This is a genomic window from Psychrobacter aquaticus CMS 56, from assembly GCF_000471625.1.
GTDB lineage: Bacteria > Pseudomonadota > Gammaproteobacteria > Pseudomonadales > Moraxellaceae > Psychrobacter > Psychrobacter aquaticus.
The window spans coordinates 1-115,343 of sequence record NZ_AUSW01000035.1 but is presented as its reverse complement, the minus strand read 5'-3'; the positions used below and the strand labels follow the sequence as shown (position 1 = coordinate 115,343).

Annotated in this window: 88 protein-coding genes, 2 tRNA genes and 2 pseudogenes (1 of these 92 running past the window's edge); 59 read left to right on the top strand and 33 right to left on the bottom strand. The window is 42.9% G+C overall.

The features are described from left to right. The 4 genes from glmM to cysS all read right to left on the bottom strand — a co-directional run. Window positions 1–495, bottom strand: partial view of a phosphoglucosamine mutase gene (gene glmM, locus M917_RS12265; protein WP_021815181.1) — the beginning only. 876 nt of this gene lie to the left of the window's left edge; the window shows 495 of its 1,371 coding nt (coding positions 1–495); its start codon is at window positions 493–495; its stop codon lies off the left edge, out of view. Window positions 496–684: 189 nt separating this feature from the next. Next, a complete protein-coding gene (gene guaB, locus M917_RS12260) occupies window positions 685–2,157 on the bottom strand; it encodes an IMP dehydrogenase (protein ID WP_021815180.1) in 1,473 nt (490 codons plus the stop codon). A 198-nt stretch (window positions 2,158–2,355) separates the two neighbouring features. Beyond that, window positions 2,356–4,335 (bottom strand): mechanosensitive ion channel family protein, encoded by a 1,980-nt coding sequence (locus M917_RS12255; protein ID WP_021815179.1) that lies wholly within the window; start codon window positions 4,333–4,335, stop codon window positions 2,356–2,358. A gap of 236 nt (window positions 4,336–4,571) precedes the next feature. Beyond that, window positions 4,572–6,032 carry a cysteine--tRNA ligase gene (gene cysS, locus M917_RS12250; RefSeq protein WP_021815178.1) on the bottom strand — a complete coding sequence of 487 codons (1,461 nt, stop codon included), beginning with the start codon at window positions 6,030–6,032 and terminating at the stop codon, window positions 4,572–4,574. A gap of 278 nt (window positions 6,033–6,310) precedes the next feature. Between cysS and M917_RS12245 the strand changes: the two genes are divergently transcribed. Next, window positions 6,311–6,952, top strand: coding sequence for a cob(I)yrinic acid a,c-diamide adenosyltransferase (locus M917_RS12245; protein ID WP_021815177.1), 642 nt, complete (start codon window positions 6,311–6,313; stop codon window positions 6,950–6,952). Between the two features lie 200 nt (window positions 6,953–7,152). On the opposite strand, the gene M917_RS12240 is transcribed toward M917_RS12245, so the two are convergent. Continuing rightward, window positions 7,153–8,070 carry a hypothetical protein gene (locus tag M917_RS12240; protein ID WP_021815176.1) on the bottom strand — a complete coding sequence of 306 codons (918 nt, stop codon included), beginning with the start codon at window positions 8,068–8,070 and terminating at the stop codon, window positions 7,153–7,155. Between the two features lie 439 nt (window positions 8,071–8,509). Between M917_RS12240 and M917_RS12235 the strand changes: the two genes are divergently transcribed. The 8 genes from M917_RS12235 to M917_RS12200 all read left to right on the top strand — a co-directional run bounded on the left by M917_RS12235 (window position 8,510) and on the right by M917_RS12200 (window position 20,487). Then, a complete protein-coding gene (locus M917_RS12235; RefSeq protein WP_021815175.1) occupies window positions 8,510–9,238 on the top strand; it encodes a glycerophosphodiester phosphodiesterase in 729 nt (242 codons plus the stop codon). Window positions 9,239–9,687: 449 nt separating this feature from the next. Beyond that, complete coding sequence (locus M917_RS12230) at window positions 9,688–10,866, top strand: acyl-CoA desaturase (RefSeq protein WP_200861772.1); 1,179 nt, start codon at window positions 9,688–9,690, stop codon at window positions 10,864–10,866. Between the two features lie 396 nt (window positions 10,867–11,262). After that, complete coding sequence (locus M917_RS12225; protein ID WP_021815172.1) at window positions 11,263–12,729, top strand: protein adenylyltransferase SelO; 1,467 nt, start codon at window positions 11,263–11,265, stop codon at window positions 12,727–12,729. A gap of 321 nt (window positions 12,730–13,050) precedes the next feature. Beyond that, window positions 13,051–15,372 (top strand): NADP-dependent malic enzyme, encoded by a 2,322-nt coding sequence (locus M917_RS12220; protein WP_021815171.1) that lies wholly within the window; start codon window positions 13,051–13,053, stop codon window positions 15,370–15,372. 183 nt (window positions 15,373–15,555) lie between these two features. Beyond that, window positions 15,556–16,761 (top strand): tRNA nucleotidyltransferase, encoded by a 1,206-nt coding sequence (locus tag M917_RS12215; protein WP_021815169.1) that lies wholly within the window; start codon window positions 15,556–15,558, stop codon window positions 16,759–16,761. Window positions 16,762–16,925: 164 nt separating this feature from the next. Then, window positions 16,926–17,002, top strand: a tRNA-Ile gene (locus M917_RS12210). A 397-nt stretch (window positions 17,003–17,399) separates the two neighbouring features. Beyond that, on the top strand, window positions 17,400–19,568 hold the full coding sequence (locus M917_RS12205) for an FAD-dependent oxidoreductase (RefSeq protein ID WP_021815168.1): 2,169 nt from the start codon (window positions 17,400–17,402) through the stop codon (window positions 19,566–19,568). Between the two features lie 97 nt (window positions 19,569–19,665). Next, entirely contained in the window at window positions 19,666–20,487 is an 822-nt protein-coding gene (locus tag M917_RS12200) for a sterol desaturase family protein (protein ID WP_021815167.1), read from the top strand. Window positions 20,488–20,612: 125 nt separating this feature from the next. Here the strand turns inward: M917_RS12200 and M917_RS12195 are convergent, their stop codons facing one another. From M917_RS12195 to speB, 7 genes are all read right to left on the bottom strand, one after another. Beyond that, window positions 20,613–22,130, bottom strand: a complete 1,518-nt coding sequence (locus tag M917_RS12195; protein ID WP_021815166.1) for an aldehyde dehydrogenase family protein — start codon at window positions 22,128–22,130, stop codon at window positions 20,613–20,615. Between the two features lie 58 nt (window positions 22,131–22,188). Next, complete coding sequence (locus tag M917_RS12190) at window positions 22,189–23,592, bottom strand: YjiH family protein (RefSeq protein WP_021815165.1); 1,404 nt, start codon at window positions 23,590–23,592, stop codon at window positions 22,189–22,191. A gap of 91 nt (window positions 23,593–23,683) precedes the next feature. Beyond that, on the bottom strand, window positions 23,684–25,402 hold the full coding sequence (locus M917_RS12185) for a 5-guanidino-2-oxopentanoate decarboxylase (RefSeq protein ID WP_021815164.1): 1,719 nt from the start codon (window positions 25,400–25,402) through the stop codon (window positions 23,684–23,686). Window positions 25,403–25,495: 93 nt separating this feature from the next. Continuing rightward, complete coding sequence (locus M917_RS12180) at window positions 25,496–26,239, bottom strand: MBL fold metallo-hydrolase (protein WP_021815163.1); 744 nt, start codon at window positions 26,237–26,239, stop codon at window positions 25,496–25,498. Beyond that, window positions 26,236–27,018, bottom strand: coding sequence for a carbon-nitrogen hydrolase family protein (locus tag M917_RS12175; RefSeq protein ID WP_021815162.1), 783 nt, complete (start codon window positions 27,016–27,018; stop codon window positions 26,236–26,238). Before M917_RS12175 ends, M917_RS12180 begins: the two co-directional genes overlap by 4 nt. Next, window positions 27,015–28,361: a purine-cytosine permease family protein gene (locus M917_RS12170; RefSeq protein WP_021815161.1), complete on the bottom strand. Its 1,347-nt coding sequence runs from the start codon at window positions 28,359–28,361 to the stop codon at window positions 27,015–27,017. Before M917_RS12170 ends, M917_RS12175 begins: the two co-directional genes overlap by 4 nt. A 131-nt stretch (window positions 28,362–28,492) precedes the next feature. After that, the gene (gene speB / locus M917_RS12165; protein WP_021815160.1) at window positions 28,493–29,461 is read right to left on the bottom strand and encodes an agmatinase; all 969 of its coding nucleotides are present in this window, start codon (window positions 29,459–29,461) and stop codon (window positions 28,493–28,495) included. A 224-nt stretch (window positions 29,462–29,685) separates the two neighbouring features. Between speB and M917_RS12160 the strand changes: the two genes are divergently transcribed. From M917_RS12160 to M917_RS13800, 13 genes are all read left to right on the top strand, one after another. Further along, complete coding sequence (locus M917_RS12160) at window positions 29,686–30,588, top strand: LysR family transcriptional regulator (protein ID WP_021815159.1); 903 nt, start codon at window positions 29,686–29,688, stop codon at window positions 30,586–30,588. A 616-nt stretch (window positions 30,589–31,204) separates the two neighbouring features. Continuing rightward, window positions 31,205–32,515 (top strand): urea ABC transporter substrate-binding protein, encoded by a 1,311-nt coding sequence (urtA, locus tag M917_RS12155; protein WP_040642835.1) that lies wholly within the window; start codon window positions 31,205–31,207, stop codon window positions 32,513–32,515. A gap of 125 nt (window positions 32,516–32,640) precedes the next feature. Continuing rightward, window positions 32,641–34,419: an urea ABC transporter permease subunit UrtB gene (gene urtB / locus M917_RS12150; RefSeq protein ID WP_021815157.1), complete on the top strand. Its 1,779-nt coding sequence runs from the start codon at window positions 32,641–32,643 to the stop codon at window positions 34,417–34,419. Between the two features lie 10 nt (window positions 34,420–34,429). After that, the gene (gene urtC, locus M917_RS12145) at window positions 34,430–35,500 is read left to right on the top strand and encodes an urea ABC transporter permease subunit UrtC (protein ID WP_021815156.1); all 1,071 of its coding nucleotides are present in this window, start codon (window positions 34,430–34,432) and stop codon (window positions 35,498–35,500) included. Continuing rightward, on the top strand, window positions 35,500–36,468 hold the full coding sequence (gene urtD / locus M917_RS12140; protein ID WP_021815155.1) for an urea ABC transporter ATP-binding protein UrtD: 969 nt from the start codon (window positions 35,500–35,502) through the stop codon (window positions 36,466–36,468). The genes urtC and urtD overlap by 1 nt, the downstream gene beginning before the upstream one ends. A gap of 45 nt (window positions 36,469–36,513) precedes the next feature. Further along, the gene (urtE, locus tag M917_RS12135) at window positions 36,514–37,212 is read left to right on the top strand and encodes an urea ABC transporter ATP-binding subunit UrtE (protein WP_021815154.1); all 699 of its coding nucleotides are present in this window, start codon (window positions 36,514–36,516) and stop codon (window positions 37,210–37,212) included. Between the two features lie 128 nt (window positions 37,213–37,340). Then, a complete protein-coding gene (locus M917_RS12130; protein ID WP_021815153.1) occupies window positions 37,341–38,357 on the top strand; it encodes an urease accessory protein UreD in 1,017 nt (338 codons plus the stop codon). 136 nt (window positions 38,358–38,493) lie between these two features. Beyond that, window positions 38,494–38,796, top strand: coding sequence for an urease subunit gamma (ureA, locus tag M917_RS12125; protein ID WP_021815152.1), 303 nt, complete (start codon window positions 38,494–38,496; stop codon window positions 38,794–38,796). A 155-nt stretch (window positions 38,797–38,951) separates the two neighbouring features. After that, on the top strand, window positions 38,952–41,084 hold the full coding sequence (gene ureC, locus M917_RS12120; protein WP_021815151.1) for an urease subunit alpha: 2,133 nt from the start codon (window positions 38,952–38,954) through the stop codon (window positions 41,082–41,084). A 74-nt stretch (window positions 41,085–41,158) separates the two neighbouring features. After that, entirely contained in the window at window positions 41,159–41,737 is a 579-nt protein-coding gene (gene ureE, locus M917_RS12115) for an urease accessory protein UreE (protein ID WP_021815150.1), read from the top strand. Continuing rightward, window positions 41,730–42,527 carry an urease accessory protein UreF gene (locus M917_RS12110; protein WP_051354287.1) on the top strand — a complete coding sequence of 266 codons (798 nt, stop codon included), beginning with the start codon at window positions 41,730–41,732 and terminating at the stop codon, window positions 42,525–42,527. The genes ureE and M917_RS12110 overlap by 8 nt, the downstream gene beginning before the upstream one ends. Window positions 42,528–42,564: 37 nt before the next feature. Then, a complete protein-coding gene (ureG, locus tag M917_RS12105) occupies window positions 42,565–43,218 on the top strand; it encodes an urease accessory protein UreG (RefSeq protein ID WP_021815148.1) in 654 nt (217 codons plus the stop codon). A gap of 117 nt (window positions 43,219–43,335) precedes the next feature. Beyond that, window positions 43,336–44,013, top strand: a complete 678-nt coding sequence (locus M917_RS13800; RefSeq protein ID WP_021815147.1) for a HupE/UreJ family protein — start codon at window positions 43,336–43,338, stop codon at window positions 44,011–44,013. Window positions 44,014–44,253: 240 nt separating this feature from the next. On the opposite strand, the gene M917_RS12095 is transcribed toward M917_RS13800, so the two are convergent. Further along, window positions 44,254–44,478, bottom strand: coding sequence for a hypothetical protein (locus tag M917_RS12095; protein ID WP_021815146.1), 225 nt, complete (start codon window positions 44,476–44,478; stop codon window positions 44,254–44,256). 263 nt (window positions 44,479–44,741) lie between these two features. Between M917_RS12095 and M917_RS12090 the strand changes: the two genes are divergently transcribed. The 12 genes from M917_RS12090 (at window position 44,742) to M917_RS12035 (ending at window position 58,416) form a co-directional block, all read left to right on the top strand. Beyond that, the gene (locus M917_RS12090; RefSeq protein WP_021815145.1) at window positions 44,742–45,314 is read left to right on the top strand and encodes a PepSY domain-containing protein; all 573 of its coding nucleotides are present in this window, start codon (window positions 44,742–44,744) and stop codon (window positions 45,312–45,314) included. A gap of 479 nt (window positions 45,315–45,793) precedes the next feature. Next, complete coding sequence (locus M917_RS12085; protein WP_021815144.1) at window positions 45,794–46,453, top strand: response regulator; 660 nt, start codon at window positions 45,794–45,796, stop codon at window positions 46,451–46,453. A 113-nt stretch (window positions 46,454–46,566) separates the two neighbouring features. Continuing rightward, a complete protein-coding gene (locus tag M917_RS12080) occupies window positions 46,567–48,171 on the top strand; it encodes a sensor histidine kinase (protein WP_021815143.1) in 1,605 nt (534 codons plus the stop codon). Between the two features lie 757 nt (window positions 48,172–48,928). Beyond that, complete coding sequence (locus M917_RS12075; protein ID WP_021815141.1) at window positions 48,929–49,486, top strand: carboxymuconolactone decarboxylase family protein; 558 nt, start codon at window positions 48,929–48,931, stop codon at window positions 49,484–49,486. 115 nt (window positions 49,487–49,601) lie between these two features. Then, window positions 49,602–50,270: a DsbA family oxidoreductase gene (locus tag M917_RS12070; protein ID WP_021815140.1), complete on the top strand. Its 669-nt coding sequence runs from the start codon at window positions 49,602–49,604 to the stop codon at window positions 50,268–50,270. Window positions 50,271–50,355: 85 nt separating this feature from the next. Further along, a complete protein-coding gene (locus M917_RS12065) occupies window positions 50,356–50,760 on the top strand; it encodes a DoxX family membrane protein (RefSeq protein WP_021815139.1) in 405 nt (134 codons plus the stop codon). Between the two features lie 56 nt (window positions 50,761–50,816). Continuing rightward, on the top strand, window positions 50,817–52,970 hold the full coding sequence (locus tag M917_RS12060) for an FAD-dependent oxidoreductase (protein ID WP_021815138.1): 2,154 nt from the start codon (window positions 50,817–50,819) through the stop codon (window positions 52,968–52,970). Between the two features lie 102 nt (window positions 52,971–53,072). Beyond that, window positions 53,073–54,389 carry an ABC transporter substrate-binding protein gene (locus M917_RS12055; protein ID WP_021815137.1) on the top strand — a complete coding sequence of 439 codons (1,317 nt, stop codon included), beginning with the start codon at window positions 53,073–53,075 and terminating at the stop codon, window positions 54,387–54,389. Next, entirely contained in the window at window positions 54,386–56,152 is a 1,767-nt protein-coding gene (locus M917_RS12050; protein WP_021815136.1) for an ABC transporter permease, read from the top strand. Before M917_RS12055 ends, M917_RS12050 begins: the two co-directional genes overlap by 4 nt. 131 nt (window positions 56,153–56,283) lie before the next feature. Further along, window positions 56,284–56,919 (top strand): ATP-binding cassette domain-containing protein, encoded by a 636-nt coding sequence (locus M917_RS12045; RefSeq protein ID WP_021815135.1) that lies wholly within the window; start codon window positions 56,284–56,286, stop codon window positions 56,917–56,919. Window positions 56,920–56,987: 68 nt separating this feature from the next. Continuing rightward, on the top strand, window positions 56,988–57,635 hold the full coding sequence (locus M917_RS12040) for a CDP-alcohol phosphatidyltransferase family protein (RefSeq protein ID WP_021815134.1): 648 nt from the start codon (window positions 56,988–56,990) through the stop codon (window positions 57,633–57,635). Then, window positions 57,625–58,416, top strand: coding sequence for a sterol desaturase family protein (locus tag M917_RS12035; protein ID WP_021815133.1), 792 nt, complete (start codon window positions 57,625–57,627; stop codon window positions 58,414–58,416). The genes M917_RS12040 and M917_RS12035 overlap by 11 nt, the downstream gene beginning before the upstream one ends. Window positions 58,417–58,499: 83 nt before the next feature. Here the strand turns inward: M917_RS12035 and M917_RS12030 are convergent, their stop codons facing one another. Further along, window positions 58,500–59,102 (bottom strand): TetR/AcrR family transcriptional regulator, encoded by a 603-nt coding sequence (locus M917_RS12030; RefSeq protein ID WP_021815132.1) that lies wholly within the window; start codon window positions 59,100–59,102, stop codon window positions 58,500–58,502. Between the two features lie 375 nt (window positions 59,103–59,477). Here M917_RS12030 and M917_RS12025 point away from each other — a divergent pair, with 375 nt between their 5' ends. Both M917_RS12025 and M917_RS12020 read left to right on the top strand, forming a co-directional pair. After that, window positions 59,478–60,014 carry a peroxiredoxin-like family protein gene (locus M917_RS12025; protein ID WP_021815131.1) on the top strand — a complete coding sequence of 179 codons (537 nt, stop codon included), beginning with the start codon at window positions 59,478–59,480 and terminating at the stop codon, window positions 60,012–60,014. A gap of 64 nt (window positions 60,015–60,078) precedes the next feature. After that, entirely contained in the window at window positions 60,079–60,600 is a 522-nt protein-coding gene (locus M917_RS12020) for a DUF302 domain-containing protein (protein WP_021815130.1), read from the top strand. Window positions 60,601–60,789: 189 nt separating this feature from the next. Here M917_RS12020 and M917_RS12015 read toward each other — a convergent pair whose 3' ends face one another. Both M917_RS12015 and M917_RS12010 read right to left on the bottom strand, forming a co-directional pair. After that, entirely contained in the window at window positions 60,790–62,472 is a 1,683-nt protein-coding gene (locus tag M917_RS12015) for an NAD-dependent malic enzyme (RefSeq protein ID WP_021815129.1), read from the bottom strand. Between the two features lie 193 nt (window positions 62,473–62,665). Next, window positions 62,666–63,805, bottom strand: coding sequence for a M14 family metallopeptidase (locus M917_RS12010; protein ID WP_021815128.1), 1,140 nt, complete (start codon window positions 63,803–63,805; stop codon window positions 62,666–62,668). Window positions 63,806–63,986: 181 nt separating this feature from the next. Here M917_RS12010 and M917_RS12005 point away from each other — a divergent pair, with 181 nt between their 5' ends. The 6 genes from M917_RS12005 to M917_RS11980 all read left to right on the top strand — a co-directional run bounded on the left by M917_RS12005 (window position 63,987) and on the right by M917_RS11980 (window position 71,899). Beyond that, window positions 63,987–64,958, top strand: a complete 972-nt coding sequence (locus M917_RS12005; RefSeq protein ID WP_021815127.1) for an ABC transporter substrate-binding protein — start codon at window positions 63,987–63,989, stop codon at window positions 64,956–64,958. Beyond that, the gene (gene fhuB, locus M917_RS12000; RefSeq protein ID WP_021815126.1) at window positions 64,955–66,928 is read left to right on the top strand and encodes a Fe(3+)-hydroxamate ABC transporter permease FhuB; all 1,974 of its coding nucleotides are present in this window, start codon (window positions 64,955–64,957) and stop codon (window positions 66,926–66,928) included. The genes M917_RS12005 and fhuB overlap by 4 nt, the downstream gene beginning before the upstream one ends. 329 nt (window positions 66,929–67,257) lie before the next feature. Further along, entirely contained in the window at window positions 67,258–69,543 is a 2,286-nt protein-coding gene (locus M917_RS11995; protein WP_051354286.1) for a TonB-dependent siderophore receptor, read from the top strand. Window positions 69,544–69,588: 45 nt separating this feature from the next. After that, complete coding sequence (locus tag M917_RS11990; RefSeq protein WP_021815124.1) at window positions 69,589–69,879, top strand: hypothetical protein; 291 nt, start codon at window positions 69,589–69,591, stop codon at window positions 69,877–69,879. 27 nt (window positions 69,880–69,906) lie between these two features. Then, a complete protein-coding gene (locus M917_RS11985) occupies window positions 69,907–71,613 on the top strand; it encodes a PepSY-associated TM helix domain-containing protein (protein WP_021815123.1) in 1,707 nt (568 codons plus the stop codon). 1 nt (window position 71,614) lies between these two features. Next, complete coding sequence (locus M917_RS11980) at window positions 71,615–71,899, top strand: DUF3325 family protein (protein ID WP_021815122.1); 285 nt, start codon at window positions 71,615–71,617, stop codon at window positions 71,897–71,899. A gap of 64 nt (window positions 71,900–71,963) precedes the next feature. On the opposite strand, the gene M917_RS11975 is transcribed toward M917_RS11980, so the two are convergent. Further along, a complete protein-coding gene (locus tag M917_RS11975; protein ID WP_021815121.1) occupies window positions 71,964–72,827 on the bottom strand; it encodes a DMT family transporter in 864 nt (287 codons plus the stop codon). Window positions 72,828–73,061: 234 nt separating this feature from the next. On the opposite strand from M917_RS11975, the gene M917_RS11970 reads away from it, so the two are divergent. Beyond that, on the top strand, window positions 73,062–74,429 hold the full coding sequence (locus M917_RS11970) for an aminotransferase-like domain-containing protein (RefSeq protein WP_021815120.1): 1,368 nt from the start codon (window positions 73,062–73,064) through the stop codon (window positions 74,427–74,429). Window positions 74,430–74,482: 53 nt separating this feature from the next. Here the strand turns inward: M917_RS11970 and M917_RS11965 are convergent, their stop codons facing one another. Next, window positions 74,483–75,388, bottom strand: a complete 906-nt coding sequence (locus M917_RS11965; protein ID WP_021815119.1) for an alpha/beta fold hydrolase — start codon at window positions 75,386–75,388, stop codon at window positions 74,483–74,485. Between the two features lie 160 nt (window positions 75,389–75,548). Then, window positions 75,549–76,073, bottom strand: a complete 525-nt coding sequence (locus M917_RS11960; protein WP_021815118.1) for a PaaI family thioesterase — start codon at window positions 76,071–76,073, stop codon at window positions 75,549–75,551. Window positions 76,074–76,331: 258 nt separating this feature from the next. Between M917_RS11960 and M917_RS11955 the strand changes: the two genes are divergently transcribed. Next, complete coding sequence (locus tag M917_RS11955; protein ID WP_021815117.1) at window positions 76,332–76,550, top strand: ParD-like family protein; 219 nt, start codon at window positions 76,332–76,334, stop codon at window positions 76,548–76,550. Further along, window positions 76,543–77,316 carry a type I methionyl aminopeptidase gene (map, locus tag M917_RS11950; protein WP_021815116.1) on the top strand — a complete coding sequence of 258 codons (774 nt, stop codon included), beginning with the start codon at window positions 76,543–76,545 and terminating at the stop codon, window positions 77,314–77,316. Before M917_RS11955 ends, map begins: the two co-directional genes overlap by 8 nt. Window positions 77,317–77,429: 113 nt before the next feature. On the opposite strand, the gene M917_RS11945 is transcribed toward map, so the two are convergent. Both M917_RS11945 and M917_RS11940 read right to left on the bottom strand, forming a co-directional pair. Beyond that, window positions 77,430–78,143, bottom strand: a complete 714-nt coding sequence (locus M917_RS11945) for an MBL fold metallo-hydrolase (RefSeq protein WP_264629467.1) — start codon at window positions 78,141–78,143, stop codon at window positions 77,430–77,432. A gap of 286 nt (window positions 78,144–78,429) precedes the next feature. Then, the gene (locus M917_RS11940) at window positions 78,430–78,978 is read right to left on the bottom strand and encodes a cysteine hydrolase family protein (protein WP_021815114.1); all 549 of its coding nucleotides are present in this window, start codon (window positions 78,976–78,978) and stop codon (window positions 78,430–78,432) included. Between the two features lie 108 nt (window positions 78,979–79,086). Here M917_RS11940 and M917_RS11935 point away from each other — a divergent pair, with 108 nt between their 5' ends. Continuing rightward, window positions 79,087–80,061, top strand: coding sequence for a GlxA family transcriptional regulator (locus M917_RS11935; protein WP_021815113.1), 975 nt, complete (start codon window positions 79,087–79,089; stop codon window positions 80,059–80,061). 205 nt (window positions 80,062–80,266) lie between these two features. On the opposite strand, the gene M917_RS11930 is transcribed toward M917_RS11935, so the two are convergent. Together M917_RS11930 and M917_RS11925 are read right to left on the bottom strand one after the other, a co-directional pair. Further along, complete coding sequence (locus tag M917_RS11930) at window positions 80,267–80,914, bottom strand: glutathione S-transferase (protein ID WP_040642795.1); 648 nt, start codon at window positions 80,912–80,914, stop codon at window positions 80,267–80,269. An 86-nt stretch (window positions 80,915–81,000) separates the two neighbouring features. Next, window positions 81,001–81,699, bottom strand: a complete 699-nt coding sequence (locus tag M917_RS11925) for a VIT1/CCC1 transporter family protein (protein WP_021815111.1) — start codon at window positions 81,697–81,699, stop codon at window positions 81,001–81,003. Window positions 81,700–82,088: 389 nt separating this feature from the next. Between M917_RS11925 and M917_RS11920 the strand changes: the two genes are divergently transcribed. The 3 genes from M917_RS11920 (at window position 82,089) to M917_RS11910 (ending at window position 87,718) form a co-directional block, all read left to right on the top strand. Further along, window positions 82,089–83,255, top strand: coding sequence for a siderophore-interacting protein (locus M917_RS11920; protein ID WP_021815110.1), 1,167 nt, complete (start codon window positions 82,089–82,091; stop codon window positions 83,253–83,255). Window positions 83,256–83,558: 303 nt separating this feature from the next. Further along, window positions 83,559–85,847, top strand: a complete 2,289-nt coding sequence (locus M917_RS11915) for a TonB-dependent receptor (protein ID WP_021815108.1) — start codon at window positions 83,559–83,561, stop codon at window positions 85,845–85,847. 158 nt (window positions 85,848–86,005) lie between these two features. Then, on the top strand, window positions 86,006–87,718 hold the full coding sequence (locus M917_RS11910; RefSeq protein WP_021815107.1) for a multidrug ABC transporter permease/ATP-binding protein: 1,713 nt from the start codon (window positions 86,006–86,008) through the stop codon (window positions 87,716–87,718). 102 nt (window positions 87,719–87,820) lie between these two features. Here the strand turns inward: M917_RS11910 and M917_RS11905 are convergent, their stop codons facing one another. Then, window positions 87,821–89,317 carry a PepSY-associated TM helix domain-containing protein gene (locus tag M917_RS11905; protein WP_021815106.1) on the bottom strand — a complete coding sequence of 499 codons (1,497 nt, stop codon included), beginning with the start codon at window positions 89,315–89,317 and terminating at the stop codon, window positions 87,821–87,823. A gap of 639 nt (window positions 89,318–89,956) precedes the next feature. Between M917_RS11905 and M917_RS11900 the strand changes: the two genes are divergently transcribed. Beyond that, window positions 89,957–92,137 (top strand): TonB-dependent siderophore receptor, encoded by a 2,181-nt coding sequence (locus M917_RS11900; RefSeq protein WP_021815104.1) that lies wholly within the window; start codon window positions 89,957–89,959, stop codon window positions 92,135–92,137. 106 nt (window positions 92,138–92,243) lie between these two features. Continuing rightward, window positions 92,244–92,987, top strand: a complete 744-nt coding sequence (locus M917_RS11895; RefSeq protein WP_021815103.1) for a siderophore-interacting protein — start codon at window positions 92,244–92,246, stop codon at window positions 92,985–92,987. Window positions 92,988–93,014: 27 nt separating this feature from the next. Here the strand turns inward: M917_RS11895 and M917_RS11890 are convergent, their stop codons facing one another. Together M917_RS11890 and M917_RS11885 are read right to left on the bottom strand one after the other, a co-directional pair. Further along, on the bottom strand, window positions 93,015–93,686 hold the full coding sequence (locus M917_RS11890; protein ID WP_021815102.1) for a cupin domain-containing protein: 672 nt from the start codon (window positions 93,684–93,686) through the stop codon (window positions 93,015–93,017). A gap of 116 nt (window positions 93,687–93,802) precedes the next feature. After that, window positions 93,803–94,666 (bottom strand): universal stress protein, encoded by an 864-nt coding sequence (locus M917_RS11885; RefSeq protein WP_021815101.1) that lies wholly within the window; start codon window positions 94,664–94,666, stop codon window positions 93,803–93,805. Window positions 94,667–94,931: 265 nt separating this feature from the next. On the opposite strand from M917_RS11885, the gene M917_RS11880 reads away from it, so the two are divergent. Next, complete coding sequence (locus M917_RS11880) at window positions 94,932–95,465, top strand: DUF2058 domain-containing protein (protein ID WP_021815100.1); 534 nt, start codon at window positions 94,932–94,934, stop codon at window positions 95,463–95,465. A 104-nt stretch (window positions 95,466–95,569) separates the two neighbouring features. On the opposite strand, the gene M917_RS11875 is transcribed toward M917_RS11880, so the two are convergent. Both M917_RS11875 and M917_RS11870 read right to left on the bottom strand, forming a co-directional pair. After that, window positions 95,570–97,360, bottom strand: a complete 1,791-nt coding sequence (locus tag M917_RS11875) for a potassium/proton antiporter (RefSeq protein WP_021815099.1) — start codon at window positions 97,358–97,360, stop codon at window positions 95,570–95,572. Between the two features lie 358 nt (window positions 97,361–97,718). Further along, window positions 97,719–99,389, bottom strand: coding sequence for an alpha-keto acid decarboxylase family protein (locus M917_RS11870; RefSeq protein WP_021815098.1), 1,671 nt, complete (start codon window positions 99,387–99,389; stop codon window positions 97,719–97,721). Between the two features lie 261 nt (window positions 99,390–99,650). On the opposite strand from M917_RS11870, the gene M917_RS11865 reads away from it, so the two are divergent. After that, window positions 99,651–99,725: transfer RNA gene (locus M917_RS11865), tRNA-Gly, on the top strand. Window positions 99,726–100,202: 477 nt separating this feature from the next. Here M917_RS11865 and M917_RS14545 read toward each other — a convergent pair. Beyond that, entirely contained in the window at window positions 100,203–100,373 is a 171-nt protein-coding gene (locus M917_RS14545) for a helix-turn-helix domain-containing protein (RefSeq protein WP_264629469.1), read from the bottom strand. 188 nt (window positions 100,374–100,561) lie between these two features. Between M917_RS14545 and M917_RS11855 the strand changes: the two genes are divergently transcribed. Genes M917_RS11855 through M917_RS11840 form a run of 4 tightly spaced genes read left to right on the top strand, consistent with a single transcriptional unit; the run spans window position 100,562 to window position 102,665 of the window. Next, entirely contained in the window at window positions 100,562–100,777 is a 216-nt protein-coding gene (locus tag M917_RS11855; RefSeq protein WP_021815097.1) for a hypothetical protein, read from the top strand. A gap of 25 nt (window positions 100,778–100,802) precedes the next feature. Further along, window positions 100,803–102,047 carry an Arm DNA-binding domain-containing protein gene (locus M917_RS11850; RefSeq protein ID WP_040642792.1) on the top strand — a complete coding sequence of 415 codons (1,245 nt, stop codon included), beginning with the start codon at window positions 100,803–100,805 and terminating at the stop codon, window positions 102,045–102,047. Then, entirely contained in the window at window positions 102,044–102,337 is a 294-nt protein-coding gene (locus M917_RS11845; RefSeq protein ID WP_021815095.1) for a hypothetical protein, read from the top strand. Before M917_RS11850 ends, M917_RS11845 begins: the two co-directional genes overlap by 4 nt. A gap of 10 nt (window positions 102,338–102,347) precedes the next feature. After that, on the top strand, window positions 102,348–102,665 hold the full coding sequence (locus M917_RS11840; protein WP_040642790.1) for a hypothetical protein: 318 nt from the start codon (window positions 102,348–102,350) through the stop codon (window positions 102,663–102,665). Between the two features lie 228 nt (window positions 102,666–102,893). On the opposite strand, the gene M917_RS13795 is transcribed toward M917_RS11840, so the two are convergent. Next, on the bottom strand, window positions 102,894–103,460 hold the full coding sequence (locus M917_RS13795) for a hypothetical protein (protein WP_021815094.1): 567 nt from the start codon (window positions 103,458–103,460) through the stop codon (window positions 102,894–102,896). A gap of 304 nt (window positions 103,461–103,764) precedes the next feature. On the opposite strand from M917_RS13795, the pseudogene M917_RS14160 reads away from it, so the two are divergent. Beyond that, window positions 103,765–103,929: pseudogene (locus M917_RS14160) on the top strand (IS3-like element ISPar1 family transposase); the annotation flags it as partial. Between the two features lie 45 nt (window positions 103,930–103,974). Here M917_RS14160 and M917_RS11825 read toward each other — a convergent pair. From M917_RS11825 to M917_RS11815, 3 genes are read right to left on the bottom strand one after another with little or no spacing between them, the layout of a single operon-like run. Continuing rightward, complete coding sequence (locus M917_RS11825; RefSeq protein ID WP_021815092.1) at window positions 103,975–109,767, bottom strand: DEAD/DEAH box helicase; 5,793 nt, start codon at window positions 109,765–109,767, stop codon at window positions 103,975–103,977. A 9-nt stretch (window positions 109,768–109,776) separates the two neighbouring features. After that, the gene (locus M917_RS11820; RefSeq protein ID WP_021815091.1) at window positions 109,777–111,660 is read right to left on the bottom strand and encodes a hypothetical protein; all 1,884 of its coding nucleotides are present in this window, start codon (window positions 111,658–111,660) and stop codon (window positions 109,777–109,779) included. Window positions 111,661–111,675: 15 nt separating this feature from the next. Then, entirely contained in the window at window positions 111,676–114,213 is a 2,538-nt protein-coding gene (locus M917_RS11815; RefSeq protein WP_021815090.1) for a hypothetical protein, read from the bottom strand. A 415-nt stretch (window positions 114,214–114,628) separates the two neighbouring features. Between M917_RS11815 and M917_RS11810 the strand changes: the two are divergent. Next, a pseudogene (locus M917_RS11810) lies at window positions 114,629–115,343 on the top strand (IS3 family transposase); the annotation flags it as partial.

The following is a 115,343-nucleotide window of genomic DNA, read 5'->3' as shown; positions in this document are numbered from 1 at the left end:
ATTAATTCGATTGTTTTTACCCAGTTGTGCTGGATCAAGAATAGGCATAATAACATTACCATCAGCCTCAGAGGCATTCATAATGGCTTTTAACTTATCATTGATAGAGTTTTGCATCTCATCAGTCAGCTTTTTACCATCAGCTGAAAACAGCTTGATACCATTATCATAATACGGATTGTGTGAAGCTGAGATAACCACACCCGCATCCGCATTAAAACTGCGGGTCAAGTGCGCAATAGCAGGCGTAGGTAAAGGGCCGAGCATATGAACATCGACGCCAGCAGCATTGAAACCTGCTTGTAATGCGCCTTCGATGACATAACCTGATAGACGAGTATCTTTACCAATAACCACACTTGGCTTGCGAGCAGGATTGTCATTATTCTCTCTTAATACTTGTCCCGTCACATAACCTAATTTTAAAATAAAATCAGGCGTAATCGGTAACTCACCAAATTTGCCGCGAATACCATCGGTGCCAAAGTAACTCATTGTGTATGTTCCTCAAGTCTAAAAATGAAAGGCCAGACGTATACGCAGGCAGTGTTATAATAATCCGTTATGTATTTTACAAAAAAAACAGCCAACAATAACAAAGCATTGTTGGCTGTTTGTATCTAAAAGTCATGACATTACTGCCAATCGTTACTATTAAGACACTATAGGACTATTAGATACCGTTTAATTCACTCGGTAGTTTGGTGCTTCTTTGGTGATTTGCACATCGTGAACATGCGATTCTTTCATACCTGCTGACGTCACTTTGATAAACTGTGGGTTGGTACGCATGTCTTCAATCGTCGCAGAGCCTGTATAGCCCATTGATGAGCGCAATCCGCCAACCAGCTGATTGACAATACCAGCGACCGGGCCTTTATAAGGAACGCGGCCTTCGATACCTTCTGGTACAAGTTTTTCTACGCCATCTTTGGCATCTTGGAAATAACGGTCTGATGAACCATTGGAGCCTGACATCGCACCAAGGCTACCCATACCGCGGTACGCTTTATAGTAACGGCCTTGAAACAACTCAACTTCGCCTGGCGCTTCTTCAGTACCAGCCATCAGCGAGCCTACCATGATGCACGAAGCACCAGCAGCAATGGCTTTTGCCATATCGCCTGAATAACGGATACCACCATCAGCGATTAAAGGGATGCTGTCTTGTAAAGCACTGGCCACATTATCAATGGCAGAGATTTGCGGTACACCAATACCTGCGATGATACGCGTGGTACAGATAGAACCGGGGCCGATACCGACTTTTACGGCATCAGCACCAGCATCACGCAGTGCTTTTGCTGCATCACCCGTGGCGATATTGCCACCGATGACTTGCACATTCGGGTAGTTTTTCTTAATCCAAGAAACCTTATCAATCACCCCTTTTGAGTGACCATGTGCTGTATCCACAACGATAATATCGACATCAGCGGCAATTAGTGCCTCAACGCGCGCTTGCGTGTCTGCCCCTGTACCCACAGCAGCACCAACACGAAGACGGCCTTTCTCATCTTTACAGGCATTTGGATTGTTTTCCGCTTTGGCAAAATCATTGACTGTAATCAAACCACGCAAACGGAATTGATCATCAATAACGATGACTTTTTCGATACGATGCTCATGAAGCAGTCTTTTGATATTTTCGTTGCTTTCACCTTCATGCACCGTTACTAACTGATCTTTTGGTGTCATGATTTGACTAACTGGCAACGATAAATTGGTTTCAAAACGCCAATCTCTATGGGTTACGATGCCCACAACGTTGTCTGTGCCTCTTTCTAACACAGGTACGCCCGAGATATTATTGTCCTGAGTCAATTTTAGTAACTCACCAATGGTCATTTCAGGATGTACAGTGATCGGGTCGACAACCGTACCCGCCTCAAATTTTTTGACGCGACGTACTTGTGTGGCTTGCTTGACGATATCCATACTCTTATGCAAAATACCCATACCACCCAGCTGTGCCATTGTAATGGCCATCTCAGATTCAGTCACCGTATCCATGGCCGCAGAAATCAGCGGTAGATTCAGTGTGATGCTTTTGGTCAAACGGGTAGACAGATCAGCAGTTTTTGGCAAGACTTCAGAATAGGCTGGCAATAATAAAACGTCATCAAAGGTTAAGGCTTCATCGACAATTCGCAACATACAGACCCCTAGTGGTGGTTATTTTGATGGGTGGGATTTTTGCATTTATCCCTTAAAAATAACGCCACATTATAACAAATAAGCAGACAAACCGCATGCTTATTTATCAGCTTATTTCACCCAAGCACGTCTTGGTCTAACGATAGGCATGGCACGCTTTGCATGGTTAGTGATTCTTTTAGCGACTCTCTTTTACTGCTAATGGTCTTGTCTTAATGCAAAACGCTCTGTCGGTAAATACTTATTTTGCTGGTCATGCAAGTAGCCAAGCATTTGTTCACGTATCTCACAGGCAAGCGTCCATGCTTCTATGGGACCTATCGACGAAACAGCGCCACGCAGTTGAATGGTTTTTTCAGTCACCTCAACGACAAATATTTCAGGCTCAGTTTTGTTATCCCAAAGCTTGTGGTCTTTGACCACCGATATGAAGTGCTGGCGAATGGCATCAATATCTGCACCATAATCGATATACAAAAATACAGGACAGGTCTGATGTACTTCGGTATGCGACCAGTTTTCTACTGTTTCAGTAATTAATTCGCGCATCGGTACAATCAATCGACGTTCATCCCATGTTTTTAGAACAGCATAAGTGTAACGCAAATCTTCAACGGTACTAAAGTTACCATCCATTATCACACTGTCGCCAATCCGTACAGGCTGCGTCACCGCCACTTGTACACCAGCGATAATATTGCCCAAGATGGGTTGCGCCGCTATACCGATAACCACGCCTGCAATACCAGCCGAAGTCAACAACGTTTTTCCAAGCCCTTCCATGTTGGCAAACTCACTCAGACCCATCCAGATGCTGCCGAGAATCATAACAAAGATAAAAACACGGCGAAATATCGATACATAGGTACGGCGACGGCGTTCTTTATCAAAATGCTCTTCAGCCAGATTTTCAATCTGCAGGTTTTGATAACGGTTAGCAAAAAAATTAATGATGCGGATGCCCAACCACATGGTACTAAAGACCAGACCGATCCAAATCAGTGGCCGTGTCGATGAGGCAACGGCATCTAAGTATGGAAATCCACCAGAAACCAACGTAAATACCAGTAAAAAACTGATGGCAAAGGTTAGAGGTACTGTCAGCTTACCGACCAAGTCTGCGACACCATTGCTACTACCGACATACATACTGTATTTTTCATCATCGATATAATAACTGATGATCTTTTCGGTTCCTTTACTTAGTAACCAACCCACACCCATCGTCAGTAAAAAAAACGATATTAACGCCAAAAACTCCCACAATGCGATACCAAAGACTTTGAACTTTAGCCAAATAGGCAGATACCGCTCAAATTCTGCTGGATGATATTGCTCATAAAGGTTGTCAATATTGCCAACTGTTTGAGCTGAAAACACCCAGACAGGCGCACTGTCCTCTACCCGTACTCGCTGCAAATAAATAGGGACACGGCGCTCACGATAATCAATGTAGCCAAGTTGGATAGAGCGTCTGACGATACCCATCACGCTACTGGTATTGCCAAGTGGCGGCTCTATCAGACCATCGGGCCGATCTGGTAAATCATCAAATACGTAAAGCTTTCTTTCGGACAATAAAAAATCGAGACGCTTCGTTAACTCAAGAGCACGACTACGCTGAACATCCTCTTCAATCAAATTCATATTCAGCGCGTAAGCAGCCAAATCATACTGCTGATTCATCACTGCTGATTGAAAAAATTCCAATGTGGCAAGCGGTGTGGTTAGATTTGGTGGTTTAGATAAGGGTGGCAGGCCTGCATTGAGTCGGTCTAATACATAATAGCTCTCATGATACTCTCCCGTTAGCCCCGTATCACCTTGCAACGTCCCTGCTTGCTCTACCGCGGTACGCTCAGTAGGGTCGAATATTTCTTCTACGACACCAGAAGTGGTTAGTTCTTTGTCTTTAATCGTATTAAGTTGTTGAGCGGCATACTCAGTAAAGGTATCGGGATTGCTTGCTGCTGATGGAGTGCTGGACGTGTCGGTTGAATTTTCCTCACTAATGCTTGGTGTATCGGTAGTGCTTGCCGCGTGCGCAGAAATAACGGGAAGACAAAGGGCACTGATGACAATGAAGAGAAAAGCCAATAGCAACGATAATCGATGAAAATATTGACCTATAGAGTGGCTATGGCCTTCAACCTCAATTGTCTTATTGTTGGCTGTCATGGTGCGGCCCTTGAGAGTATTCATATATGTAAAAGCCACCCATTCGTGTGAGGTTTGAGGTAAAAAATGTTTGTTATAATTAAATTAACTAGGACGTGCCATCAATTAGCTTATAAGCATCAAAATTAATAGATGTGCTGATTGACGACATACCCTAAATATAGTCTACAAAAAAAGCCAGCACAAGGCTGACTTAATTTATGACTATATGTATGTGTGTTTTGTAAAGTTGTGCTTTATGCACGCCGCCATGTTGTACCAGCACGGCTGTCTTCAAGCTCAATACCAGCGTCTTTTAACTGCTCACGTATCTCATCCGCACGCGCAAAGTTTTTATTAATTTTGGCGTCTGCGCGCTCAGTGATTAGACCATCGATAACAGCATCGGTTAAGCCGCTATCCGTCTGCTCACCAATCACTGCTTGCAAAAACTGCTGTACTGGCTGCTGTAAAATATTCAACACTTGTGCCAATGCTTTGAGTTGCTGCGCCAATTGCCAAGCCGTCTCCACGTCCTCAGCTTTAATCGCTTTATTGATATCACGCGCCAGCCCAAATAACACGCTAATAGCCGTAGAACTATTAAAGTCATCGTTCATCGCTTTGATAAAATCTTGCCCAGTTGCGCTACCATAGGCATCATTTATCAATGCGTCATCAATTGTTAAGGTCTGCTCTTTTTGCTGTTCCACCAATTTTAGCGCATTGTACAGTCTGCTTAGGCTGTTATGTGCTTCATCCAATGCGCTATCAGAGAAGTTTACTTGACTGCGATAATGGCTCGATAATAAGAAAAATCGCACGGTTTCAGGCAAGTACTTCGCTATCACATCACGGATGGTAAAGAAATTGTCCAATGACTTAGACATTTTCTCGCCATCTACATTGATAAAGCCGACATGCATCCAGTTACGTGCGTACTCACAACCAGTAGCGGCTTCAGATTGCGCAATCTCATTTTCATGATGCGGGAATTGTAAATCATGACCACCACCATGAATATCAAAGGTGTTACCTAGGCATTTAGTCGACATCGCCGAGCACTCAATATGCCAGCCTGGACGTCCTTGTCCCCACGGTGACGCCCACTGCGGCTCATCAGGTTTTGCTGCTTTCCACAAGACAAAATCAAACGGATTGCGTTTATTGTTTTCAACATCGACCCGCGAACCTGCCTGCATATCGTCTAAATTGCGCTTTGATAATTTACCGTAATCTGCAAAACTATCGACCGCATAATAAACATCGCCATTGTCGCCGTCATACGCATAATTACCAGTGACCAGCGTCTCAATCATTTGCTGCATCTCGTCGATGTGATCGGTCGCACGCGGTTCAGCATCGGGCATTTCACAACCAAGCGCAGTTGCATCTTGATGCATCGCCTCGATAAAGCGCTGCGTTAATGCACCAATTTTCTCGCCGTTTTCGGCAGCGCGTGCGATGATTTTGTCATCGATATCAGTAATATTACGCACATAATTGACGTCATAACCCAATTGTGCCAACCAGCGAACAGCCATATCAAAGGCCACCATTACCCGTGCATGACCAATATGACAATAATCATAGACGGTCATGCCGCACACATACATGCCTACCTTTCCTGCTTTGAGTGGTACAAACTGACGCTTGCCGCCAGTCATTGAATCATAGATAGCAAGCTGAGACATCGCATCAGAAAAGGGTGTGGTCATAGTGGAAAAGCCTTTTTATTAAAAGTATAAAGAAAAAAATGAAAATAGTAGCGGGCTATAAGTTGGCCATCAATAAAAGAGATACAGCCAAACTGGGATAAATTTTATAATATCGTGTATCTATATTATTTGTTATCAACGATAACGTAACTGTAATAACGGCCGACAATAACAACCAGCCAAATTTTGACCCATTATCTTAGCGAAAACTGCCATAAAATACTACAATGAGCGCGCAACTAATATTCTTCAATCATAAAAATAGTTAAGGAATCGCAATGGGCAATCGTTTAAGCAAAATATACACTCGTACTGGAGATGATGGCAGTACGGGTATGGCAGATGGCAGTCGTCTCAGTAAAACGGACACTATATTCAACGTCATGGGTGATATCGACGAGCTTAACTCACATATTGGTTTGGCACGCGCATATTTGGCACAAGCGGTAAAAGATAACGAGACGCCAAATAAAAAACAGCTCCCTGAGCATTTGCAATCACAACCAACGTTAGATTTTGCACAAGCCTTGGTCATCATTCAGCATTTGTTATTTAATATTGGTGGTGAGCTGGCTATGCCAGAATATGAAGGCGTTAATGCCACTCATATTGAGTGGTTAGAGCAGCAGATTGATGCAATGAACACTCTTCTGCCGCCGTTAAAAGACTTTATTTTACCGACAGGTTCGGTGTTGGTCAGTCAGTTACATGTGGCGCGTACTGTTTGCCGCCGAGCTGAGCGCCGAGCCGTTATGTTACAGCAGCAACAGCCTCAAGCAATTCGTCCCACTGCGGTGAGTCTCATCAATCGCTTATCTGATTGGCTGTTTGTCGCCGCCCGCTTTTGCACTGATCCCAAACAAATCTCTGAAGTACTTTGGGACAGCCAAGTGTTACAAAAACTCGCTAATGATAAATAGCCGTATCTAGAGCTTGTTATTAAGTAGCACTTTGATGCATTTTATGGCCTTAAAATGGCTAAGTTTTCGCTAAACAGTATCAAAATATCAAACAGTCTTCATAAGTTAAAAAATCCCGCAACGTTAACGCTGCGGGATTTTTACTGACTTGGTATTATTGCTTAACTATTTATTAACAGTATTGGTATTAACCCAACTTATTAATAAGTAGCACTTTCGTCTTCAATAATAACCATATCGATGCTTTCATCGTTAGGCACGACTTTTGGCACAGAAGGTGTTGTAGGGTTTGTGGTTGCTGCGTTGCTTTCGTTAGAACTGCTCTGATTGTTATTAACGGTTGGCGGCGTAGCAGGACGAATCGGTTCAACTGGGTTTGTTACTCTAGGCTGACGAACGGGCGCTGACTCACTGTCATTGTCTTGTGCAGATTCACGGCGCTCAGCAGCACGTTCTGCACGCTCCTCATCCATAGCTGATTGGAATACAGATCCTGCCATCACATCAGCCACAACGGTAATCAATGCTGGCTGTCCAGCAATACGTGTACGTACTTGGCCAGCTTGAGTGCCAACAACATAGGTAAAGGCATCATCAACGAGCATGTTGTTATTGATACGAATATTGTTTTGCGCTAAGCGTGATTGCAGGCTTGGCTGGTTATTCGCCGCTTGTACTTGGCTGGCTTGATATAAATCTTCGCTTGGCAACGTCATACTAACGCTAGCCTGACAAGTCGTCATACCATTGGTATTAGTGTCTTGTAAGATCGCCGCATTTTGTACATCAATGACAACGCTATTGGTCTTGTCAGCAATACTGCCACTACTTAGATCGATGTCTGCCTCGTTTGCATAGTCGGCAGCCAGCGATTGTGCTTGCTGATTGAGCGTATTTCTTAACGCTGACTTGAGACGATCTTGCACCATTGGGTCATCACAACTGACCGCAGTAGCAGCAGTATTCTCAGTAGATACTGAGTCCTGTTCTGTTAACTCTGCTGTCTCAGTGGTATCTTCTTTCTCTGAGCGATCGCAGCCTGTCAGCACCAAACCACATACTATGCCAATTCCAGCAACTTTCTGCCACTTGCTCAAACTCTTATTTGCTACGCTCATGTTTATCTTGCTCCCAATTTACTATTCGTACCGCCACTGATAGTCAGTGTTTAACGTTCAAACCACAACCTTAAAGATTATGGGTTTAAAAACCACATTATTATACGGTGTTTAGATGAAATGGTCATTAGTGTAGCCTATGGATCTACAAATAACGCCTTCATTGTGAATAAAACCTGCAATTGGTTGCAAAAACATAACAAACCTACCTCTATAAAGCTGATTAAAAGATACTATTAAGCAGTCATCATCGAAAAACTTGTGACACGAATAGAGCGTGTTTGATATTCACAAATCTACGCCAAACAAATGGCTTGTATATGCCCTACTTTTAGTGAAAAAATTACAACAAAGTCTTTTTGGATTCCGCAAATTTCATTAGACGATTTGAATATGACGATATATGCTTATGGCTAAGAACAGGTCAGAACCTATACATATGATAAATCTTGGAAATACGCTGTTATTGGGTCATCGCGGTGCTCGTGGCGAAGCTTTAGAAAATACATTTGCAGGTTTCCAATACGCACAGCATCTTAAGCCACAGGGCTTGACGGGGGTCGAGTTCGATGTACAATTAAGTGCGGATGGCCATTTGGTCGTGTTTCATGATGATGATTTAGCGCGCATGTGCGGTCAGCAATCACGCGTTGATCAGTTAAGTATGATTGAAATCCAGCGCCATCTACAGTTCGAGCATCGAATTATTGCATTGGCCGATATAGCGCCCGTATTGGCCGACTTTACTTACATTGAGCTGGAAATTAAGACTCATTCCCGTACCAATTACAGCAAGCTCGTCAAGGCTCTGGCACACGATCTAATTGACAGCCCATTTGCTAGCCTTCCCATTGTTCTGACCAGCTTTGATGTAGAGCTACATGCGCGGCTGCAAAGCAACAAACTATTAAGGCATATTCCACGTGGTTTGTTGATTCGGACACCTGAAACATTAGTACTTGCACCGAATACTGCCTTGCAGCTTGACTGTGTGCAGTTGGGCATCCATTATCCTCTCCTGAGTCAATCTGTCATTAAAAATAGCCACCGTTATGGCTTACCAGTGAGTGCGTGGACAGTCAACGATATTGACACCATTAAACAGCTAATAAAATGGCAAACTGATGTCATCATCACCGATTTTCCAAGTCATTTATTACTAAAATAATAAATTTATCCTGCATTGAATTTGTCTAATACAGTCTACATATCTATCGTGTTGCTTACACTTTTACCCCATGCCTGATAAGTCACTGATTATTTTTGTGAATACATTCCATAATTGATACAAGTTATTGTTATTTAGCAATATTTTTATAGTGTATAAGTGTTCACTTTATTAGTTATTTAAGGTACTATAGAGGCTTAAATTAATACCGCTAGGGATATTATATGATTGCAAAAAAAGCACTTGGCTTCCCGCTTAAAGGCTTACGTTTCGCTATCAAATCTGGTGACACGCTTGTCAAAGCTGCCAGCATTCAAGTCACACGTTTTAAAACGCGTTTTGATGAGAATAAAACGAAAAACTCACTCAATGAGCAGCCTGTTGCCAAACGCAACTATGCTGATACGGCCGATCAAATCGATGCTTCTAATAAAGAAGCGTCTGTCGATATGCGTGAGTTTGAGTTTACAAAAGCGCCGATTAATTGGATTCCAGCGACTATTTTGGTAGCCACGCCTATTGCTGCCGCTATTATCACGCCATGGTACTTGTTTACTCATGACGTTAGCGCGCCAGTTTGGGGTGTATTTGGTGCCTTTATGGTGTGGACAGGTATCAGCATTACAGCTGGCTATCATCGCCTATTGTCGCATCGTGCTTATAAAGCACATCCAGTGGTAAAGAACTTTTTATTGCTTGGTTCTACCCTAGCGGTGCAAGGTTCGGCATTTGACTGGGTCTCTGGTCACCGTACCCATCATCGTCATGTAGATGACCGCTTAGACGATCCTTATTCAGCGAAGCGCGGATTTTGGTTTAGTCACATGGGTTGGATGCTGCGCAATTATCCTAGTGGTAAGTTTGATTATAAAAACATTCCTGATCTGACCAAAGATAAAACGCTACGCATTCAGCATAAATATTATGGTCTGTGGGTTGTGGCATTGAACGTCGGTATGGTCGCTGCTATTGGGTGGCTACTTGGTGATGTATGGGGCACATTGGTTATCGTTGGTTTGTTGCGTTTGGTCTTGACCCATCACTTTACCTTTTTCATCAACTCTTTATGTCATATGTTTGGTACGCGCCCATATACTGACACCAATAGTGCTCGTGACAACTTTTTCTTAGCACTTGTGACTTGGGGTGAGGGTTATCATAACTATCACCATTTCTTCCAATACGACTATCGTAACGGCGTAAAATGGTGGCAATATGATCCAACCAAATGGTTGATTGCTGGCTTGTCTAAGTTTGGCTTAACCACCGAGCTACGTACGGTTGATGATACGACCATTAAACATGCTGAAGTACAGATGCAGTTCAAAAAAGCACAACAGCAGATTGATACGGCAGCAGTGAGTGGTCTTGATCTTCCTCATGCGATGAAAACGTTCCAAGATCGCATTAAGTTTGAATACGATGCTTTCACGCAAACGGTTGAAGAATGGCAAGCACTAAAAGCCAAAACCATTGAGCTAAAAAAGACAGAGTTTGCTGATCGCCTGCATGAAGTTGATGATAAATTGAAGCATGACTATGCTAAGATTGAACAGAAAATACTTGAGCATAATAGCAATCTAAAAACAGCGTTTCGCTCTATTGGTCAAAACACCAAAGCGGCTTAACCGTTCACTGCTCGACTTTCCTATTATGACGTTTCTCCTTCCCTCTATCTGCAACAGATAGAGGGATTTTTTTATGCTCATTTTATAATTATTCTATTAGGGCGTGTTTGACATAGTTAATCGTATTTTTTCGGTTTAATATGAAATATGGTCAGGTCAATATAAAAGCGAGTGAGCAATACTGCCATAAATTTTTTGTAGCCTTTGTCTGTAAAGGCACAGCAAGCCAGAAAAATTTGTGCCACTCTCGCCTCATCCTGTCGTGTATCCATGTATGTGGTATCGAATATAACCAAAGAGTCATAGATACAAGAGAAAGACAGAGTGAAACCATGCTCTATAAAGGCTATGCTATAGTAAGTTCATTAATTTTATAACTCAATAGGAACGGCTTTTATGCGTTATCAAAACAGCTATATCCACTTGGACACGCGCCTTTATCATGAGCAGCCGCCTACGCCATTAGACAATCCGCGCGCTGGTCATTTCAACACGCAGGTCGCAGAGCAACTGGGTTGGACGGACGATGATGCGTTAATGTCGCGCTGGGTGGAAATCCTTGCTGGTCAATACGTACCAGCTGAGTTTAAACCGCTGGCCATGGCCTATGCGGGGCATCAGTTTGGACAGTGGGCTGGCCAATTGGGAGATGGACGCGGCTTATTAATGGCACAAGTGCTGGATAATGACGGTCAGCCACAAGATTTGCATCTTAAAGGCATTGGTTTGACACCCTACTCACGAATGGGTGATGGGCGCGCGGTGCTGCGTAGCACTATTCGGGAGTATTTATGTGGACATGCGCTTACTCAGCTTGGCATCCCCTCCTCCAATGCCTTAGGTTTTGTGGTATCGGATACAAGAGTACGGCGCGAGCGTATGGAGGCGGGAGCCGCACTGATGCGGGTGGCTGACAGCCATATTCGTCTTGGTCATGTCGAGTGGATTGCCAGCTTCGCGCCTGATTTGCTCGGTGAATTTACTGATTATATGATTGACACTTACTATCCAGAATGCCGTGATAACGAGACGCCTGTACTGGCATTTTTGACAGCAGTAGTTGAGCGTACCGCGAAGATGATAGCGGACTGGCAGCTGATCGGCTTTGCCCATGGTGTCATGAATACTGATAACTTATCTATCACAGGTAGTACTTTAGACTTCGGGCCCTTTGGTTTTATGGAACGCTTCAATCCAGCGTGGATCAACAATCACTCTGACCATACGGGGCGCTATGCTTATCAAAACCAGCCTGCTATCGGTCATTGGAATCTCAATATCTGGCTGCCCCATTTTATGCGCCTAGAAGGTGTCACTCGTGAAACGCTAGCAGATTGCTTGGCACCTTACGAGGCAACCTTTATGCAGCATTATCAGCAAGGACTGTGCCGTAAGCTTGGATTGCCACATGAAAAGGAAAGCTTAACCTTGGCGTTTGAATGGTTGACCCTATTAGAAGACAACCTGCTTGATTATACCAATAGCTTTAGGGCGCTATTGGGTCTTGTCGCGCCAGACGAACACCCTTACGAGCAGCATCTGCTGGCAACACTGACAACGGAGCTCAATCAGGAAGCACAAAAATTTTGGCAAGACTGGTCAATAAATTATTTGGCACAAATAGAGCTTGTATCTTTTGAACAAGCCATCAATGACATGCGAACCAACAATCCGGTTTATATCTTGCGCAATAGTATGGCGCAGCGGGCTATCACAGCAGCAGAACAAGGTCAGTTTGAAGAGGTCAATCGAGTGTTCGATTTACTCGCCACTCCTTATACCGTCCAAAGTATTGCCACCGAGCTTGATATCATACCGCCTGCACCAGATGCCCCGCAAATGCCAATCAGTTGCTCGTCCTAACTGGATAATAATAACAATAATATCGAGATTATGGTTGATATAAACCCACAGTCTTTAGTATTATCAACTGGCGAAATGTTGAATATCATTTTAGTATATTATTCGTTTAATTTAACGCTATTGACTAGGCGATGAATTGCCAATAATGCTCAAACCGCTGTTTATGCTAACGTGTATTTTGACTTAATATTCAATCGCCACTATTTATTTTTTACTGTCTTTGTGCCCTTTAACTTTTATCATTCCATGATAGTTTGAGGGTGAGACATATTTTTGGCACCATTTACATTATTCCAATTTATTCCAACCATGGCAATTATTATGAATGACGATACCATTTTGAATACGGACAACCACAGTACAGAAAAAGAGCAGTTTGAACAAGCTGCCTTACATTATCATGAGTTCCCACGCCCGGGTAAAATCTCAGTCACCCCTATTAAACAGCTCGCCAACCAGCGCGATCTAGCACTGGCCTATTCCCCTGGTGTGGCAGTGCCTTGTCTTGAGATTCAAAGAGATCCGACGTTAGCAGCTAAATATACCGCACGCAGCAACTTGGTTGGTGTCATCACCAACGGTACGGCGGTATTGGGTTTGGGTAATATCGGCCCATTGGCATCAAAACCTGTCATGGAAGGTAAAGGCGTTCTATTCAAAAAATTCGCAGGTATCGACGTTTTTGATATTGAAATTGCCCAAAACGATCCAGATAAGTTCATCGAGGCGGTTGCTTCTCTTGAACCTACGTTTGGTGGTATTAACTTAGAAGACATCAAAGCGCCAGAATGTTTCAAAATCGAGCGTGAATTGCGTAAACGTATGAACATTCCAGTATTCCATGATGACCAACATGGTACGTCAATCATTGTTGCAGCAGCGATGCTCAACGCTTTATTGATTACTGGCAAAAAAATCGAAGAGATTAAAATTGTTTGTTCAGGCGCAGGCGCGGCAGCCATTTCTTGCCTAGATATTATTTGTGCACTTGGCGTGAATAAAAACAATGTCTTTGTTTCGGACTCACGCGGTATCATCAGCACCAGCCGTGAAAACCTTGACGAAACCAAACAACGTTACGCTCGCGATACGACTGCGACCACTATTGAAGAAGTCATGGACGATGTTGATATGTTCCTAGGGCTATCAATGCCAGGGACGTTATCAGAAGATATGGTTCGCCGTATGGCAAAAGATCCTATCGTCTTTGCTCTCGCCAACCCAACGCCTGAAATCATGCCAGAATTGGCGCACGCTGTGCGTCCAGACGTTATCATGGCAACAGGTCGCTCAGACTATCCAAACCAAGTAAACAACGCGCTATGCTTCCCTTATATTTTCCGTGGAGCGTTAGATGTTGGTGCAACGACCGTTAATGAAGAGATGAAAGTGGCTTGCGTTAAAGCCATCGCCGCCATGGCACACGTTGAGGCCACACCAACCACCAGCGCCAGAAACATCGAAAAAATGCAACGTTTCGGTCGCGACTACTTAATCCCAGGCCCTCTAGAGCCAAACTTAATCATTGAGATTGCCTCTGCTGTCGCTAAAGCAGCGATGGACTCAGGTGTTGCAACCTTACCTCTCGATAACATTCAAGCGTATCGTCAGCGTTTGTCTGAGTTTGTCTATAACTCAGCGTTCGTCATGAAACCAATCTTTGCTCGTGCAAAAGCTGATCCAAAGCGTATTGTTTACTGTGAAGGTGAAGACAACAATGTGTTGCTTGCCGTGCAGGTCGTTGTCGATGAACAGCTGGCGAAGCCTATTTTGGTCGGTCGCCCAGCTGTGATTAACGATCACATCGAAAAACTGGGTCTACGTTTAAAGGATGGTGAAAACATCACTATCATTAACCAAGACGACGATCCGCGCTACAAAGATTACTGGCAGGGTTATTATGAAAAAAACAAACGCCGCGGTGTCAGCATTGAGCTTGCGCGTCGTGATGTCCGTCGCAAAACCACGTTAATTGGTTCACTGCTGGTTGACAATGGCGATGCAGATGGCATGATTTGTGGTACGTTCAGCCATTACCAACTGCATTTAGAATATGTTCAAAGTGTTATTGATAAAAAAGAAGGCGTCAATGACTTTTATGCGATGAATGCCATCTTAATGCAAGATCGCAACATTTTTATCGCTGATACTTATGTCCATGAAGACCCAACAGCTGAACAGTTGGCTGAAATGACGGTATTAGCGGTCGATCAACTACGTCGCTTCGGTATCACGCCACGTGTCGCGCTGGTTTCACATTCTAACTTTGGTGCTTCAAACCGTGCTAGCGCTGTCAAAATGCGTAAGGTATACCAGTTACTGACTGATATGAAGGTAGACTTTGAGTTTGAAGGTGAAATGCAAGGTGATGCGGCGCTTAACGAAATTATTCGTTCAAATCACATGCCATCAAGCCCACTAAAAGGTGCAGCAAACCTGCTGATTTTGCCAACGCTTGACGCATCAAATATTGCCTTTAACCTACTTAAGACGGCAACCAGCAGCGCTTCTATTGGTCCAATTCTGTTAGGTACGAGCAAACCAGTACATATTCTAACGCCATCAGCGACCGCACGTGGGGTCGTCAATATGACAGCCCTTGCAGTGACTGAAGCTCAGGACTTAGAAAACGAAAACCAGTAATATATGACACACATCATAAAAGCGTGCGCATATTATTAAAAAAGTCTCTATAACTTATTAATAAAGACCCTCTGCTATACTAAAACCAGTGAATGCTACAAAGGCATTGACTGGTTTTTTTTGATCAGTTTTAATGGCATGACTTGATATCAGCAATAACTTATTCAATAAAAAGAGAACAGTATGCAAATTTACCTTGTTGGCGGTGCTGTGCGCGATCAACTGTTAGGCCGTCCTATCAAAGATAAAGACTTCGTCGTCGTCGGTGCTACCGTTGAGGAAATGCTGGATGCTGGATTCCAGCAAGTGGGCGCGGATTTTCCTGTGTTTTTGCATCCTACCAGCCATGAAGAATACGCATTGGCTCGCACTGAACGCAAACAAGGCGTAGGCTATCAAGGTTTTAGTGTCCATGCCAGTCCGGACGTGAGCCTAGAAGACGATCTGCAGCGTCGCGACTTGACGATTAATGCCATGGCAATAGAAGTAACCAGCCTAAACGATGACACTCCCATCAATGGTCAGGTAATTGATTATTATGGCGGATTGGCAGACATAGAGACCAAAACCTTACGCCATGTCTCAAATGCATTCAGCGAAGACCCACTAAGAGTGTTACGCACCGCTCGTTTTTATAGCCGTTATTATGATTTGGGATTTACTATTGCTGCTGAAACCTTAACGTTGATGCGCCAGTTGGTTCACTCTGGAGAACTTATGCATTTGAGTGCGGAGCGCATTTGGCAAGAATCAAGCCGCGCAACCATGCAGCTCTCCCCTCATATATATTGGCAGCAACTGTTCGAAATCGGTGCGCTTACAGCGTATTTTGCGCCATTGCATCAGGCTTGGACTGATGATTATGTACGAGAAACGGTGCAAACAGCCCTCTATTTTGCAGGTCAAATGCAGTTGAATCTATCACAGCGTTGGGCACTATTGATGAGCAGTGTTAATCCCGCTTTATTGAATTTGCAATCAAACGCTCTGGGCTTCAATGCTTCAACGATAGAAAAAGAAATTAATGAAATAGGTAATATTGCTAAAACTCCAAAAGCTCAAACCCAATTTGCCAAATTTTTCGTTGAACAGGCCAAAAATTTAAGCGCAATAAACAGTCTTAGCGCGGCTGAAAAAATTGACCTTATACAAGCTTGCAGTGCTCATAAAGAGCCTGAAAAGCTCTCACAATTGCTGGTAACCAGTCATGTCTTGCAGCTAGCAACACAGCACCGCCAGATGATGATAGCATTAAATAGCTTCCATGCCATAAGCATGCAAGACATTGCGCCAGACCTAAAAGGTCCAGCGATTGGTAAAGCGTTGCGCCAAGCTAGAATTGAGCATTTGCAAATACAAAGTACTATTGAAACAGATCTTAGAAAGTAAAGTCTCTAATGACGATGACTCAAAAGCTTGATACTAACCCGCTCAATCACATTAATCCGCGATTTTTAACACAAAAACAGACGAACATAAAAAATATCTTTATTACTGCCTATCTTTTACTTGAAAAATCGAAAAAATCAGGTATCATTGTGCGTCTAACGTTAGGGCCCATAGCTCAGTTGGTTAGAGCAGAGGACTCATAATCCTTTGGTCGTAGGTTCAAGTCCTACTGGGCCCACCATATATAAGTTATACCATTAAAGACTTTCAAGCGATTGAAGGTCTTTTTTATTGTCTGCTGTTTTTGGCTGCTAGTAAAAAGTCATCAGATAGTGATCAGCATTGTTGCCTTTAAAAGCATTTTAGAACATATTTACCTAACCCTGCTATTTGTAGATAAATTCGAACAATCACTCAAAAACTACTATAGTATATTTTAAACATTTGATGAACGTTTATATGGCTGACCCTAAATAAATACCTTATATTAAAGATACTATGTGATGACTTTTTATAACCTGTTTTAAAAACTCAAACCCGCTTTATTCTTGATCGCTGTTCCAATAAAAAATATGCCAAACATCTTCTTTTATCTATCTTCAAATAGACATCTTCATTATCGATTAGCTGGATAACTCATGATTAAAAAAATAGCCTTAGTATTGGTCGTATCGATGTTAATTATTAGCTTTTTTTACTTTGATCTCAATGAGTTATTGACGCTCGATGGGTTAAAAAGCTCGATGGGTCAATTTGATCAATATAAAGCGCAGTCACCATGGCTAGTCATTGGTGGCTTTTTTTTCGTCTATATATTAGTGACAGCCTTATCATTGCCTGGTGCTACCATTATGACGTTAGCAGCTGGTGCATTATTTGGCTTGTTTCAAGGCTTACTCATCGCCTCATTTGCCTCTAGCATTGGCGCAACATTGGCATTTTTGGTGTCTCGCTACTTATTACGTGATTCTATCAAGCAACGCTTTCCTGAACGCCTACTCTCTATTGACTCTGGAATAAAAAAAGAAGGTGCCTTTTATCTATTTACCTTACGTCTGGTACCCATATTTCCCTTCTTTTTAATCAATTTATTGATGGGTGTCACGGCTATCAAGGTCAAGACTTTTTATTGGGTAAGCCAAATTGGGATGCTCGCTGGCACTTTGGTTTACGTCAATGCAGGTACGCAGCTGGCGCAAATTGAGAGCCTATCAAACATTTTCTCTTTTAATTTACTTGCCTCATTTGCCTTGTTAGGGCTTTTCCCATTATTCGCTAAAGGGATATTAAATATATTAAAAAAACGTCGCGTCTATAAGAGCTATACTAAGCCTAAAACATTCGATCGCAACATGATTGTCATTGGCGCCGGTGCTGGTGGCCTCGTCACTAGTTATATTGCTGCTACTGTTAAGGCAAAAGTCACGCTTATTGAAGCCGGAGAAATGGGAGGTGACTGCTTAAATTACGGTTGTGTCCCTAGTAAAGCGCTCATTAAAAGTGCTAAAGTTGTAGAACAAATGCGTAATGGCGAGCGCTATGGTCTAAATAATAGCCAACCAGAATTTTCATTTAAAAACGTCATGAGCCGTATCCACGAGGTCATCGCAGATATTGCGCCAAATGATAGTGTTGAGCGCTATAGCAACTTAGGGGTTGAAGTATTAAAAGGCTACGCTAAATTCGTTGATCCGTGGACGATTGAGATTGCACTTAATGATGGTAGGACACAAAGACTCACTGCCCGCTCAATCGTTATTGCTACTGGCGCACATCCTTTTGTACCAAATTTGCCAGGTTTAGAAGAAACGGGTTATGTGACTAGCGATACTCTTTGGAATACGTTCTCTAAGCTTGAAAAGCCCCCTAACAAGCTCGTGGTACTTGGCGGTGGACCTATCGGCTCAGAACTGGCTCAAGCTTTTGCCCGCTTAGGATCCAATGTGAAACAGATTGAAAGAGGCGAACGGCTCCTCAAAAAAGAAGATGCAGAAGTTTCAGAATTTGCTCAACAAGTACTCATCGAAAGTGGCGTTGATGTTTTAACCTCACATCAAGCGATTCGTTGTGAGACTCGTGATGATAAAAAATACCTTATCGTTGAGCGGTACAGCGAAAGCACAGATAAGCAAGAAATGGCCATTGAATACGACGAATTAATCTGTGCCGTTGGCCGTAGCGCACGTTTGGAAGGCTACGGTCTTGAATCCTTAGGTATCGAAACTGAACGCACTATCAACACCGATGAATACCTAGAAACACTCTATCCTAATATCTATGCCGCTGGCGATATCGTTGGCCCTTACCAGTTCACTCATATGGCTGCCCACCAAGCATGGTATGCCGCGGTAAATGGTTTGTTTGGCAATCTAAAGAAATTTAAAGTAGATTACCGAGTGGTTCCTTGGACAACTTTTCTTGATCCAGAAATCGCCCGTGTGGGTCTAAACGAGCAAGAAGCTATCGACAAAGGGATTGATTTTGAAATTACTCGTTACGACTTTAAAGACTTGGACCGTGCGGTAACTGAAAGCGCAAATCATGGCTTTATTAAGGTCATTACCCCAAAAGGCAAAGACAAAATACTAGGCGTAACTATCGTAGCTGAGCATGCTGGAGATTTGATGGCTGAATTTATACTGGCAATGAAACACGGTTTAGGTCTTAATAAAATACTTGGCACCATTCATATATATCCAACATGGACCGAAGGCAATAAATATGCTGCTGGTGAATGGAAGCGCAATCATGCGCCTGAAAAGATATTAAACCTACTTGAAAAGTACCATACGTGGCGGCGGGGCTAATTAGAGACACGCTATAGACAAACCACCAGCCAAATAAAGCAGTTAAAAGCTGATGGTAGCCGGACTGATATCAATAAGACAGTCGACGAGGTAAATGATGGCCAATGAAGTATGGTGGCGGCTGGGCTTCTTTTTGAGCATCTTGGTCATTATGATGCTAATGGAATACCGATATCCAGCACGTCTGTCCCCTATTAAAAGTAGTACGCGCTGGTTTGCTAACTTTGGGTTAGTATTTGCCGCTTCGATAACTGCTCGATTGGTGGTTCCTATTGGGTTAACCGCTGTGGCAATTTATAGTCAACAAAACGGTATTGGCTTATTTAACCTAATCGATTTACCTCATGTTGTCGCCATTATTCTTAGTTTATTATTACTCGATATCATCATTTATTGGCAACATCGATTGTTTCATCGAGTGCCTCTACTTTGGCGCTTACACCGTGTCCATCATGCCGATGCGCATATCGATGCCAGTACCGGACTTAGATTCCATCCCATTGAGATTGTGTTAAGCATATTGATTAAGCTTGTGTCTGTCATTGTATTGGGTGTACCTGCTATAGCCATACTCATATTTGAAATTATGTTAAATGGTCTGGCCATGTTTAATCATGCCAATATCCGCTTGCCAGCAGCAGTTGAAAAACCATTACGTCTAGTGTTAATAACGCAAGTGTTACATCGTATTCACCACAGCCAAGTCGTATCTGAGACCAATTCAAATTACGGATTTAGCGTTGTTTGGTGGGATAAATTTTTTGACAGTTATAAAAGTGAAGCCGCCAAATCAGATCAAGAGTTAGATATTGGGCTCAGAGAATATCCTGAACCCAAACAAAATGCTTCTTTATGGATTTTATTGCTCTTACCTTTTAAAGGCAAAGCCTTTGCAAACAAACCAGTAAAAGACAAATAAACGCTTTAATATTGCAAAGCTGAGAATATGATTCAGGGTTTTCTTAGATAAGAATGTACATTTAAGGTTTTGATTAACAACAGAGACTCACCAACGAAACTGAGTATTTAATGAATTGATTTCACTTAGCTGGGCAACACAATATGTTTGCTCTTTTGATAGGCAGATAAACCATCAACACCGAGCTCACGACCGATCCCACTTTGTTTAAACCCGCCCCATCCTGCTTCAGGTAATACAATTTGTTGCTCATTGATCCAAATATGACCCGCTTGGATTTGCAGTGCAATCTTGAGCGCCACCGCTTCATCAGTGCTGATAATGGTCGCGGCCAAGGCAAACTTACTGTCGTTGGCTAAGCGAATCGCATCCAAACCATCTACAAACGTTTTACTGACTAAGACAGGGCCAAAAACCTCTTCTGTCCACAGCTGACTGGTCACCGGCACATGGCGATAGATGGTTGGCGTGACAAAATACCCTTCTCTAGCCAATATTTTGCCACCCGTTAGACACTCTAGATCTTCGGTCACAGCAATATCGAAGTATCTTTTTACTTGGTTGAGCTGCTGCTCACTGACCAGTGGGCCCATTTGCGTGTCTATATCAAAACCATCACCGATGGACAAGTTTTCTGTTTTTGCCTTTAACGTTTTAAATAAAGCTTCGGCAATATCCTGGTGAACAAGCAATCTGGATGTCGCTGAACAGATTTGACCCGCGTTGGTAAAGATACCACCAATGATTAAGTCACAAGCATACTCAATGTCCGCATCAGCGCATACGATGATGGCTGATTTACCACCCAGCTCTAAGCTGATATCTTTGATCCCTTTTGCTGCTTGACTCATGACCTTTTCACCCACCACATTACTGCCAGTAAAAGAAACTTTGTCAACTAAAGGATGACTGGTCATGGCAGCACCTACTTCAGCTGCACCGGGCAAAATATTCACTACGCCTTTTGGCAGTTCAATAGCAGACAATATATTGCCCAGCATCAGCTCTGGTAATAATGTCACCTCAGACGGCTTTAGTATCACTGTACAACCGGCGGCCAGTGCGGGTGCTAATTTCCAAGAGGTAGTGACCATCGGAAAATTCCAAGGCACAATCAGGGCACAAATACCAACGGGTGCGTATGTCTTTAGTAGGCGTATGCCTGTCTCACTGGTAGTTACTTCAGACCAAGTCTCTTGGCTTGTAATAAGGCGAGCATAATAGCGATAACACGCGATGGCGTCATTGACGTCTATCTTTGCTTCTTCAATTGGCTTGCCGTTATTTAATACAGACAATCTCACCAATGTATCAAACCGCTGTGTCATCATATCTGCAATAACATTTAGATAATGTGCACGCTCACTTGTGCTCGTTTGTGACCAACTGGCATAGGCGATAGAAGCGGCGTTGACTGCTGCTTCTACGTGATCTCTGGTACATAAACGAGTGGTGGCAATCACTTCTCCTGAATTAGGATCATAAAGAGCATGGTCATCTACTCTATAAGAACCTGTAGCAGATGCTTCAATAGTAACCCAGTCACCATCGATATAAGCTGCATTTAGTATCACCTCATCTTCAATAATCTGTTTTGCTGAGTCTCTCGTTATAAATTCAGGGTTGGTTTTTTTCATGTACATAGTGGGATATCACCTCTAATAATTTCTAATTAGGATAGTCTGTTTATTAAAAATGCTACTAATACAGCAGATGGGCGACGGATGTAATCACCAATAAGCTAATCAACGTACGGATAATAAAGATAATAAATAGCTCTAATATGTTGAGCTTAATGTTTGACTTGAGAATCAGCGCTCCCACTTCTGACATATAGATAATCTGAGTAATAGAAACAGCCCCAACGATAAATCTTGTCATTTCACTTTCGATACTTTTACCAACTAAGGCTGGCAAATACATATCGGCAAAACCCATAATCATAGCTGGTGCCGCTTTTGCCGCCTCTGGAATCTGCAACCATTCAAGCAATGGCACAAGTGGGGTCGCCAACCAGTTAAAGACAGGCGTATACTCTGCTAAGCCCAAGCCAATCGTACCGATGGCAAAGATAACCGGGATCAGTCCAAAGTAAATATCAAACAAATTGCCCACGCTGCGTTTGAACACATAACCCAAGCTTGGCATAGAGTGTGCGCGAGTAACGGCACGATTGACCGCCCATTGGTAAGTGGTATATCCAGCAGGAATGCCTTCGTCCAGCATACTTTTGCCAGAGTGATAGGTGTCAGGCTTCATTGACAATGGTGGTATGCGCGGCATGATAATCGCAGCGATAAACCCTGTCAGTGCAATGGCCAGATAAAAGTAGACAAAGTTATTGTCCACGCCGATGGTTTTGGCTACCACATAGGTAAAGGCGATAGACGTTACTGAAAAGGTGGTGGCAATGATTGCGGCTTCACGCTGACTGTAGAAACTCTTATCATACTGCTGCATAGTAACTAGCAAACCGATAGACGCGGCTCCAAACCAAGAAGACATTGCATCAACGGCAGAGCGACCCGGTAATTTAAACAGCTTGACAAATATCTTGCTGGCCAATGTGCCCAAGAACTCCATCAAACCAAAGTCAGTCAAAAATGGTAACGATAAAATGGCAAAGAAAAACAACGGAATCAGAATGGGGATCAAATCTTCAAAAATGACGCCACCCGTATTGCGATTAATAATAAACTCAGGGCCAACTTGTAGATAAATCATCCAAACAAATACCATACCTAACAAACGCGTGGTCAGCCAAAACCAATCCACATCAAAGAGGTTTTTTATTAACGATTCTTCAAGCAGATTGGGTTTAAACACTTTTACTGCCAGTGCCCCAACACAGGAGATCGTCACGATCGCCATAGTGATATAGACCACAAATCCACCCAGTGCGGCTTGTAGTGTATCTGTTAGCACTCCCAATAAAATCGTGACCTTACCCTCCCACTGAAACGGTATGATAAATAGCGCAATACCCAATGCTGAAAACAATAGAAACTTCCACAGTGACGCCCGCCATTGACCTGCCTGCGGTGTTTTTGGATCGACATCGTTTCCTAAAATCGGTTGCTGCGACTTATCCATATAGTTTGTCATTCAATTCCTCCTTGATAGGCGATGATCGCCAATTTTTCTATTTTGCTGTCTGACCACTACTTAAAGGTTGCTCCCAAAACCCATCATCTCATTACGTAAAACACGCAAAATCCTTACCCATTTCCATCAGAAAGGCATCGGATTCATCAATTTCATAAATAATCGGCTGCTTACCTTTTGTATCTGTTTTTAGCGCATTCAGTAATTGCTGCTTCTCTGTGATTCTGCGATATCCAGCCCCAAACCCTGCGGCTAATGGCTCAAAGTTTGGCGTCTTGATATTGACCCCAATCAGTGGCAATCCGCCCTCTTCCATATACCGGCGAATCTCGCCATAACCTTGGTTATTCCATAATAAGACTATCAATGGCAGCTCAAGTTCTGCCGCACAAATGAGCTCAGCAATGGTAAATTGAATGCCACCATCTCCGATCAGACTCACAACGGGCACGTTTGCTCCAATCATTGCCCCAATAGCAGCTGGCAAACCATAACCTAACGTGCCAAACCCTGTCGATGAATTGAACCATCTGCGAGTCGCAAGCGCCTCAAAGCCAAGATTGCCACTATAAACAGGCTGAGTTGAGTCACCGACGAAGATCACGTCTTCTACTTCATCTCGAATCAGCTGAAGCAGCGCATTTTGACCTGCGAAGTCTGCGGTCACATCTTCTAAAAGTGCTTGTTTTGCGGCGTTTACTCGTGACAATGCCTGATGATCCAGTGCTTGGTGATTGAATACCTGACCTTCTAAACGACTGCATAAACCACTAATGGCCATCTGTGCATCAGACAATACGGCGATATCTGCTCTAAACGGACGCTGTAACTGCGCGGCATCACAGTCGATACGTATCAACTTGCCATTGATTTGAAACCCACCATTAAAAAACACGTCGTAATCGGTTTCGCCAAGCTCGGTACCGATTGCTAATACACAGTCAGCCTCAGCAATCACCGCACGACCTGCTGCTAATGATTGATTGCTCCCCAAACTTAACGGATGACGGGGTGGCAATAAACCTTTGGCATTGATGGTCAAAAACGTTGGCGCATCTATCAGCTCTGCCAGTTTTTGTGCATGGTGATCGACATCGACACAGCCGCCACCATAAAGCAACACTGGATTTTTTGCGGTTTTCAGTAATTCGACGATGAGATCTAATTGCGCAGGATTTGGCAGCGGTCTCATGACCTGAGGTAAGGATAAGTGGTTTGCTGACGTATTTAAGCATGGCGGTCTTTCGACATGGCTGGCATCAGCGGTGATGATATCGATAGGCAACTGGATATGCACTGGTCCCGGACGTGCGCCATTGAATAACGTAAAAGCTTCTGCGATGATTTTGGGTAATGATTCAGGCTGCCAGATGGTTTTACTCGTGAGCGCCACCTTACTCACTATGCCTTGCTGATCGTGCAGCTCATGCAAGTGCCCTTCACCACTACCTGTATCTTTTACTTTATTTACACTAGAGATGATTAGCATTGGTATAGAATCCGCCAATGCTTGCGCCATTGCCGTCATAATATTGGTCATGCCAGGGCCTGTAATAATAAAGCAGACGCCGATTTTGCCTGAGGCGCGGTAATAACCATCAGCCATAAATCCAGCCCCTTGCTCATGACGCGGCGTTATATGACGAATATTGGTATTGGGTAGGCCGCGATATAGCTCTACCGTATGCACACCCGGTATGCCAAATACAGTCTCAACTCCGTAGTATTCTAACCACTGTACGAGCAGCTCACCGCAGGTCAAAGACGAGAGCGTAGATGATGGCAAAGGCGTTTTTGTAGAGTGCATCATGAGTCAGTCATCCTAAAAAATTCAGTAAATAGTGAGTTAAATTATTTTATTTAAAAAGATCATTTATTTTTAATAGTTATAAAGTACGACAAATCACAGGTCATGATGCCGTAACCAATCATCAATCATGATGTGTAAGCGCTCACCAGAAAAGCTTGGAAAATGACCGCCATGAACGACGCGCACGGGCAATGCATTTAGGCGTCGCATACTGTTGGCATAGTCAGACAGATCACTGTGCCATGTGTCCTCTATCAATGGGCCGTCGTAGATAAGATCACCAGAAATGAGTGTTTCGCTGGCCGCTTCCCACAAGGCAATACCACCGGGGGAATGACCGGGTGTATGAATCACTTCAAATTGACGATTACCCAAGTCAATCATGTCACCATCTTCCAGTTGCATGATTTTTGCGGGTGCAATGATTTTGTAACCACAATGAGCGTAAGGCTCAGGCGGTAGCGCATCAAACATCTCGTCATTGACAAACATATCCGCCAAAGTACGGGTATTGTCGGGCTCAGCGAGAATATGGGCTTCAGCAGAATGTACGTGGCAGCAGTCAAACTCATGCGCCGCACCAATATGGTCAAAATGGGTGTGACTGGCAACGCCAACGATATCGCGAGCCGTGAACAAAGCGACATGACGACGCAGTGGCACAGCACCCAACCCAAAATCGACCAATAGATCACGCTGGCTTCCGCGCACGTGCCACAGGTTACAGCGAAAAAACGGCTTAATCCACGGCTCGTCGATGAGCGTAATACCATCACTGAGTGCTGTGGTGCGATACCAGTTTTCTGGTTTGATACGTGCTAGTGATTGTTCATTCATAAGTCAGCTCCATCAAAAATCCGTAGATCTTTAAGATAATCTTGGTGCGTGCGACTCTCATCAATACGGGCAAGATCAATATCTACTATCACAGTACCAGGCGCTAAACCAAGTCTGCCAAGCACTTCACCATCAGGACCTGCGACGATACTGTTACCACAATAATGCAGACTTTCTTCCACACCCGAGCGGTTAATACAAGCGACAAAACACTGATTATCTATAGCTCGAGTACGAATTTGCAGTACCTGCCGCTCTGCATTTGGCAGCATATTTGCTGTCGGTGACAGGATTATTTGTGCACCTGCTTGGGCCAGCTCTCTTGCTACTTCTGGAAACTCATTGTCATAACAAATCATCAATCCCAATTTGCCAAAACGAGTATCGACCACGCAGGACTCTTTACCTGCTGTAAAAAACTGATGTTCGCGATCCCATAAGTAACGCTTGTCATAGGTCGCGATGTGTTGTCCGTGATCATCTATTAGAATGGCCGCGTTACTCAGCTCGCCATTCGGTCGCCGTTCGGCAAGCCCGAACAGTACATACAGGCCATATTTATCAGCGAGACTAGCAACTGCCGTAACAATTGAACCATCAATCGCCTCTGCCAAAGCATCAAGACGTTCAAAAATGTTATAGCCTGTAAATGCTAACTCTGGCAGTGCGAGCAGATCTACTTTTGCCTCTACAGCTAGGCGACAGAGTGACTCTAAAGCCTCCAAATTGGTCGTGGGTTCTGCCCACACGGGGTTCGTTTGTGCAATCATCAATTTCATAATGCCTCCTCCTCTTGAGCTGAAGTAACAGCATCACTAGAACGAGTAAAGACAGTAGCGCCTAGCCAGTACAATCCGCCCGTGATAATAAAGACAGGTAAGGAGGCGCCAAAAGACGGCGGTGCAATCAATGTCCAGTAAGCTGCTAGAGCCGCGCCAATCACGTAAGCTGCAATCGCAATTTTGGCAGTAGGACGTCCCAATTGATGAGTGGCATCAATTAGCTTTGCCGTATAGCCTTCTCGACCCACTAGGTAATAATCGACAATCATGACTGAGAATGCGGGGATAAATAGCGCGCCTACAATCAATAAGAAGTTTTGGAACTGATCTAAAATACCCGGAATCAGCGCGCCAAAAATAGTGACCAAACCAATGATTAGCGCTGGTTTCCAAAAGCTCATATTAGGTTTAATGTTCATGCACGATAGCGTTGCACTATAGACTGCCATGACATTGGTGGTCATGACTGAGAAGAAAATAACCAGTGCTGCTGGCAAACCAAAACCAAAGTCAGCAAGCAAGCGTGTCGGATCATAAGTCTGCTCCATACCATACATAATAGAAAGTCCTGAGATCGTTGCACCCAGACCCATGGCAACGATGGCTGCCATGATGTAGCCGAAGTAAGTACCCCATATGGCAATCTTTGCAGTCTTACAATTGCGATTGTAATCCGCTGCCGAAGACATCCAAGAAAACGCTGTGGCGATGACAATATCGAAGGCAATACCTAACGTAATGCCATTACGTGACTCAACGGGCATCTCAAACAATGTAGAGACATCATAATGTTGATTCAGCTGATAAAGCACCACGACAGTTAGACCCGCCATGGCTAATGCTGCCCAGCGTTCGACAAGCTCAATACCGAGATGACCACGTAGCACGATCATTACCACGACTGTCTCGCACAAAATAACAAACAGCGGCAGATTGCTATAACCTGTGGTCGCTTCAACCGCGTAATCGAGACTCATACCCGCAAGCAAAGCCTGAATACAGCTCCACGCGATAAGTACACCCATATTGACTAATGAGATCAACTGGCTGCCCAATGGCCCATAAGCTCGGCGCGTCAATACCATCGATGGCAGACCAGTGCGCTGACCCATCAAACCGACTAATAGCAGCGGAATTGCCCCAATCAACGAGCCAATAAGTACAGTTGTGATAGCCGTGCTAAAGCGTAGATCAGGTACCAGTAACATCCCAGTTAAAATGGTTGTCACTACAATATTGGCACCAAACCACAGTGCGAATGTACCAATCGATCCTAGACTATGCCCAGCCTCATTTGGAGAGAGCGTGTCTTGACCAAAAAATGAAAAAGATTTACTCATTGGGGTCTTCCTTAACCGAATTGTATTAATACCAGCATCTCAAGCACACTGGTGACGATGCAGCTATCCGCTCATATACCGTATTGGGATAACTGCTCTATGCGCCAAATCTAATCAATCAGTAGCTGTTGCTAGTAGATTGCTTTGACCTTATCGTCATAGCGCACGCCTGGTAGGATACATAGCATCTCGAACAATAAGTTCGCAGCCAACACAGAAGTGTTACCAAATGGATCGTAAGGGGGTGATACTTCTACCAAATCACCACCAACCACATCAAGGCCGCGCATACCGCGAATGATTTCTATTCCTTGCGTCGATGTCAGACCACCGATCTCAGCGGTGCCCGTACCAGGTGCAAATGCAGGGTCAATGCCATCGATATCGAAACTCAAGTAAACCGGACCGTCGCCCAGTTTTTCGCGTACTTCCGCCATGAGTGGTGTCAACGACTTATACCAGCACTCTTCAGCAGGCACGACCCGAAAGCCTTGCTGAGTTGACCAATCAAACTCTTCGGCACTATAGCCTGTACCACGTAAGCCAATCTGTACCACACGATTACCATCGATTAGGTTCTCTTCAACAGCGCGGCGAAACGGTGTGCCGTGGGCGATTTTTTCGCCAAACATATCATCATTGATATCAGCATGAGCATCGATATGCACCATACCGACAGGGCCGTGTTTTTTGGCAAGGGCACGTAAGATAGGCAGTGCGATGGTATGATCGCCGCCCAATGTCAAAGGGATAGCGCCATGTTTAACGACTTTTTCTGTATAGAATTTTTCGATGATATCGACGCTTTTTAGCAGGTTAAACGTATTGATAGGTACATCGCCGATATCAGCAACTTGCAATGACTCGAAAGGAGCGGCACGCGTGGCCACATTGTAAGGACGAATCATTCTTGACTCATCACGGATCTGTCTAGGACCCAATCTTGCGCCACTACGGTTTGATGCCCCAATGTCTAAAGGCACACCAACAAATGCTACGTCTAACCCTTCGGCATCGGCCTGCGTTGGCAAGCGCATCATAGAAGCGAAGCCACCAAATCTTGGCATATCGTTGCCGCTTAATGGTTGATTGAATGTCATAAGTTACTTCCCTATTTTCTTTGATTTATATACACAATTTGCTACATACAATTGACAATACATAAATACAAGGGAAGGAACCATGGTAAAATTTAGAAGTAAACTTCTGATTTTTCGTAGTAAAATAGCTTTGTCAGTTATTAACAGAAGTTTGTGTAAGATGGTATTGAGCGAGGAAGTGCGTTGCCAAGGCAATAAGTTATTAAAAAAATAAGGAGGCATTCATGATATTAGATGAGCTGATAAAAATAGATATTAAAACATTACGTAGTTTTATGGCTATCGTAGAGTGTCAAGGCGTGACTGCCGCTCAGTCGCGCTTGAATGTCACTACCTCGGTGATTAGTGGACATTTGACTCACTTAGAAGACCGTTTGGGGATGACACTCTGCCACCGTGGTCGAGCAGGCTTTAAGCTGACGGAAGATGGCGCTGCTGTCTATGAAGCTTGTTTAGGCTTCACCGAATCGGTCGCTAATTTCCAACATCAGCTGCATTATATTAAGCAACTAGACTCCGTTCACGGCGGGCACATTAGGCTTTGCTTGATTGATCAGATGCCCAAGTTTTTTTATGATGCGCTTAGACAGCGTCTCGCCAGTAGCTACCGTGACAACCCACTGATACACTTTTCTATTGATGTACAAAGCCCTGAGAGCATGTTAGAAAAGCTCTTAAGCAACGAAAGTGACATTGGCGTGGGCTATTTTGGCAGCTTTCCACCTTTACTTACGTTTCAACCAGCATTCGTTGAAAAACAAGTGGTTTGCTGCGGGCGCGAGCATCGGTTATTTTATAACTCAGAAGGATTAACTCTTGAGAATTTAGAACAGAATTATCCATGGATAAAGAGAGGTTATGTGGTCGATCATAATATCAATCACATCCGCCCTAAGACGTTAAGTGCTACCACTTACCATATGGAGGCAACTGCACAGCTTATTCTTGCAGGTCATCATATTGGGTACTTGCCGCGTGATCTCGCGAGGCGTTATGAAGGCATGGGACTGATGAAAATATTACTGCCCAATGAGGCAAGCTACGATGTCGAACATCATTGGGCGTATCGAGAGAATCAGCATAAACAGGCTGCTGACTTTTTAAATAAGATGATGCGTTTATTATAAACAATGGCAAATCGCTAAATTTTAGCTTGGCCTCTTTATAAATCATCACGATTTGTCATCATGGACTCACATTTAATACACGGCACAGGTTAACAACACTAAACATTTACCGATTAACTTCAATAAAGGCGTATTTCACTAATTGTTACTGCGGGCATAGCTCCTATGTCCTGCCTCACTAAAACAGTCTCTCAAACTGCTTCTCAATATTCCTCATTCGCAAAGTACACCATCGCTTTTTTTCAAAAATTTCGCTCCTCTTCAACCACTTCTTGGTCATAATAATCTCTTGTTACGATGGTTAGTTTACCCAGTTTACCTCTATGATTTGTTCAGCATAACTCACACAGCTTTGGTTCCCTAAAATAGACACTTGTGGTGCATAGAAAATGATAAAAATCAATTATGGTGCAATAAAGCGCCATAGCTCCTGATAAAGACCGATATTGGTGCATTTAGTTTGTATTTTATATTGGCATAGATATTGAAGTATTAATAATGGTTAGGAATGGTTCGTTCACTCGGCCTACTAGGCTGCTACTTTATCTTTCTGGAGAAATATATGTCTTTATTGCCAACGCTTATCACTGCTACTCCTATCAATACAAACTATCGTATCGACTCAAAATTGACATCGCGTTTGTCTCTGCTAGCAGTAGCTGTTGTCGGCAGCTTAAGTCTTATAGGTTGTCAAAAACCTGCGGAAACCAGTGCAGAAACCAATTCTACCGCCACAAAAACGGAAACCTCTGAGACGACAGCTACCCCTGCGGCAGATGGTGACACCATCAAAGTAGGTATCTTGCATTCTTTATCTGGAACGATGGCCATCTCTGAAACATCATTAAAAGATACGGCGCTCATGACCATTGATGAAATTAATGCCAATGGTGGTGTGTTAGGTAAGCAACTAGAGCCAATCGTTGTAGATCCCGCTTCTGATTGGCCGTTATTCGCTGAAAAAGCTCGTCAGTTGTTAACCCAAGATAAAGTCGATGTAATATTTGGTGGTTGGACATCTGTGTCACGTAAGTCAGTGCTGCCTGTCGTTGAAGAACTAAACGGTTTGATGTTTTATCCGGTGCAGTACGAGGGTCAAGAGCAGTCAGAAAATATTTTTTATACTGGCGCGGCACCTAACCAACAAGCCATTCCTGCCGTTGAATATTTAATGAGCCCAGAGGGTGGTAGTGCAGAACGCTTTGTCTTACTTGGCACAGACTATGTCTATCCTCGTACTACTAACCAGATCTTACGGGCTTTTTTGAAGTCTAAAGGGGTTGCAGAAACAGACATCATGGAAGAGTACACTCCTTTTGGGTTCAGCAACTATCAGACCATTGTTGGCAATATTAAGAGTTTCTCGACGGGTAAAAAGACGGCGGTTATCTCTACCATTAATGGGGACTCAAACGTACCCTTTTATCGAGAGCTTGCCAACCAAGGTATTAAAGCCTCTGATATCCCAGTCATGGCATTCTCAGTAGGAGAAGAAGAGCTTCGCGGTATCGATACCAGCTTATTGCAAGGGCATTTAGCGTCATGGAACTACTTTATGTCAGTCAAAAACCCCGTCAACAGCGACTTCACCAAAAAGTATAAGAAATATGCGCTGGATCATAAGCTACCCAATGCTGAGAAAGTCGTGACGAACGATCCTATGGAAGCCACATACGTGGGTATCAATATGTGGAAACAAGCAGTCGAAAAAGCAGGTACGACTAATGTCGATAAAGTGCGTATTAGTATGGGAGGTCAGACTTTTGATGCGCCATCAGGGTATACACTGAAAATGGATGAAGAAAACCATCACCTATGGAAGCCTGTCATGATCGGTCAAATTCGTACCGATGGGCAGTTCGATGTGATCAGCAAAACACCAACAGTCATTCGGGCTGAGCCATGGAGTCAGTACATCCCTAAATAAGTTTATGGTCACATAAACTCTAGTCCCTTAGTGGTATTAATACCAGCACCCCTTTAGCTTCTCTACTGATAAAAACAATTTCCAGTAGAGGTTAGAGGTGTGTTGACTGTACAAAAGGAGCCATCATGTCACATTATTCCTATTCTAAAAGTGACGCGCAAGCCAATGATTCTAATAAAACTTTTGCAATCATCTTACTATCCTTAACGCTCATCCTCGTCTCTATTGCATCACCTACTCATGCTCATGAGACACCATTAGCACACAGCCACGATGAGGGGATATCTCTCAATACTGTAGCAGCGACCGCTAATGCCACTAGTGGCGATACCTTACTTGCTCAAAACGAAAAATCTTTGACTACGTCAGCTGATCTTGCGACAGGCAAAGAAGATGCTATTGAACAATTTGTTGCTGCAGACTTCACTAAGCGCCAAACCATGCTCAATCAATGGCCCGGATCGGTTGAAAGTTTAGATACTTTGGTTGAGCTGATAAAAAATGATGAGTTATACCAAGGCAATGGCGGACAAACTTACCTACTTAACAACGAAGATGAGTTATTTACTTACCCTGCTAAGCAGCTGACCACAGAGTGGCCCAGCGACTTGGCGCAAGTGACTTTGACCAATGCACTGCGCTCAGCTTTAGTATTTGGACAAGCCAAGGTTAAGCTTGAGTCAAACGATCCTACGCAACGTATGCAGGCAGTAGCCATCTTAGCGGACAATATCGAACAGCTAGATCCAGCACTTATAAGCGCTGCTGCCGCTAATGAGGAAGACGCCGATGTCAAAACGGCATTAAGTATCTTGCAAGCGAGGATTGATTTTAGGGATGGCGACGTCGCCAAGCAAACTGCCGCGCTTACCGTGCTTGCCAATAGCGATAGCCCACAAGTCTTGGTTGATGTTAAAAAGGCATTGGCGGCAGATGATATCGATCCTGTACTCCAGTCTGCGTTGATAGACGCTGAAGATAGTATTGAGCAGCGCATTACCATCAGTACTTGGATCGGTCATCTTTTCACCGGTCTTAGCACTGCGAGTATCTTACTTCTCGCCGCTTTAGGGCTTGCCATTACCTTTGGGCTGCTTGGTGTCATCAATATGGCTCACGGTGAGCTGATTATGATTGGTGCTTACTCCACTTATGTGGTGCAAAATCTGTTTCAAGCTTATTTTCCCAGTATGACAGGGTGGTATCTGGTTGCTGCTATACCCGTCGCTTTCTTAGTCAGTGCCATTATTGGCATGGTTATCGAACGGATCATTATTCGACCACTTTATGGTCGTGAGCTTGAAACCTTACTGGCAACCTTTGGTGTCAGTCTGATTCTTATGCAGTTGGTAAGGATGATATTTGGTGCGCAAAACGTTGAAGTCAGCAATGTCGAGTGGTTGAGCGGGGCCTATCAAGTATCCTCCAGCCTTGTACTCCCCTTCAACCGCATCGCTATCATCGGCTTTACTATCATCATTCTTATGCTGCTGGTGTACTTACTTAACAAGACTCGCTTCGGGCTATTTGTGCGCGCTGTGACTCAAAATCGGCAAATGGCCCGTGCGGTTGGCATCTCATCTGCCCGCATCGATATGTTGGCTTTTGGTCTTGGCTCCGGTCTAGCAGGTCTCGCTGGCTGTGCTTTAGCGCAAGTGGGCAATGTCGGACCTGACTTAGGTCAGACTTATATTATTGATGCATTTTTAGTTGTCGTCGTTGGCGGTGTTGGGCAAGTGTGGGGCGCGGTATTAGCATCCTTAGGTCTTGGTATCAGTGGTACTGTGCTTGAGATTGGCATTGGTGCTGTGATGGCTAAGATTGTGTTACTGGTTCTTGTGATTTTGTTTATTCAAAAACGTCCACAAGGTTTATTCGCCCTCAAAGGCCGTTTTGTAGACTAAGGAGAACCTTATGCGTTTCGCTCAACTATTATCTGATTCCCCACGTAATGCCATTTTGATTGGTTTGTGCTTTTTGGTGCTGCTGATATTACCTTGGCTCCATTTATTACCTGAAACCTCTAGTTTTCACCTATCTGCTTACTGGATAACTTTGATTGGGAAAATAATGGCGCTCGCCATGGTAGCACTGGCTTTAGACTTGGTCTGGGGCTATGCGGGCATCCTAAGCTTAGGTCATGGTCTTTACTTTGCACTAGGAGGTTATGCCTTTGGTATGTACTTGACGCGAGAAACTGCTGGCACGGGCTTGCCAGACTTTATGCGTTTCTTAAGTTGGACCGAATTGCCGTGGTATTGGGCAGGCACTCAACATTTCTGGTGGGCCATGGCTCTAGTGGTACTAGTTCCAGGTCTGGTCGCTTTTATATTTGGTTTTTTTGCCTTTCGCTCAAAAATCAAAGGGGTTTATTTTTCGATTATTACTCAGGCCATGACCTACGCGGCAGCCTTATTATTCTTCCGTAACGAAACAGGCTTTGGTGGTAACAATGGCTTCACAGGTTTTACGACGCTATTAGGTTATGACATCACTGCTTCTTCAACGAGGGCTGTGCTGTGCTTTACGACCGCTTTGGCGCTGCTACTGTCATATCTTGGGCTACGCTATCTTATGAGCCAGCCTTATGGGCGCGTGCTCGGTGCCATTCGTGATAGTGAAAATCGCTTGCAATATCTAGGCTATCGCACGCTTTGGTACAAACTTTCAGCTTGGGTATTGTCTGCAATAATAGCTGGTATCGCTGGTGCTCTCTATGTACCGCAAGTTGGCATCATTAATCCAGGCGAGATGAATCCCGTCAACTCTATCGAGATGGCAGTCTGGGTGGCTGCTGGAGGCAGAGGTTCATTAATTGGTGCCATTATAGGCGCTGGTACAGTCAATGTGATTAAAACGTATTTTACCGTCGCCTATCCGGAGTTTTGGTTACTTATTCTCGGCGGATTATTTGTGGTGGTTACTTTATTTTTACCTAACGGCATCATTGGCGTACTTGATCGTCTTAAGAAGGAAAAAGAATAATGTCAATAATATCTAATAATACTACTTTCCAAAAGACTGCTAACGATGCACTTATTAAAAATGTAAATAACCCTACTAGTACTAATAAGCCAATGGAAACTCTTGAAAATGCAAGCAACATAACGATTGCAGAGACCACGCCTGCCCGACCAGTCACTACTTTGGCTGAAGATTATGGAGATAGTGGCGGCTTCGCTCAACCTGTTTCTAAATCAGGTCCAGATATGAGACATAGTATTGCGCTTTATTTGGAAGAAGTTAGCGTGTGGTTTGACTCGTTTCGGGCACTCAATAATTTATCTTTATATATTGAGGCGGGCGAGCTACGCTGCATCATCGGTCCTAATGGCGCAGGTAAGACGACGTTAATGGATGTTATCACTGGTAAAACGCGGCCGACAAAAGGTAGCGCATTTTTTGGTCAAGTACATAATTTAGCAAAACTATCTACCGAAGAAATAGCCGAAGCAGGCATTGGCCGTAAGTTTCAAAAACCTACCGTATTTGAGAAATTTACCGTACTCGACAACTTAATGCTGGCCGCGCCAAAAGACAAACGGGTGTCAAAAAGCTGGTTTACTAAAATTGACGCCGACATCAAAGATACGCTTGACTCAACATTAGATCAAATACGCTTAAAAGATATGATTAACAAGCCAGCTGGACTGTTATCTCATGGTCAAAAACAGTGGTTAGAAATTGGAATGTTACTGATGCAAAGACCAAAGCTTATTTTACTTGACGAGCCAGTAGCAGGCATGACAGATGCCGAAACCGAACACACCGCTGAGTTATGTCTGCGCCTTAAAAAGAATCACACCCTAATCGTGGTTGAACATGATATGACCTTTATTGACGCCATCAGCGAGAAAGTAACGGTCTTAGCAAATGGCGCTATTTTGGCTGAAGGCACGTTAGCTGACGTACAGAATAATGAGGCCGTTATTGAGACTTACTTGGGTCGGTAACGGATAGTACTGCTTAGAAATAGACCTAAAAATAGAGGTAGTGATATGCTAGAAATTAATGCTATAAATCAATATTACGGCGGCAGTCACATCTTACGTGATGTCACCCTCGCCGCACCGGTGGGAGAATGTAGCGTCGTACTGGGTCGCAATGGCGTCGGTAAAACCACCTTGCTTAAATGCTTGATGGGCATTCTACCAATAAGATCCGGTGAAATTTTATTAGACGGTAATGATATTAGTAAGATGACACCTGAGCAGCGTGTGCGCGCAGGACTCGCTTATGTGCCACAAGGACGCGATATCTTTTCCACTTTAACCGTTGAAGAAAACATTCTCATTGGGATGGCGAAATTCTCTCAACGTAAAGCGAGTAAAGTACCCAAACACTTATATGATATATTTCCAGTACTGGATGAGATGAAACATCGCCGCGGCGGTGATCTATCAGGCGGTCAGCAGCAACAGCTCGCTATTGCTCGTGCGCTTGCTTCAGAGCCACGCGTGCTAGTACTGGATGAGCCTACTGAAGGTATTCAACCATCAATCATTAAAGACATCGGTAGAGTCATTCGTAGTCTTGCTAATAAAGGCGATATGGCAATCGTTTTAGTCGAGCAGTTTTATGAGTTTGCTGAAGAACTCGCCGATAACTATACCGTGCTTTCTAGAGGACAAGTGGTTGCTCAAGGGGCTGGATGTGACATGGCAGAAAACAATATTCAAGAATTGGTGGCAATCTAGTTAGCAGCCACTAGGTTCTGCGTATTGAACAAAATTTTGAGAAAATAATATACCTTATATTTTTATTAGTGGTCATAATTGGATTTAGGGTTTGGCAATATACTGCATAGTTTCAAGGATATTATATTTTGACTTGGCAATCCTCACTACAGCTTCATTTCGACTGCACCTCTAATACTGCAAAAACTCGGCTGTATCATCGTGCCCATACTGGGGCATTAATGGTGCAGCGTGCGCTGTATCCTGAACCTGATAGTCAAGCAGGGATTTGCCATATTTATGTGTTGTATCCTCCTGCTGGCATTGCTGATGATGACCGCTTAACGTTGGCATTCAACCTACAATCTAATAGCCATGCTGTGATTACTACTCCTGGAGCCGGCAAATGGTATGGGCAACGCAAATCATTACGCTCCTCTAAACCCAACGATTTATCAAAACCTACCGAGGATACCCAAGCGACAACTAGCAACGACTTTGACCATCCTCTCGACAATAGCTCCTGCTTCCATTTTATCGACAATACTTTAAACGAGGCCGTCAGCGCAGAACAATATATCGACGCCCGCCTCGATGACCACGCTATTCTTGAATGGCTACCTCAAGAAAGTATTTATTACGATTATTCCGACTCTAATGCCAATAATCGCTTTTATTTAGCTAAGACGGCAAGTTTGTTAACTTGGGATATTGCGGTATTTGGACGTCAAGCGCATCAAGAGACTTTTGCTAATGGTCATTATGCCAACCGCTTGGAGATATGGCGTGATGGCCATTTATTAGTCAGTGAATGCACCTCACAGCAAGCAAATACCCGCTGGTTTACCTCACCATTAGGACTGAATAATCAACATGTTCATGGCTCTTTTTGGGCAATACCTAGCACCGAGGTCATTGCACCAGAACTACAGAATAATCCGCTCAAGCTTGGTCAGTATTTAGATTCCACTATTACCGAGATACGCAGTCTCATTGATACGCAGTCACTACCCATTCACTGTACTCACAATTTTCAAGGTATCAATTGCCGTTATCTAGGGGCAGATGTGCGTGCCTGCTTTGAGGCTTTTTATCAAATTCGCGAGCTTGTACGGTCTATATGGTATGCGCTTGAGCCTCATCGACCAAGGATTTGGGATACCTAATATCATGTACTGCTACATACTCTCATTTTTAAACAATGCTGAATCAAACCAGAGTGACTCTACTTAGCATATTTATTTTATAAAGATTAAAAACGGTTAATAACTTTCAAAGAACAATAATTATTAAGGAAGCTTTATGCAATTAAATCCCACAGAAAAAGATAAGCTCTTGCTATTTACGGCGGGCATGGTGGCGGAACGTCGCAAAAATCGTGGCGTCAAGCTTAATTATCCTGAGTCTATCGCTTATATCAGCATGTTACTGATGGAAGGCGCGCGTGATGGCAAAACCGTAGCGCAACTAATGAGCGAGGGAGCCACCTATCTCTCTGCCGATGACGTCATGGAAGGTATTGCAGAAATGATAAGCGATGTACAAGTTGAAGCCACTTTCCCTGATGGTACTAAGCTTGTCACGGTGCATAATCCCATCGTATAGCTTGTTTGTGTATCTCGCTGTCTACTGGCGAGTCCCTGCGCTAGTAATGAGTCACACTAAGGAACGATATAACCTACTAGTAAAACGGTATCAAACAAAAAGCGCTTTGAAATTAAATTGTAGCTAATGCGATAAGATAATTAAGGATAATAAAAATGACAATAAAAGCAGGCGAATATAATATTAAAGCAGGCGATATGGCTTTGAATGCTGGGCGATACGTCCAAACCATAACGGTAATAAATACTGGCGACCGCCCTATTCAAATCGGCTCTCACTATCACTTCTTTGAAGTAAACGCAGCACTCAGCTTTGATCGAGAGTTAACAATTGGATACCGACTAAACATCCTATCTGGTACTGCTGTACGCTTTGAGCCAGGACAAGCGCGCGAAGTTGAGCTGGTTGCCATCGCCGGTAGACAACACATCTATGGTTTTACGGGAAAAGTCATGGGGCCAGCTGTTGTCAAAGCAACCAAAAACACTTCCCAAAAACGCATTGACAGACGTATTTATGCCGAGCATTTTGGCCCTACCACAGGGGACAAAGTACGCTTGGCAGATACGGATTTATGGCTTGAGGTTGAATACGATTTGACCAGTCATATTGACCAACGTACTGATACTGATAGCATCAGCATTGGTGAAGAGGTTAAATTTGGTGGTGGCAAGGTTATCCGCGATGGTATGGGTCAATCACAGCTACTGGGTAACCAAGTTGCCGATACTATTATCACCAATGCTTTGATTGTGGACTACAGCGGTATCTATAAGGCAGATGTCGCTATCAAAGAAGGCCGCATTAGCGGTATCGGTAAAGCCGGTAACCCTGATATTCAGCCCAATATCACTTTGCCTATCGGAGCAGCTACCGAAATCATCGCAGGAGAAGGTAAAATCTTAACTGCTGGCGGAGTTGATAGCCATATTCACTTCATTGCACCGCAGCAATGTGAAACGGCGCTAATGTCTGGTGTGACTACGATGTTAGGTGGTGGTACGGGACCTGCTGAAGGTACTCTAGCCACAACGTGCACTCCTGGTGCTTATCATATTCACAGCATGCTAAAAGCGACCGACTCTATTCCGATGAATATCGGACTCCTAGGCAAAGGCAACGTCAGTTTACCCGCCCCCATTGTAGAGCAGATTGAAGCGGGTGCTATCGGGCTTAAGCTGCATGAAGACTGGGGCTCCACGCCCAAAGCTATTGATAATTGCCTTAGCGTGGCTGAAAAATATGATGTGCAAGTTGCTATTCATACTGACACGTTAAATGAGAGCGGTTATTTAGATAGTACGCTAGGCGCCTTTAAAGACCGCTGTATTCACACCTTCCATACCGAAGGCGCTGGCGGTGGTCATGCACCAGATATTTTAAAAGCTATTGCTGAAACCAACGTCTTACCCTCATCAACCAACCCAACGCGCCCTTTCACTATTAATACCATTGACGAGCATCTCGACATGCTCATGGTTTGTCACCATCTAAGCCCAGCCATTGCTGAAGATGTGGCTTTTGCAGAAAGCCGTATTCGTAAAGAGACCATTGCCGCTGAAGATATTTTACAAGATATGGGCGCTATCTCCATGATGAGTAGTGATTCGCAGGCGATGGGACGCGTGGGAGAAGTCATTATTCGCACGTGGCAAACGGCTGATAAGATGAAAGCACAACGTGGTCACTTGGCTCCTGATCAATCGGCTAAAACTGAGCAATCCTTAGCGCATATCATGCTAAGTCCTATTGACTCTGATAGCGGCAATGACAATTTTCGCATTAAACGCTATCTCGCAAAATACACCATAAATCCTGCCATCACTCATGGCATTAGTGATGAAGTGGGGTCAGTTGAAATAGGGAAATGGGCAGATTTAATTTTATGGTCGCCGGCATTTTTTGGGGTAAAGCCTGACCTTATCATAAAAGGCGGTTTGATTGCGGCAGCGCCCATGGGCGACCCCAATGCTTCCATCGCTACCCCGCAGCCTGTGCATTATCGCAGCATGTTTGGTAGCTTTCCCAAAACAGTGGCGCAAACTTGCATGACTTTTATGTCAAGCGCTGCGATAGACAAAGGCGTTGACAAGCAATTAGGACTAGAAAAAGTCATTAAAGCAGTACATAACATCCGCCAAGTACGCAAACAAGACATGAAGTTTAACAGCTACTGTCCCAATATGGAGGTCAATCCTGAGACCTATGAAGTATATGCCGATGGTGAGCTATTAACCTGTGAGCCTGCGGAACATCTACCGATGGCACAGCGTTACTTTTTATTCTAACTGGTTTTTATTGTTGTGCTGATAATTCCCCATCAGCTATGAATCATCTACTTTAACGGACTGTAAACACAATTATGAACATTTATACGCAACGTCTTGACCAATCAACCCTAAGCGCTGAACAACAAGCGATTATTGATAGGCAAAAACAGGCAGAAAACTTTTTATATTTAGATTTTGACACCCGTCAGCGTAGCCGTTTTAAGGCAGAAACACAGCACCACCAAACCATTGGTGTTGACTTGCCACGTACGGAAACTATTAAAAATAGCAGTGTTTTAGCAGACCATCAAGGCAACCTAATACAGATTATGGCCGCTAATCAAGCCTTAATCGAAGTGACTGCTGATAATGGTTTTGACCTTATGAAAAGCGCTTACCATTTAGGTAATCGTCATGTGCCATTAATGATTACACCTAAAGCCCTGTACTTTGAGCCTGATCATGTTTTAGAAGCGATGTTACATCAACTTGGACTACATACCCAAGCCGTACAAGCGCCGTTTGAACCAGAGACTGGTGCCTATAAAGGCGACCTTGGTGGACACTCTCATGGTCACAATCGTGACCACAACCATGCTCAGGAAAATAGCGATAACCATCAGCATAATCACTCTGACGCTCATAGCCATCATGAGCATACTCATGACTAATCATGCCACACACTCACAGCAGACTACCCGTACAGTACAAGGTATAAATGATCTGCATAATACAGAGGTAACTGGACGTCTGTTAATGCTGGCTTCAAGTAACCTACCTATTGGCAGTTATACCTACTCGCAAGGCATAGAACCCGCTATTGAGTCAGGGCTAATTTATAATGAAAGCAGTAGTTTAGCGTTTATGAGTGACTATCTGGAGCTGGCATTGTGTCGGTATGAGCTACCGCTACTGGCGCTTATGATTGAAGCACTTATGATTGATGACGTTGCACTTGCTGACGCTTTAGGTGCAGATTACCATGCCAGCCGTGAAAGCAAAGAGTTTGTCTATGAGTCAAGCCAATTGGCTCTTTCTTTATCAGCATGGCTTGGTGATGTCCTTGAGCTTGACGTGCCTGACAGCTTACTTGCCCATGGGTTTTTGCCACTCTTTGCCCATATCAGCTCGCACTGGCAGCTTAAGCCTGTACCAGCCATAACCACCTACGCCTTTGGTCAAATAGAAAATATGGTGTTGGCTGCGGTCAAGACCGTACCGCTTGGGCAAATGGCAGGACAGCGCATTATTTGGCAGTTACAACAGTTATTAAGTCAGCAAATACAGGCATTGGCGGCCAACGTCAAGCGAAGATTTTTGCAAGTTCAAGATATGCCTTTAGAGGCTAACGTAAAGCTGAATCTACTTTATCAACAGCTACATATGTCCGCTAACCTACCAAATTTAGCGATACTGTCTTGTCAGCACGAAAGGCAATACAGCCGTTTATTTCGCTCTTAATCACTATTTACATCATACTTATAAAGGAACTTTATTTATGGCACTGACACCTAAAGTCGAAAACAAAAATCTAGACACGACACTGTCTCCTCTTCGTCTAGGTATTGGCGGTCCCGTTGGCTCAGGAAAAACAGCATTAACGCTAAGACTATGTCAACGCCTGCGGGATGACGTCAATATGGCAGTAGTGACCAATGATATTTATACCAAAGAAGACTCTGAATTTTTAACCCGCCATGAGGCCATGCCAGCTGAGCGCATTCGCGGTGTAGAAACCGGTGGCTGCCCACATACTGCCATTCGTGAAGATGCCTCAATTAACCTATCTGCCATTGCCGAATTACAAGCCCAATTCACAGGTCTCGAACTTATTATTATCGAATCGGGTGGTGACAATTTGGCAGCAACTTTTAGCCCAGAACTGTCCGACTTAACTTTGTATGTCATTGATGTTTCAGCAGGCGATAAAATTCCTCGTAAAGGGGGGCCTGGCATCATGAAATCGGACTTACTCATTATCAATAAAACTGACCTCGCCCCTCTCGTAGGCGCGTCACTTGAAGTTATGGCACGTGATGCCAAAAAAATGCGCGGCGATAAACCTGTGGTCTTTAGTAACATGAAAACAGGCGAAGGCCTTGATGACATTGTTGCCTTTATATTAGATAAAGGCATGATAAATGCGGCGTAGAATATTGCCTATAATGTCTTATATTATGAAATAAATAGCTGCTTTACGAACTGCTGACGGATAAGCGGATTATCAGTCAGTTTTTATATCGATTTGTTTCCTCATTAAGGATGTATCATGACAATAAAAATATCACAAACTATGACATATAGCGCTTTCAACACCAAAGCGGCAATAATTAGTGGCTTTGCACTGTTATCGTTGCTACCAACACTCGCATTGGCTCACCCTGGGCATGGCTCGATAGCAGCAGAAGGCTCATTTAGCACTTCAGTATTGTCTGGTATCATGCATCCTTTAACTGGGTTAGACCATCTTATGTTAGCGCTAGGTATGGGCCTGCTATTTACTCAGATACACAGTTTTAAAAAAGGCCTTATAGCACTGTTAATTGGTCTAGTAACAGGATTTGTACTGAGTTTAAGTGTGAGCTTGAACAGCGTATTTATTGAATTCGGTATCGTACTGTCTATCATATTACTCACCATGGCGCTTATGAGCCGCTACTTTAACAATTCACTGAATCAAAGCAATGAAGCCTCAGTCAAAACATGGCATAACTTAGCCATCGTTGGCTTTGGTGCACTCGCTATGTTCCATGGTGCGGCGCACGCCATTGAAGTTCCTGCAAACAGTAATACTGCTGGATTTTTTATAGGTATGATTGTTGCCATGCTAGGTCTATATACTGTCGGCAAAGGCGTTGCTACCTATCTAAACACTCACTTGCAAGACAGTTTGATTGTTCAACGTATTATGGCGGTTGTCGGTCTATGCGCGGTACTGTTGAGTTAATGAAGTCCATATATAAGTAGCCTTAAATACTGCACTCAGTTTAAAGTCTTGCCTATGCTAACAATTCATTATCATAGTCCTTAACACCATAATCGCTGAGATATGGATAGGTGATGCTAGCAAAATTGTCTTACTGATATGATTATTTGTGAGCCGTCTAGAATATATTGGAGGCAAATTCACTTGCGTCAGGCAGCGGTGCCTGACGGGGTTAAATTATCGTAATACCGCTTTTAAAATTCAAAAGTTGACACATAACTGACAGTAATGAGTCAACTCAACCTTAAAAAAGTAAGTATGATGATCTGCGACTTCGATATTATTGACTATCGCTAGATAGTAGTGCTCTTCATCAGATTTGGCAGAATAATACTTACGCTTTACGATGTCGTTACATGGTGCTGCTGACACTTGCGAAGATGAATACGTGATCAGTGTCGTATTTTCTAGAAATTTATCTGACATCATTGATACCTTTGCAAATAGCTTTCATTATCATCCTCAAAATATAGTATTCAAGTTAAACATGGTATTCGAGTTAAATATGAAGTAACGGCTGAATACCATTAAAGATACAGTATGTATTATATTTACTTGCTAATAAAACCCCTGGTTCCCGCTAAGTTTCTCCTATGTCTTATTCCGTATTATAGATCCATACCCAAAAGGTAGCTGACAAAATCAATAAACGGACTGTCAGACATAAACTTAATATAAAGGTGATCCTCATGCAAAATTTATCAACACTAACCAAATCAGCAATCATTACCCTTACTGTTGCAGGTGTCAGTGCAGCTGCTATCGCAGCGCCTATCCTCAATACTAAAGCTGCAACAATTTCAAGTGAAGCCGTCAGTGCCATGCAAAGTAAAATTAGCCTAGCGCAGGCGATCACTATAGCCAAACAAAATGCTAAAGGCGACCTTGTCAGTGCAGAGTTTGACTATGACGACGATGATGCGACTAATGAATACGAAGTTAAGCTCGTCGCAAATGGCACTTCTTACGAAGTAAAAATTGATGCCGATACTGGCAAAGTACTTAGATCTGAACAAGAAAAATTAGATAGAGAAGACATGGCTGAATATAGCGCCATGAAGCAAGCCAAAGTCTCTATGAATAGTGCTATACAAAAAGCCACTCAAAGCGTGAACGGCAAAGTAATAGCGGCTACATTCGATTTAGAAAGAGGTCAATCTATTTATGATATCGAAGTGGTCAAAGGCAATCAGAAATATGATGTGAGCGTAGACGCCAATACTGGTAAGGTTCTGAGCAGTCAGATGGATAGAGAAGATTAGAATTAAAAAAAACTAGTATATTAAGACCTGACTATTACTAATAGCATTCATTAAAATATTTAGACAATAATCGCATAGATGGTTATAACTAAACCAGTCATTAATTTTAATGCACAGCAGTAGCCGATATCTCAATAGAATAGATATTAGTTGCTGCTTTTTTATTGATACATTATCTAGGCGCCAACACTAATGGAGACGCTATATCAAATCGCTAAAAATGTCAGAAATCATAATCCACGTATTTAGGGCACTAAAAATGAAAGCAATTTTATAAATCTAATGTAAGGAAGATTCATCGTAACGATTGATTAACAGTGCTAAATACATAATCATATTCTAAGGGCACGCAGATATATGATTTAATTGTCGATAGCACGTCAGGTCGGGTTATTATTAGCCAGTTAGACAGCGATGACTAAAACAGTCGCGCTGGACGTCTCAGATTTTAATATAGGCTTTATAGGTAAGGATATTTAATGCGAGTATTAGTGGTTGAAGATGACCTAATGATTGGCGAAAGTCTTAGCGAAGCATTACAAGATGAAGCCTATACGGTCGACTGGGTTAAGGATGGTCGTCAAGCTATTCTGACGCTGAAAGTCCAACCTTATGATATTATTCTATTAGATCTAGGTCTGCCAGAGGTTGACGGCATGGGCGTATTAACGGCTATTCGTGATGCTAAGATTGAGATACCGGTATTGATACTCACCGCACGTGATCAGTTAAAAGATAGAATTGCAGGATTGGACTCAGGAGCTGATGATTATGTCGTCAAGCCTTTTGAATTAGGCGAAGTTTTTGCACGTATGAGGGTGTTGATACGACGCTCTCAAGGCAAAGCTGACAATCAAGTGTCCGTTGGCAATCTAAGTCTAGATACCGCGCACAAACGCGTTATGATGGATGGCGACCCTATCGATTTGACCGCAAAAGAATATATGCTCCTCACCACCTTTATGCTATCTCCTGAAAAAGTCATGTCTAAAAATGCGCTGGAAGATTCTTTATATGGCTGGGGCGATGAAGTTGAAAGCAACGCCGTTGAGTTCTTAATTCATAGCTTACGTAAAAAGGTCGGACAAGATAGAATCAAAAATGTTCGAGGACTTGGGTGGTATATCAGCAATGTCTAACGTTAAGCGAACCACTCAAAAACACGCGTTATCATTGCTAGAAGTGAAGTGAGATGCCTAAACTCCGTAAGCTGTTAAACTCCCTACAATTCCAACTCATTTTTTGGTCTGTTTTGTCATTATTATTATTGGCTATCGTCGCAGGTGGTTATGGATTTTGGTATAGCTATAACGAGATAAGTGACTTTCAAGATGATAACTTGAAAAATACAGCCGCGTTGTTAGAGCAGTCACTTGATATCAGTGGTTTAAGTAGCAATGCAGCTCTTTCAGATAAGAGTGATCGTGCGCGCAGCAACATTCACTTTGACACCGATGACGATGATGGTGCTATTACCGTTGATATCATCATACTCTCTGCTCCACCCGATAATAGAGTACAAGATTATCAGAACGACAAAACCGATGATAGCGACAATGATAATAGTGATGATGAGCATGATTACTCAGAACCTATACCGATGGCGTTACTATCTGATATTCCACTAGGCATAAGCGATCAAGATATTGACGGTCATTCTTGGCGAACTTACAGAAATGACGTGAAGATTAAATCCTTAGATACTGATGAAAAAGTTGCACTTATCTTGCGTCAACAAACGGAACTACAAGACGATTTGGCGAAGGCCAGTGCGCTACAGTCTTTTTTACCCCTTATTATCGGTATCGCCTTCCTAATAATTCTGCTGCCTTTTATCATGTGGCGAATGATGAAGCCTGTGCGCCAATTACATCATGAAATAAGCGCGCGTAATGAGAACGATCTAAGTCCTCTACAGATTGATAGGCTGCCCTCTGAGTTACTACCACTAGCAGAATCCTTAAATAGATTATTGGCGATGGTGAAGAGTAGCATCGAGCGTCAACAACGCTTTATAGCAGATGCTGCCCATGAACTGCGCTCGCCGCTGACTGCCATCTCATTACAGCTACAACGATTACAACGTATTGCTAATGATAAGATTATGTCAGAAGGGTTAGATAAACTGGCTGTGCGTCTAAAGCGTAATCAAAGTTTGGTCGAGCAGTTATTAACACTCGCTCGAGCTGGCAATATTAATATTGCATTGGAAGATGAGTACACCCCGACCAACGTCAAATTTATTGTCGAGCAAGTCATTGGCTTACTCATTCCTATCGCTGATCATAAAAATATCGAGCTGACCGTTGATCTGCAACCTAATAGCAAAGTAAATATAGATGAGACTTCATTATTAATGCTCGTCAAAAACCTTATCCAAAACGCCATTATTTATACGCCAGCTAATGGTCAAGTCATTGTGAAACTATATCCGCTTGAACCAAACTCGGACAGCTCACATAAATCCGCTGTAGATGCGCCCTATAATTTTGGTACACATGTCATTCACTCTGGAAAATTAAAGAATTTGTCTACAGTATTAGACAGTAGATTGGTATTACAGGTAATAGATTCAGGCGCAGGCATTCATCCCAATGAGTATAAAAATGCGTTTGAGCCTTTTGTGCGGCTTAATCAGCTATCAAATAGCGATGAACAATTTAGTGATGATACCCATAAATCGAGATCAGATAGTGCCAGTCAGAACTCACAAACGGTGGAAGGAACGGGACTAGGACTCTCTATCGTCAAATCAATCTGCGAGCAAGCAGGTATTGACGTCTTTATGAATGCCGCTACTGCGACCATTTTAAGTCAAGATAATAATCGAGGACTCTGTATCACGTTGATGTTTTAGGTCAAGAATAAGAGAATCTACAGATTGATACCTGTATATCTTGACGCTTGCTTAACACCTCTAGTGCTATCACCGAAAAGTCGAAAGGCGGCGTCGTTTTGCAAAGGTAAGGACGATCAAGGAAATGCAGTAGGCCAATGACTGCCTATAGCTAGTATCTTTATTAGTTAGATTTTTACCAAATCAGTGACCAACGCCGCCAATCTAGGGACGTCTTACGGAGTAGTTAGCAAGCCTAATATCGCTTATAAAGATTTGCAGCATTGGTTTTTATTCACCACATTTTGTAAATTTCTCATTGAAGTTGCGTAACAGCCCCTCGCCTAATAGATATTTTTTGCTTTTTCAATCACATCATCGCGGTTAAGCCTTACTTAGGCGCTCCTTGTTTTTACCTCAAAGTTGCTAGAAAAAGATAAATCGTAATATATTTTATATACTATTGTTTGTTTTATTCAAAATAATCCATTTTGACTTTAAAGCCAATATCCTTTGTAACGTAGATAAACTATACACATTATTGACATAAGCGTTATATATCAGAAAAACGTAAGCTAATTGTTACATTTAATTTGAACGATTACTCAAATAATATTTGAGCGTTCGTTCAATATCATTTATAGTGGTTTCTATTGAATTGGTGAAAGCGGTCTTACCTCTAAATTTGACCGAATGTTCACATTCATTATTAAGCATCAATCAATATCTACTCTTAAGCCAACATAAAAAATCTATTTTTATTATCAGGAATTATACTATGACCGAATTTACTCTCCATGATAAAACAAGCGCCGCCCAAGAAAGCAAAGAGTTGCTCGACGTGTCTATCAACGCATTTGGTATGATACCAAACTTGCATGCGGTTATGGCAGAAGCACCAGGCCTACTAGAAGGCTACCAACGTCTACATCAGTTATTTTTAGACAGTAGCTTTGATGATGATGAAACCACTGTTGTGTGGCAAACCATCAATGTCGAGCACGCTTGCCACTATTGTGTTCCTGCCCACACTGGTATTGCAAAAAGTATGAAAGTAGATGACACCATTACTGAGGCATTGCGTAATGAGACCGCACTACCAACACCACGTTTAGAAGCACTTCGCGACTTCACGCTTGCTGTTGTTCGTAACCGTGGTAACGTTGATGACAGCACTGTACAAGCATTTTTAGATGCAGGTTATACTAAGCGTCAGATTCTTGAAGTCATTCTTGGTACAGCTCAAAAAGTAATGAGCAACTACACCAATCACCTTGCCAATACCCCCATAGACAAACCATTCCAAAAATTTGAATGGGACAAAGCTGACCAATAAAACGATTAATATCGATTTTTTATAACACTTCTGATATTTTTACACTGTTGTTCAGAAGCCAATCCGTCAGCAGTTTTTCAATTAAAGTTATCGTTAGAAACCCACGAGATGTCATATGAAAAATTCAGAGCGTTTATCGTCAGAGCAACCACTACAAATAGATATAGTGTCAGACGTTGTTTGTCCTTGGTGTGTCATCGGCTATCGACAGCTGGCTGAGGCATTGAAACGAACCAATACTTTGTACGAGATTCATTGGCATCCGTTCGAGCTCAATCCCAATACGCCGCCTGATGGACTGAACCTGCGCGAACATATCATGCAAAAATACGGCAGCACGGCTGAAGACTCTAAAGATAGCCGGATCAGAATGACTGCAGCAGGTGCAGAAGTTGGATTCGAGTTTCAATTTAAGGATGACACGCGAACTTATAATACCTTTAACGTGCACCAACTATTGCATTGGTCAGATCAGCAAGGACGCATGCACGACTTGAAGCAGGCGTTATTTACCGCACATTTCACAAACAACCGCAATGTATCTGATAGTACTGTGCTTGCAGATATAGCAGCAGATATTGGGTTAGACCGTGCTGAAGCATTAGCCGTTATCGAAGATCAGCGTTTTGCCAAAGACATACGCGAGGCCGTACAACGCTCAAAAGAACAAGGCATTCAAAGTGTGCCATCCGTTATCTTTAAGGGCCGTCATTTAGTGAGTGGTGCACAAGGTGTTGAAAATTATATTAGTATCCTACAGCAATTGGCTAAAATGACAGACTAAACGAGCGTTTTATCTACTGATCATACTAAAAGCCTAATTCCTGCTGTTCTTATGTATTAAAAAACTTAAAAGGTGCATTTATCTCATGCCAAAATACTTATCTCTCTCACTGTTATTGCTTAGACTGGGTATTTTTATCGTTTTTTTATTTTGGACGCTGGATAAGCTCATCAATCCCGAACACACCGCAGGAATTTTTTCTAAATTTTATGCTATCGAAAACTTGGGGAACGTTCTTATCTATGCGCTAGGTAGCATCCAATTGGTTCTCATCTTACTATTTGCTCTAGGACTGTTTAAGACTTGGACATACGGCCTCATTTTGTTATTTCATGCAGTCTCGACTTTTTCAACCTTTGGTCTATATCTCAAGCCTTTTGACAATTTACTATTTTTTGCTGCGTGGCCGATGCTAGCTGCGTGTATCGCCCTGTTTTTGATGAGAGACTGGGATACACTTACCCTAGGTAAAAAAGCCGTAACGACTTAAAAGCATTAAACACCCCCTGATTTTGAACTTTGCAGTGCTGCTTAAATGGACCTTTTATGATTAAGAAAATATTTTTATTATTGATTGCAGCACTGGTTGTGGGCCTGTTCTTTTACTTTGATCTGAACCAATTACTGACTCTTGATGGCTTAAAAGGCTCAATGGAACAGTTCAGTCAATACCAAGAGCAATCTCCGTTATTGGTTGTCGGTGGATTCTTTTTACTATATATAGTGGTAACCGCGCTCTCACTACCAGGCGCCGCTATTTTAACGCTAGCAGCAGGTGCATTATTTGGGTTGGTTGAAGGCCTTCTAGTTGCCTCATTTGCCTCAACGATTGGCGCAACGCTTGCCTTTTTAGTGTCGCGTTATTTGCTACGTGACACGATTAAAAAACGTTTTCCTGAGCGCCTAACAGCAATAGATGCAGGCGTGGAAAAAGAAGGTGGATTTTACTTATTTACGCTACGCTTAGTACCAATATTTCCGTTTTTTTTAATCAATTTATTAATGGGCGTCACCGCTATTAAGGCGCGAACCTTTTATTGGGTCAGCCAAATTGGTATGTTGGCGGGTACTTTTGTATTTGTTAATGCTGGTACACAACTGGCTCAAGTTGAGAGTTTATCGGGTATTTTATCGCTTAACTTGATTGTATCGTTCGCATTATTAGGCTTCTTTCCGCTCATTGCTAAAGGAGTGTTAAATATATTTAAAAAACGTCGGATCTATAAAAACCATACCAAACCCAAAAAATTTGATCGTAATATGATCGTTATTGGTGCGGGTGCAGGTGGTTTGGTGACAAGCTATATTGCTGCTGCCGTAAAAGCAAAAGTGACCTTAGTAGAAGCGGGTGAGATGGGTGGCGACTGCTTAAACTATGGTTGTGTACCCAGTAAATCGGTCATTAAAAGTGCGAAAATTGCTGAGCAAATCCGTAACGGTGAGCGTTATGGCTTGGATAATATGACACCGCAGTTTTCATTTAAAAATGTGATGACGCGTGTGCATCAAGTTATTGCCGACATTGCTCCGCATGACAGTGTTGAGCGTTATGCTGATCTAGGAGTAGAAGCGCTAAAAGGCTACGCTAAACTGATTGATCCGTGGACAGTAGAGATTGAGCTTAACGATGGTGGTACGCAGACACTTACGGCACGTACCATTGTTATTGCGACAGGCGCACGCCCTTTCGTGCCGCCGCTACCAGGTATTGAAGAGACTGGTTACGTCACAAGTGATACTTTATGGGATAAATTTGCTCAATTTGATGAGGCACCCAAAAAGTTGGTGGTGCTTGGTGGTGGCCCTATCGGATGTGAGCTAGCACAAAGTTTTGCGCGACTTGGCTCAAACGTCACCCAAATTGAGATGGGCAATCGTATTATGAGCAAAGAGGATACAGAAGTGTCACGCTTTGCTCATGATGCCCTGACAGCGAGCGGTGTTAATATTTTAACATCGCATAAAGCCATGCGCTGTGAGATACGTGATGGCAAAAAATATATCGTGGTGAAACACAACGAAGTAGAGACTGATATTGAGTACGATGAGCTCTTATGTGCTGTTGGTCGCAGCGCGCGCTTAACAGGTTACGGTCTTGAAGCGCTAGGTATTGAGACGGATCGCACGATTGTGACCAATGAATATCTAGAGACTTTATATCCAAATATCTATGCCGCAGGCGATATTGTTGGCCCCTATCAGTTTACCCATGTGGCTGCTCATCAAGCATGGTACGCTGCTGTTAACGGCTTATTTGGCCATTTCAAAAAGTTCAAAGTCGATTACCGAGTAATACCATGGACGACCTTTATTGACCCAGAAGTTGCTCGTGTTGGATTAAATGAACAAGAAGCTATCGACAAAGGCATCGATTTTGAAATCACTCGCTTTGAATTTAAAGAGCTAGATCGTGCGATCACTGAGGGCGCGACCAAAGGCTTTATCAAGGTCATTACGCCTAAGGGCAAAGATAAGATACTGGGAGTTACAATCGTATCTGATCATGCAGGCGACCTAATGGCAGAATTTGTACTGGCCATGAAACACGGCTTGGGGCTTAACAAAATACTAGGCACTATTCATGCCTACCCGACATGGGCTGAGGGCAGTAAGTCCGTCGCTGGTGAATGGAAAAAAGCGCATGCACCGCAAAACTTACTGAAATGGGTAGAAAAATATCATACGTGGCGTAGAGGATAGTATCTACAACTATATTTTAAAAGAGCTTGCAACACCCTTTTAAATATTGAATAAGAAAAAAGCATCGATAAAAATAACCACTATAGTTGAGTTGGAACCTAAATGCCTGTTATTAAGTCTGGGTCAATACTGACACGCTACCATCCTTCTTGGGTGGTAGTCGCGGTTCTCTTAAGTATTGTTTTAGGTATCTCTGCCAGTATAGCCGTTAACAATAATACTAGTCTCAAAGAACCGTCCTCCTACTGGCAACAGATAGAGACACTAGGGGCAAGCCAAGACGTTTATTTTTATGCATGGGGCGGCGATGCACAGATAAATGCGTATCTACAATGGGTGGCCAAGCGAGTCAAAGCTGAATACAACATCAACTTAGTCCATGTCAAACTCAGCGATACTAGTGAAGCTGTCAGCCGAGTCTTAGCTGAAAAGTCAGCCAATAATAATGACCAAGGCAGCGTTGATTTGGTTTGGATCAATGGCGCTAATTTTTCCACTATGAGTGAGCACTCACTGCTACTAAAGCAATGGGCAAACAAGCTGCCTAACTTTACATTGACCGATCCTGAAAACAACCCCACCGTTACGCTTGATTTTGGTATTCCTACACAAGGCATGGAAGCTCCTTGGGGAAAAGCGTCGCTTACCTTTTATTATGACAATCTAGCCATCGATGGCTCAGCCAATAATCAGCCACCAGCCACTCTAAGTGAGCTAGCAAGCTGGAGTGCGCAACATCCCGGACGTTTTAGTTATCCAAAGCCGCCAGACTTCTTGGGGATGAGCTTTTTGAAGTATGCGTTGGTAATGCTGCATGAACAAAACCCAGACAGTATCGCGAACAATATAAAAGCACAGCTGAACCAGCCCGCCACTGAAAAAAACACAGCGTTAGTATTAGATCCTCTATGGGCATTTTTGGATAAACTGCATCCAACTCTGTGGCGTGATGGTAAATATTTTATGCAAAGTGGTGAACAAATGCAGCGCTTGGTCGGCGACACTGAACTCAGCTTAGCATTTACGTTTTCTGCGCCTGCTGTGCCAGCGGCGGTACAGCGTTATGATTTGCCAAAGAGTATTCGCAGCTATGCGATGGAAGATGGAAGTTTGAGTAATACCCACTTCGTCGCTATTCCCTATAACGCCGGTCATCAAGCCAGCGCGCAACTGGTTGCGAACTTTTTACTCAGTCCTGAAGCACAGGCTAAAAAACAAGCACCTGAGGTTTGGGGCGATAGTACGGTACTGGTTCAATCTCAACTAACACCTGAGCAGCAAGCCTTGTTTAAAACGACTAAGCCGCATCCTAGTGCTTTGCCTATCAATGGTATCAAACGCATAGTGAGTGAGCCACATCCGAGTTGGGTTGAGGCGATTATGCAAGGATGGGAGACACGTTATGGGGCTAGCTCATGAATGTAGCGCCTAACAACCATAAAACTGGAAAAGAAGCTGATACAGCGTCAGTTGCAAACTATAGAGTCGACAACTTCACGCGCTTAGTAACCTATAGCCCACGATTTTTATTGATGTTATTAATATTACCCGTACTCAGCGGTTTGGTCAGTGTACTACTACCTGCCTTTGGTTGGGCACCCGCATTAGAGCAAACGAGATTTGGTGTACAAGGTTTTATGGCGCTTTGGCAAACGCCAGGTCTTACGCAAATGATTGGTTTGAGTGTGACCTCTGGATTCATAAGCACTCTACTCGCCTTCCTCATGACTTTAATGATTTTGGCAGCATTTTTTAATAGCGTTTGGCTCAACCGTATTGAGCGCTTATTTAGTCCTATTCTAGTCATTCCACATGCTGCTGCCGCCATTGCTGTTGGCTTTTTGATTGCACCATCCGGTATGTTTTCTCGGTTGATATCACCATGGCTCAGTAACTGGGAGCTAGCACCGCAAGGCATACTGCCGCACGACGCCTACGGTATAAGTATTATCTTAGGTTTAACCTTAAAAGAAATGCCCTTTTTATTACTCATGGCGTTAGGTGTATTAGCACAGCCAGAGCTGGGTAAAAAATTGCGTCAACAGCACAAAGTAGCGCTCAATTTAGGCTATTACCCGATGACTGCCTTTTTTAAGGTAGTGCTACCCAATCTCTATCCATTATTGCGCTTACCTTTGTTCGCGATACTTGCCTATGCCAGTGCCAGCGTCGAGATACCACTGATATTAGGCCCTAATACACCGCCAACGCTAGCCGTTGCTATCGTCCAATGGTTCAATGATGTCGATTTAAATCTAAGGATCAAAGCGTCCGCTGGGGCAGTTTTACAGCTGGTCTTAACGGCTGGCTTGTTGGTTCTATGGCTCGCTGGTGAAAAGCTTGTAAAGGTTCTATGTAATAACTCAATAACCAACGGTCGACGCAAATACCACGATAAGGTTTGGCAAACGGCAACGATAGGTCTTACTATCGTAATTCTTGGCTTTGTCCTATTAGCATTAATTGGTCTATTTCTGTGGTCAGTCGCTGGATATTGGCGCTTTCCAGCCACGCTGCCTGAACAATTTGTGTTGTTGCACTTTCAAAACTCTTTTATGCAAATGAGTACCCCACTATTTAATACTTTGACTATTGGCTTTATCACTACCCTATTTGCAATTACACTGACTTTGCTATGTTTAGAATCAGAGCAGCTCACTACTAAAGCCATCTCGCCTTTTACCCATTTAATTATTTATTTGCCGCTGATAGTACCTAGTATTGCATTTTTGTTTGGCTTGGTATGGCTACAGCAATTGCTCAATAATCAAACCGCCTTTCTTAATGTGGCTTTTACCCACTTACTGTTTGTGTTGCCTTATACTTTTTTGTCCCTATCCAGTAGCTATCGACGCCTAGATCCGCGTTTTGCTAATGTGGCGGCGAGCCTTGGCGCTACTCCTAGTAAAATATTCTTTCAAGTAAAACTGCCACAGCTGTTTGCGCCTATCTTGATTGCAGTTGCCTTAGGATTGGCGGTCAGTTTCGGTCAGTATCTACCGACATTACTTGCAGGTGGCGGACGCATAGCTACGATTACAACAGAAGCCGTCACTCTCGCTAATGGCGCAAGCAGACGAACCAGCGCCGTTTATGCCATGATACAAATGGTGTTACCACTCATTGGCTTTGCTTTAGCATGGATATTACCTAAGTACTGGTTTAAGGGTGCAAAAGCTTAAAAACACAATCATATTATTCGTTCATTAAAAGTGCCAGTCATTAAAATAAGCACTATTGACAACAAATGACTGATTGAAAATGCATCTGAAAAGCTTATATCCTAAAACTATGCAATCTTAAGGGTCTTTGAATGCAATCTTCTCTACAGGTAAAGAACTTAACACTCTACTTACATGGTAAGACGCTACTGAGCTTGAATGAACAAGTGAAAGGTGGTGAGATACTCACTATCATGGGGCCCTCAGGTAGTGGTAAATCCAGTATTTTAAACTGGTTAACAGGTACGCTTGCCAGTAGCTTTAGCGCTAGTGGTGAAGTGATTCTGAATGGTCAAAACGTTAATGCTCTGCCGACTCATCTACGTCGCATTGGCGTGTTATATCAAGATACTTTGCTATTCTCTCACTTATCTGTTGCTGGTAATATTGCCTTCGCCATGCCTGAAGGTGATAAAAAACAACGGCTTGATAAAATAGAGCAATCCCTTATCCAAATGGACTTATCGGGCATGGGTAATCGTCACCCTGATAGCCTCTCTGGTGGACAGCAAGCGCGAGTGGCATTATTGCGGCTGCTGCTTAGCGAGCCAAAAGCTATCTTGCTCGATGAGCCTTTTAGCAAACTCGATACCCAGTTACGAGTTGATACACGTCAATTGGTGTTTGAACAAATACGTAATCATAATTTACCCGCGATTATGGTTACCCACGACCATAGCGATGCTGAAGCAACGAAGGGCAAAGTTATTAATGTAGAGAATTATTAATTTATTGAGAACTTTCCTTAGATTAAGAAATATTCTATTCAAAATTTCAAAACCATAGGGTGCTTGGCATGTTAGATAAATATATCACTCCTTACATAAAACCCTTGTTAACCCCAGTGGTGAAACTGCTGCATAAACGCGCAATCACAGCGGATCAGCTGACGGTAGTGGGTTTTTTGGTCGGAATGTTGTCTGTGCCTTTAATTGCTTTTGGCTATTGGCATGCCGCACTGGTTGCTATCATCCTAAATCGTATTTTTGATGGACTTGATGGTGAACTGGCTAGGTATGCTAAGCAAAGCTCAAGTGCAGGTGGTTATTTGGATATCACTCTCGATTTTTTGTTTTACGCAGCAATTCCGTTCGGATTTATTCTTGCAGATCCTGAACAAAATGCTATAGCTGGCTCGTTGCTATTAGCGACATTTATAGGTACTGGCTCAAGTTTTTTAGCCTTTGCGATTGCGGCTGAAAAATTCAATATTGAAAAACCACAGTTCAAGTATAAAAGCTTTTATTATCTAAATGGTCTTACTGAAGGTACGGAAACCATCGCGTTATTCATCGCGTTCTGTATTTGGCCACAGCACTTTTCGATACTGGCCATTCTTTTCGCTTTTGCCTGTATAGTAACTATTTTTACCCGCATTTACGGCGGTTATCATACCCTTAAACGTCAAGAAGCTGGCAATAAAGGAGTAATCAATGGCGCATGAAGCAGGATGGAGATTGGGCTTCTTTTTTGGCATTTTGGTGTTGATGATGCTGTTAGAATGGTACAAGCCTGCCCGTCAATCGCCTATTAAAAGCGGCACACGGTGGCTTGCTAATTTTGGACTGGTATTTGCCTCAACGCTTATTGCTCGCTTGGCAATACCGCTGGGTCTAACTGCGGTCGCGCTTTATACCCATCAGCAGGGCATTGGCTTATTCAATCTGATCGCCCTACCTAGCGTAGTCGTCATCGTACTCAGTTTGATATTACTTGATATTATGATTTATTGGCAGCATCGCCTGTTTCACAATATTCCTATACTATGGCGTTTGCACAAAGTACATCATGCGGATGCGCATGTCGATACCAGTACTGGTCTTAGATTTCATCCGATTGAAATCCTGCTTAGTATTCTTATTAAATTGGTCGCCATCACTGTGTTAGGCGTTCCTGCTATAGCCGTACTTATATTTGAGATAGTGTTAAATGGCTTGGCTTTGTTTAACCACGCCAATATACGTCTGCCACCTGCTATCGAAAAGCCTCTGCGCCTAATACTCATGACCCAAATATTGCATCGTATTCACCACAGCCAAGTCGTATCTGAAACCAATTCAAATTATGGGTTTAGCGTTATTTGGTGGGACAAACTGTTTGGTAGCTACAAGAGCCATGCAAAAAAAGAAGATAGCGAGATTGATATTGGTTTGATTGAATACTCAGATACTAAGCAAACTGCGTCGCTTTGGGGTTTATTAATCATGCCCTTTAAAAGTAAATAAATAATAAGCGAAAGTATTTTCAGTCCAACATAACTATTGATATCAGAAAATCATAACGTAGATTGCACCTTTATTTTGTCTCGTTATTTTGGATCGATATAAAGCGCTTCTAAAGATAGTGCCATATCCTCAGCCACATCGTGCAATGCTTCACTATCAATGTCACGTTGGGCAAAAGCACGTAACCCCATGATTTCGGCCTGAAATCGTCGCCCAAGACGTATAGGATCTAGTTGCTTATCGATCTCGCCTAATCGTTGCGACTCAATAAAGCAGTTCACAAAGTAAACCTCCATTCTTGCCAGCATAGCCTCTACTTTATCTAAAGCTGAGGCTTCGCGTTGGCCGAGCTCAAATAAGCTTTTAACAATCATACAAGCACGACTTGGTAGCGGCTCATCACATAGCCCGCCCAATAAACGTAAGTAAGCAGCCAAACCGAATAAAGGAGAGCTATGAGCATTCAAGATACTCTGTAGTTTTTCCGTTGATTTATGCGAATAATAATCAAGGGCTTCTTGAAATAGCCCGTCTTTACTACCGAAAGTGGCATAAATACTACCAGGACGCATATCAAGCGCTTTTTCTATGTCTTTCAATGAAGTGGCGTGAAAGCCTTTTTCCCAAAACAGTTGTAGAGCTCGGTCTAGAGAGTCCTGCCTATTATGAAGTGCTACGCGTGCCATAATTTATCCCAGTATTTTTGTCTTTGAAATTATCAATCAAAATGTCATAAATTAACATAATTATATAAACTGAGTGATTGCTCAATATTATATTGATGAGCTGTTTTAGTCTAGCTATTGTTTATAGGTGACTTGTATATTATTTATTGAAAGCGCTGTCAACTTTATATTTTAATAGGCGGAGTAAAATCAATAAACTAAAATTAACCAACAAAAATATTTGAGTGATTACTCAAATTAACTTGAATAGCGATCTAAATTTGTTTAAGGTTAAACAATGAATTGATGAAGCCATTATTGCTAATCATAAATAGATATTTTATAAAAAATTATTATAGTAACTCTTAATTATCACAACACTTCAAGGATAAGAACATGCAATCAGATTACGCTCAAAAACTTCGTGCAGGCATCAAATTCCCTGACATCAACGTACAGATGCTGAATGGTGATATGAAATTATTAGGCAAACCTGAAAATGGTCACGATTGGAAACTAGTCGTGATTTACCGAGGTAAGCACTGCCCGATTTGTACCAAGTATCTAAACCAGTTAGAGAGTATAAAAGCATCGTTTGCTGATACTAATGTTGATATTATAGCAATATCAGGTGACAGCAAAGAGCAACTAGAAAGTCATTTAGAAAAAATAGATATCAGCTTCCCTATCGCTTATGGTTTGACGGTTGAGCAAATGAATACGCTAGGGCTTTATATATCTGACCCGCGCTCAGAAAAAGAAACAGACCATTCTTTTGCAGAGCCAGCTGTCTTCGTGATTAATGCTGATGGAAATATTCAGATTGTCGACATCTCTAACGCGCCTTTTGCAAGACCTGAGCTTGAAGCGCTAGCGAATGGTTTGAGCTTTATTAGAGAGAATGACTACCCTATTCGTGGTACACATGGCTAGGAGCGTTCATTGCTTTAGCACCTCATAAGCAGCTGAATAAAAACGACTAACCATAGGTGAGATTATGAAAAAAATCATGGCAATTGCGGCTTTGGCCTTAGCAGTTTCTTCATGCGCTAGTATCGAGAATGTTTTGAATACCAATGCTAGCATTAATCAAATTCAGCCCATGACGACGGTTGCAAGCAACGAAGAAAAAGGGTTAGTAACGCTAAGAAGCAATCATTCTGTCCAAGTAACGGCCAATACGCTCAAATCTTTGATTGAGTCCAAAGGTATGACAGTGTTTGCCAGTGTCAATCATCAACAAAACGCGGCGGGCGTTGACCTGACGTTACGCCCAACACAAGTGATCATGTTTGGCAACCCTAAAGCCGGCACGCCCTTGATGCAATGTGAGCAGACAGTAGCGATTGATTTGCCACAAAAGATGCTCATTAGTGAAGATGCAGAAGGCCGTGTGTGGCTATCATACAATAATCCTGAATATCTCAAATCACGACACAATATCAAAGGCTGTGATGAAGTCATTAATAACGTTTCAATGGCGCTTATGAACCTAAGCACAGCCGCTACTGCGAAGTAGGCTTTGATAATAATGACAGAATAACAAGGTCTATTAAATGTGATTTTTTAATAGGTAGTAGACCTCTTGGTCAGTGATCGTCTATAAGCTCACAACATTTTTATTAGTTCTAAATCGAAAAAACCGAATACTACTTTAAACAGTAATATTCGGCTTTTTTATCAGTACTTTCAAGCTACTTTTTAGCAGTTAGAAGGAAGTACGACGGTAGTTGCGGTATCTAGGCAACCAAAAATTGGCTTTTAATCGACGTTCTAAATTTTCTGCTGTTACAGGCAAGGCCAGTTTGTCTTCAATCGCTTGTAGTGCAACTGCATAGGCGATCTTTTCACTGATCTCTCTAATGAATTGAATTGAAGGTAATATTGCACCTGCCTCTTTTTCATATTCCAATGATATGTCTGCCAATGCTTGGCTGGCAGCCATCAACATATTATCGCTGATACCTTTGGCATGTGATGCTAAAACACCTAACCCAATACCGGGGAAAATATAGCTGTTATTACACTGAGAGACCTCAAAAGTCTGACCTTCAAAAGTGGTATTAGGAAAAGGACTGCCTGTTGCAATAATTGCCTTACCACGACTCCAGTTCGTCACTTCCTGCGGTGTCGCTTCAACACGAGACGTTGGATTTGATAGTGGCAATACGATTGGATGCTCAGTATTCGCACATAACGTTTCGATTACTTCTTGTGTAAACAGACCTTTTTGTCCACTGACGCCAAATAACACCGTTACTTTTGCTTGCTTAACCACTTGTGCCAAACCGAGTTTCTGGCTCTTATCCCAGTGGGCAATAGCGGATTCTTTTTGTACTAAAGGTACTTGGAATTTTTGTAGCTCTGTCATGCTATCCGTTAATAGGCCATAACGATCAACCATAAACACCTGACTGCGAGCTTGCTCTTCTGTTAAACCCTCACGCTGCATTTGGCGAATAATATGTTCGGCGATACCGCAACCTGCCGACCCTGCCCCCAAGAAGGCGATTCTTTGTTGACTAAGTTTTTGACCTTTATTTAGGCACGCTGCAATCAATGTACCGACTGAGACAGCAGCAGTCCCTTGAATATCATCATTAAAGCAGCATAGTTGGTCGCGATATCTATTCAATAATGGGGTGGCGTTTTCCTGTGCAAAATCTTCAAATTGTAATAACACTTCTGGCCAACGACGTTTAACGGCTTGAATAAACAAATCGACAAATTCATTATATTCATCGCCAGAGATACGTGGATTTCTCCAACCCATATACATAGGATCATCCAGCAACTGCTGATTGTTGGTGCCTACATCTAATAAAATTGGTAGGCAATAAGCTGGGCTAATACCCCCACAAGCCGTATATAAAGACAATTTACCAATGGGAATGCCCATGCCGCCAATACCTTGATCGCCTAAGCCCAAGATACGTTCACCATCCGTGACCACGATGACTTTTACTTTTTGTTTGGTGGCATTTTGCAGCATATCGTCGATGTTGTGACGCTCAGGATAAGAGATAAACAAACCACGTTTACGGCGATAAATTTGTGAGAATTTTTCACAAGCTTGGCCAACAGTTGGCGTATAGATGAGCGGCATCACCTCTTCGATATGCTGCTCAACCAGATGATGAAATAACGTCTCATTGGTGTCTTGTATATTACGCAGATAAATGTGCTTATCCATATCACTCGTAAACGAGCGAAGTTGATGATAAGCGCGTAATGACTGCTCTTCAATCGTCTCAATGTTATGAGGTAATAAACCGGTTAAATTGAAGTTACTCCGTTCCTCTGATGAAAAAGCGCTCCCCTTATTCAATAAAGAGGTTTCTAATAGGGCGGGTCCAGCAAAAGGGATATATAACGGACGTTTGGTTTGCATAATAAAATCTTCTTAGTAAAAGTGTATGGTGGTACAAAGTATCTAATTGGCAAAACAAAACCACTTAAGGCAATTTTGTCGGCACAGAGCCATATTATACTGAAATAATGGAGCTCTTGAAAAATTAATTGACTTAAATAATAATTAAGAATAACTAAATAACAAGAGATGTTAACTGAGAAGGAGTCATTAACTAACGTAGGTCATCCACAACAGCCAGCATCGCCATTAATGATGCTTCACCTAATTTAGCAGAACGCTCTGGTGACCAACCTTTAGCTGAATCAGGCATATTGTCATTGTCTTTAAATGGCATCTCTAAAGTATTGGCAAGACAATCAAAACGTTCAGCAACCCAGTTAGTGGCGAGCGTCATATTTGCTGTACCTGGCGCATCGACGTCATAACCGAATTCAGACTGAAAGTCAGCACTGGCTAATTTTAATACTTCTGAAAATGTATCACGCAAACGCGCAAGGCGTTCACTATAACTTGGCGTACCTTGAGAACCCGCAAGGAACACATAGGGCAATGCTTCATCACCGTGTACATCATAAAATAGGTCAACGCCAGTCTCTTCCATTTTGTTGATCACATGAAAGACTTCAGGGCTTTTCTCCAAACTTGGGTTTGACCATTCACGGTTCAAGTTAGTCCCGACTGCGTTAGTACGTAGATGTCCACGCACACTGCCATCAGGGTTCATATTAGGCACAATATAAAAGTTGGCTTTATCTAATAGCGTCCTGCTACTGGCATTGTCGCTGTCGAGCAAACTTTCTATTAACCCTTCAACCAACCATTCCGCCATAGTTTCGCCTGGATGCTGACGGGCTGTAATCCAAATGCTGCGTTTATTCACATCACTACTGCTGTCGCCATCACCAATTTTGACTAAGGTTAAATCACGCTTGTCGAGCGTTTCACCTAAATGCTCTACACTTACTAGCGGGTGCATTTGTACGGCGGCTAATAAATCTTGATGACGCTCATAACTGTAAGGAGCAAAATAAGCTATCTGAATGGTTTCATACGCGAGCTCTGCCACGATGGTTAAAACGCCATTTTTATAAGAAGTTGGCAAACGGAACCAATGCTGACGATCATACGACGCAACCGCTTGATAATTCTCCCACCCTGCAGGATATGATACCTCCCCCGCATTCAGAATGTTAAGAACATATTGCTCTCCAATCTGACCAGATAGTCGAAAGTTAAACCACTGAAAAAACTCGTCGCCAACGTCCGGACGGATAGCCAATTGAATGTCTTTTTTGTTTTCTAAACTGATAACGTCAATATTACCTGCATCAAAATTGGCAGTGATATACATAATCGCTCCTTCATTGGTTTTATGGTCGTTTTTCAAAAATAGCCGTCATGGCGATACTGATTCTCTTTATCTTTTTCTTAAAAATATGCTAACACGCCACTTTATAAATAAAAATGAAAATCATTTGCATTATGGCGTGGTTTTTCTTTAGAATGCTTCATTTACTTTTAGACTGCTCGCTATGATGCATATCAATAATTTAGGCTTATTACGTAAAGACAAGGCATTGCTCAGGCTCTGCGTCGCTTTATGCTCAAGTGTATTGTTAAGCAGTTGCCAATTATCTGATGCCACAGCACCGCCCGTGCCTCATCAAAACGAGCAGATATCTCCTAAAGTCATGACTCCCGACTGGGGTATTGCCGCGACATTAACAGCGATGGGATATCCACCTGTTGCGATGGGTGATAAGACCTTTTATAAAGAATGGGTCGGCAAGCCTATTATACCCACCACAACATCTGATGTGGGGACACGCTATCAACCCAATCCCGAGATGTTCTCACAGTTAGACGTAGATGTGGTGATAGACAGTGCATTTTATCAGCATTTGCGCCCCATGTACGGTGATTTGCCCATTCATTCTCTTGCCTTAAGCAGCGCCAATAAAGTCGCCGCTTGGGAGGATTTTATAGCGCCGACGCTGGAATTGGGCGCTTATATTCACCAACCTCAAGCTGCGCAGGATTATCTAGACAACAGTAAAAACCAGATAAAGCAAGCCGGACAGACTTTTCACACGCGCTATCCACATATTAAAAAACTGGCTGTCGTACAATTTGCTGATACCAATAATTTGCGTATGTTTTCATATAACAGTTTGTTTCAGCCTGCGTTAGAGACCATGGATCTAGAGCTGGTGGCGTTTGCAGATGGTAATGAATGGGGTTTTGCACCCATCATGCTTGGGGATTTGGCGCAACTTGATGACGATACTTGTCTTGCGGTCATCGAACCGATCAGTGATCTTCTCAAATTGGAATTAAAAGACAGCTTGGTATGGCAACGACTGGGCTATTCCTTTGACAACACTGATAATGGGCGCTGCGTAACACTATTACCAGCGACATGGAACAATAGTGGTGTGGCTTCTATGAACGTCTTAGCCGATCGCCTAATGAATGCCACTTTTGTAGGCAATACCGATTTATGATGATTAAAAACAATTTTTTGTCTGCCAACCGCATTTATATGATGGTTCTGGTATTAATAGTGATGGCCGTAGTCAGCAGTTACGCGGTTATACAGCAACTATGGAACTTGCCTTTCATCGAACTGTTTACGCCCTCGTTTGACTTATCTCTTGCCGACATGAGTCTTCAATTGCAAATCGTACCCACTATGGTGGTGGCATTGACGGCTGGTGGTCTCTTAGGATTGGTCAGCGTCTTGTTGCAACAGTTGGTCAAAAACACGTTGGCCTCAGACACGACATTGGCAGTCGGTAGCGGCGCAAACATGGCATTGCTACTTGTCACTTTATTCCTGCCCAGTTTGGCACTCGGCGGCAGCTTTTGGGTCGCTTTTGTCGGCGCGCTCAGCAGTATGGCCATTATCTTTATTCTAGCCGCGCCCAGTCGCATGAATCCTTTGGTGTTGGTGCTTGGTGGATTGGTCACCAATATTTTATTGGGTGCTATCACTGCCCTACTATTAATTTATTATGCTGAAGAATCCTTAAACGTCATGGTATGGGCGGCGGGCAGTCTCACGCAAAACAACTGGCAGGTGTCTATCGTATTGACCATCGCTAGTGTGGTCGCTGTTGTCTGCTTGATGCCGTTGTTAAAACCCCTAGAGATTATGAGCTTAGACGATAGGCAGGCAAAAAGTTTGGGCGTACCCATCAACCTCATTCGTGGCTTGGTCGTGGGATTGGTGGCCATACTGACGGCACTTGTGGTGAGTCGTGTGGGGCCTATTGGTTTTATTGGTTTGGGTGCCGCTACCCTCGTGAATGTGTTTTCTGTCAAACATATCGGATATCGGTTACTATTGGGTTATGGGTTTGGGGCGCTTTTGTTGTGGGTTACCAGTAACATCACGACGATACTACAGCATTATCTGAGCTTAAATATACCTGCTGATGCGATGACCGCCATACTTGGCGCGCCATTGGTCATATGGCTGATAGTGACTCAAAGTCGCCAGCATATCGATGAGATTACGCCGACGCTTGTCTCAAAACGTCGTGATACTCACTTACTACGCTGGAGTGTTGCCTTAGTTCTGCTAATAGCCAGCATACTTATCTTCACCGCCACAGCAAATGGTTGGCAACTGAACGCCATATGGCATTTAATCGTTGATTTTAGATTACCTCGCACCCTAAGCGCTGCTGCAACGGGCGTGATGTTGGCGACTGCAGGCGTGTTGCTACAGACCTTAACGCGCAATCCCATGGCGAGTCCCGAAGTATTGGGAATCAGCTCAGGTTCAGCCATAGGCGTGGTGTTGGCCTTTGTATTTTTACCCAGTTTTGGCTACACGGGTATTGTACTCTCAGGGTTACTGGGCGCCTCTGTGGTGCTCGGTTTGATATTATGGCTCGCTCGTCGAGTAAATCCAGCCTATCTATTGCTGGTGGGTGTGGCCATTGCGGCATTGATGGGCGGTCTGTTAAGTTTGGTCAAAATATCTGGCGATCAACGTCTGCAAGCAGTGCTCAGCTGGCTATCAGGCTCCACGTATCTTGCCAGCCCCGAGACGGCATGGATGCTGGTGATATTTGCTGTACTGCTTTTTATATTGAGTTTTATGGTGATAAAGCCACTAGAGATATTAAGCTTGGGCGGCGGGATAGCCCGTGAGCTCGGGGTGTCTTTGAGACTGTTTCAAAGCTTGGTATTAATCCTTGTAGCGGCACTGAGTACGATATCGACGTTGGCAGTGGGGCCACTCAGTTTTGTCGGTCTGATGGTGCCTCACCTCGCCACCACGTTAGGCACCGTTCAACTCAAGCGCCAATTGCAACTGGCCGCTATCTTGGGCGCGGCTTTGATGGTTTTCGCTGACTGGCTTGGTCGTTATATTATATTCCCTTACGAAATACCAGCTGGCACTATTGCCGCTATCATTGGTGGCGCGTACTTCTTATACCTGATGCGCCGTATCAAAGCGTAAAAATGGCTGATCCTAAATAAAAAATTTCAGCCATGACCACCTATAGCTAGAGCATATCACCTCAAAAATGCTCTAAGCATACCACTCGTTTTATTTTCTTAGATTCATAAGCCTCCTATATCAATCAGTAAAAGAAATGTGTCAAAAATATTTCTATATCGTATTGCTAATAATAACAATTATCATTATCATATCTGAAATATTTGGTGGCGCCTTCCAAAGATGCCATGACAGGATTGTTTTTATCAATTCTATTGACAGGCAATTCCACTCTTTATCCAGATAATGTCTACCCAATCCTTCTATCAATTTAATTGAGATACCCTCTGATGTTTATAATTGCCCAAGACACAAAGCGACATAAACCCAGCACCTTGAGTTGGTTCGTCAAGCGAACCATGCATCTTTCAGCCATTGCGTCGTTGGCAGTCAGCTCCTCTATTATTCACGCTGAAACATTAGACCAAACTGCCACTGATAATGGTAATAGTATCGAAATCAATCGTGCTGACAACGCAGCAGAACCAAGCACTACGCTACCCACTATCGTAGTCACGGCAGATACACCCACTCAAATCACTGAAAATACTGACAGCTACACCATTCCTGTCGCCAGTAGTGCTACAGGACTGACATTATCAGCCAAAGAAACCCCGCAGGCCACTAGTGTCGTCACCAATCAGCAAATCAAAGATCAAAACTCAAACACCTTAATAGATGTGCTCAAACGTGCGCCCGGTATTCAAGTGGGCAGTATTGATGGCGCTCGTAGTGGGTTTTCGGCGAGAGGTTTTGGCATTACTGGCTTTCAAATCGACGGGTTAAATACTGATTTTGTTCAACAAGCTGCGATGGGCGAATATAGTGTTAATACCGCTATGTTTGACCATGTGGAAATTGTACGAGGCGCCACGGGCTTGATGAGTGGCTCAGGCGATCCTTCTGCCAATGTCAACTTAATACGCAAACGTGCCGATAGTAACGTCCCAGCGACAGAACTGTCTGCCAATATCAATCGTTACGGCAATTATGGTGTCAGCGTCGATCACAGCCAGCCATTAGTAGAAAGCGGTGCGATACGTGGCCGAGTGGTGGCCAGTTATCAAGATGGTGATACTTTTATCGACCGTCAAGAACTGGGTCAAAATCTGCTTTATGCCACGGTTGATGCCGATGTGAGCGACAACACCACGGTCAGCGTGGGAGCCAGCCGTCAACACAACAAATCAAAATCGACCATGTGGGGCGGTTTGCCAAGTTACTTAAGTGATGGCTCAAAAGCAGATTGGGATACCAGCAAAAATGGCAGTGCAGATTGGGCAAACTGGGACTCTGACAACGTCTATTACTTTGCTGACATCAATCATGATTTCAATGAAGACTGGAACCTAACCACCAACGCCAGTTATAACGAGAGCGAGAGCAGTCCGAAACTTCTTTATATGTATGCCAATGGCAGTCAGGTTATTGACCCTAACGTTGGACTGGTCTATAACTTAAATCCATTCCATGCCGATACCGAACGCAAACAAATCAATGTTAAGACCAAATTGACGGGTAATTTTGATGCTCTAGGCAGAACGCATCAACTCATCGTGGGTGGCTCATATAACAAAAGCGAGCTTGATACCTTTACCTATAAAGCGCCGCCCGATGGACTTTTGCCAGTGTCTGACTTTTCTGACTGGGATGGCAGCTATCCTGAACCAGTGTGGGGAGAGAAAACTCAAAGCTCTGATGTTACGATTAAGGAAAAAGCCATCTTTGCGGCAACTCAGCTTAAGCTGACGGATCCTTTGTCAGTGATTTTAGGGACTCGTGTGTCTGATTACGAGCGCTCGGGTGTACAGTATGGTAGTAATGTAGATACCAAATCTGATCACATTTGGACGCCTTACGCTGGTATTACTTATGATATCAATAACAATCATAGCGTCTATACCAGCTATAGCGACATCTTTAAGCCGCAATCTCGACGCGACATTAATGGTCGTTATCTTGATCCTATCGAAGGCAAAAACTACGAGATTGGTCTAAAGAGTGAATCAGATAATGGGGCGCTACAAAGCCAAGTTAGTATCTTTAGAATCGAGCAAGACAACCTTGCGCAACTTGATGGCGGTCAAAAAATTCCAGGAACCATTGAAGACGCTTATGTTGGAGCAGAAGGTGCCAACAGTCAGGGCGTCGAAGTGGAAGTCACTGGTCAGTTTAGTGACAAGCTAAAAGCAACTATTGGCTACACGCATTTTAATGCTGAAGACAAGGATGGCAAAGCCATCAATACTGGCTACGCCGATACCACGCTTAATCTGTTTGCCACCTATAATCTTGATCACGTCATTCCTAATTTAACCGTTGGTGGCGGTATTGATTGGTCAAATGGATACTATGGCATTGTCACAAACCCTGTGACTGGACAATCCGAAAAGTACGGCCAAGATGATGTGACACTTGCTAGCATCATGGCAAAATATGCCTTTAATGACAATCTAGAGGCACAGGTTAACGTCAACAACTTATTCAATCAGAAATATCTTGCTGGTGAAAACTTCTTTGGGTTAACTTATGGCGAGCCTATAAATGTGGTAGGTAGACTGACCTATCGCTTTTAATGTTGATACTGGTTTGACCATTTACCGTAATAGACAGGTCGTCACATGAGTAAACGCCATAGCAGTCAAGGTTTTTATCTGCCTGACTTCACAGTTTTTAGTCGTATTGTGTTAGCGATTGGTGGTAGCTATGGCGTGGCGGTGCTCACTGACCTTGTGTTTTTGTCCTTACCAATGGAAACAATTTCTGCCATCTATTGGGGACAGATTGCTAGCATAGTGGTATGTGCAGTCATGATTATTTTGGTATTTTCGCTGCGGCGTTTGTGGCTAGCATGGACAATGGTCGCTGGCATTGCTGCGATACTAGGGATGATCTGCTATACCACTATTTAGTTTTTTATTACCATCAGGTCATCTTTGATGTCAGATTCTGTTAAAACCCATACCATGTCAACAACCAAAACCAAGACAAAAAATAAGACTAAGGCGAAAGGTTATCGGGCAACGATGTCTGATGTCCATACTTGGTTTGGCTTGCTACTGGGTTGGTTATTGTTTACCATTTTTATGATGGGCACGGTCAGCTACTTCAATAATGAGCTGACCGTATGGATGCAACCTGACATTCCTGCTGTCTCCCAGAAACTCCAATCAGTACAATCACATAAACCCCAAAATGCGGCAAGCACAGTAGATAAGCCTGAACCATTTAGTGTGGCGATCGCGCATCTACAAGCAACCCAAGCAAACACCAAAAACTGGTTTATCACCACAGGTCCTAGTAGCACGAGTAATGATCAGCGCTTGCATATTACTGCCAGTACTGAGGATGAAAGACTACAATATCAATTTGATACGCAAACCCAAACACGCTATACGCCAAGAGACACCGCAGGCGGTAACTTTTTTTATCGCATGCACTTTGATTTGCATTATATGAGTGTGATATGGGCGAGGATAATCGTCGGCATCGCCTCCATGATGATGTTGATTGCTATCATTACTGGCATTATTGTCCATAAAAAGATATTTACCGACTTTTTTACTTTTCGTTGGGGTAAAGGACAACGCTCATGGCTTGATGCTCATAATGCTTTTTCTGTACTCCCTCTGCCCTTTCATATCATGATTACGTTTACAGGGATCATCACCTTAATCACGTTGTATATGCCGTGGGGCGGGATGATAGCCAATATTAATACTCAGCAATTCTTTGAGGAGATTTATTCTTATCGTGCTGCCGATGCGACAGAGTTGCAACCTGCACTGATGGTAAATGTATCGCCCCTGCTAGCAACTACTCGAGCGGATTGGCAAACGCTCAATCCCAATTATGCGATCACAAGTGTCAGTATCAACCACCCCAATACCGACCACAGTATGATTATTATCGATGGACGAGCCGACCGCCAAATATCGACAATAGGTGTGTTTCGCATTTATAACGGGCAGACAGGAGAGACGCTGAAACAAAGTGAGCCACCGCCGCTTGCCGTGACTACCCAAACGGTCATGATTGGTTTACATGCGGGGCGTTTTGCTGACTATTGGTTACGTGGATTGTACTTTTTATTGGGCGCAGCTGGTTGCGGTATGATTGCGACAGGCTTGGTAATGTGGACGGTGAAACGCCGTCGCCAATTACTTGATATGAACAAGCCCTATGTGGGATTTTGGCTAGTGGAAAAGCTTAATATTGCAACGCTGGCCGGACTGCCATTGGCTATGGTAGGGTTTTTATGGCTCAACCGCTTATTACCTTTAGAGATGACAGGACGCGCAAAATGGGAAGTCGATGGGTTTTTTATGATATGGGCGGGTAGCTTTGTACTGACTTTATTGTGCTCCAGTCGTCATGCATGGCGCATATTACTGTCGTTGGTCACACTATCACTTTTATTCACACCGCTACTCAACAGTCTCACCACTGAACGAGGGTTTGTTAAAAGCCTCGTAAATCAAGATATCTTATTTATTAGCTTTGATGTCGTATTTTTTGTGCTGGCGCTATTGTTTGCTTATATTACTTATACAGCCAGCTTTAAAAAACGGTCGCCTAAGCAAAACAAAAAGTCAGACAATAAGCCAATCAACCATCATTCAGAACCTCAAACAAGGAGTCAATAGTATGTCTGGCGTGATGTTATCTGGATTGCTATTGCTCCTTAATTTGCTGAGTATGATTGTGTTGATGATGAGCAGTAATAGACATAGTGAGAAATTTCAGCACAAATTGCCTCCCTTTCTAAATCGGCAAGGGCTACGCTGGCTAGGACTCATTTTATTGGCGATTGCATTTGTCTTGACTTATGGGTCACACCAAACAGGCTATTTTGTGGTGATATGGTTTGCCAGTGTGACTTTGGCGGCAGGGCTGATTTATTTAGCCATGATGATATATGAGCAACTATAGTTGAAATACTTTAAAGTCGATACATTCGCAATGAAATAAATTAACACGCTCACCAATCGCCATCTCAAACAGCATATTTTTTAGCCCCTATCACGCACGCCACTGCGCCTAACGTACTTATCAGCATACCCATACTCACCACTTCATGGAGTAACAAGGCTGCCAATACCAGTGCTATAAAAGGTTGTATCAGCTGTAATTGTCCAACGGCGGCAATACCGCCCAAAGCCAAGCCCCGATACCAAAACACAAAACCGATGAACATACTGAATAAAGACACATAAATTAAGCCTGCCCAAGCTGTCACGCTGACCTCTGTCAAAGACTTAGGCCTCGTTACCCATACCATAGGCAGCATAATAGGGAGCGATAGTACCAATGCCCAACTAATCACTTGCCAACCGCCCAACGCTCTTGACAGACGCCCGCCTTCTGCATAACCAAGACCGCACGCCATCACAGCGCCGAGCATCAGTAAACCTCCTATTATCGAGGCATGCCCACTGTTTAATGCTGCATAACCCGCGACAAACGAGCTGCCTAATAGAGCAAACAACCAAAACAAGGCAGGAGGACGCTCGTCCCCTCGCCAAACCGCAAAGACTGCGGTAAATAACGGTAAGATACCTAGAAACACAGTGGCGTGGGCAGAGGTAACATGTTGCAAAGCCAAAGCGCTTAGTAAAGGAAATCCAACGACCACGCCTAGAGCCACAATACATAGAGCTGGTAAATCTGCCTTAGCTGGTAGCCGTTGCTTTAGGATTAATAAAACCACACCACCCAATAGTGCAGCAAGGGTTGCCCGTACCGCAGTCAGAAATACAGGATCAAAGTCCATCACTGCGAGGCGCGTCGCTGGTAGAGACCCTGCAAAAACAATCACTCCAACAAGCCCGCTAATCCATCCTTGAGTCAATTTTTTCATAGTCATACCACTGTGTTTTTAGTGTCATGATTAAAACAAAAGCGTGGTAGGTTATCTATATACAATACCGTACAATTAAACAGAACTGTTTGGTGTTACTCACCCATACAATTTTTCTATTTTTAACGCAGCGTTATATTTTTTAGTGCGATAATGTTTGATAATAGACTCGCTATAAATAGCTACAATCAGTGCTAAAAAAATACTTTTGAAATAGCACTTTGCTGAGATGAAATGACAAAAATCGAAACGGTAATAGCGGATGTTAAGGCAAAGATAGCCACGGTCACTTATATGCCGGGGACTCGCCTACCGTCTGTTCGAGCGACAGCCAAACGCTATGGATTTTCACCATCCACTGTCGTTGAGGCATATGAGCGACTACAAACAGATGGCATCATATCCTCCCGTCCTGGTGCAGGCTTCTATGTATCTGACGTAACAGCACCATTATCTTTAGCAGACATGGGGCCAAATCTTGATCGAGCTGTAGATCCACTATGGGTATCCAGACAATCTCTTGAAACGTCAAGTGATGCGTTAAAACCGGGCTGTGGTTGGTTACCACCCGATTGGTTATATGCCGAGGGTATGCGCCGTGGCCTGCGAAGTGTGGCAAAAGCAGATGTCAAGGTGATAAGTGAGTATGCCATGCCCCTAGGGTTACTAGCATTACGCCAATTATTGACACGGCGTATGTCAGGCTTAGGCATTGAGGCAGAGCCCTCACAAGTCATATTGACGGAATCCGGCACGCAGTCCATAGACTTGATTTTTCGCTTTTTATTGACGCCCGGTGATACTGTGGTTGTGGATGATCCCTGCTATTTTAACTTCCATGCTTTATTACGCGCCCATCGAGTCAAGGTAGTCGGCGTGCCGTATACACCAGATGGTCCAAATGTGACCGCATTTGCAACGATCTTGGATGAGCATAAGCCACGCCTTTATATTACTAACGCAGCCATACACAATCCCACAGGTGCTACGCTATCGCCAGCGACCGCATATCGTGTATTACAATTGGCACAGGCCGCTGGCTTATATATTATTGAAGACGACATCTTTGCAGATTTTGAATCTACACCAGCACCCAGATTGGCGGCATTGGACGGCTTATCACAAGTGTTTTATATTGGCAGTTTCTCCAAAACCTTATCAGCCTCCTTGCGCTGTGGCTATATTGCCGCGCCTAGCGAATGGGTAGAGAGCTTATTGGATTTAAAAATAGCCACAGGCTTTGGGGGTGGCCAATTAGCAGCAGCGGTAGTGCTGTCTGCATTGACGGATAGTGGCTACCGTAAGCATATGAGTGCGATCCATACCCGCTTGGCAAATGCCCGTGCTCAAACCATACCGCGATTGGCCAAACTGGGTATCGAGCCTTGGTTATTACCCCAAGCAGGCATGTTTCTTTGGTGCAAACTGCCTGATAACAATAGTGCGGCGACACTGGCAAACCGCTGCTTATCACAGGGTGTTGTTCTAGCACCGGGTAATACGTTTAGCCAATCACAAAGTGCGGAGAGTTATATACGCTTCAATGTAGCCCAAGCAAATGATGCAAGGATATTTGAGGTATTGGCTCAGGCGTTGGCTTAAAAGTTGTGAGGTAAAAGATGAGCGGTCAATATCCAAAGATGCATTAAGCACCGCTACGATATATTACCCATATTGTCGTTGAATTTTTCAATAATGATATTGGCACATGGTTCAGGCGCTTCCATTGGCAAAAGATGTCCATTGTCAGATAGCTCGATAACGTGCGTCGTTGGGACAAGACTTTTCCAGATTTTACGGACTTTATTGCTAATAAAAATGGAGGGTTTACCCATAATAATGGTATACGGAAAATCCATGCTATTGAGTTTTTTTAAGGCATCATTGACGAAAGGCGTGTCAAAGTAGCTTGCCAACTCTTGCTTGGGCGCAAATAACAGGCTATACCCCGCTTCCTCATTTTGAATGAGGCTGTTTTTCGCAAAGATATAAAGATTATCATCGCCAATGCGTTTGAACGCACGATGTGCCCGCAGATATTCGTAGTACGCCTCAATACTCTGCCAGTCCGCTTGCTTAGCAAGCGTACTTTTAAAAGGCTCTTGACTGATCTTTATTTTGTCAGGAAGCAAATCAGTAATGAGTTTTTGCGATTTGGTAAATGTCACCGGCTCTATCAAATATAATTGCGAAAACAATTCTGGTCGTTTCGCGGCAGCAATGGCCGTTGCCGTCGCGCCTTGAGAGTGACCGATACCCACTACAGGCTTGTCTTGTGTTTTCTCCAAAAAATCAATCAGTGCGTCAGCATCTTGCTCACGAGTCAGCTTTTTCATAGAAGGTAAATCTTGCCAATATCCACGCATGGCTAGACTGCTCAGATTGAATCGCTCACTGAGTTTGGTCAATAGCGGTATATAAACACCCGTCGCAAATCCATTACCGCCATAAAAATGCGCAGGTGTCGCCTCAGTGTCAGTATTATTTTCAATCAAGTCAGAGAGATCGTAATATCTGGCATTTTTGCCATCTAGAGTCATCGTACGTTCGAATGTTTGCATAGCACAGGTCTTATTATTATTGATGAATAGGCGAAGCCGTTTTAAGTGGTAAAGTATTCATGAAATGCCAAGGTAAGAATGTAATTACAACAATACGATTATAAACCTTGGCACACTAATAAGCAATACTCGACCACCTCTCTCATTTGGCGCTACTCTACTAGACGTCAAATATTAAACAAGTCGTGGTGGCATGTGCGTATAGTTTGCCATCAGGCCCTACAATCCGTCCTTCAGCAGTAGCCGTTTGACGGCCCGTATGAATGACGGTGCCTTCAGCGCGCACAAGTGGTGTTGCATCGCTCAAAGCTCGTATCATATTTACCTTGATCTCTAGGGTGGTATAAGCTTTACCCGCTGGTAAGGTGGAATGAATGGCGCACGCGACAGCGGAGTCTAAAAGCGTACAAAACCAACCACCGTGGACACTGCCTAAAGGATTGTAATGTTGCTGACCCGGTCGACCTTGAAAAATGGCAGTGCCAGACTCAATGCGAATAGGCATAAAATCAAGCGTCACGCCAATAGGCGGCTGCGGCAACTCGCCTGCAAACATCGCTTTAAACATCTCCATACCACTCACACCAGCCAACTCCGCAGGCGGGGTAACGCCAGCAGCTCCTAGGGTTTCCTGTACTTGTAATGCCTCTGCTTCCCAAGTGGCGATCACATTTTCTATATCCATCTTACTGTCCTTGTGCATTAGAAGTGTGCCTTGTCCCAGCATTGCGCGCTATCAACTGGTTAAGCAATGACTATTTAGATAACGATAACCCATTTTTATGACGTGATTATTCATCAAAACCTGCTTAGAAATATAGCATAAAAGAAATCGGCAACTACTTATAAGTCAAGATTATTACTCACTCGTTCAAAAATCTGCTTGAAATTTTGTTATATTAATATATGATTCGTGTACGTTTCATATATTGAAGGTATTCCGATGGGCATTGTAAAAATTGATGACAAGCTACATGAAGAGATTCGTAAGGCAAGTACGGTAATGGTGCGCTCTATTAACGCACAAGCTGAGTATTGGATGAAAATAGGCATGCTTGCTGAGGCAAATCCTACTATGACTTATAGCCAAATTATTAATGAGCAGATGAAAAAGGCTGATGTCAAAAATACTCTTGAGATAGGGAATCTTATCGATGGCTGAAATCACGCTAAAAACGCTAGAAGAACTCAAGGTAATGCGCGAGTCTGGACGACTACTCGCCTCTGTTTTTAATTATCTTGACAAAAATATCACCATCGGTACCTCTACGATGGAAATCAACGATCTTGCTGAGCGTTATATCGTCGACCAATTAGGCGCGCGTCCAGCGAGCAAAGGTCAATATGGTTATGAGTATGCGCTCAACACGTCAGTCAATAATGTGGTCTGTCATGGCATTCCCTCAGACAGTCAAATACTCAAATCAGGCGATATTGTGAATGTGGATATCACCTTAGAGCAAGGCGGCTTCATTGCAGATTCGAGCAAGATGTACACGATTGGTGAGGTACTACCGCTCGCCAAACGCTTGGTGGATAAGACCTATGAGGTCATGTGGGAAGGCATACGCGTGGTAAAACCGGGAGCGACACTCGGTGATGTTGGGCATGCCATTCAAAGCTATGCTGAAAAGAATGGCTACTCTATCGTACGAGAGTATTGTGGTCACGGGATTGGACGTGAGATACATGAAGCGCCAGAAGTGCTGCATTACGGGCATCAGGGGAAAGGTTTAATGCTAAAAGAAGGCATGACATTCACGATTGAACCAATGATCAATCAAGGTAAAGCCAAAGTCAAAACAAAAAATGATGGCTGGACAGTCGTCACCAGTGATAAAAAACTGTCTGCCCAGTGGGAGCATACGATTGCGGTCACATCAGATGGTTATGAGGTGCTGACACTTCGAGAAGACGAAAGTGTGTAAAGAATGATTCATATAGACAATTAGATTATAGATCCCTTGCAAAAGCGCCCTCTCTCGGCTTCGCAATGAGGAGGTTTAGCAATGGCCTATACAAGAGATCTACTTATTGATTGTTAAAATTTATAGACCTGACCATCATTAGGGACGAGGCTGCGTTGCTTGTCTAAGTGCTTTTCTTCTATAAAACGACGTAGCTCTGCTTTTGTTAGCGTTGCATGATTGACCGTATCCATGTGTACGCTAATTATTTGAGCATTAGGAGAGAATTTATACGCACGGTATACATCCTCTTTACCCATGATAATAGAGTCATCAAAAGAAGTCAGCTTCGCATAGCCTGCATTAAGGACGACCGCATCAGGCTTGTAGCGAGTGAGTGCACCTTCTACTTCTTTATCCCAAATCGTATCACCTGCGACATAGACTGTTTTGTAGTTTGGTTTTTGGAACACAAGTCCCATCGTTTTGCCAAGTGACTGAGCAAGTGCTGGAACCTTGTACATCTCATCAGTACCATGCTGTCCGATGGTTTTATTGATTCTAGTGCCTTTAAACACAACCCCTTGCTCTGTCAGTACTCTGACATCGGTGAAACCATCTTTACGTACGATTGCCGCATCGGCTGCATCTTGGGTGAAAATTGGCATATTACGAGGCACGAGGTTACGTGCGGCATCATCCCAATGGTCCGCATGTAAATGCGTCAAGATAATGGCATCTGCTTTAAGCACTTCTGCAACAGACATCGGTAAATCTACCATTGGATAGCGAATCTCGCTATTTACAGTATCTGCAAATCCTGGGTAGGCATTTTTTGGTGCTAACATAGGGTCTACTAAAAAAGTAGTGCCAGCATAATCGAGCATAATCGAGCATAATCGTGGCGTTGCGGACTTGCTGAAAGGTAACGGTATTGGTGGCGCTCGCTTTGTCAGCGGTAAGGTCAATAGTTGGACTTGCAAAAGTGGTGCAGGCCGTTAAAAATAAAGCGCTGCTTAACAGCGTGGTACTGGTCAGTAATTTTGCTATCTTCATAATCTTTACCTTATCGACGAGAATCTTATTGAGGAATCTGTTTGACGACTTAATAATGGTTTAATTAAATACTTAGGGTTAAAGTGCAATCCACGTTTGTGTATCAACTACTTCGCCATATAGAAACTCAATCGCTGCCATGATAGTGGCGTGAGCCTGCGCTGCGGGTACCGTCGTCCCATTAAATTCAAGATCAAGCGTGGCACAGGCATCATGAACCGTGGTCGTGGTATAACCAAAGTCCACTGCCGCACGAACGGTGGCATCCACGCACATGTGACTCATAGCACCAATCACGGTAACCTCTTTGATGCCTTCTTTATCGAGCAACTCTTTAAGAGCAGTCTCACGGAATGAATTGGAGTAATGCTTTGTGATGACAGTCTCACCCTCTATCGGTTTTACCTTCTCATTGATCTCTACACCATCGGTATTAGGTGTAAATATCGGTGCGTCAGTAGATGGCATTTCATGACGGATATGAATGACGGTATGGCCTTTTTGTCTAGCAGACGCAATAACCAAAGCAGCATTATCAGCGGCTTCATTAATACCAACGAGTGCGAGTTCACCTTGTGGAAAATACTCATTTTGAATGTCGACAACGATCAGTGCTTGTTTGTTCATGATAATGCCTCTTTGTTTATGAGAGTGACTATATAGGCGTATATTTTACAAGCACCGTGCTACACTAACGAGTGGCCACATCGACACATTAGAGGCTAATAACGACATATGAATCAAAAAAATGTGATTGAAATTGGGTTGGTTGTTTATAAGAAAGCACAAATGGCCGCCGTCCTTGGGCTGACTGATTTACTGATGGTGGCCAGTAAACTCGCCGCCAAACGTCAAGACACAACCGATGTGCCTTTACAAGTGAGTCACTGGGAGATTAAAGATACTAATCTGCTGCCTACCTGCACTTTTGCTAGTAATCCTGATAGTGTAGGAAAATTAGCGGCTATCATTATCCCGCCAACGTTAGAGGCGCCTATTGCAAAGCAAGCAGCAGCGCCTTGGCTAGAATGGCTGAGAGATCAGCATTCAGCAGGTGTGATAATGTCATCCGTATGCGCGGGTGCTTTTTTACTGGGTGAGACGGGACTACTATCCAAGCGCAAGGCAACCACACATTGGGGTTATGTAGAGCAGTTCGAAAAGCGTTTCCCTGATATCGATCTTGATGTGGATCGCATTATTATCGAAGACGGTGATATTGTGACTGCTGGTGGTGCCATGGCTTGGACGGATTTGGGGCTTAGGATGGTTGATCGGTTTCTTGGCTCACAAGTGATGAACGAGACCGCTCGTGCGTTATTGATTGATCCCTCAAGACGCGAGCAATGCTATTACAGTGCGTTTTCACCGGTATTAACACATGGTGATGCAGCCATACTAAAGGTGCAGCATTGGCTGCAAAAAACAGAAGCGCAGGATATTGATTTGTCCACACTAGCCAATTGTGCGCAGTTAGAAGAACGTACTTTTCTGCGGCGTTTCCATAAAGCCACAGGCATGACATCAACGGAATACTGTCAAAGATTACGCATCGGAGAAGCAAAAGATTTTCTACAGTTCTCTATGCTGGCAGTTGAGCAAATTGCGTGGAAGGTAGGTTATAGTGATGTCAGCGCGTTTCGTAAAATATTTAAGCGCATTGTTGGGTTGACACCGAGCGAGTATCGGCGGAGATTTAATACGAATTAAAAAATGGCATCTGCATTGCATCTGTAATCTACCCCAAATGAGACCAACTCCATTACAGTCAAGACTTTAGTGGCATAATTAAATTGGACAGTGTTTAAGAGGCTATGGTCAGTATTTAACACGGCTCAATTTTCGGTGTATTCACAATGTGAGTATGCCGTTTTTTTCAACAGCATTGTCAATCTACCTAAGAACCGACACAGCGTTAAGAAGGGAAAATCACACTCTCATCGCCTTCTTGCCATGGCTGGAACTTAGTCATGGCCTGTATAAACAATGCATGTGCGAGCCAACATTTTAGCCACTGTTGCAGTTTTGGATACGGTAAACTATAAAAAACATCACGATCCACATGAGCGAACTGGCGAACGAAAGGCATGATACTAATATCGGCAATGGTCACGCTGTCTCCCAATAGATAAATATTTTTATTCAGCAACTCCTCCAAAACCTGCAAAAACACTTCGCCTCGCTGTCGATACTCTGTCTGCGTCATCTCTAAATGACGATCGGCATATTTATAACGATCAAGCCAATGTTTAAACTCATTGTCATTTTGCTCAATCAAAGCATTGGCCTGAGATAGAACCTCTTCATCCAGCAGTCCCTGCGGATCTTGCTGCTCAAGCGCCCACATCATTATCTCTATACTCTCTTCAATCACTGACCCATCCAAAAGCTGTAAAACTGGTACAGTACCTTTCGGACTAATCGCTAACATTTGCTCTGGCTTATTCTTTAACGTGATCTCCCGTAGCTCCACTGGCAACTCAGCAAATAGGAGACCGAGACGAGCACGCATGGCATAGGGACAGCGACGAAAAGAGTACAGAAGATGAAGCGGTGAAGTCATGGTTGTTTCCGAATTTAATTGAGGTTAAGTGCGACAAAAAATTTATCCCAGCACGACTGCATTTTTAATTAGAAATGAATTTACATTTAAACTGCCACGCCAAACAAATGACCTATCAACGAAGTTGCAAGCATGGCGAGCACACCCCAAACCACTACTCTCGTCGTCGCAGGAACAACAGGCGCACCGCCCAAGCGAGCAGAGACTATCCCCAGCAACATTAAACCCACTATCGTCAAGGATCCCAGTGACCAGACCAGCGTTTCCGCTGGCAATAGTAATATCCCGATAATCGGTAGTATCGCCCCAGCCACAAATGATAGCCCCGAAGCAACTGATGCATGAATGGGCTTCGCTTGGCTAAGATCCGTTAAGCCTATCTCATCACGAGCATGCGCCTCAAGTGCATTGTGCTCAGTCAAGCTCACAGCAACTTGATGTGCCAAATCATGCTCCAGCCCTCGCGCCTCATAAATTTTTGTGAGCTCTAGCAGCTCACGCTCAGCATTATGCGTCAGCTCATGCCTCTCTTTATCGAGATCTGCCTTTTCGGTATCCGCTTGTGATGAGACAGAAATATACTCGCCAGCAGCCATCGACAACGCCCCTGCGGTCAACGCGGCCATGCCAGTCAACAGCAATGTCTGACTGCTCGTACTGGCAGCAGCTACCCCAACCAATAGACTGGCTGTCGAAATCAAACCATCATTCGCACCCAGCACTGCTGCCCTCAACCAATGATTGCGATTGCTCAAATGTGCTTCATCATGAATAGAATGATGCATAAAATCCTCAAAAGATATAGACAGAAAATTGACGTATCCTAGTGCTAGTACTGTATTCCTTTTAAATGGAGTCTGCTATAGCATCTTTATATCAATCAACCACCATGCCATGGTTTTTTAGACCACGGATGATGCTTTGACATACATACGGATTAACATAATAAAATTATAGATGGTAATGGTTATCAATAACATCTATAATTTACGCCGTTCTCAACACTTATTAATGCATGTATCTCTATTACGCTTATCAGTCATTGGCTCATTTTTCACCTTTGATTTTTATCTATACTCTTCATTACTTTATTACTTTAAATTTTTAGATACCAGTTACTCAGTGACTTGACAGTGACTCAACGGTTATTTGATTTTGGCTTGGATGAAACTTTATGGCTCAACCGCTTGCTCAGCACCTCAGTAAAATACCGTTAGCCATGGTTGATAAAGACCAATTTATCAACCATGTGAATGAAGAGCATCAAGATGAGCTTGCTATGTTTGTCAATGCATTTACCGACATATCAGTGAGTGAGTATGACGTGACATCGGTAAAAGAAATCTATGCCGATGGTCTATTGCTAGAGGTTGCAACCATTTATTACTCTAAAATTGCGGACGATGCGCATCGAGATCAAAACCTTGTCAGTGACCACATTGCCCAAAAATCCGAAGCCCTCATCAGTCAGTATTTTATTCACTTTATAGCACCTATCAGCGATTCAACCACGCTACAAGAACAATATATAACGTTATTACAAATGTCCGCCCGTAAGCTTGGTAAGCGCACGGTCACACTTCAAGAGCAACGTTTTACCGTGATTGACGGTTATTATGCCAGCCCTAATCTATACCGACTGGTCGTCACCGCACCCGAGCATACTCCACTGAATCATGCAGGATATGCCTATTTGTTTGAGCTGAATCCAACCGTCTTATCGGCCTCAACCGAACCATCAGAAAACCATGCTAAGCCGTTGCAGCGTTATTACACGTTACGAAAAGCATGGCAAGATTCAGACAGCGCCTCTGTCCAAGCGTGGATAGATGTCTATGTTCATGGTGATACGCCAGGCGGTAACTGGGCGCGTTCTCTCAGCCCTGACATGCAAATCAAGAGCATGCGTGAGTATCCCGAAAATACAGAACACCTCACTGACGGTCAATGTTTACTCATCTGTGATGAAACGTCTTTGCCTACCGTGGCTCATTTATTAGAGAATTGGCAAAACCCACTACCGCCCCTTGTTATTGCCATCACAAACGATCCAGAGGATATAAATTATCTACAGGAGCTAAGACTGAGCGACCCATTACGCCATGATGCGCATTTTTTACAAAACAATTTACTACATATAGTTAATACGCCAACGGCCAACCTTGCTGAACAAATATCCGCCCTATTAAATACCTCATTAACAATATTGCCACTCAAAATCGGCAAAGTATGGGGCGCACTTGAAGCCACAGAGGTCAAATCATTAAGAAAACAACTAAAGACAACCTTAGACTTATCGCGTCAGGATATGGTGTTAAAAGTCTATTGGCGCGCGCAATGACCGTTGGTTTTTTACATATAGTTGAAAAACCTTAAAGTTGCGCCAGTGCTGCTGGTATCAATTTTTTGTAGCATCGAGCTGCGCAAGCACAGCAAGCCAGAAAAATTTGCACCAGCAGTACGTGTTGTACCGATATTACTTTTCACCGACTATATTTTGCAAACTATACCCTGAGCAAAGCTGCAATCTGCATGACACTCTGTATTCTTGACAGATAGGTTCACACTTAATGTGGCAATGTTATTGAAATGAAAACAATTATCATTATAATAAGCATTTAAACCAAACATGCTGGAAACATTCATGCAACTGTCTCGCTTATACTCTGCTCTATTTCGCCGTGATGCTTCCACTGTATCTCGTCAGCCACGCTCATTCAAATTCTTGTGCTCATCCTACTTATCCACCTCGGTAGTGATACTTGGGGCAAGCCAAGCGGCATGGGCACAAACAGATATCAATACCGATAACCAATCAGCTGAGCCTAGTGTTGTGCTGGATACTATTGTGGTGACCAGTAGTGCAGATGCGTCAGCGGATGGCCTACCGAGTGCCTACGCAGGCGAGCAAGTCGCAACGGGAAGCCGAGTTGGGCTCTTGGGCAATCAAGATATTATGGATACGCCCTTCTCTACCGTCTCATACACCAATGAATACATCACCAACCAGCAAGCACAAAGTGTGGGCGACCTGCTCAAAAAAGATCCCACTGTGCGTGTTGCCAGAGGCTTTGGTAACTTTCAAGAAGCCTATTTTATGCGCGGCTTTATCACGACCTCCGATGACACCATGTTCAATGGTCTATACGGTATATTACCGAGACAGTATATCGCGACTGAACTGTTCGAGCGTGTGGAAGTGCAGCGCGGCGCCTCTGCTATGCTAAATGGTGCGGCACCCAGCGGTGGTAACGCTGGCGGTACGATTAATCTGCTACCAAAACGCGCTGGTAATGAGCCATTGCGTGAGGTGACTCTCGGTTATGGTCAAGGCGATCAAGGCAAAGTGGCGGTAGATGTTAGTGATCGGTTCGGTGCAGAGGATGCTTTTGGTGTGCGCTTCAATGCCGCTTATCAAGATGGCGACAGCGCAATCGATGACGAATCCTCAACCTTAGGTCTAGCGGCTTTTGGTCTGGACTATAGAGGCGATCAGTATCGACTATCAGCAGACTTAGGTTGGCAGGATAATAAGCTGAAAGAAACTCGTCCTAGTGTCACGCTTGCGGGTGTTGCTGGAGTGCCGAATGCTCCGAAAGGATCAAAAAACTGGGCGCAGCCTTGGACGTATTCAAACGAAGAAGATGTGTTTGGTACGATTAGAGGCGAATATGACTTAAATGATAATATCACTGCTTATGGTGCTTATGGAGCTAGAATTAGCGACGAAGACAACTCTTTAGCGAATCTTACGGTATCTAATACCGATGGCACTGGATCTGTTTATCGCTTTGATAATATCCGAGAAGATAAAGTACAGAGTGCCGAGCTTGGTCTGCGTGGTCAATGGCAAACGGGTACGATTGATCATGACTGGGTAATAGCCGCAGACCTGTATGATCAAGAAGAAAAAGGCGCTTATGCTTTTGATTTTGGTAACCAGCTGGCCACTAATTTATATCGCCCCACTGACTATCGCGATAATAGCTGGTCAGATACCGCCGTTTTCGCTGGTAACGCAGACAATCCAACACTAACGAATGAAAAACAACTGCGAAGCTTTGCGCTGGCAGACACGATATCTATGTTCGATGACAAACTAAAAACTACCTTGGGTGTGCGTCATCAAAACATAGAAACAGCCAGCTATGACCCTAATACTCAAGCGCAAACTGCTAATTATGACGAAAGCAAATGGACACCAAGTGTTGGAATCGTCTATCAACCTAGCATGGACTGGTCTATTTATGGCAACTATATCGAAAGCCTAACTTCAGGATCAAGAGCACCTCTAGAGAATGGCGGTAATCCAGTCACCAATGCAGGACAAGACTTAGCCCCTTATGTCAGTGAGCAAACGGAAGTAGGCGTTAAGTATGACAATGGTACGATTGGCAGTAGCCTAGCTGTATTCCGTATTGATGCAGCACGTGCTTATATTGATGACACCAATACCTTTGCGGCAGATGGTAAAAATCGTCATCAAGGAGCTGAATTATCAGTCTTTGGTAGTCCAAGCGAAAACATGCGCCTAATCGCGGGTGTCAGTTATTTAAGTGCCAAACAAAAAGACACAGGTAATGTCATGTTAGACGGCAATCGAGTCATTGGTTTACCTACACTACAAAGCAACGTCAACCTAGAGTATGATTTAGCAGCAGTCGAAGGATTAACATTGACAGGCGACGTTATCCATACAGGTGCTCGTTATGCGGATAATGCCAACACCTTAAAGGTTGATGGCTATACCACGCTAGACCTTGGTGCTCGCTATAAAACTATGCTGGCAGGACAAGATGTCACATTGAAAGGCATGGTGACGAATGTCACTGGTGAAGATTACTGGCAATCAGTGGGCGGTTATGCAGATGCTGGCTACTTAAATGCAGGTGAACCCACTGCCTTAAAAGTGTCAGCGACTTTCGACTTTTAAGACGCATGGTTTTTAAAACATACAGCTTTTAAAACTCACAGTTTTTAAGACGTACGGTTGAACCATACTTATACGATTTCAATAAAAGGGATTAGGCGCGACCTACTCCCTTTTATGCCATAAAAAATACGTAAAATTCATTCTATTACTGAGTCACTATGTCCTCTCGCGCTACAGCTTCTTTATATCATATGATTTGGGCACACTATCGTCTGCCTTTTCTTAAAGTCATTTTACTTAATTTGGTGAATGCAGCGGTCAGTGTGGGCATCATCGCTTATATCAACCACACCTTTATTAGCCAACCTGTTTTCAACACTTTATCATGGGTAAGTTTGGGCTACTTTGCTGCCTTGGTGGTAATGCTACTGGTCACGACTTTTGTATCGCAGTATGCATTGACACGTTTGGGGCACAAGTTTGTTTATGAGCTTAGAACCAAACTGGTCAAACAAATCATCGATACCAGCGTGCCGCAAATAGATCATTTGGGTAGTGCACGGTTACTCGCCAGCCTGTCCTCAGATATCCAATCCATCACGGTGGCTTTTGTGCGTATGCCAGAGCTGGTACAAGGTATTATCTTATCGGTGGGTGTCGCTCTTTATCTGGGTTGGCTATCGCTGCCATTACTTTTGATTGTCATGTTTTGGATTGCTATGACGATTTGGATCAGTACCATTTTAGTCAAGCATGTTTATGCGCATCTGACAGAACTGCGAGACATTAACGATCTTTTATATCAAGACTATGAATCCATCATAGAAGGCCGCAAGGAGCTAGCCCTCAATCAACACCGCGCTGAAAAGTTATACAAAACCGATTTTTTGACGCATGCCAAATCGTACGAAAATACCGTGGTCAAGTCTGATACGTTTCATTTATCAGCAGTGAATTGGTCAAACATCATGATGTTTGCAGCGATTGGCGTGGTGTTTGCGGTGTCTAATTATCTTGATATACCTATTGCGGTCGCTACTACTTTCTCCTTAACAATTTTGTTCGTACAATCGCCGCTGCTACATGCTGTAGGTGCTTATCCAACCCTACAAACAGCACAAGTGGCGCTAGACAAAATCCAATCTTTAGCACTGGCCGATTATCAAGCAGAATTTGCCACGGATGTTGCGGTAAAAGACTGGCAATCCATTTCTTTGACCGATATTCACTACCGGTACGAAAACAATCACTCTGATACACCTGTCTCAGGGACAAAAAATACAACTCACGCCAACCATATATTAAAAGATGTCAATCTAACCTTAAGACGTGGCGATGTGGTGTTTTTGATAGGTGCGAATGGTAGCGGCAAATCCACCCTTGCAAAAATCATGACGGGGCTTTTTACGCCTACCACGGGTTCTGTACACATAGACAAACAACTGATTGACTCACAGAACAATGCCGATTATCGACAGTTATTTTCTGCCATTTTTAGCGATCAGCATTTGTTTAAACAGCTTATCGGCAGTCATGGCAATGATCCTGATATGACGCTGGTGAACACATGGTTGCACAAGTTAAACCTACAAGACAAAGTCAGTGTGACCGACCATCGTTTGTCTACCGACAAGTTATCGCAAGGACAACGTAAACGATTGGCCATGCTGATTTCCGTAGCGGAACATAAGGACATACTGTTACTGGATGAATGGGCTGCTGACCAAGACCCTGCTTTTCGCAGAGTATTCTATCAAACACTGATTCCCGAGCTCAAAGCCCTAGGCAAAACCCTATTCATCATTAGTCATGATGACAGCTATTTTGAGCATGCAGATCGATTGTTACTCATGAAAGAAGGCAAGCTAATCGAGTTAAACGCTGAAGAACGACAGCGTGCCAGTGCCGATGCAATCTCGATGTTGAAATAATACCAGTGCTAAAAACAAAGCAATGACGATAGCAAAAAAGGGGCATCCATTAGACAGATGCCCCTTCTTACATTCAAAAAAACACTTATTAAATGTACTCTTCTATTTTAACAGTTTCTGTAAAAATCCCACCCGAGATATCAACACAAAATCTAATAATCCAATGACGACAATAGCGATGATGGCGGTTGGGAAGATGACTGCCACTGCCAATAAAACAATAGCAAACGGCCACCATACAGACAATCGCTGACCACGTGCTGGTGGATTTAGGCCGCGGCTTTCATTGATACCACGAGGGCGACGCTGCCACCACATGACATAACCACTCACACAAATGGCAATGACAGACAGACAAAACAAGACATTGGCCAGCACACTCCACCATCCGAGTGTGCCCATATGAATCGCAGCGCCTGCTGCCATAAACTTGCCAAAAGCATTGTAATCATCAAAACGAATATCAGCCAATACGTTACCTGAATAGCGGTCAATATGTACTGTGCGATCAGCCGTTGGGCTGCTCATATCATAGCTCATGGAGTCTTGACTCACTGTCCAAACACCCGTACTGCCTTGTGGTAAATTCAATTGATAACGACCTTCAAGGCCAATTTCACGAGCATATTGGTCTACCATATCAATCATAATAGGTATGTTGGGCGCAATACCATGCTCACCCATGGTCGTTCCTGATACCGGCATCGGCGTCAATTCAAGCACCCAAGGCACTTCTTTGGCTTTGCCCGCATTTAACACACTGCCGTGCGTGGGCATATCAGCGGACGTTGAACCATGAACGTGTGGTGCTGGCGCAGACTCATTCATACCAGCATGATGTTGGCTGTGGTCAATAGACACAGGCATAGGTGCAACGCCCCACTTGCCCGCCGGAAACTGACTCCACGCTTGCACCACTCTCTCGCCCCACACGCCCGCCCATGCCATACCCGAAATACAAAAAAACAGCAGCAACACAGAGATCCAACTACCTAGAGTCGCATGAATGGTACGAAACAATGAGCGTTTTGTCTGACGATTAATATGGTCATCAGGAATCAACATGCTTTTTAGTGACTTGCGTTTTTGCCACCATAAATACCAACCCGTTAAAATCATTAGTATCGTCAATGATGCAGCGGTTTCTAGGAGATAATCCCCAACTTTGCCGAGCAACAAGTCACTGTGAATACTATCAAAAGTGTAATATAAATTATCATTAGTCGGTGTACTGTCAACGACAGCAGCCGTATAAGGATTCACCGCCACCATCGTGTCCTGATCTACGGATTTGACCTGAAACAAAGCCACTGTGTCTGTATCACGAGGCGCGATATATTTGACAAGCGTACTGTCAGGTAAAGCCGTAAGCGCACTTTTGGCTTGGGTAGAAATAGGCGCTGGTACAGTCGATTCTGGAACCACAATGGTTAAGCGATCATGGTCTCGGCCTGCGGTGTTGGACATAAACAACATGCCAAGCGCGGTACACGCTAAAACAATCAAAAAAGGTGCGACAAACATTCCAGCATAAAAATGCCAACGCCATACCGTAAAATAGCGTTGATTTTCAGTGGGTTGACGTGCTTGCCTATTCATAAATTTGACCTTTATAGCCATACCAATCTCAAAAATCAGAGTAGCAAAGAAAACGAGTATGAGTACTACACATGGTAGGCCAAACGATTTTAACGCGGAAAATCGTATTTTTGAGATTGATAGCCGTTTAAGATAAAAACAACATGCCTTGAATAACTTTTAGACCAATAAGCTGCCTATAATAACGATTGCATCATACGAGAAAACCTATTTGAACACCACTCTCAATCACTAGTGATTCTTATGATCTCAAATATTTTTGACCTAATCATATGGTTTTAAACGATATTAATTTTGTCACCTGCATCCGCTACAGTCGATGCTAAATAAAACAGATACATTATATTCCAATGCTGAACGGGTATAAATTTTTCTTGCGTGCTATGCCGTTGCATTGCAGCTCGATGTGGCGAAACTTCTCGTTTAAAGATAAGCATTCCAGTCCCACTGACTCCTTTTTATACTGATCTCACTACATCTCATTATAAAAACCTCATTACTCAGTATTTCTGATCCTTCTCAAAGCTCTCTCACTGTAAGTTTTTAATGATAACAATAATCATTAATGTTATCATTACCTGCATTATTTAACCATCTAGAAATATTGTCTTTAATAATTATTACCCAAAAGGAAACATAATGCGGTCGCCTTTACTGTCCCAATCTATTCACAAAAAACGTCTAACAATTGCAGTGCAAATTGGCCTATTAATGAGCATGAGTCATGTCGCTTATGCGGAAGATACGCCAAACAGTAACGGAAACAATGAGATTGCCACGCCATCGACCACCTTAGATGCGATTACCGTCTATGCGGACGGCTATCGCAGTACCGGCACAAAAACAGCGTTAGATCCCACCGATGCACCAATGAGTTATACCAGAATCGATCAAGAGCTATTACAAAAGCGGCAAGCGGACAGTGTCAATGCCGCACTCCGTTATGAGCCAGGCATCACTGCCGAGAGTCGTGGTACGGTGTCTATTTTTGATGAGTACAATATTCGCGGTTTTAAGACCTACTCTAATTTTTACGATGGGCTCAGATTGCCTTATGATGGTGCTTGGAATCTGATGCCGCAAGTAGACATTTATGCAACTGAAGCGGTAGAAGTATTAAAAGGCCCAGCATCCTCACTCTATGGTTACGCGTCACCCGGTGGTATGGTCAATCAAGTAGCCAAAACGCCAAAAAGTACCCAAGCATCTGAGGTGCAACTTCGACTTGGCAATCAAAACCTAACAGAAATAGCCGTCGATACTACCGGACCCATCACAGACACGCTCAATTATCGTTTTGTGGCTTTAAAGCGCAGAAAAGATGGGCAAATGCAGACCACAGAAGAAGAACGCACCCTGATCAATCCATCACTTGAATGGCAAGCGACAGAGGACGTCTCCGTTTTGGCCAATCTTTTTTATCAAGATGATCCAGAAATGGTGCCTTCGACCCCGCTGCCTGCCGTTGGCACAGTCTATAACGCCAGCTATGGAAAATTGGGCAGCGATGGTTATGCTGGCGACGAGTGGAATCACTTTAGCAAAGAAGTACTTATGCCAAGCGTCACCATCAACTGGGATATCAATGACCAGTTAACGTTCAAACACATATTGCGCTATACCGATGCGAAGGCCAAGCAGCGTAATATGTACAATTCAGAAGGATTGGTCAACGGTAGTGATAAAATCCTAAACCGCGTGGCCTACACCACCGATGAGAGCATGAATAACTGGACCACTGACAATCAGCTTGCTTATCAATTAGATACTGCCAATACCTCACACAATCTATTGTTCGGTGTGGAATATCAAGAGACAAACAGCACCGCGACTTACTATGATGCTGGCGCAGCTGGCACTCCAAATCTTGATTTGTCTAACCCCGATTTTACACAAATTGATACCGACACCCTACCATTAGATGTCTATCACCAAAATGAAGATATCGAACAAAGTCAGCTGGGGTTTTATATACAAGACGAGATGCAGTGGCAGGATTTGACGGTAGTGGTAGGCTTGCGCCATGATAATTTTGACAGTATCACTGAGCAAACTAAGGCTTCTGAAGGTGCTGTTTATAGTGACAAAACAATTGATAACGGCGCCTCAAAAACCAGTGGTCGTCTCGCTGCTATTTATGACTTTGACAATGGGCTATCGCCTTACGCCAGCTATTCACAATCGTTCCAGCCAGTCGTTGGCAGTAATTTTATTACCAACGATCCGTTTGAACCTACCACTGCTGATCAGTTAGAAGCTGGCATCAAATACCTCTCTGCCGACAGAGCCACACAAGGCACGCTAGCGGTATTTGATATCACTCAAAAGAACGTCGTGGTAGCAGATGACATCAACTATAGAAGTCAAACGCAAACTGGTGAAATTGCCTCAACAGGTTTTGAGGTATCTGGCAGTCATATGCTCAATGACTGGGTAGATATCGCTGCAAGCTACAGCTATACCGATGCGGAGATTACAGAAGACGAAATCAATCCCGAGGTAGTCGGTAACACTCCAGCGCAAACTGCCAAGCACAAAGCCACACTATGGGCAGATTATTATGCTACGGATAAACTTACTCTCAACGCAGGTGTTCGCTATCAAAGCGGCATGCAAATTGATAAACAAAACTCAGATGAGCTGCCAAGTGTGACTTTGGTAGATATCGGCGGCAATTATAAAATCAATCCGATGCTCACTGTTGGTGCCAGTATCAACAATCTCTTTGACAAAACTTATGTAGGTGCCTGTTATGACATCAATAACTGCTGGATGGGCCCAGAGCGCCAGATGTCAGTCAGCCTAAAAGCCAATTTTTAATCACTGTAGAACCTTGCCGTTACCAGAGAATGTCAATCGTATAGATTGGCTTTCTCTAAAGTGATAAATTAAGATATTAAACAGCTAAAAGAAGGAAAGATATAAAATGGCAAAACCCAACCCCAGAGTACTTGATGTTATTCGTACGAAATATATCACCCCAAACATGTGCCGCGTCACGCTTGGTGGCGCTGGATTGGCAGATTTTCCAGTCGACCAAGAAAGTGCTTATATCAAACTCATTTTTCCTCAGGGCGAAGAACATCGACCACTGATGCGCACGTATACTATAAGCGTCCAACGTAACGATGAAATCGATGTCGATTTTGCTTTGCATGAGGCTGAAGGTCCTGCCTCGACGTGGGCGCGAAATGCGCAAGTGGGCGACCAAATATTAGTGGGTGGCCCCGGCCCCAAGAAGCTCATCAACAACGATGCCGATTGGTTTTTATTGATCGGCGATATGACTGCCCTACCAGCGATTACCGTCAACCTTGCCCAGCTGCCTAATGACGCACGCGGTTATGCAGTAATAGAAATCACGACTGAGACAGATCGTCAAACCCTCAAAACGCCAGAAAACGTTGAGATTCATTGGGTCATTAATACCACGCCAAATGCTGAAAACTGCCCTTTACTTGAGCGCACTAAAACCCTGACTTGGCTAACAGGAGAGCCAGCAGTTTGGGCAGCTTGCGAATTTCACAGTATGCGTGCCTTACGCCAATACTTTAAAGTAGAGCGTCCGATAGCAAAAACGCATTTATATATTTCAAGCTATTGGAAAGTTGATAACACCGAAGATCAGCACAAAATTGAAAAGCGCAACGATGCAGAAATTGTCGAATAATATGCTATGCACACGTATGATTCTAATTCATACACCGATTGGTTGTATTAAATGACCCGTTTTGAGATATGTCGTTGCGCCTTCTAACCCTGACTTTATCGGTGCATAATCACCTACGGGTAGACGTATCCACCCACCTCGCTTATAAACCTGCTTATCGTCTATCAGCTCGCCTTCTAACACCAGAATTTCTGCACCACCTGTGATGATTTCATCCGTAAATAGTGCCTCACCTGCCGATAGACGTTGTAAGCTCACCTGTTCGATACCATCTGCAAACAGTGGGCAAACATCGCGGTGGTTTTGGCGTTGCCAGTTTGTGTTATCGCAGGTATCAATAGCCACGTGATGAGATTCGTTGGCTGACATCTGCCGTAACTTGACAAAAATGAGCGCGCCCTCATCACTATAAGGTTGATGGCCAGATGCTGGCGGATTGCGCAGATACCAGCCTGCTGGATAATGTTGGTCATCTGCAGAAAAAGTCCCTGACAGCACCAAAATCTCTTCACCATTAGGATGCATATGATGAGGAAAATAAGACTGAGGTGCATAGCGCACAAGGCTGGTGGCGCGTGCTTTTTCTGCGCCAACGCGATCAAACATCACACGCTCCACTCCTTTTTGTGGTGACTTGACCCATTGATGTTGCTCAGGCGTGAGGGATGCGCGGCGCGAGAAGTCTGCGTTAATGAGCATAAAGTATTATCCAAAACTGGTTATGATCGTTTGATTCGGCAGTCGGTTTAGAGATTCATCTTATAACGCTATGGTTTTACTTTATTCTACGGTTTTAAAGTTTATAAACCAAAGGGTTAGCGTACCAAAATCACAGGTGATAACGTGCTGGCGATGATTTCCGTCGTGGTGCTACCCAGAAACAATTGCTGCAACTTAGAATGCCCATATGCACCCACCACCATTATATCGATGCGATTGTCTACTTGAAATTCTAGCAACCCATCAACGGCATCAGCAGCCGATAAGTGATGCGCGTCTACCATAAAGCCAGCAGCCTCTAATTGTGCAGCAGCCGCACTTAAGCTCTGTTTGGCGGTGTCATTATGGTTACCTATCATGACGATATGGCCTTGCATGCCTTTTAATACAGGGCTTCTCGCCACCATCCATGCCGCCTTAATAGCCGTTTTGCTGCCATCAAAAGCAATCATATATGAGAGTGGCTCTTTAAAGGTCTCTGAGCAAATTAACACAGGAACCTCGGAGGCACGCGCAACCGTTTCGATTTGACTACCGATATTAATACGACTGTCTTTATGATCTTCGCCGCGCCGTCCCATAACGATGGCACGGTTTTCTGCTTTAAAGTGATTGATGGCTGGTAGCAATTTGCCGTGACGTTGATAAATATGAATGTCAACATGCTCAAAGTTTTCTCGAATATGACTTTTTGCATCTTGTACTAAGGCGTTGCTATAACTGTTTACAACCTTCGCTCTTTGTTCGTCCAGCTGAGTCAATTCTTCTAACAAAAACTCACGGCTATTGATGCCTATTGCACCTGATAAATCACGTCTGATCGAAGCAGGAACGTCACTAACATGCAATAATCCAACTGGTAAATTCAGCTTGCTGGCATACCATGCTGCATAATCACAAACCGATTCAGTCACTGCCGAGCCGTCAATACAGGCCAAAATGTGCTGTGATGGTGTCATAATTCATCCTTAAATTTGATTGGTTAATCCTATGTCGTTCCTGATGTCTGATCAAGCTATCTCTTAGCCCGAAGCATGTCCTAAATACGATAAAAACAAACGCATCTATTGACTCGATAATAACCAATTTAAGTCGCTTCTTCCAGTAACAGACTCATTATTCTACTCTACCGTTAGTATCGCTATCACAATCACTCAGTATAGTTTGCTACAATGTCTTTTTTAGCATTTACGATGAAAGCATCGTTATTTAGGTGAGAGAATTATGGCAAAGAATGCCCTACAGGCTCAGTTATTAAAAGCGGGATTGGTGGATAGTAAAAAAGCCAATAAAATCAGTAAGCAAGCGCAGCATGCCAAGCGCACTGGCGATTCAGAAAGTATGGAAGCCAAAAAAGCGTTGGCAGAAGCCCAAGCAAAAAAGCTAGAGAAAGATCAAAAGCTTAATCAAGAAAAGCAGCGTGTTTTAGAAGAAAAAATGCTCAAAGCCAACATTGTGCAAATGATTAAGCAGCATCAGATTACCGATACAGATGGCGACGTCAGCTATCAATTCGTCGATAATGCTAAAGTCAAAAAAATTGCAATTACTCAAAAACTCTATGACCAAATTGTCGTCGGTCATGTGGTGATTGCGCGATTGGAAACAGGCTATGCGCTACTCCCTCGCCCGCTGGCAGATCGTATCGATACAAAAATGGGAGGCTTCATGGTTGTGTCTAACGATACCTCAGAAGAGACGTTAGCAGAAGACGATCCTTATGCTGCTTATGTCATTCCAGATGATTTAATGTGGTAATAACTTACCTTTATAATGATCGTTAAATCAGAAACCCTTTATAGCATTGCATGTCTATAAAGGGTTTGTTTTACTTCTTTCATTTAGGATCGACTATATTTACATTATACCGCTACTGGTACGTCTTGATGTTTTAGGCCAATGGTTCTTAACTTGCCTTTCTCATCTACCTCTTTAATAATCAACGACCACTCATCATTTATCTCAACCATATCGCCTGAAACTGGAGCTGTATCTAAGCTACCTGTCACATACTCAGCGACCGTTTGTTCCCACATACTTTTTGAGCCGTCTTCGTCTTTCGACTTCAAATTCTCTACAAGCGAGTCGGATTCCATAATTCCGGTAAAAAACGGCAAATCACCAAGCTTCACACTCGGTGACAGCAGCCAATCACCATAAAAGTCATCGATAACTTTACGGTCGAGCGTCGTGTCATTAAATATCTTGGCGATTTTACTGGCATGGTTGCCGCGCATGGCGTACCAGACGCTATCGCCATATTTTAGCTTGGTATCTTCATCAACCACTACGATCTGTTGAGCACGTACCAACGCAAAAACACTGATTTCGTCAGGGCTGATGCGCCGAGAGATGTCCATTGGATGGCGGCCAATAGCAAACGCACCTGCTTGAACTTCAAACTCATACAAGGTAATACTCGCCTTGTCCGACACCCAAACTTCATTCTCTTCTTTTGGATCTTTATTATTCGGAATGCGTACTTTAAATAGATTGGCCATAAACGGAATGGTCGTTCCTTGCAAAATTAACGACAAGACCACCACACCAAAAGCGATATCGAACAGCATAAAGGCGTTATCTATCCCCGCCATCACTGGCAACATGGCAAGAGTAATCGGCACAGCCCCGCGTAAGCCGACCCAAGAAATAAACCCAATCTCTCTGTCTTTGAATTTAAATGGCTTGACACTGGTATAGACAGCGATAGGACGGGCGACCAAAATCATAAAGGCCGCAATCGCTACAGAATAATGCCAAACATTGATGACGTTCGATGGAGTGACCAATAATCCAAGTACCACAAAGAGCACCGCTTGTGATAACCACGCAAAGCTATCCATCACGCGCATGACATGCTCAGTAGAGCGCACTTTATGATTGCCAATCAGCACACCTGTGAGATAAACGGCCAAAAAGCCACTGCCGCCCAGCAAGTTGGTGGCCGCAAAAACCGCCAAGCCAGCAGACAGTATCAAAATAGCATACATACCCTCTGCCAAATGCAATTTGGGCAATAATCGCGCCAGCAGATAGCCGAAAAGCACGCCCATCCCTAGACCAACACCCAGCTGCTGCAACAGCAAAATTAAAAAACCAAGCGCTGTCTGACCTGCGGGATCAACATTTAACGCAATCAGTCCCGTGACCAATAAAATAGCCAATGGATCGTTGCCACCCGATTCTAATTCGAGTGTGGCTTGGACGCGGTCATTGAGCTTGACGCCACCATTGCGCAATAGCGAAAATACCGCAGCTGCGTCAGTCGAACCTACAATGGCTGCCATCAACAAACCAAAACGCCAATCGACATCGAGCAACCAAGTAACGAACACGCCAAGCACCATTACCGTGACCAATACACCCCAAGTTGCTAGAGTTATTGCTGGTTTCAGACCGACTCGAAACGACTTAAAAGACGTACGCAAACCACCGTCTAACAAGATACAAGCTAAGGCTGCTTGACCGACAAAATTGGCAAGCGCATATTGGGAAAACTCAATACCCAAGATACCCTGTTCGCCTGCCAACATCCCCACCATCAAAAACAATAGTAATAATGGTACGCCCAGTCGCGCTGATAATGTACTTGCCATGATACTGGCAAAAATCAACAATGCCCCTACCAGATACAGGATATTTAAGGTATCCATCTTTTTTAAGCCCTATTTTTATAAGTTATGATACGTTGAGTGATTTTGGTGACGCTAAGGTTATTTTGCGAGCGCTCGGCACAAAAAATATAACAATAAGCAGCCTTAAGCAAAGCGGCAATATGATTTTTAATCTATGTTTAAAAGATCCATGCGCGTTCTAAAATTGGCTTTAAGAATAACATTTACAATCAAATTTAGAGATATTATCTTTAAAAAATCGATGTAAAAGAGACAGCTTATAAAGAATCTTTTTGCTTAATTAACCAAAATCACAAAAATGCTCGAAAAAAAACCCATTCAGTCGTGAAACCAAATGGGGTCTTTTATTTTTGTGATAAAAGCCAATTACCTACTCTTAATCTGCTTTTGGCTTTAATGCAGCAGCGATATCGGCCAGTAATGGTGGAATATCTTGTTTGCCTGCTATCACTTCTATCAGCACCATTTTATCTGTGGTATCAGCGGCTTTTAGCAAGGCTGCTTTTAACTCGCCAGCAGTTTCAACCTTGAGCAGCAACGTATTGTCATCGTTGCCACCAAACGCTTTTGGCATCGACTGCCAATCACATTTAGGAATATCATTGTAGCGTTGGTTTTCACCATGAATCGCCCGCTCAACGGTATAGCCATCATTATTAACAAGGACAATGACAGGGTTGATGCGCTCTTGGAACATTACGGCCAATTCTTGAATGGTCAACAAGGCTGAGCCATCGCCAATCAGTAACACACTCCGCTTGTGTGGCGATGCAATGGCCGCACCCAAACTGGCAGGCAAAGTATAGCCGATTGAACCCCACATCGGCTGTCCGTAGCAGGTCACGCCTTCTGGCAGGCGGACATCACTGATACCAAAATAGGCCGTCCCTTGCTCAGCAAATACCAAATTATTATGGTCTAAGCGATCCGCAATAATATGCCAAAGGTCATCCTGTCTGATCGCTTCATCATCTTTGCCGTTTTGCTCGTGCGGCTTCACTTCTTTGCAGAATTGTTTAGGTACGATCTTAATGCCTGAGGTCAGTACTTCGTGTAAGGTTTGCAAGGCATCTTTTAGAGAAATCGGTGCAAAGTTCTGACCGCTGATAGACGCACGCTCATAATGCAAATCAACCACGACATCGTCATCGATATCTTGGCTAAAACCTGCGGTCGTGGTATCGGTATATTGCACGCCAATTTTTATCAAGCATTCGCAGTTTTCTACCGCGTCTTTGACGATTGGACGTGACGCCACACCAGCATAAGTCCCTGCCCAGCGCTCACTGTTTTCATCGAGTAACGTTTTGCCCCATGACAGCGTTGTATAAGGAATTTCAGTATCGGCAATGAGTGATTTTAGCTGATTTTGTAGCCCCAAACGATGCACCATTAAATCTGCCATTAAAGTCGTGGTTTTGTTTGGCAAAAATTCGATCAGCGCCTGTTTAAAATCGGCTAAAGCGGCTTGGCTGGTGATATTTTCTTCACTATCAATCAGTTTGGTAGACGGCGGATAAATGGGCTGTCGTGCCACATCAGGTGATAACATCAAGTAACCAGGGCGGTGTTTTTTGAGAATTAAGCGAATCACTCTATCAATTTCTGATGCGGCATTTTCCGGTGTGATTTGTGCACGAGCAACAGTCACAGGCTCGACCATTTTTATAAAATGATTGAATACGCCATCACCCAATGAATGATGGATTCGACGTTTGGCATCTTGTAGTGCGGTACTGGGTGCGCCTACGATATGCAATACTGGCGCATACTCAGCAAAAGAGCCTGCCGTCGCATTGATTGCTGATAGCTCGCCTACCCCAAAAGTCGTCACCATCGCTGCGAACCCGCGCTCGCGCGCATAACCGTCTGCTGCGTATCCTGCATTTAACTCATTGGTGTTACCTACCCAGCGTAATTTGTCAGAGGCAATAATATTATCTAAAAAAGACAAATTAAAATCGCCAGGCACGCCAAATATTTCAGAGGCGCCTGCTTCTGCGACACGATCAAACAAGTAATCGGCGATGGTATATTGTTGACTCATTTTTTATCCTTGTAACTTATCTTTGTAAGTATTGAAAATTGTGAATGTGATTAAGGTTAAATTATAAAGTGCATCCCTGCTTATTTATGTAATACAAATATTTTGGAATACATATCATAATAAACCGTTATAACATAAATTCATGGCTAGAAGACATGCCTATTTTATTAACTTTATTTTTTTTCATCATGAGTGTTGACACACCAAAAAAACTGCGTATAATACGCCTTCATCATCTGATGTTACTTAAATGATGATTCAGCGGGAATAGCTCAGTGGTAGAGCATAACCTTGCCAAGGTTGGGGTCGAGAGTTCGAATCTCTTTTCCCGCTCCAAATACTTAAAAAGCCTCACTTAACAGTGAGGCTTTTTTTTTGTCCAATTTTCGGGGTTTGTAGAAGATTTATCGAAATATCTTTTTGAATATAGTTAAGTTTATCTACTCAGTCAAAAAGCTCGTTTTCGGTGTGGTGCCCATTTGATGCCCAAACTGTGCCCTGCCCTAAAACCTCACACACATAACTGACCACAACTTAGCTATTTTTCGCTAAAAAACCATCATGACACCTAACCTAGTAAATTTGGCACTATGATAATTTTGAACCCAACCTCAATTCAGCAAAGAACGTGTTTTTTAGACGCCTCATTTATTGGAAATGTATTTAAGATTCATAGTATTCAAAGCTAATCATCACTTAAAAAATGATGACTACAACCTAACAATAGAAAATTATTAAGCCTCGTAAGTATCTTTTGTCTCTAGTAGACCTTTAGCTAGAAACTCCCTATCAAAGGTTATCACGATAGTCAATCTACTGCTCTTCTAAAGAGTTCCCTTTGTTAAGTTCATCTGGAACATACTTCAAAATATCTCCTGGCGTTACTTCTAATACATTACATAGCTTACTCAAAGTATCGAACTCAATTCTAGTCGTATCATCATTATAGATCCTATGCAGCGTCGATTTACTAATATCTGTCATTCTCACTAAATCTGCCACACGCAACCTTCTTTCTGCCAAAAGAACCGGTAAGTTACATGAAATCACAATAAATTCCTTATTGGTAAGTAAAAAGTACTTGCCAATGACTACTTTTCTGATAATACAGTACTCGTTGGCAACAACAAAGTGTTTATTAAAAACCATTTAATACTGACTGGAGAACTATTATGTCACAGACTTATCTCACTACTCAAGAATTAGCCGATCGTATCAAATACGATGCACGTACTATTCGTAACCAACTTAAGGACACTGTTTTGATTGAAAACATCCATTACATTCGTCCTTTTGGCGGTCGCAAGATTTTGTACGTTTGGGAGCGTATCGAAGAGGATATGTGCAAGCCGGTTATGAGTGCCATTAACGGTATGGCTTTACAATAAGTTTTATTAAACAAGGAGTCAAATAATGGCGTCAATAAGATCGAGACGTGGCAAGCTATTCGTAGATTTTCGATATATGAATATGCGTTGCCGTGAGACGACTAATCTCACAGACACTCCAGCTAATCGAAAGAAGTTGGCTAAAATTATCGAAAAAATGGAAGCTGAAATAACCCTAGGCATCTTCGACTACGCTGCTTACTTTCCAAAAAGTGAACGGGCACAGGAGATGATGGCACTGGCTAATAGAGCCGAAGCTTGTATCAGTCGCAATCCGACCTTTAGGGAGTTTTCGGAAACGTTTTTTGAGGAGAGGAAGATTGAATGGCGGCCGAGCTATCGGCAAAAGACACAGATTATTTTGAATAAGTATTTATTACCTGAGTTTGGTGGTAAAGCGGTACATGCCATAAAAAAACCAGACTTACTGACCTTCCGTAGCTCCCTCGCCAAAGTTCGTTACGGTAAAGATGGTCAGTCAAGTCTGTCAGTAGCACGAATCAATCAGATCATGATACTTCTTCGTATGATACTAGAAGAAGCGTCAGATCGCCATGAGTTTGAGATGCCTTATAAAAATATTAAGAATCTCAAGCAGGCTCGTCCTGATGTAAATCCTTTTACGCTGGCTGAGGTATGGCTGATTTTAAAATATGTACGCGCTGACTATAAGCCTTACTACACCATTCGCTTCTTTACAGGAATGCGTACCAGTGAAATAGATGGGCTGAAGTGGGACTGCATTAACTTTGATCGCCGTGAGATCAGTATAAGAGAGGCATTAGTGAATGGTGAGATGGGTCCAACAAAGACATTAGGCTCACAGCGTGATATTGCGATATCGCAGTTGGTCTACGATGCTTTGCTAGAGCAGAAAGCACGCACCTATGGTAAGTCAGAGTTCGTATTCTGCAACTCACAGGGCAATCCCATGGAGTACCGTAATGTGAATAGACGGGTATGGAAACCCACGCTTGCCCTACTCGGTTTGAAACATCGGCGTGCTTATCAGACTCGACATACCGCAGCGACTCTCTGGCTCGCTGCTGGTGAGAATCCTGAATGGATAGCTCGGCAAATGGGTCACAGTAGTACGGAGATGTTGTTTCGGGTCTACAGCCGCTATGTCCCTGATATTACCCGTCAAGATGGCTCAGCGATGGATAACTTGCTCTTAGCGAGTAAGGAGAAGTTAACAGGTGCATCGAATAGCTCTGGAGCTGAAGCACTAATCACGAATGCACAAACTGACAAGGAGACGTCACAATGAAAATCATCAATTATGAGGAGCTGTTTGGTGAGTTTAAACCTGATGGTGCAATCAGTATAGATGCAAACCTTATTGCTAATGCATTGATGCGTGAGTTGTATATTTCATCTGGTCATCAACTCGCACGCTTCTTAGGAGTGAAACACTGCTTTGATAATGATATGGCGATGCGGGTATGGGTGCAGAAGCGCTTGGATGCAAGTTTTGGTTATGTGGTTGAGGATATGCGTTGTCAGCTTCAGAGCAAGCTTTATGAGCTATTACCGCACTCTGAATATGTCGGCTACTGAGGAGAACATGATGAGTGTAAAGCTTCAGCCGAATATGACGCAGAACGCACGCGATCTAAAAATCTGTGAGGATTACTGGGCATACGATAATAAAGGTGATTATATCGCACATGTCGAAACCATCTGTGAGAAGTATGAGATTAGCCCTCAATTATTTTTCGAGACAATCGGTGAGTGTTTTGCTTATTTAGATGATGTGCGATGCGAATACTGTGGTTATGTGTGTCCTCTACAGATACCGGCAGACATTCCGTACATGCGGGCAAAAGACAGTTGGTGCTGTGAAGTATGTGAGCATGCCTTGTGGCGGGAAAACAATCACAGATAAGTCGTTCAAATTTTAAAGCCAGATAGCTTAGGTTGTCTGGCTTTTTTGTGGGCAGCAGATCTTCTCTTAGATACAGCTCAAATTTAGTGTGCCACTACAACGTCGAGATGGTTTATTTTTTGGTCAAGATAGCCCAAACTAAGACCTCTAAAAAAGGTAGAGGGTAGTATGAGCCAAGTTTAGGCTAAAAACTTGGCTTTAAAAGGTAAATACAGAAAAAAAGCTAGTTTAAAATTGACTGTAGTCTACTTTAACGAGTTTAGATTGCTGAACCTTTTTTAGTTTGAATGTCTTGGTCTTTTCATCCCAAATGTTGACATAATAGGTGATAAGTTGTTTACCGGTGGTTTCGTTGACTTTCTCGCCTTCACAATTGCGGCTTATAAATAAGCGGCTATTTGGATAGAAAGCCAAACGCTCGTTGTCATCGAGTTCCGCTCCGTCTGCGAAGCATTCTGCGCCACTTTCATAAGGGGTGACACTGTCCTCAGTTTCACCCAGTGGGATATCGTATACTTTGCCAGTACGTTTATCAATCATAGCCCCTGACACACAGCTTGTACCACAGCCCCAGGTTGTCACGATATAGTTACCCGCGAAGTTAATTTCACCATCTTTATGAGCTTCTTTCAGACGAGTACGAAAAGAGCTCCAGTCACCTAATTTTAAAGGTGCTTGTTTACCGTTATAAATTTTAGCAGGGTATTTTTCAAAGCTGTAACCAGCGATGGTTTCAGCATGAGAGGTAGAGATACAAGCCAAGGCAAAATAAAGATAAGCCGCAAGCTTTTTCATAAGAATTCCTTTTTTAATAGGGGTCAGTACAGAAAACGGAAATTATAGTATGGTAAGTACATTTGTTTAACTCCACATCAACTAAGTTAAATAATTTTTTCTAAAATTACTTACTAAAATAATAACCTGATAAGGTTTGGTCGAGTCTTACAAGCTCTATATTGAGCTTGAATACAATCAAACTATAATTCAAAAGGATTTGGGGATGAAATCACCTAGATAGGTTTATCATGAGTTTTATTGCAACGCCGCTTGATTAAAATCTTCCAAGTTTGGTTCTAGGGATTTAACAGCATACCCCAGCCATGACATTAGCTTGTACATGGTCAGACGTATTAGAGAAGAACATGGCATCAAATGCCGTCGCCACAAACGTTTTAAAGTCACCATGGACTCAAACCATAATAAAATGGTTTACACAAACGTGTTGGATCAGCAGTTTGATGCTAATCGCCCTAATAAGTCTTGGGGTTTCTATTTATAGAATCTTTGTATTTCAAATCACTATCTTTTTTTATTTAGACCTAACATTTTCAATAGCACTCATTAATCTACGATTCGTTTCAAAGGTATCAATGAACATTATAGAGTAGCTAGAATCTAAGGAATCGACAGTTTGCTTTAGTTCTGCACTCATATCCACTACATCCCAAAAAGGATGGACAATAACAAATGCTTCAGAGCTAGGCCCACTGGAGTTATGTAATACAACCGGAAGGTTTAATGGACCTGCACTGATAATATCTCGTTTATGCGGATCTAGACGCTTGATATCCTGTGCAGCAATTTTAGCAAGCTCAGGCCAATCTTTAAGCTCAGAATACTTCGTGAAATCTCCATCTAAACCCACTCGGTGTGTAGGATCAAATAAACATCTTAAAAAACTGAGTCCTAATCGCCAATCTAGTAGACCATGGTATCCCCTATTACCATAGCGTTGAATACAACGGTAGCAAGAGCGCTGACATTCCTCACGATGTTTACTTTCAAAAAAACTGCCCACCATAGGGTCTGATAAATCATTTAATATTGAGTCTATAAGTTCTACGATTAGAGGTGATTTTCCCTTTATATTTTTTGTTAATCTTTGACAGAAACCAGCGCCATTTACCAATGTATCAGCTATCTGCAAGATTGGTCTCTCTTCACGAAGTCTAGGCTCAAGAGGTTCGAACTCATCTGGTGATATATCTAAAGCTAGAGAAGCCCTCTGAACTATAAGCTGTGTCGCACTAATAGCCGCAGCCCTTAAGCTTGTCCCTGAGCGTTCTAATTTAGGTCCCAGTCTATCCATAGATAAACCATCGGCGATTGACAACATGCTAAGGTTTAGAGCATCTGTTCGCTTTTTTGAAAACAGCTTTACTTCTTGTACTTCAGGTAATTCTGGTTGTACTTGCCAAGGCTTTGAATGTTTTTGAGCTTTATCTAATAATATTGCTTGATTTGGAACCTTATCAATATTTAATCTAGAATTTCCTTGGCAATATACCTTATTCTGAATTCTGTGAACCATCTCGTAGCTTTTAGGGTTTCCATCTACATCTAAAACCCCTCTATTTCTTCTGATAATATAAGCTTCTTTACCAGTTGCAAGTGATAAGTTTGTCCCTACAACTTTTTCCATCTGCATAGGTGCAATAATCGCTCCAGTTTCCCGTCTTATCATAGGACGAGGAGGCTCAGTGCCGTCAGACACTCGCGGTCGAAAATCAGTTCTAAATGCACTAGGTGAATAGTAGACACTAAAAGCTTCTTGGGGTATCTTGTGTTTACAGTCGTCACATTTGACTCCATCATCACTTTGGGCAAGTAGCTTTAGTGCACCACAAGTAGGGCAGTCAGCAATGCTCACTTTATCATTCCACCACTCTTCTTTAGGCTCAGGAATGAGTTTAGCACCACCACGCCTTAGCTGGACAAAACCTAATTGATCAGTAAACCCGATACTTTCATGAATTTGTTTATCTCGAATCACCACTTGTCCTGGAGAAAACTCATAAATAGCGATATCAATTTCGCGATCGACAGAATCCCATTCAGACTCATTTTCACCAACTGACTCTAAATTCAAATATAGGTTTCTTACTCTGGTCGGCATGCCAAACATTGGTAATAATCCGTTCTCAGCTAAGAATTGCGCCAGTCCCATTTCACGATTGCTACCTTCTTTTTCTAAGACATCGATCTCATCGATCAGTTTATCAGTTGTTAAGTAAGTTAAAAGATCTTGCTCTCGATTTACTACCCCCTGACCTAGAGTATTGGCTAGTTTTTCAGCGATTGACTGGGTCTGCTTAAGTGCAGTTGTTAAGCGTTGCTTCCAGTCTTTGACTTCGTCGTAGTAGTCAGTCGTTAGTATAAACTCTCCATGTATATCAGATTTCATATTATCACCTGGATAATTGCTATCATCTTCCTCTCTTAATCGTTTGAAAGCTTCTGTTAGCCAAGATTTTCTCAATAAACGCAAGCTAATATCTATGTGCTCTACTGTTAAGAAAGGCGGTGGTGGAGCATCTCCTGTGATTGCTTCAGGATGGCGAAAATAGTGCATATCATGACTACGGCCGCGGCATAATGTCATTGCTAAAGAAAATGCTTGTTTACGTCGTCCAGCACGTCCTACACGCTGTTGATAATTAAAACGTTGGGGAGGCATATTAGCTTGGTATACAGCTTGTAATGCACCGATATCAATACCAACTTCCATTGTTGTAGTAACTGAAAGCAAATCAATTTCTTGAGCTTTTTCCTTGATTGGATTGCTGTTATCATCAATCGAAATACCCCGAAAGCGCCGTAATCGCTCTGCGGGCGATCTTGTTTGACCTGTCAACTCCTCGCAACGCAATCTAAATATAGACTGATCATCTGCAAAGGCTTTATCTAATCGTTTAGATATGTAGTTGCGTTCTCTAAGCTGTTGTGATTTGAGATTAGGTTCAGTAGGCAAAGGTTGGTGACAACGCGTACATATCCCTGTACCACGATGTAAATGAGCTCTATTACATGTGGTACATTCATAAACTGGATCTTGAGGTTTAGCAAGTTGAATATATAAACTTTCGATTCGTATAATGCCACCTCGATGATTAAGCTTTTCCATTTCTTTTAAAATATCAGTCATTTTATCTTCACTGATGCCAGAGGCTTGTAGAAAATGCTTCACTCTTCTACTACTTATAGAATAACCGCTTACCCACTCTTTAATTGAGTCCTGATTCACCCATTTATTGGCTAATACACGATAATTATCTGCAAAAACCCTTAAAATCGCATTAAGCTCATCTGAGTTCTGTTGATGTTGAGCTTCAAAACAAGCGTAACCGATTCCTGTTTCTTCCAAAGCAAAATAGTTACGCGCAAAAATAACATCTTCAATCAAAGTTTGTTGTGCTTTCGCCACTGCATTTTTTGCATCTGTAGTTTTCGTACCGTCAATCTTGTCATCCCAATAGATTGTTCCGTCCTGCTTCTCTTCAAAATAACTAAACCACTCATTGTGATTAATTTTTTCTACGCCGGTGTCATCTGTAGGGTGCACACCTATAGCAGTCATCCCCGCAAGCAGTGGCTGAGCCTTAAAACCTGTCTCGATAATACCTTTTTCATTTGTCTCTAAAATTGCTGCTAATGGGATACGATCAGGACTTAACTGATTTCTTTGAATTTTCTTTATCTTGTTATCAATTTCATCTGCTAAATCATAGTCCCCTTTCTTTTCTGCTTCTTCTCGCCGGGCTTTTAGAGTTTCGATATCCTCAACAAATGCACTATTGATTAATGCATCCACCAGAATCCTACGGCGAGTATCATTATGGTGATGACGTTCAATATCAATGGCTGTTTTAGCCGCATCTTGACGACTATCAGAAAACGCAATCACTTTGGGACTATTACCAGCTTGTTTAAGCAACTCAAGAACTTCAGTGGCTAGTAACTGCGATGTTTTAGCAAAACCAGTACGAAAACTACGAATAGGTGATTTACGATATTGCTCACTACGACGTGAATAATCAGCCCCACACGCAGGGCAGCAATTTGGTGCTGCAGTCTTCTTACGTTGTTTATCTTTATCAGATACATTAATCATGTCGAAGAATTTTCCTGAGATAAAATCCGCAGGGTTAGTTGGACGAGTTGAACGTAACTGACCATTATATGGATCTAACGACACAGGCACCCACGATTCTTTGTCATTGTCACCTCGTTTGGCTGAAGCTATAGAGGGCCAAAATAGAACAAATTCCTCGTGACTGAGATCTTCAATCCCAGAACCAACGCCAAACTCTGGAAGTTTTTCAAGGTCCTGCGTTTGAGGGAGAATTTCAATTGGCGATCTTGAGTTATTACGAGAAGCTTTTCCACGTAACCCTCCAATAAACTCTGTATTGCATCCCTCACATAAAAATAATTCAAATAGCCGCTGGGTACCTTTAGACGTATGGATATGACTAGTACCACTCTCAACCGACATCCCTTCATAAACAAGCCGACCTTGTTGTATCATGGGTGCGGCAAATAAACCCTCCAAGCTTCTTAAAAATAGGTGCTCCCTAAAGGAAATAGCCTCTGACCCCTCTATATCTCCTAGCCCTCTGAGGATCATTAAACCACGTAAAGCTTTATGCTCTCGACTTTCACCAAAAATCTTTTCTGCCAACGTTGATATTGAGCGAGCTTTGGTTTTACCCTCTTTATCTGTACAACTTATTGCCAGTCTCTCAGCAACTTGATTCACCATATCACTGGTTGCTTGAGATTGAGACAATCCTAAGGCTGTTTTGCAAGCATCTAGTAGTTTCTCTAATTGCTCATCTCTGTCTAATTTATTCGTTAGCTGACCTAGATAGCGACCATCTGGTGTTAGATAATCTACCACTGCTATAAACGGTCTAGTATCTATACATTGTTGAGTAATGGGTTTGGGTATATCCGTATTGCCTGAAATAACCGCTTCTGCCCAGTCCTGAGGCTTTTTAGCTCCTTTACTATGACTATCTACATAAGTTCCAAACGGTCCAAAGAAGTCATAAAGATACCCCAAGCTTTGATCACCTTCAGTACCATCCAAGGGTAATGAAGCACTAGACGCTAGTATACGCAGCTTATGGCGATACTCTGTACGATCCAACCCCAGTCGGTTGATTAAAGTACGAATGAGAGCTGCCATTTCGGTTCCTGTTGAACCGCGTATTAAGTGCAACTCATCCAAAACCAAGAAGAAGTAAGCTTTAGGATCTGTTTCAAGCCATTGTTTAGTCTTATCGAAGATTTGAGCATCAACTTCTCTAGACAGCATTGCGTTCAGCATTGAAATATTAGTAATCAGCAAATCCGGTGGCGTTTCTTGCATGTCCCATCGTGTAATAAGCTCTGACCCCGTAAGAGATGGGAATAAATAACGTGTTGTATCAGTCTCAGGATTACTTCTATCATACGCCAATGCTTTTTCTTGATCATTCGCCAATGTCAACAACGTGGTCTTAGTGCGTTTTAAACGGCGCTTAGTAGCTGTTTTCTCTTTTTCATCATCTTGTCGTCTTGGATGATTCAAATAGCCAGGAACAGGACTTGCACTGGTATAACGGCCAAAAAATATCCGATTACCATTGGCTCTTTTGTCTAATACTTCTATAGCCTCTGGCGAGTCTAGCATAGTGCGTAAGCGCACCATTTGATCTTCTACTAGTGCATTCATTGGATACAAAATTAATGCACGCACTGCCTGTGGTCGATTACTGTCTTCACCTTTGCGGTGGTACTCAAACCTACTTCCTTCACGCCACCATTGGTTTTGCAAATAATCTACTGGGGGCGTTCCCCATTGCGTCGCTTCTGCCGTCAATTCTGCCAAAATAGGCAATAAAAATGACTCTGTCTTACCTGAACCTGTACCAGATGCAACAATACCAGGATGCCCACTCTTTAAACCGCGTTGCAGCATTTGCACTTGATGAACATAAGGTAAAAATACACTCTGTCGTGATAACTCACCTGTGGCTGGTTTGCCAGGGAACAACCCAGAAAACATCATTTCAACGATAGCTCGGCGTTGCTCACGATTAAATTTCTTTAATGGGTTATCCTGACACTCGTCATCTAAACAATCTTCCAATCGAATATTTGTTGATTGATAGCGTAAAATAGGCTCAATAAAAGGTTCTGGCATTAAATTGCCTGGTTGTCGTAACAAGCGTTGCCTTTCTTGACTTAAATCTTCACGGCGTAATCGATAAACTGTATCTAAATAAGAAAGATAAAGCTCTAAAATATCATTGTAAGCACCTATTGGATCTAGCATATTACCCTCTTATTTATCTAATAACTCTTTCAGCCATAGTTGACCTTTTTCAAGCATTTCAGAGTAGTTCTCGCTAGCTACAGATACCTTTTGATAAGCAAGTTGTGTACATTTTTCTGGAACAATTGAAAGCCGTTGTAACAACCTTTTGTTATACTCAACTTGATTATCAAATTTAAGTGGCGTACTAAATCTTGATAATTCTGACCACAGACGCTCTTTATCAATGAAATTATCATCAATAGTCGCCATAACAAGTAAATTACTTGGTCTCTCAGAGCTATACATGACACTTGTTAGACTTGGTAACCATAAATCTATGGCCGTCCGTTGTAAGCCATCAAGCCAAACTAAATGATATTGATTTGGGTTTGCTACTGCCGTTGACCATGCTCTAGCAAAACCAGTCTTGGTACCTTGGTTTGGTTGCATCCATAAGTCATCTAAATTTAAGATATTTGGACCTAAACTCTCTCGAAAAGTCACTCCACCCGTAACAATCTCTGCGTATTTAGGTATGATAATTTCTGCTGAAATTGATGGTAAAAGAACAAAATCACCTGAGCGTAAAGCCCTATCAAATAGGTTAAGCTCTGATTGTGATATAGCTGCTTTCTCTTCGAATGCCTGAAGTTTGGCAACAAACTCTGAATTATCGATATATGGAATATCATCTCTTCCTGATCCTCTCGACCATGGTGGGAAAGTAGTGTCTGTAGGGTTAATTAACTTTCCTTGATCATGCAGAGCTCGCTTGAGACGATCTACAAGGGATATATTTTCTTGACTATCTAATTCTTTAATATCACCAAGTGTTTGATTCAGATGGCCAATTTCTGCTACTAACTGTTGATTCAAGCTTGAAATCTTTTGCTGTAACTCATCTTGAATGACTTTTTGATTTTCTAATATCTCATGTCTTTCCTGTATATTTTGTTTCAAGCTTTCTTGTTGTGATAGCAAGTCTGCTAGCTCTGACCTAATCTCTTGTTCAATAATAGGTTGTATTTTTTGACGGTAGGCATTACTTGCCGCTTGTTGTGCTATCTCCAACTTCTGCTGAAAAGGTTGCATGTTTGATAAAGTGTTGATGACTTCTCTTGGCTCTATTAGCGATCTAGCAACTCTTTGTTTATACCCTTTCAACCATTCATGTATATCAGCCCAATCTTCTTGTTCTGTAATATTGAGTGCACGATCTAATAGACTAACTAAATCCGCCCTTTGCTGTTTAGTAGTAGTTTTTAGATACTCATCATAATCTTTTAGTTTATCCAATAAGTCATTTAATATATCGACGTCTAGCTTCCATGTTATTTCGCGAATGAAATCGCCAACAGTCACATCAGGAATCTCTATAAACTGTCCTTCAAAAGCATCTCCTTCAAAGATTGCACTATTAAAAGAATAAACTTCCACATTTCTTGTCTTAGCCACATAACGACCATTACGAGGATGGGACATGACTTCGACAATGGCACATTCTGTGTCAGATAGTGCAACAATAACTTCATTGGGTTCTGCATCGATAGCATCAATACTCCCCAAACCAAACTCTACTAACTTATAGCGTATTCGTTCTGTACTCATATGCCTGTAATCAATAACGACTGTAGGCTTTTTCCGCTCCTCAATAATATAATGATCATGCTCTTTATCGGATGAATAACTGTTGTGCTCATTTACTCTTGGATTTAATTTAGCAGTAAAAATAAGGAATTGTTTTTCAGCTACGCCATACAATGAAGGAGCGAAGACTTTACCGACAGGTGCTAAATCACTAGTCAAGACTTGTTTTTTCCATTTACCATTATCTACTTTTGCAATTCCACTGATTCGTGTTTGAGGTCGAGGTGTATAATCAACCTCACCAAAATACCATTGTTCTGACACTTATCTTTCCTCTTTTTAAATATAACTTACGCGGATACCGCGACTGCGTTGCTTTGCAATTTCCAGAATAAGTTTCTTTGGTTTAATTTTATTGTTACCTTGAATAGCAAGCCCAAATATAGCTTGCAATGTGTTTAACTGTTCCTCACCCACAGCATATTGATACTGTGAATATTTTGATGTGAGAGCAGGGCCGGACTGCAGACCCGTTGATTGTCGTAACCATTTAGCAACTGGTAACGGCAAGTGGCCATTTAAACTCTGTCGTTTTAATAATCCATCACTGTATATAAAAACCGGTTTTTTAATTTGTCTTGCATACTCCAAAATTGCAATATTGCGTTGCGTCGTAACAAATCCCTGCTCTTCATCAATAGCGTATACATCCCTATCATCATCACGTGTAAACCTTACCAACATTTTAGTGTTGGATATATTTTGATTTAATGGAATAAACAATCCTGGCTCAGCTTTCCAAATGCTCGATAATTGACGCCCTATAACGGTTCTATTTTCTATTGGCCAACATTTTGGGGCTGGTTTTGCGACAATGCTTTTACCAATTTCAATACTCCACTGAAGTTCTTCAGCTAATTTCTTAATTTTGTCACCATACAAACTTATAACAGGTACTGCCCACTCCAACTGAGCACTAATATGTATTTCAATACCCTGTCTTATAGCTTCAACTTTGAGTATTTCTAGTTCTTTATGAGCGATAGCACCCTCTACGATTGCGGTTAAACCACCTGTTAATACAATCTTTGGTGCTTGCAGACGCCAAACACGTCCCCGCCATCGGCAACTAAAATCTTGCTCTAGCCACCCTGCTTCCTCCAAAGAGCGTAGCACATCCCAAACTATGTATTTAAATTCAGGTTTTTGAGGTAAAACTATTCGTAAGATAGCAATAATCTCTGACTCTGATCGAGATGATTGTGCACGAGCATATAGTGCTTCTAATGCATCGCACAGACGATTAGGAAATACACCCACTGACATTACATTTTGGGTTTCAACAATTGAATTACCTAATTGATAATTAAGTTCTACCGACGCCTCAAACGCACTTTTCCTTTGTGGCCATGAGTCATTGAGTGGTGCATTATTAAAAAATTGAATTCTTTTTAATGTAAGTTCATCATAACTATCAGTGTGCTTTAAGTGCCATTCTTTATCAATCAAGTCATCATCAATGATTGTAACGATGTCATTCTCAATTTGAACCTTTAATGCTGGGTTTGTGCTAAATTTACTATTGGATTCAATTTTGATATGGGGTAAGTATCCTGAACGTGCCAGCCACTTATTACGTCCTACTGGAATCCCTCCTTCAAACTTCAATCCCTTTTCTGATGTATTTTCCCCAGCTACCCCTTGATCACCAGTTATCTTTAAGGCCTCTTGTAATGGCATGTTTTCAGAATAACACCACCTTTCGGCAATGCTACAAGGATATTGAAACCGCTCAATAATTTCAGGGCTATTGGCTAGAATAATAGCTGTATCTTCTGCATGAGCTTTTCTATCATCTTGTGTCCATAGACCACCATGACGCTCTAATAGAATAATACAGCCGTTATCTAATAAAGCTTTAATTTGTTTTGGTATTCTATGCATTTCTAAGAATTGTAAAAAACCCCCTTGCCAAAAAGGTACTTCTAAATCTTGACGTCGATTTCCTTTTGCTAAAACTACCTCTTCTAGCTCATCACCATCCCATCCACCAAATCTGACCGATACCGACCACAACAAAGTGTGGTTTTTGGGATTTTCTCGATTAATCTCAGATAAAATACTGAGTATTAACTGCCAAAAGTAATGGTTCTCTATGGCGTGGTTGCTTTCATAGAGTTTTCTTAGGTTAAATAATTCTCGTTGCATCAATAGTGGTAATTCACCATAATAATCTTCATCTAGCTCGACCAATAAAGATGTTGAACTCTCGAATGCTCTATAGCTTAGCTTTTTTAAAATATTTTTTAGCTGTTTTCGATCATCACGAGAGGGATAAGCTAACTTTACGGCATAGCCAATAACCGTCATATTCCCTATATCTTTAGGCAAAATAATTTTTCTATAACTCTTACCTTGCTGGATTTGACTACCCATCCATTTTGATAAAGCCAACCATAAACTATTAATTCCGCTTACACCTTGCTCAGCACCTTGATTATCATCTAGCAAAGCTCCTAGTCGCTCTCGATATTGGTTACTATCTCCCGCATTAGTAGTAGTAGCAGCCACCAAGCAAGATAATATTAAAAAATGAAAATTACTATAGGCTCTTGCTCCTTGAATCTCATGTACTTTAGTTGATAAAAAATCTCTTACTAATTTCCTAGTAAAAACTGACATAAATGCATCTTGAATATCCTCATCGGAATATCCATTCATACCTATCGCCTCTGCCAAGCCTGCTGGAGTAACATCCAAATTAATTATGTCTGAATTGCCATATGGACCTTCTGTACTTAAATAATGTTGTTGTAGAGAACTAATCCAGTCTTTCTTTGTCAAACTAGCAAGAGTCGTTTGCATTGTTATGGCCACAGTGGCTTATCCTTACATACTATTTAATAAATTCTCGACGTTCACTTCAATACTACCGTACTTCGACTTTCGTTTGTAGAAGGTTATGAGCTATGCTGAAGAAACCGTAGAGATAACCTTGGTAAACTAACGACTCGATAAGGAGTTTACAATGATCAAGCAAATGCGGAGCTACACTACAGTACGGAATTCAAAGCAGAAGCTGTCAAAAAGATAGCAGATAATAACGCTAACTTGAGTGCGACTGATCGGCAGGTAGGAAGGAGTAGCCATGCAATTGGGAGAACAAAGCTAATGAAGGCAAGCTTATCGGCACTAAGCAGTATGATCCTGAATTCATGGACATTATAAAAGAGAATGAACATCTTGAACGCGAACTCAGCTCAAGGTTACTCAGGAGGAGCAATACTGAACCACTAAAGTGATGGTCGATTTTATTGATGACCATAAAGATAGTTATGGGGTCGAACAACTCTGTAGAGTGCTGCCGATTGCCCCATCAACCTATTACCGTGAAAAGTATTTAGCTAATAATCCAGCAAAGCGCTCTTTACGCCAGCAGCATGATGACTTCTATATTAGCGAGATTAAGCGCATCTGGCAGGACAGTAATTTCCGCTATGGTGTACGTAAAGTCTGGCAGCAGACGAAAGCAGATGGCATTCGTGTGGCTCGTTGTACGGTAGAGCAGTTAATGACTCAGTATGAGTTGCAAGGGATTTGGCGTGGTAAAGGCAAGATTACCACCAACAGCCGTGATGACCAAAAGCGCGCAGGTGACCTAGTCAATCGTTACTTTAATGCTCATCTTCCTAACCAGCTGTGGGTTGCAGACTTTACTTATATCAAGACCATGAGCGGCTGGGCTTATACCGCTTTTATTATTGATGTATTTGCCCGTGCTATTGTGGGTTGGAAAATATCTAATCGTATGAATACTAATATGGTGATGGCAGCGTTAAATCAAGCGATAGCTGATAGAAATAGGCCTAAAGACGTCATTCATCATAGTGATCGAGGCGTTCAGTATTTATCTATTCGCTATACCGATAGAATGGCTGAGGCTGGTGTTATTGCTTCTGTGGGTACCACTGGTGATTCATACGACAATGCATTGGCTGAGACAGTCT

Bases quoted from the DNA above. Each gene is read 5' to 3' on its own strand.
- guaB (WP_021815180.1), bottom strand. From the start codon at position 2,157: ATGTTGCGAATTGTCGATGAAGCCTTAACCTTTGATGACGTTTTATTA.
- M917_RS12255 (WP_021815179.1), bottom strand. From the start codon at position 4,335: ATGACAGCCAACAATAAGACAATTGAGGTTGAAGGCCATAGCCACTCT.
- cysS (WP_021815178.1), bottom strand. From the start codon at position 6,032: ATGACCACACCCTTTTCTGATGCGATGTCTCAGCTTGCTATCTATGAT.
- M917_RS12245 (WP_021815177.1), top strand. From the start codon at position 6,311: ATGGGCAATCGTTTAAGCAAAATATACACTCGTACTGGAGATGATGGC.
- M917_RS12240 (WP_021815176.1), bottom strand. From the start codon at position 8,070: ATGAGCGTAGCAAATAAGAGTTTGAGCAAGTGGCAGAAAGTTGCTGGA.
- M917_RS12235 (WP_021815175.1), top strand. From the start codon at position 8,510: ATGATAAATCTTGGAAATACGCTGTTATTGGGTCATCGCGGTGCTCGT.
- M917_RS12230 (WP_200861772.1), top strand. From the start codon at position 9,688: ATGCGTGAGTTTGAGTTTACAAAAGCGCCGATTAATTGGATTCCAGCG.
- M917_RS12225 (WP_021815172.1), top strand. From the start codon at position 11,263: ATGCGTTATCAAAACAGCTATATCCACTTGGACACGCGCCTTTATCAT.
- M917_RS12220 (WP_021815171.1), top strand. From the start codon at position 13,051: ATGAATGACGATACCATTTTGAATACGGACAACCACAGTACAGAAAAA.
- M917_RS12215 (WP_021815169.1), top strand. From the start codon at position 15,556: ATGCAAATTTACCTTGTTGGCGGTGCTGTGCGCGATCAACTGTTAGGC.
- M917_RS12205 (WP_021815168.1), top strand. From the start codon at position 17,400: ATGATTAAAAAAATAGCCTTAGTATTGGTCGTATCGATGTTAATTATT.
- M917_RS12200 (WP_021815167.1), top strand. From the start codon at position 19,666: ATGGCCAATGAAGTATGGTGGCGGCTGGGCTTCTTTTTGAGCATCTTG.
- M917_RS12195 (WP_021815166.1), bottom strand. From the start codon at position 22,130: ATGTACATGAAAAAAACCAACCCTGAATTTATAACGAGAGACTCAGCA.
- M917_RS12190 (WP_021815165.1), bottom strand. From the start codon at position 23,592: ATGACAAACTATATGGATAAGTCGCAGCAACCGATTTTAGGAAACGAT.
- M917_RS12185 (WP_021815164.1), bottom strand. From the start codon at position 25,402: ATGATGCACTCTACAAAAACGCCTTTGCCATCATCTACGCTCTCGTCT.
- M917_RS12180 (WP_021815163.1), bottom strand. From the start codon at position 26,239: ATGAATGAACAATCACTAGCACGTATCAAACCAGAAAACTGGTATCGC.
- M917_RS12175 (WP_021815162.1), bottom strand. From the start codon at position 27,018: ATGAAATTGATGATTGCACAAACGAACCCCGTGTGGGCAGAACCCACG.
- M917_RS12170 (WP_021815161.1), bottom strand. From the start codon at position 28,361: ATGAGTAAATCTTTTTCATTTTTTGGTCAAGACACGCTCTCTCCAAAT.
- speB (WP_021815160.1), bottom strand. From the start codon at position 29,461: ATGACATTCAATCAACCATTAAGCGGCAACGATATGCCAAGATTTGGT.
- M917_RS12160 (WP_021815159.1), top strand. From the start codon at position 29,686: ATGATATTAGATGAGCTGATAAAAATAGATATTAAAACATTACGTAGT.
- urtB (WP_021815157.1), top strand. From the start codon at position 32,641: ATGTCACATTATTCCTATTCTAAAAGTGACGCGCAAGCCAATGATTCT.
- urtC (WP_021815156.1), top strand. From the start codon at position 34,430: ATGCGTTTCGCTCAACTATTATCTGATTCCCCACGTAATGCCATTTTG.
- urtD (WP_021815155.1), top strand. From the start codon at position 35,500: ATGTCAATAATATCTAATAATACTACTTTCCAAAAGACTGCTAACGAT.
- urtE (WP_021815154.1), top strand. From the start codon at position 36,514: ATGCTAGAAATTAATGCTATAAATCAATATTACGGCGGCAGTCACATC.
- ureA (WP_021815152.1), top strand. From the start codon at position 38,494: ATGCAATTAAATCCCACAGAAAAAGATAAGCTCTTGCTATTTACGGCG.
- ureC (WP_021815151.1), top strand. From the start codon at position 38,952: ATGACAATAAAAGCAGGCGAATATAATATTAAAGCAGGCGATATGGCT.
- ureE (WP_021815150.1), top strand. From the start codon at position 41,159: ATGAACATTTATACGCAACGTCTTGACCAATCAACCCTAAGCGCTGAA.
- M917_RS12110 (WP_051354287.1), top strand. From the start codon at position 41,730: ATGACTAATCATGCCACACACTCACAGCAGACTACCCGTACAGTACAA.
- ureG (WP_021815148.1), top strand. From the start codon at position 42,565: ATGGCACTGACACCTAAAGTCGAAAACAAAAATCTAGACACGACACTG.
- M917_RS13800 (WP_021815147.1), top strand. From the start codon at position 43,336: ATGACAATAAAAATATCACAAACTATGACATATAGCGCTTTCAACACC.
- M917_RS12095 (WP_021815146.1), bottom strand. From the start codon at position 44,478: ATGTCAGATAAATTTCTAGAAAATACGACACTGATCACGTATTCATCT.
- M917_RS12090 (WP_021815145.1), top strand. From the start codon at position 44,742: ATGCAAAATTTATCAACACTAACCAAATCAGCAATCATTACCCTTACT.
- M917_RS12085 (WP_021815144.1), top strand. From the start codon at position 45,794: ATGCGAGTATTAGTGGTTGAAGATGACCTAATGATTGGCGAAAGTCTT.
- M917_RS12075 (WP_021815141.1), top strand. From the start codon at position 48,929: ATGACCGAATTTACTCTCCATGATAAAACAAGCGCCGCCCAAGAAAGC.
- M917_RS12070 (WP_021815140.1), top strand. From the start codon at position 49,602: ATGAAAAATTCAGAGCGTTTATCGTCAGAGCAACCACTACAAATAGAT.
- M917_RS12065 (WP_021815139.1), top strand. From the start codon at position 50,356: ATGCCAAAATACTTATCTCTCTCACTGTTATTGCTTAGACTGGGTATT.
- M917_RS12060 (WP_021815138.1), top strand. From the start codon at position 50,817: ATGATTAAGAAAATATTTTTATTATTGATTGCAGCACTGGTTGTGGGC.
- M917_RS12055 (WP_021815137.1), top strand. From the start codon at position 53,073: ATGCCTGTTATTAAGTCTGGGTCAATACTGACACGCTACCATCCTTCT.
- M917_RS12050 (WP_021815136.1), top strand. From the start codon at position 54,386: ATGAATGTAGCGCCTAACAACCATAAAACTGGAAAAGAAGCTGATACA.
- M917_RS12045 (WP_021815135.1), top strand. From the start codon at position 56,284: ATGCAATCTTCTCTACAGGTAAAGAACTTAACACTCTACTTACATGGT.
- M917_RS12040 (WP_021815134.1), top strand. From the start codon at position 56,988: ATGTTAGATAAATATATCACTCCTTACATAAAACCCTTGTTAACCCCA.
- M917_RS12035 (WP_021815133.1), top strand. From the start codon at position 57,625: ATGGCGCATGAAGCAGGATGGAGATTGGGCTTCTTTTTTGGCATTTTG.
- M917_RS12030 (WP_021815132.1), bottom strand. From the start codon at position 59,102: ATGGCACGCGTAGCACTTCATAATAGGCAGGACTCTCTAGACCGAGCT.
- M917_RS12025 (WP_021815131.1), top strand. From the start codon at position 59,478: ATGCAATCAGATTACGCTCAAAAACTTCGTGCAGGCATCAAATTCCCT.
- M917_RS12020 (WP_021815130.1), top strand. From the start codon at position 60,079: ATGAAAAAAATCATGGCAATTGCGGCTTTGGCCTTAGCAGTTTCTTCA.
- M917_RS12015 (WP_021815129.1), bottom strand. From the start codon at position 62,472: ATGCAAACCAAACGTCCGTTATATATCCCTTTTGCTGGACCCGCCCTA.
- M917_RS12010 (WP_021815128.1), bottom strand. From the start codon at position 63,805: ATGTATATCACTGCCAATTTTGATGCAGGTAATATTGACGTTATCAGT.
- M917_RS12005 (WP_021815127.1), top strand. From the start codon at position 63,987: ATGATGCATATCAATAATTTAGGCTTATTACGTAAAGACAAGGCATTG.
- fhuB (WP_021815126.1), top strand. From the start codon at position 64,955: ATGATGATTAAAAACAATTTTTTGTCTGCCAACCGCATTTATATGATG.
- M917_RS11995 (WP_051354286.1), top strand. From the start codon at position 67,258: ATGTTTATAATTGCCCAAGACACAAAGCGACATAAACCCAGCACCTTG.
- M917_RS11990 (WP_021815124.1), top strand. From the start codon at position 69,589: ATGAGTAAACGCCATAGCAGTCAAGGTTTTTATCTGCCTGACTTCACA.
- M917_RS11985 (WP_021815123.1), top strand. From the start codon at position 69,907: ATGTCAGATTCTGTTAAAACCCATACCATGTCAACAACCAAAACCAAG.
- M917_RS11980 (WP_021815122.1), top strand. From the start codon at position 71,615: ATGTCTGGCGTGATGTTATCTGGATTGCTATTGCTCCTTAATTTGCTG.
- M917_RS11975 (WP_021815121.1), bottom strand. From the start codon at position 72,827: ATGAAAAAATTGACTCAAGGATGGATTAGCGGGCTTGTTGGAGTGATT.
- M917_RS11970 (WP_021815120.1), top strand. From the start codon at position 73,062: ATGACAAAAATCGAAACGGTAATAGCGGATGTTAAGGCAAAGATAGCC.
- M917_RS11965 (WP_021815119.1), bottom strand. From the start codon at position 75,388: ATGCAAACATTCGAACGTACGATGACTCTAGATGGCAAAAATGCCAGA.
- M917_RS11960 (WP_021815118.1), bottom strand. From the start codon at position 76,073: ATGGATATAGAAAATGTGATCGCCACTTGGGAAGCAGAGGCATTACAA.
- M917_RS11955 (WP_021815117.1), top strand. From the start codon at position 76,332: ATGGGCATTGTAAAAATTGATGACAAGCTACATGAAGAGATTCGTAAG.
- map (WP_021815116.1), top strand. From the start codon at position 76,543: ATGGCTGAAATCACGCTAAAAACGCTAGAAGAACTCAAGGTAATGCGC.
- M917_RS11945 (WP_264629467.1), bottom strand. From the start codon at position 78,143: ATGTTAGCACCAAAAAATGCCTACCCAGGATTTGCAGATACTGTAAAT.
- M917_RS11940 (WP_021815114.1), bottom strand. From the start codon at position 78,978: ATGAACAAACAAGCACTGATCGTTGTCGACATTCAAAATGAGTATTTT.
- M917_RS11935 (WP_021815113.1), top strand. From the start codon at position 79,087: ATGAATCAAAAAAATGTGATTGAAATTGGGTTGGTTGTTTATAAGAAA.
- M917_RS11930 (WP_040642795.1), bottom strand. From the start codon at position 80,914: ATGACTTCACCGCTTCATCTTCTGTACTCTTTTCGTCGCTGTCCCTAT.
- M917_RS11925 (WP_021815111.1), bottom strand. From the start codon at position 81,699: ATGCATCATTCTATTCATGATGAAGCACATTTGAGCAATCGCAATCAT.
- M917_RS11920 (WP_021815110.1), top strand. From the start codon at position 82,089: ATGGCTCAACCGCTTGCTCAGCACCTCAGTAAAATACCGTTAGCCATG.
- M917_RS11915 (WP_021815108.1), top strand. From the start codon at position 83,559: ATGCAACTGTCTCGCTTATACTCTGCTCTATTTCGCCGTGATGCTTCC.
- M917_RS11910 (WP_021815107.1), top strand. From the start codon at position 86,006: ATGTCCTCTCGCGCTACAGCTTCTTTATATCATATGATTTGGGCACAC.
- M917_RS11905 (WP_021815106.1), bottom strand. From the start codon at position 89,317: ATGAATAGGCAAGCACGTCAACCCACTGAAAATCAACGCTATTTTACG.
- M917_RS11900 (WP_021815104.1), top strand. From the start codon at position 89,957: ATGCGGTCGCCTTTACTGTCCCAATCTATTCACAAAAAACGTCTAACA.
- M917_RS11895 (WP_021815103.1), top strand. From the start codon at position 92,244: ATGGCAAAACCCAACCCCAGAGTACTTGATGTTATTCGTACGAAATAT.
- M917_RS11890 (WP_021815102.1), bottom strand. From the start codon at position 93,686: ATGCTCATTAACGCAGACTTCTCGCGCCGCGCATCCCTCACGCCTGAG.
- M917_RS11885 (WP_021815101.1), bottom strand. From the start codon at position 94,666: ATGACACCATCACAGCACATTTTGGCCTGTATTGACGGCTCGGCAGTG.
- M917_RS11880 (WP_021815100.1), top strand. From the start codon at position 94,932: ATGGCAAAGAATGCCCTACAGGCTCAGTTATTAAAAGCGGGATTGGTG.
- M917_RS11875 (WP_021815099.1), bottom strand. From the start codon at position 97,360: ATGGATACCTTAAATATCCTGTATCTGGTAGGGGCATTGTTGATTTTT.
- M917_RS11870 (WP_021815098.1), bottom strand. From the start codon at position 99,389: ATGAGTCAACAATATACCATCGCCGATTACTTGTTTGATCGTGTCGCA.
- M917_RS14545 (WP_264629469.1), bottom strand. From the start codon at position 100,373: ATGACAGATATTAGTAAATCGACGCTGCATAGGATCTATAATGATGAT.
- M917_RS11855 (WP_021815097.1), top strand. From the start codon at position 100,562: ATGTCACAGACTTATCTCACTACTCAAGAATTAGCCGATCGTATCAAA.
- M917_RS11850 (WP_040642792.1), top strand. From the start codon at position 100,803: ATGGCGTCAATAAGATCGAGACGTGGCAAGCTATTCGTAGATTTTCGA.
- M917_RS11845 (WP_021815095.1), top strand. From the start codon at position 102,044: ATGAAAATCATCAATTATGAGGAGCTGTTTGGTGAGTTTAAACCTGAT.
- M917_RS11840 (WP_040642790.1), top strand. From the start codon at position 102,348: ATGAGTGTAAAGCTTCAGCCGAATATGACGCAGAACGCACGCGATCTA.
- M917_RS13795 (WP_021815094.1), bottom strand. From the start codon at position 103,460: ATGAAAAAGCTTGCGGCTTATCTTTATTTTGCCTTGGCTTGTATCTCT.
- M917_RS11825 (WP_021815092.1), bottom strand. From the start codon at position 109,767: ATGCTAGATCCAATAGGTGCTTACAATGATATTTTAGAGCTTTATCTT.